Genomic DNA, 112,797 nt, shown 5'->3' with positions numbered 1-112,797 from the left:
CAGGAGCCTGGTCATCGAGCAGAAGTTCGTCGGCGAGCGCGCCCTGGTCGAGCGCTGCGTCGTCACCCTCGCCGGGGAGCGCGGCCTGCTGCTCGTCGGCGAGCCCGGCACCGCCAAGTCGATGCTCTCCGAGCTGCTCGCCGCCGCCGTCTGCGGCACCAGCGCGCTCACCGTCCAGGGCACCGCCGGCACCACCGAGGACCAGCTCAAGTACGGCTGGAACTACGCCCTGCTGCTCGCCAAGGGGCCCAGCCGCGAAGCCCTCGTGCCCTCCCCGGTGCTCACCGCGATGACCACCGGGGCGGTCGCCCGGGTCGAGGAGGTGACCCGCTGCCTGCCCGAGGTGCAGGACGCCCTGGTCTCGCTGCTCTCCGAACGGCGCGTGGCGGTCCCCGAGTTGGCGGGCAGTCCGGACGGGCAGCTGCACGCCGCCGCCGGGTTCACCCTGATCGCCACCGCGAACCTGCGGGACAAGGGCGTCAGCGAGATGTCCGCGGCCCTCAAGCGACGGTTCAACTTCGAGACGGTCGGCCCGATCGGCAGCCTCAGCGCCGAAGTCGACCTGGTCCGGCGCCAGTCCACCGTCGCCGTCGCCCGGGCCGGCGCCGCCTACGCGGTGGACGACGCCGTCCTGGAAGCCCTGGTCACCGCCTTCCGCGACCTGCGCACCGGCCGCTCCACCGAAGGCTGGGACGTCGAGCGGCCGTCCACCGTGATGAGCACTGCGGAGGCGGTCTCCGTCGCCACCGCGCTCGGCGTCACCGCGGCCTACCTGCCCGACGGCGGCGACCTGCTCGGCCGGCTCCCCGGCCAACTCCTCGGCGTGGTCCGCAAGGACGACCCGGCCGACGCGGCCCGGCTGCTCGGCTACTGGGACGGCCCGGTCCGCCGCCGCGCCGAGCAGGGCGCCGCCACCTGGCGCACGCTGTGGGACCTCCGCTCGGCGCTGGAGGCCTGAGCCGATGAGCAGCGCGGTGACCCCACTCCCGGACGACACGGACCGGGCGGTGCGCAGCGAGGCCCGCCGACTGGCCTCCTCCGGCACCGACGGCCCCGGGCCCTACCTGATCGGCGTGCGCCACCACGCGCCGTCCCTCAGCGCGGCCGTCCCCGCGCTGCTCGACGCGGCCCGGCCGGAGGCGGTGCTGGTCGAACTGCCCGCCGAGTTCCAGCCGTGGCTCGGCTGGCTCGCGGACGAGGCGACCGAGGCGCCGGTCGCCCTGGCCGCCGCCCCGGTCGGCCCCGAGGAGGCGGGCGGGCCCGCCTTCTACCCGTTCGCCGACTTCTCCCCGGAACTCGCCGCCCTGCGGTGGGCCCGGCGCAACGGCGTCGAAGCGATCGCCTGCGACCTCCCGCTCGCCCACCGCACCGCCCGGGCGGCAGCGGAACGGCGCCCCGGGGCGCTGTCGGACGCCCCCGGCGTCGCCGACGCGCTGCGCCACCGCCTCACCGGCCGGGACTCCGACGAGGACCTGTGGGACCGACTGGTCGAAACCGCCGCCCCCGGCTCCACCCCGGAGGCCGTCCGGCGCGCCGCCCTGCTCGTCGGCTGGGCACTGCGCCACGACGCCGAGAACGGCCCCGGCGTCGACCCGTACGACCTGCGCCGGGAGGCCTGGATGCGTGCCCGCATCCAGGCCGCCGCAGCCGGCGGACGCCGGATCGCCGCCGTGGTCGGCGCCTTCCACGCCCCCGCCCTCCTCGACGGGCCGTGCGCCACCGAGGAGTCGCCGCACCCGGCGGGCCCCGACCACGTCCTCTCCCTGATCCCGTACACCTACCCGCTGCTCGACGCCCGCTCCGGCTACCCGGCGGGCATCCGCGACCCGGAATGGCAGCACACCGTCCTCGACGCCGGCGGTGACCCCGACCGGCTCGCCGAAGCGCTCATCACCACCGCCGTCCGGATCTGCGCCGCCCTGCGCACCCAGGACCACCCCAGCGGCCCCGCCGACGCGCGCGAGATCGTCCGCCTGGCCGGCGACCTCGCCCGGCTGCGCGGCCATGCCGTGCCCGGCCGCGGCGAACTGGTCGAGGCGGTGCAGACCGTCCTCGCCCAGGGCGAACCCCTCGGGCGTGGCCGGGCCGTCGCCCGCGCCCTCGAACAGGTCCTGATCGGCACCCGCACCGGCCGCCCCACCCCCGCCGCCCCGCGCAGCGGACTCGCCCCCGCCGTCGAGACCCTCCTCGCCGACCTCGGCCTGCCCGGCCCCACCGACCCCGGCCCGCGCGACCTGCGGCTCGACCCGTTGCGCAGCCCCCTCGACCGCCGCCGCGAGATCCTGCTCCACCGCCTCGCCGCCTGCGACGTCTCCTACGCCGACCCCGTTCCCACCACCGGCGCCGGCGGCACCGAAACCCTCGGCACCCGCTGGCGCCTCCACTGGACGCCCGCCACCGCCGCCATGCTCACCGTCGCCGGCACCCGCGGCGTCACCCCGGCCCAAGCCGCCGACGGCGCCCTGCGTGCCCGCCTCACCGACCACCCCACCCCGCGCGAGACCATCGACGGCCTCACCGCCGCCGCCTCCTGCGCCCTCCCCGCCCTCACCGGAACCCGCCTCACCCAACTCACCACCACCCTCCCCACCTCAGCCACCCTCCCGGACCTCCTCGACGCCCTCGCCCTCCTCGACCGTCTCGCCGCCGGCCACTTCCCCGGCTACACCCCCACAGCGGCGGCCACCACGGCGCCCACCCCGGCCGAGACGCTCCCGCCAACCAGGCGCACGGGCCAGGATGCGGAGGCGGTCGGACCTCCTGACCTGTCCGCCCCGGATGGGGTGCGGTCGGCAACCGCACCTGGCGGCAAGGCGGTTGTCCCCGCGCTCGGCGCCCCGGCGCCCACCGGACCCGCCTCCGACGGTCTGGGCGTCGCAGCGGCGGCGCCTGCGGCCGTGGTGCCGCCCGCTGCAGTGGGCGCCTGGGGTGGCGGCGCCGGGCCGTCCGTCGGCGAGGCCGTCGCGCCGACCGTCGACGGGGCTGCGGGGGAGTCTGCGAGCGCTTCCGTGCCTGGCTCCCCGGTGCCGTCGGGTGGGCGGGCGATCACCGGGCCGCCGGGGGCGGTGGTGTCCCGTGGTCGCGCCCCGGAGGCCGATACCTCCTCCGCCTCCGATGGGCTGGTGGCGGCGGCCGGGGAGGTGCTCACGGTCGCCGCGGTGCGGCAGTTGGAGGGGATCGGCGGGTCGGATGATCCGCAGGATGCCCGGGCATTGGTCGAGCTGGTGCGGCGGGCGGATCGGCTGGGCGGCGTGCGGCTGGCGTACGTGCTGGCCGAACTCGCCGAGCGGGGTAGCCCGTTGGTCCGCGGCGCGGCCGGGGCGGTACGGGTGCTGCTCGGGCAGGAGTCGGCGGAGGTGCTGGGGCGGCGGGCGGCCTCGTGGGTGGACGGCGCGACCGGTCCGGAGGCGCGGCATGCGCTCGGCCGGGCGCTGGTCGGGCTGCTGACGGCGGCAGAGGGCCTGTTCGACGTGGCTCCGGAGGCGCTGGAGCCGGTGCTGGAGCGGGTGACTTCGCTGCCCGACGGCGCGTTCCTGGACCGGTTGCCCGCGTTGCGCGGCGGCTTTGACACGCTCAGCCCGGCCGCCCGCGACCGGCTGCTGGCCCTGGTCGAGGAGCGCCTGGGCGCCAGGCTCGCCGCGCTGCCGGAGGAGGCCGGCCCGGCTGTGGTCGCCGCCTGGGTGCGGGCGGACCTCGCCGCCCGCGCGACGCTGGCCCGCCGCGGCCTGCTGCCCCCGGCTCTTGCGGCACCCCCGACCTCCCTGGCACCCCTGGCGCTTGAGGCACCTCCGGCACCCCTGGCGCCTGAGCCTGCCGCCACCCGGCGGCCCGCCCACGAGGCAGCCGCTCCGTCGGCCGGCCACTCCCTCACCGCCGCCGAGCGGTGGCGGCTGCTCCTCGGCCGCCCCGGCAGCGGCGGCCTGAGCGGCCGCAGCGCCCGACTCGCCACCGCCCTGGACGAGTTGTACGGCAGCGGCCACGGTGAGGGTTCCGGCCCCGGCCTGGCGAGCCGGGGTGGCCGGGGTGGCCGCGAGGCCCCCTATCCCGGTGTGCGGGAGTGGGCCGAGGAGCTGGAGGCGCTGTTCGGCCCGGGCGTCCGCGAGGAGGTGCTGGCCGCCGCCGTCGCGCAGGGGCGCATCGACGTCCTGGAAGCGATCGACCCGTCCGCTGTCCGGCCGTCCGTCGATCTGCTGCGCACCGTGCTGGAGCAGGCGGGCGGCCTGCCCGAGGCGCGGCTGGCCCGGCTGCGTCCGCTGGTGCGGCGCTTGGTGGACGAGCTGACCCGCGAACTGGCGTCCAGGCTGCGGCCGGCCCTGACCGGGATCACCGTGCCGCGTCCGTCCCGTCGTCCGGGCGGTGGGCTGGACCTGGCCCGGACGATCCGGGCCAACCTCGCCACCGCCCGTCCTTCGCCGGAGGGCGGCACCCTCATCGTGCCGGAGCGCCCGGTGTTCCGGACCAGGGCCCAGCAGGCCAACGACTGGCGACTGATCCTGGTCGTGGACGTCTCCGGCTCGATGGAGGCCTCCACGGTCTGGGCGGCCCTGACGGCCTCGATCCTGGCCGGGGTGCCGTCGCTGAGCACTCATTTCGTCGCGTTCTCGACCGAGGTCCTCGACCTGACGGAGCGGGTGGAGGATCCGCTGGGCCTGCTGCTGGAGGTGCGGGTCGGCGGCGGTACCAGCATCGCGAGCGGGCTGCGGTACGCAAGGGAGCTGGTGTCAGTGCCGTCCCGCACGCTGGTCGCGGTGGTCAGCGATTTCGAGGAGGGCGGTCCGGTCACCGCTCTGCTGGCCCAGACCCGGGCACTGGTGGACGCCGGCGTGCACGTGCTCGGCTGTGCGGCCCTGGACGACACCGGGACGGCCCGCTACTCGAAGGCGGTCGCGGGCCGGTTGGTCGCGGCCGGTATGCCCGTGGCGGCGTTGAGTCCGCTGGAACTGGCCCGCTGGGTGGGGGAGAAGGTGCGATGCGTATGACTGCGCGGACGAACGACTGGCCGGCTGTACGGCCGGAGGTGGTCGCCGAGGTGGTGGCCGGGCTGAGCGCCCGGCTGCAGAAGCGGCTGGACGGCGCGGCGGAGAAGCTGGCGGAGCGGCCGGTCGCGCGCGACGGAGACCAGTGGCGGGTGGAGGTGGACGAGGAGACGGTGCTCGTCCTGCACGCACCGGGTGGGACGGTCGCCGACCCGGAGGGAGTCCGCTGTGGCTGTCTGCTCGCTCCGGCCTGCGTGCACCGGGCCGCCGCCGTCACCCTCTGCCCGCTCGCCGAGCCGACGGAGCCGACGGAGGCCGCCGAACCGGCAGAGCCGACGGAACCGACGGAGGCGGCCGAACCGACAGAGCCGACGGAACCGATGGAGGCCGCCGAAGCCAGTGAGATCACTGAGACCACTGAGGCGACCGGAGTGTCCGTCCCCACCCCCCTCACCACCGTCGAGCTCGCTGCCGCCCGCCACCTCCACCGGGCCGCGGCCGCCGTGCTGGCCGCCGGGGTGAGCGGCGCGGGCGGGGTGTCCCAGGCCGAACTCCTGCGCGCCGCCCACCAGGCCCGGCTCGCGGGCCTGTACCGCCCGGCGGTGGCGGCTGTCGCGGTGGTGACGCGGGTCCGGGCTGCGCGGTCCGGCGCACCCGACCACCGGTTGGCGGACTTGGTGGCCGGTCTGCGCGAACTGCTCGGCCTCACTGCCGCGCTGACCGCCGGGACCGGCCCGGCGGCCGAGCTGCGCGGCGCCGCGCGCCAGGCCTACCGGGAGGAGGGCGGCCTTCGGCTCTACGGGCTGTTCGCCGAACCGGTACTGACGGCCACCCATGCGGGCGCGGTCAGCTGGGCGGTGGACGCCGACGGGCGGCTCAGCACGATCGCCGAGGTCATGCCGCACGAGGACGCGGCGGCTGCCGCCCCGCAGGCGGTCGGGGCGGGCAACCGGACGGTCCGGCTGGGCGACACCGCGCTCAGCCACCGCGAGTTCAGCCGCGCCGGGCTGGCCGTCCAGGGGGCGACCAGGTCCGTCGCCGGCCGACTGGGCGCGGGTGCCGCCGTCCGGGCGGTCCGGGCGGGGGGTGCGGCGTGGACGGCGGAGCCCGCGGGCCGGCTCTGGTCCGTTCCGGCGGCCGACCAGGTGGCCCGGGCGCTCGCGGCTCAGGACCTGCCGTACGAGAGCCGCCCGGCGGGGAGCGACCTGCTGTTCCTTGACGTCACGCTGCTGGGCGCGGCCCCCACCGGGCCTGGCGGGGTGCCGCAGTTGCTGGCGCGGTGCGCGGAGGGCGGCCCGGTGCTCGCGCTGCGCGCGGCGCACGAGCACCCCAACCTGCCCTTCCGGGCGAACCTCTCGCTGCTCGCCACCGGGCCCGGCCTGCGCTTGCGGGTGATCGGCAGGCTGGAGCGCGCCGACCGACCGGAGCTGCGTCTGCTCGCGATCGGCACACCCCCGGAGGCCCCGGACCCCCTCGCACTTCCAGCTGACCGGGCAGGCCGCGTCAATCTCGGCCTCGAACGCCTCCAGACCTCCGACCTCCGCACCTCCGACCTCCGGACCTCCGACCTCCGCACCTCCGACCTCCGGACCTCCGATCCCGGCACCTCGGAAGCGGCACCCGGCCCGGCCGTCGGGGTTCCCGGGTTCCCCGCGCCGTACGGCCCGCCCGTCCATGTGCTGGGCCGCCGGGTGGAGCAGACGGTCACGACCGGTCGGCACGCCCTCGCCCCGAGCGAGGCCACGGCGGCGGCCGACCGCGCCCTGCTGCGCTCCGCCGGGCTGGCCACCGCCGCCGACCTGCTGGACGGCCTGCGGGCCGCCGCCGTGAGCCGGCGGCGCGACGTGTTCGGACGGATCGTCGTGGACGACCACGACGCCTTCGCCGCCGCCTGGCTGGCGGCGGCCTGCTACACCGAGGAGCTGGCCACGGCGCTCTGCGTGGCGGCCTGGACAGGGGAGGGGTGAACCATAAGCGGAACTATTTGCATGGTCCGGTAATCCGCGCCGACTGGCATACTTGGGAGGAGGCAGACCCCAACACAGTGCAGCGGAAGGGAAGGCGCGCCATGGGAATCCGCGACGATGCGGCCGAGGTCCGGGCCCGTGGCTGGCGCACGCTCGCCGCGCTGCACGGGATGATCGACACCGCGCTGGAGAAGGCCCTCCAAGCCGAGTCCCAGCTCTCGGTCGTCGAGTACACGGTGCTGGACGCGCTCTCGCGGCAGGACGGCTGGCACATGCGGATGCAGCAGCTGGCCCGGGCGGCGGCGCTGAGCAGCAGCGCGACCACCCGGCTGGTGAGCCGCCTGGAGGACCGGGGCCTGCTGAGCCGCTACCTGTGCGCGGACGACCGGCGCGGCATCTACACCGAGCTGACCCAGGACGGCCGTGACCTGCTGGCGACCGCCCGCCCGGTGCACGACGCAACCCTGGAGGCGACCCTGGCCCAGGCCGCCGAGGTCCCCGAGCTGGCCCCGCTGGTCGACTCGCTCGCGGCACCGGACCCAGCGCACGCCTGACGCCCCCCGCAAACCCCGGGCCCGCGGAACCCCGGCCCGCAGACCCCCAGGTCGGCAGAATCCCAGGCCCGCCGTCACCGCCGCCGGGTGGCCAGGGCGTTTCGGTGCACCCGGTCGAGCAGGGCGAGCAGCAGTTCCTTGCTGGACGCCCGCTCCCGGACGTCACAGAGCACGACCGGCACCTCCGGGCCGAGATCGAGGGCACGCCGGACCTCGTTCGGGGTGGCCTCGCGGCGGCCGTGGAAGCAGTTGACGCCGATCGCGAACGGGATGCCGCGCTGTTCGAAGAAGTCCACGGCGGCGAAGCTGGATTCCAGCCGCCGGGTGTCGGCGAGGACGATCGCACCGAGGGCGCCGAGCGCGAGGTCGTCCCACATGAACCAGAACCTGAACTGTCCCGGCGTGCCGAACAGGTAGAGCACCAGGTCCTCGCGGACGGTGATCCGCCCGAAGTCCATGGCGACCGTGGTGGTGGACTTGTCCTGGACGCCGTCGAGGCTGTCGACCCCGATGCTGGCGCGGGTCATCCGTTCCTCGGTCTGCAGCGGTTCGATCTCGCTGACCGAGCCGACCATGGTGGTCTTTCCGACGCCGAAGCCGCCGGCGACGAGGATCTTGACCGCGCCCGGCACCAGGCTCTGGGTCGTCAATTCGGGTCTCCTGAAGGGAACGGGGAGAGCGGGGGAGCGGGCGAGCGGGGCGAGTGGAGGTGGCCGGAGAGGAGCATGCGGTCCTGCCGGTCAGAGCCGGCGGACGCCCTCGATCACGGCCTGGATCAGCGAGACGTCCGCCGCCTCGGCGAGCTGGACCGGGGCGCGGGTGAGGATCAGCCGGGCCTCGACCAGGTCGTCCAGGAGCACCTTGACCACGCTGACCGGCAGGTCGAGCGTGGCCGCGATCTCGGCCACGGCCAGCGGGCGTTCGCGGCACAGGTCGATGATCGCGGCCGGTTCGGGCGAGAGCCTGCCGGTGTCGGTGCGCGGGTCGGTGGTGACCACCAGGGTGATCAGCGTGAAGCCGTCCCGGACCGGGCCGGTGCGCCCGTTGGTGATCGCGTACGGGCGGACCAGGTGGCCGGCGTCCTTGTCGTAGAACCAGCCCTCGTCGGCGTCGGCGGTGGTCACGCACCGCCACCCGGGCCGACCTGGCCGGCGTCGCTGCGCGGTGCCGCGGTGAGGTACTGGCCGACCTGCTTGACCAGCATGTTGATCTCGTAGGCCATCAGTCCGGCGTCCACCTGCTCGCTGGTGAGGACGGCCAGCCGGGCGCCCTGTCCGGCGGTGGTGACGAACAGGAACAGCTGGTCCATCTCGACCACGGTCTGCCGCACCCGCCCGCCGTTGAAGCGGTGTCCGGCGCCGCGGGCCAGGCTTTGTAGGCCGGAGGCGACGGCGGACAGGTGCTCGGCGTCGGCCCGGTCGAGGCCCTGGGACGTGCCCACCAGTAGACCGTCCTCGGACAGGACGATGGCGTGCCGGGTCTCGGGAACCCGCGCGACCAACTGGTCCAGCAGCCAGTTGAGGTCCCGCTGGGTTTCGGTGTGCTGCGTCATCACTGCTGGTCCTTGGCTTCCTGAGCGGCGGAGGCGTCCTGGGCGGCGGAAGGTGCGGCCGGGGCGTGGCGGGTGGCGGGCGCGGCCGGGGCCTGCGCGCCCGGGTCGGTGTCGGCTGCGCGGGCGGTCCGGGTGCCGCGCTGGATGGCGGCCATGGTGGCGCGGGAGCGCTGTGGTGAGGCGTCCTCGGTGTCGGTGTCGGCCCCGACGCCGACGCCGCCGTACGAGGGGGCGGCCGGGCCGACCGCGCGGCCGACGGACGGCGGCACGGCTCCGGACGCGTTGGACGCGCGGAGCTGCTCGGCCAGGCTGGCGTTGCGGACCCGCTGCGGCAGGACCCGCGGGGTGAACAGTTCGCCGTCCGGGCCGTGCTCGCCGGGGTCCTCCTGAGGGCGTTCGTGCCTGGGCGCGGAGCGGTCGGCGGGGATCCCGTCGACGGTCTCCGGCACCGGCACTGCCTCCGGCACCGACTGCGGCCCGACGGACGGACCGTCCACCAGGGCGTCGCCAGGGGCGTCGCCAGGGAGGTCGTACCGGCGCGGCATGAGGGGCCGGGGGACGACCACGGCGCCGGGCAGCCCGGGGATCTGGGCGCCGACGGACAGTCCGCCGTTGGTGAGCGCGGCCGGGCCGCCACCGTCACCGTCCCCCTCGACCGCCAAGGCCGCGCCCGGAGCGCCCGGAGCACCCGCACCCGCCGAAGTCCCGATCGCGACCGGGTCAGCCAGCCCGGGAGGCCCGGAAGGCCCGGAAGGCCCGGAAGGCCCGGTGCCGCCCAGCAGCCCGCTGAGCACCCCGGCGAGCGCGCCGGACAGTTCCGCGTGCCCGTCCCCGGGGGCCCCGTCGGTGGCCGGGCGTTCCGGTGCCGGGCTCCGGGTGACCCGTGCGCCGGACGGCAGGCCGGTCGCCGAGGCCGGCTGCTCGGCCTGCTCCAGCAGCACCGAGGGCACCAGCACCACGGCCCGGGTGCCGCCGTACGGCGAGGGCCGCAGGGCGACCTGGATGTCGTGCCGGGCGGCCAGCCGCGCGACGACGAACAGGCCGAGCCGCAGGTCGTCGCCGAGTGCGGAGACGTCCAGCTCGGGCGGGTGGGCCAGGTAGGCGTTGAGCCGCTCGTACTCGTCCTCGCTCATGCCGAGGCCGCGGTCCTCGACCTCGACCGCCAGGCCCTTGGGCACCTCCTGTGCGGAGACCTGCACCTGGGTGTACGGCGGGGAGAAGGTGGTGCCGTTCTCGATCAGTTCGGCGACCAGGTGGATGACGTCGGCGACGGCCTGTCCGCTGAGCGAGGCGCGCGGCACGCCCTGGACGACGACGCGGGAGTAGTTCTCGGTCTCGGAGACGGCGCTGCGCAGGACGTTGACCATGGGCACGGCGTTGCGCCAGCGGCGGGCGGGCAGTGCGCCGCCGAGGATGACCAGGTTCTCGGCGTTGCGCCGCATCCGGGTGGCCAGGTGGTCGACCGCGAAGAGCTCGCGCAGCAGCTCGGGTTCCTCGTGTTCGCGCTCCAGCGCGTCCAGCATGCTGATCTGACGGTGGATCAGGATCTGGGTGCGGCGGGCGATGTTGAGGAAGACCTTCTTCGTCCCTTCGCGGCCCTGGGCCTGGTGGACGATGGCGGCGACGGCGGCCTGGCGGACGGCGGCGAGGCCGTCGGCGGTCTGTTGGAGCTCGTCGCCGATCCGGCGGGCCGGCGCCCAGGCGGGCGGGGTGGGCACCGTCTCTCCGGCGCGCAGCCGCCCGACGACGTCGGGGATGTCGTGCTGGGCGAGTGAGAGGGTGTCGGCGCGCAACTCGGACAGGCGGCCGGACAGCGCCCGGGCGGCCCGGACGCCGCGGATCAGGCTGACCAGCAGGACGACGGCGACCACGGCGGTGCCGGCCGTCAGCGCGGTGCGCTGCCCGGTGTCGCGCAGCAGGTAGACGGCGTAGCCCCAGGCGGCGGCGAGGCCCAGGCTGGGGATCAGGACGAGGGCGAGGAGCGAGCCGCGGAGGGAGCCGGACCGGCCGGCGCGGTGGCCCGTGCGGGGGGCCGATATGCCTGGCATCTGACTTCCTTGTCGCAGGGCCGAGTTGTGAGGCCGAATCGCGGGCCGGGTCGCAGTTCCGAACGGCGGGTCGGCCCGTGCGGCCCGGGACTTCAGGGCGCCGAGGCCGGGGTCGCCGGACGAGGTGACGAGCCGTCACCATCCGAGCGGGGTGCAGCAATGACCGCCGACGGCAGGAAACCTATCAGCCCCGGATGTCCTCATCGCAACATCAACTGGCGATATATGAAACGTTGATGGCCCGGGCCGCCCCTTCGGGGCGGGGCGTTCGCCGACGAATCGCAGCAGCTCATTGCCGCCGGCGCAACAGGCGGACGGGCGCGGCGGATGGCTCTCCGGGAGGCGGGGCGCACCCCCGGAGAGCCGTCAGGAACAGGTCAAGCCGGCGTATGCTGGCCGGTCGCCACCGCCCTGGGCCGCTTCGGTCCGACCCAGGCTAGGGACGACCCAGGCTAGGGACGACCCAGGCTAGGGGCGGCCCAGGCGAGGGACGTCCCAGGCTGGGGCCGGCCCGTCGGCTCAGCCCGCCAGCGGTATCGGCACCACCTGCCCCGCGCGCTCCGTCCCACCCTCCGCCTCGAGTTGGTTGAGCTCGGTCCACGCCCAGCTCGCCAGGTCGGACAGTTCGTCCGACCACTGCTTGCCGTAGGTGCCCGAGGCGACCTGGCCCAGCCGCAGCCGCTGGACGTCCGAGGTGCCGGCCGGGGCGTAGATGTGGGTGGCATCGCGCAGGTAGCGGATGATGTTGAACTCCTCCTGGGTGCCGCGGGCGGCCAGGATCTCCATCGCGCTGCGCGCCGAGTCCATCGCGTACTCGGTGTTGACGAGCTTGGCGTTCATCAGCTCGGCGTCGCAGGCCTTGCCGTTGTCGAGCAGGTGCGAGGCGTGGTACGCGGCGAGCTTGGCGGTCATCAGCTTGGACTGCATCTCGCCCAGCTTCAGTGCGACGCCGTTGAGTTGGTTGAGCGGCTTGCCGTACAGCACCCGCTGCTCGGCGTAGCGCACGACGTCCTCGACGATCGCGACGTGGATGCCGAGTGCGACGGCGCCCAGGTTGAGGCGGCCGTACAGGGTGGAGGAGGAGTAGGCGACGTCCAGGCCCTGCCCCTCCTCGGCCAGCCGGTTGCCGACCGGGATGCGGCAGTCCTCGAAGACCAACTCGCCGAAGCTGAAGCCGTGCAGGCCGCCCTGCGTGCCGAGTTCACCGGCCCGGAAGCCGGGGCGGTCGCTCTCCACCAGGAAGGCGGAGAGGCCCTTGCTGCCCTTGCCGGTGCGGAAGACCACGCCGTGGACGTCGCCGATGTGGGAGTTGCCGACGAACCACTTGCGGCCGTTCAGTACGTACTCGTCGCCTTCGCGGCGGGCGGTGCCGGCCATGCCGAGCACGTGGCCGCCCGACTCCGGTTCGGTGACCGCGATGGTCGGCAGGGATGCGCCGGAGGCGAACTGCGGTAACCACTCGCGTCGTTGGGCTTCGGAGCCGAAGTGGATGACCTTCGCGACGCCGAGCTGTGAGGCCTGGGCCATGGCGCCCATCGCGCCGCTGACCCGGGCCAGTTCCTCCACAATGATGGTCTTGGCGAGGTGTCCCAGCCCCAGGCCGCCGAACTGCTTGGGGATGGTCACACCGATCCAGCCCCGGCGGGCGATCTCCCGCGACAGTTCGAACTCGACCTCCCGGTCGGCCTCCATTCTGGCCACCTGCGGACGCACCTCCTTCTCCGCGAACTCACGGACCTCCGCCCGGAGGCTTTCGTGTCGTTCGTCGGTGAAGTAGTCCATCGCCATGCTTGGTCCTCTCGTTCCGTGGGTGTCGTGCCTCCGTTCATGCCGTCGATGCCGCTCCGGCCGCCCCCCAGGGGGGAGATGGGTGGGGTGTGGAGGTTGGCGGCCGATCGCTCCCTTGCAATCGGTGCATGCGGACCCTGGAGCGGTTCCCAGCGGGGAGAGAGGAATACCGTCCGTGTCTTCGGCAGGGCTCATTGTCATATGTGACACCGCCGTCACGCTTAGTTGATCTTGGATTGGCGGGATTCCGTTCGTCCCTGCTACTTGCGTGTTTCGTTCACGTGCCGGGTGGGGATCGACCTCCCCCGTGCCCGAATCCGGCTGAGCGCCCGTTCACATGCGGATATGACTGTGCATCAGCAACGCGGACGGCCCGAACCGAGAGCACCGAACGGCCCGGATGTCTGATTACATGTGCGCCATGACTGATGTGATGAGCACTCAAGGCCAGTTCCCGGGTGCCGCCGGGGAGTCGGAGCGGACTCGCAGGTTGCGCGGCCTGGGTCTCAACGAACCGTCCGCGGACGAGGCCTTCGACCGCTTCGCGCACCTGGCAGCCAGCATCACCCGAGCTCCCATCGCGATGGTCAACTTCATCAACGACGAGCGCCAGATGTTCCGGGGGCTCTACATCCCGCCAAACTCGGCCGAAGTCGCGGCAGAAGAAGGCGCTTCGTGGGCAGACCGGGGCATCGCCTTCGACCTTCCCACCCGGCAGATGCCGATGAGCCACGGCTTCTGCCCGCACGTGGTCGCCCAGCGCTCACCCCTCGCACTGGACGACATCCTCGCGTACCCCCGGTTCGCCGGTAACCCCGTCGTGGACGAACTCGGGGTCCGCGCCTACCTCGGCGCCCCGCTCGTCGACGACACCAACACCGTCATCGGCACCGTCTGCGTCCTCGACCGGGAACCCCGGCAGTGGGGCCGCGAGCGGCTGCGCGACATCCAGCACCTCGCCGAGGCACTGCTCTCCGAGATCCGGCTGCGCGACAACCTGCTCGCCCAGCAGCAGGAGATGTTCGCCGCCTTCGACGGCTCCCCGTTCCCCATCATGCTGACCGACGGCCCCGGCCAGGAGATCCGCTACGCCAACGCCCAGCACGCCGACACCTTCGGCGCCCCCGTGGCGTACGGCGCGATCGGGCAGACCTACCCGCAACTCGGCGTGGCCGGCCTCCAGCAGGCCGTCTCCGAGGCGTACCGCACCGGCCGCACCACCGTCCTCAACGAGGTACGGGTGCAGTCGGCCCGACCCGAAGCCCCGCGCATCCAGCAGGTCTTCAGCTTCACCTGCACCCCGCTTCGGACCGCGCGCACCGGCCAGGTCAACGGCGTCCTCACCGTCGGCATGGACGTCACCGCGCAGTCCCGCACGGAGGAGGAGCTCGGCACGCTGGCCGCGCTGCTGGTGGACCGGCTGCAGCAGAACGGCGCCGCGACGCCGACCGGCCGCCCGGGCATCGCCGGCGGGTCCGGACTCGTCCTGCCGCGCTGAACCGCCGACCGGCCGCCCGTGCGCGGTTCCTGCCCGTCCCGCCCGTCCTGCCCGCCTTCCCCGTCCTGCCTTTACCGTCCACCGCCGTGGCGGGGAGCCTCTCACCCCCGAGGAGAGGCCCCCGCCACGGTGCTGTCCGGTCGAGGCGAGGCGAGGCGAGGCGAGGCGAGGCCAGGCCGTGGCGGTGGTGGCGGTTGCGCGGGAGCCCCGCCGCACGGCGCAGCGCAGTTCGGCCGGGCCGAGCGGGTGAACCGTCCGCCGTCCACGCCCCGGCCGGGCCCGCCCGCGGCGCGGCGGTGGTAGGCATGGGCCGCATGGACTGGTTCGCCGCCCCCGAGTACTGGTTGAGCCGACTGCTCGTCCAACGCCTCCTCGCCGCCGTCTACCTGACCGGATTCCTCGCCGCCGCCGCGCAGTTCCGCGCGCTCATCGGCGAGGACGGCATGCTGCCGGTGCCACGCTTCACCGCCCGCGTCCCGTTCCGGCTGTCACCGGGCCTGTTCCACCTCCATTACAGCGACCGCTTCTTCGCCGCCGTCGCGTGGAGCGGGGCCGCCCTCGCCGCCGCCGTCACGGCCGGGCTCGGCGACGCCGTCCCGCTCTGGGCGTCGATCCTGCTGTGGGCGGTGCTCTGGGTCCTCTACCTCTCCATCGTCAACGTCGGGCAGACCTGGTACTCGTTCGGCTGGGAGTCCCTGCTGCTCGAAGCCGGGTTCCTCGCCGCCTTCCTGGGCAACGCCGACACCGCCCCGCCCACCCTGGTGCTCTGGCTGATGCGCTGGCTGGTCTTCCGGGTCGAGTTCGGCGCCGGACTGATCAAACTGCGCGGTGACAGCTGCTGGCGCGACCTGACCTGCCTGCGCTACCACCACGAGACCCAGCCGATGCCCGGCCCGCTCAGCTGGTTCTTCCACCACCTGCCCGACCCGCTGCACCGGGTCGAGGTCGCGGCCAACCACGTCGTCCAACTCGTCGTCCCCGTCTGCCTGCTGTTCCCTCAGCCGGTCGCGAGCTACGCCGCGTGCGCCGTGATCGCCACCCAGCTGTGGCTGATCGCCTCCGGCAACTTCGCCTGGCTCAACTGGCTCACCGTCACCCTGGCCGTCGCCGCCCTCGAGCCGGGCCGGCTCGGCCTGCCCGTCCACGTCCGCGACCACCCCGGCTCCCCGCTCTGGTACGAGGCGCTGGTGATCGCGCTGACTGCGGCCGTCGTCGTGCTCAGCTACTGGCCGGTGCGGAACATGGTCTCCCGCAACCAGTCCATGAACCGCTCCTTCAACCGGGTCCACCTCGTCAACACCTACGGCGCCTTCGGCAGCGTCAACCGCCTCCGCCAGGAGGTCGTGGTCGAGGGCACCGACGAGGCCGTCCTCACCCCGCACACCGTCTGGCGCGAGTACGGCTTCAAGGGCAAGCCCGGCGAGGTGCGCCGCCTCCCGCGCCAGTACGCCCCCTACCACCTGCGGCTCGACTGGCTGATGTGGTTCGCCGGCATCTCGCCCGGCTACGCGCGCCCCTGGTTCCTGCCCTTCGTCGCCCGCCTGCTGGCCGGCGACCGGGCCACCCTGCGCCTGCTGCGCCACAACCCCTTCCCGGACGCTCCGCCGACCCACGTCCGGGCGACCCTCTACCTCTACCGGTTCACCGATTGGCGCGAACTGCGGGAGACCGGCGCGTGGTGGCACCGCACGGCGCTGCACGAGTACCTCGCGCCGGTCAACCTGCCCACCCTCGGCCGGGCCGGGTACCGGCCGCCACCCGGCCGACCGCGCCGCGGCGTCCGCGAAGTCCCGCTGGAGCGGCCGCGCCAGCCCGGCCGCCAGCCCGGTCAGAGCCCTGGCCGACGCTCCGGTCCAGGGCCCGGTCAGAGCCCCGGCCGACGCCCCGGCCGACGCCCCGGTCCGTCCGGGGAACCGCGGCCCGGACACCCGCCCCGACCAGCGCCGGACCACCCGGGCGGGCCGCCCGAGTAGCGGCCAGGCGGGCGGTATGGGATACGACACCGGCCCGTCGGGGCGGTGGGTGCGTGCAAGGCTCGAACGGGCACCCGTATTCTGGGCCTCCACAACCGGCAGCCCGACCGCGCGCCCCTTCGCCCCGCCCAGGGGCGACCCCGCGCAACCGGTCCGCCGCCCCCTCGCCGCCAGCCCCGCCGTCGTCGCCCAGAACCGGACCTCACATGACAGTGCTTCACTCGCGCAACGCCGACGCAGCCGACTCGGTGGACGTCGCCGACGCCGCAGACGTCAAGGACTCCCAGGACGCCGCCGCGGAGCCCGACCTCCGCGAGGACCTCGGCCGCTACGCCGAACTCGGGGCCTTCACGCTCAGTGCCGACACCCACGCCTGGTACGCGGCCGTCGACACCGTCGCCACCCCCGAGGACGCCCGCGCCGCCTCCACCGCGCTCGCCGAACTGCGCGGCCGCGACCTCCAGCAGACCTGGGAGGCCGTCACCACCCTGGCCGCCGACGTCAAGCTGGACGAACCGGACACGGTCGCCAAGACCGCGCTCCTGGTCGAGCTGCTCCACCGGGTCCACCGCACCTCCGCGACCCTCGCCACCGCCGCGTACGACGCCGACCTCGGCGCCCTCGCCGCCGCCACCGCCGACAGCGCCTGGCGCCGCGACAACGGCGTCAAGCTGTCCTGGCTGCGCGGCCGTTCCCTGCGCAAGCAGGCCGCCGCCCTCGCCACCGACGGCCGCATCCGCCGCGAGGACCTGCACGAAGCCCTCGCCTCCGCCGAGATCGAGCGCCGCGCCTGGGCCGCCCTGGCCCCGGCCGGCACCCTCCCGACGGCACCCGCCGACGGCGCCCTGGTCGAGCGCACCGCCCAGGCCTTCGAGGCGATCAACACCGGCCTGCGCGGCCTCGCCCGCCTGCTGCCCGACCACGACCTGGAGGGGCTGCCCTTCGCGGAGCTGATCGACCTGGTCGAGCGCCTCGCCTCCGACGAGGGCACCCTCTACCGCCTGCCCACCATCCGCAGCCTGCGCGCCACCCTGGAGGAGGCCGGCCTCGCCGACCTGCTCGCCGAACTCGCCACCGCCAAGGCCGACCGCCGCGCCGCCGAGGCCGCGTACACGGCCCGCCAGGCGCTGGCGGGCGGGCAGCGCGACGGGCTGGCGGAGGCGGCTGCCACCGAGGAGGCGGCGGTCGAGTCGCCCGTCGAGACGCTGGTCGAGTCGCCGGTCGGTCAGAAGCCGGAGATCGAGGAGCCGACGGTAGAGGAGCTGACGGTCGAGGAGCCGGAGGCCGAGGAGTCGGGCACGGAGCTGTCGGACGCCGAGGCCGAGGCCGAGGCCGCGGCGCGACAGGCGCTGGCCGGTGGGCAGCGTGACGGGCTCGTGGAGGAGGCCCCGGTTTCGGTGGCGGCTCCTGCCGAGGAGGCCGCCGAGACCGAGGCTGAGGTCGAGGCCGAGGTTGCCGTCGAGGCTGAGGCCGAGATCGACGCCGAGATCGCCGCCGCCGCCGACGCCGACGCCGATGCCGATGCCGAGGTCGTCGCCGAGCCCCAGCCCGAGCACGAGCCCGAGGCGGTGTCGGGCGACGACGCGGACACCGCTGACGACGAGCCGACCGCGCTGGAGGAGGAGCTGACGGAGGAGTCCCCGGCCGCCGTGGTCTCCCTCCCGGCGCCTTCCCCGGCCGCCGACGATCTGGTCGCCGCCGCGACCGCCGCCCTGGCCGAGGCCGCAGCGGTGGAGGAGGCGGCGGAGGAGAGTGCCGAGGCCGCCGTCGACGTCGAGACGCCCGCTGCTGAGGACGAGGTGGCGGAGACCGACGTCGTGGCTGAGGAGTCCTCGGTCGACGTTGACGAGCCCGCCCCCGTGACGGTCGAGGCCGTCGAGGCGACCGTCGAGGTCGACCCGGTGGTCGTGGTCGAGCCCGAGGTCGAGCCCGAGGTCGAGCCCGAGCCCGTGGCCGAGGAGTCGGTCGAAGCACCGGTCGCCGAAGCCGAGGCTGTTGTGGTGGAGGCCGCCGAGCCCGTCGTTGCCGAGCCTGCCGCCGAGCCTGCCGCCGAGGCCGCTGCCGATCTTCCCGCGCGTCCCGAGAAGCCGGACTTCACGCCGGGCCGCCCCGTCACCGCCTACTCGGCCGACGAACTGCTCGCCGTCGTGCGGTGGCTGGACGGCGACGGTGTCGAGCGGACGGACGAGGAACTGCTGCGGGCGGCCATGAAGGAGTTCGGCTTCGCCCGCCTCGGCCCCCGCATCAAGGAGGCGCTGGGCTCCGCCGTCGCCGCCGCGCGCGGCTGACCGGGGCACACCGCCGCAACACCACCGGAACGACCAGGGCCCGGGGCGCGATCGTGCGTCCCGGGCCCTGCCGCGTTCCGGCGGCCTTCGTCAACCCGCCTTGTTCCACGGCTGGCTGGACATCAGTGCCTTCACGTTGGCGACGTACGCCGGGTTGGGGATGGCCAGGCTGCCGACGACCGCGCCGGTGGTCGGGTCGGTGACGGCGTTGTAGTGCACGTTGCCCGCGCCCGCGTTGTACGCGGAGACGACCAGGTCGAGCAGCGGTGTCTTGCCGGTGGCGGGGTCGGGGGAGAGGTCGTACTTGCCGCCGAAGGAGGAGTCGCCGTAGTAGGCGACGAGCCAGTCGAGCAGTTGGGAGCCCAGTTGGACGTTCCCCGCGAGCGTGTCGGCGTCCGAGGCGGTGCCGAACTTGCCGTTCATCCAGCTGATGGTGTTCGGCATGATCTGCATGGTGCCGATCCCGCCGTCGCAGGCGAGGATGCCGGACTGCCAGCCGCTCTCCTGCCAGGCGATCGCCTTGACCAGGTTGACGGGCAGCGGCGGGAGCTGGTCGGTGCCGCCGCTGCTCAGCTTGAGGGTGCGGGACTGTCCGGCGGCCGCCGTGAGGGCCGTGGCCACGGCCTCCTTGGGGTCGTCCGGGCGGGGCTTGCTGGGGGTGCAGCCGCTCTGCAGCGGCGGCACGTGCGGGGTCGGCGGTGCGGGCGGCGGCGGGGGTGCGACCGGGCCGGGCTTGGCGGTCGGCACCGGGGCCGCGATGACGGGCTTGGCGACCGGCGGCTGGGTGGTCACCCCGGCGGGCAGGTCGCCGCCGGCGGCCTTCGCGGCGGTGCCCGGCTGGGTGCCCGGCACGGCCTTCGCCGACTTGCTCGCGCCGGCGGTCGGGCTCTGCGAGGCGCCGGGGCCGGCGCTCGCCGGGGCGGTCGGGCTCGGGGTGCCGCTCGCGGACGGGCTCGCGCTCGGTGACGCGGTCGGTGGCGTGGTCGGAGTCTCGGCCGGTGGCGCGCTCGCGGCCACCGGGATGCTGCCCGAGCCAGCGCCCTGGTGCGTGTCGGCGTGCTGGGTGCCGCAGCCGGTCAGGACGGCGGTCGACACGGCGGCGGCCGACACCAGCACCAGTGCCCGCCGCGTGGTGGTCGCTCTCAACTGTGGTCCCCCCGTGTGTCACCAGTGGTCCCGGTGAGTGGCGGTCATCCTACGAGGCGGCTCCCCGGTCGCCGGCGGACGGGTGGTCGACTGCGTGCCGCAGGACGACCGGGGCGGTGACGAGGGACGGTCCGTACCAGGTCAGGTGCCGTCCGCTGACCAGCGCGACCGGTGTGCCCGGGAACGCCTCGGGGCCGTCCACGGCGGTGAAGCGGTACGGCTCGTCCGGCAGTACCACCAACTCCGGTCGGCAGGCGAGCAGTTCGGGTAGCGGGACGGCGGGGTAGCGCTCGGGGTGGTCGGCGTGGACGAGCCGCAGGCCGAGGCGGTGCAGCAGGTCCCCGGCGAAGATGTCGCGGCCGAGGACCATCCACGGGCGGCGCCAGATCGGCACGATCGTGCGCGGGCCGCCGGGCGCGTGGAGCGCTGCGCCCGGGCCGATCCGGGCCCAGGCCGCCTCCGCCTCGCCCAGCCAGGCCGGGCGCGGCAGCCCGCAGGCGGTGGTCAGCAGCCGGTCCAGCGAGCGGAAGGCGTCGTCCAGGGTGCGGATGTCGGTGACCCAGACCGGGACGCCGGCCGCCCGCAGGGCGTCCAGATCGGGGCGCCGGTTCTCCTCGTCGTTCGCGAGGACGAGGTCCGGTTCGAGCGCCAGGATGCGCCGGACGTCGGGGTTCTTGGTGCCGCCGATCCGGGTGACGGCCAGGTCGGCGGGGTGGCTGCACCAGTCGGTGGCGCCGACGAGCAGCCCGGGCGCGGTGGCGGCGACCGCCTCGGTCAGCGAGGGCACGAGCGAGACCACCCGGCGGGGCGGGCGCGGCCCGAGCCGGACGGGCAGGTCGAGGTCGTCGCGCGGGGCGGTGGGGTCGGCCATCCGGCCAGCCTACGGCCGGGGACTGCGTGCAGGGACTGCGGGCGGTCCGGAACCAGGCCCTGGTTGCCCGATTCCGGGTTCTTGAACTCCGGGTTCCCGAACTCCAGGTTCTTGAACTCCGGGTTCTTGAACTCCGGGTTGCCGGATTCCGGGTTCCCGAATTCCCGGGAACCCGCAGCCCGGGCCGCCCGACTACCTGGTCCGGGTCCGCAGCACGGGCCCGAGCACGATCACCGACCAGGAGAGTTGTCATGCGCCCACGCGTTGTCTGCGGAATCGCGGCCGCCGTCGCCCTGTTCGCCACGGCCTGCGGAAGCGGAAGCGGGGGCGGGGGTGGACAGGGCTCTTCCGCCACCGTCCACGCCGCCCCCGCCGGCGCCTACCCGGTCAAGGTCGCCGACTGCATGGGCAAGGAGACCATCATCGCGAAGGCGCCCGCGAAGATCGTCACCAGCAACGCGTCGAGCCTGGAGATGCTGCTCCAACTCGGCGCCGGCGACCGGGTGATCGGCACCGGGTTCCCGCCCGGCAAGGGCTCCCTCCCGGCGGCCCTCGCCGAGCAGGGCGCCAAGGTGCCGGTGCTCGGCGACAAGACCATCGCCAAGGAGAAGCTGCTCGGCTCCGGCGCCGACCTCTACCTCGACACCTTCGGCGCGATGCCGATGATGGGCGGCGGCGCCACCGGGCCGAGCGAGGAGGAGTTCGCGGCGGCTGGCATCCACCACGTCTTCCTGCTCTCCACCGCCTGCGCCGGCACCCCGAAGGCCGCCAAGGCGCCGCGCACCGACCTCGCGGCGGTCGAGGACGACATCCGCCGCCTCGGAGCCGTCACCGGCACCGCCGCCCGGGCAGAGGAGCTGGTCGCCGGGATGGAGAAGCAGGTCGGCGAGGTCCGCACGGCGCTCGCCGGCGTCCCGGAGGGGCAGCGGCCCAGCTACTTCGTCTTCGACTTCGACGCCGGGACGAAGCAGCCGACGGCCGTCTGCGGCCGGCAGGTCGCCAACGCCGTCATCACGCTGGCCGGGGCCCGCAACGTGTTCGCCGACTGCGACGCCGACTTCAAGCCCGGCTCCTGGGAGGACGTCGTCGCCAAGAACCCGGACTGGATCCAGCTCGCCGTCCGCAACCGGGGCAGCGAGGAGGCCACCCGCAAGGCCTTCGACGACGCCGAGGCGTTCCTGAAGAGCTTCCCCGCGACCCAGGGGCTGAAGGCCGTCCAGGAGGGGCACTTCGTCCGGCTCGGCTCCGAGGTGACCACCATCGCGGGTGTGCGCAACGCGGACGCCGTCCGGCAGATCGCCGCGACCGTCCACCCCGACCTGGTACCCGGCGCCGTCAAGAACGGGCAGTAGAGCGTGACTTCGGTCGCCTCCACTGAACCGCGCGACGAACCGCGCGACGAACCGCGCGACGAACCGCGCGACGAACCGCGCGACGAGCCGCGCCCGGCCCGCAGCCTGCGGGCCGGGCCGCTGGCCGCCGCGCTCGCCGCCGCCCTGGTGCTCGCGCTGACCGCAGCCGTCTCGTTCGGCTCGGTGGACATCCCGCCCGGCGAGGTCTGGTCGGTGGTCGCCCACCACCTCACCGGCCGGGCCCCCGAAGCCGGCACCCGGGACCTCATCATCTGGCAACTGCGTGTCCCTCGGGCCCTGTTGGCAGCCGTGGTGGGAGCCGGTCTCGGCCTGGTCGGCACCGCCGTCCAGGCCCTGGTCCGCAACCCGCTCGCCGACCCGTACCTGCTCGGCATCTCCTCCGGGGCCTCCCTCGGGGCGGTCGCCACCATCGTCCTCGGCACCACCCTCGGGCTCCAGCTCTCCTTCGGCAGCGCGCTCGGCCTCACCGTCTCCCTGGCGGCGTTCGCCGGCGCGCTCGCCGCGTTCTCGCTGGTCTGGCTGATGGCCCGGCGCGGCGGCGGGTTCTCCCCGCTGCGCCTGGTCCTCGCGGGCATCGGCATCGCCCAGTTCCTCGGCGGCGTCACCAGCTACCTCGTCCTGCAGACCAGCGACGAGCAGCAGACCCGGGGCGTGCTGTTCTGGCTCATGGGCAGCCTCGGCGGCGCCGTCTGGGCCCAACTCGCCATCCCGGCCGTCTCTGTGGCACTCGGACTGGCCCTGCTACAGGCCCGCGCCCGGGGCCTCAACGCGATGCTGATGGGTGACGAGACGGCGGCCGGGCTGGGCGTGGACGTCGCCCGGCTGCGCCGCGAGGTCTTCGTCGTCACCAGCGTGCTCACCGGGGTGCTGGTCGCCGTCTCCGGCGCCATCGGCTTCGTCGGGCTGATGGTGCCGCACGTCTGCCGGCTGCTCGTCGGTGGCGACCACCGGCGCCTGCTGCCGCTGTCCGCGCTCACCGGGGCGCTGCTGCTGGTCGTCGTCGACACCGTGGCCCGCACCGCCCTGGACGGCCAGGAACTGCCGATCGGCGTAGTCACCGCCGTGCTCGGCGCCCCCACCCTGCTCTATCTACTGGACCGACGACTGGAACGCAATTGAGGATCGCCGTCGAGGACTTGAGCGTCACCCTGGCCGGGCGGACGGTGGTGGCCGGCGTCCACCTGGTCGCCGAGGAGGGGGAGATCGCCGGACTGGTCGGGCCCAACGGGAGCGGCAAGTCCAGCCTGCTGCGCACCGTCTACCGGCACCTGCGGCCGAGCGCGGGGCGGGTGCTGCTCGCCGGGCAGGACCTGGCGGAGCTGCGGCCCGCACAGTCCGCCCGGCACATCGGGGCACTGCCCCAGGAACGCGGCGGAGACTTCGAGTTGAGCGTCCGGGAGGTGGTCGCGATGGGGCGCACCCCGTACAAGCGGGCCTTCGCCGCCGACGACGCCGAGGACCACCGGATCGCCGCCGAGGCGCTGGCCCGGGTCGGCATGGTGCAGGCCGCCGACCGGCGGTTCGCCCAACTGTCCGGCGGCGAACGGCAACGGGTGCTGCTCGCCCGCGCGCTCGCGCAGCAGCCGGACGTCCTGGTGCTGGACGAGCCGACCAACCACCTGGACGTCCGGCACCAGGTCGAACTCCTCGCCCTGCTCCGGGAGCAGCGCCGCACCACCCTGGTCGCCCTGCACGACCTCAACGCCGCCGCCTCCGTGTGCGACCGGTTGCACGTGCTGCACCGCGGCACCCTGGTGGCCTCCGGGGCGCCGCGCGAGGTGCTGACCGCCGAACTGCTGGCGGAGGTCTTCGGGGTGCGGGCCGCGGTGGTCGAACACCCTCTCACCGGCGATCCGTTGATCGCCTTCGACCACCGCAGCCCGGCGGGGGCGGGGGCGGCCGCCGTGGGTGCGTAGGCCGGTTCTCAGCGGGACTCGTCGGGGCCTTCGCTGAGGCTGCCGCCGTGGTCTTCGTCGTGGCCCTCGGGTTGGGCCTCGTAGTGGCTCGGCCGGCCGTCGCGCAGCACCAGGCGGCCGAGCCGCGCGGCGTCCTCGCTGCGCAGCAACTCCCATGTGCCGTCCGCCCGGTGGAGCACGGAGGAGTGCCAGGGCGTGGTCCAGACGTCGGCCGCCTCCAGCAGCCGGATGCCGAACTTCGGCACACCGGCCGGCTGCGGGTGGATGGAGAGCCGGACGGCCCGCGGGTGGTGCTCGGCGATCAACTCGCCCCAGGCCCGGCTGCGCTGGATCACGCCGTAGGCGCGGCGGCGGCACTCCCGCTGCAGGGCGGAGCGGGTGCCGGGGAATCCGATGGTGTCCTCGGTGAGGAAGCGGGTGATGCCGCGGTACAGCCGCAGGGTCTCCTCCTCGGTCAGCACCTGCTCGCGCAACTCCTCGACGCTGGGCGCGTACTGCTCGTGCACCCGGGCGCGCTTCCCGTCGTACGGGAGGTCGCCGAGGACGGCCCGCAGGTCGAAGGTCGCGAGGTGGTCCAGGCCTTCGCGGTCGATCATCGCGGCCAACTCGTCGGAGTAGGCGTCTATGTGGTCGTCCGGGACGTTGATCAGGTCGCCGAAGATGTGGCCGTCGGAGCAGATCAGGATCCGCGCCCCGGGCTCGTGGAGGCGGCCTATCTCGGCGCAGAGCCGGTCCAGGAAGGTGAGCGACAGCCGCTCGCCCTCGTCGGGCAGGTGGCCGAGCACCTTGGCCGGGTTGGGCGACTTGCAGGGGAAGCCGGGCAGGGTGAACACGATCGGTTCGCCGGCGGCGATGAACTCCGCCAACTGGGCCAGCTGGAGCGGGAAGTGCTCGGGGCGCGCGTCGAACTGCGGGTCGGAGGCGCGTCGGTGCGGCAGCAGGAGACCGAGGACACGGGCGGCGAGCCGATCGGCCGAGGAGCGGTCCTCGGTGCCGGTGCCGGTGCGGGTGACGGTGACGGTGCCGGTGCCGGTGGTGTCGGGGGTCGGGGCGGTAGCGGTGCCGACGGGCGGCATGGTGGGTCCTCCACGGGTGGTGGTGTCGTACGGGTCGCGGGCAGGCGGTTCCGGGCGGCGTCCGGAGGGGAAGCCGGTGGTGTCCGGGGTCAGCGGCGCCGGTCGTAGGAGACGGGCAGCCGGTTGACCCCGCGCGCCAGGACGGCGGGGATCCAGGCGAGGTCCGCGAGCCCGTCGCCGGGGGCGTCGGCCGGGCGCAGGCCGGGCAGTCGGGTGAGCAGGGTGCCGATGGCGATCCGGAGTTCGGCCCGCGCCAGGGCGGCGCCGGGGCAGTAGTGGATGCCGTGGCCGAAGGCGAGGTGGGCGTTGGGGGAGCGGTCGAGGTCGAGGCGGTCGGCCTCGGGGAACTGTTCCTCGTCGCGGTTGGCGGCGCACAGCGAGACGATCACCGAGTCGCCCGCCGGGACGGTGGTGCCGAACAGGTCGCTGTCCTCGGCGAAGAACCGCCAGGTGGTGAGCTCGAACGCGGCGTCGTGGCGCAGCAGTTCCTCCACCGCCCGAGCGAGCAGCCAGGGTTCCCCGATGCCGTCGCGCAACCGGTCGAGCTGCTCGGGGTGGCGCAGCAGCGTGATCAGCATGGTGGTGATCTGGTTGGTGACCGGTTCCTGCCCGGCGACCAGCAGCTGGAACACCATCGAGTCGAGTTCCTCGCGGCTCAACCCGCCCGCGTCGTGGGCGGCGACGAGCCGTCCGAGCAGGTCCTCGGACTCCACCCAGCCGGGGGCCCGGCAGTCGGCGCGCTTGCGGGCGACGACGTCGGCGATGTACGTCTGCAGGCCGCGCAGCCGCCCCTCGTACGCCGGGCGGCCCGGGTCCTGCGGGCCGACGGGCTGGACCACCTTGCCCCAGTCGCGGTCGAAGCGGTCGGCCAACTCGGACGGCAGGCCGATGACTTCGGCGAGCACCCGGAAGGGGTAGTGGGCCGCGAAGCCGGCCACCAGGTCGGCCCCGCCGGTCTCGGGGAGTTCGTCGACCAGTGCGTCGGCCAGCTCCTGCAGCCGGGGGAGCAGGGTATCCACCCGGCGCGGGGCGAAGGCGTCCAGGACGAGCCGGCGCATGGCGGTGTGCTTGGGCGGGTCCTGGTGGAGCAGGTGGACCTGGAGCTGCGAGTGCTGCGGCTCGGGCATGATCGATGCGAGCCGGCGCCAAGTGTCGTTGCCCAGCGCGTGGTCCTTGCCGAGGCGCGGGTCGTTGAGGGCCGTGTGGGCGGCCCGGTAGCCGGTGACCAGCCAGGCGTGGATGCCGCTCGGGAACTCCACCCGGTGCACCGGCCCGGCCTCGCGCATCCGCCGGTACAGCGGGTACGGGTCGCTCTTGTACGCCGGGCCGTGCAGCGGGACGGGGGAGGGGAGCCGGTCGTACCCGTACGGGCAGCGCTGGGTATCGGCCCCGGCCGGGTCGGGGCGGTCGGGGAGCGTGTCGGTCATCTGGGGGATCCTCCGGTGCGGGGTGCGGGGTGCGGGGTGCGGGGTGCGGGGTGCGGGGTGCAGGGGTGCGGGGTGCGGGTTGCGCGGCGCGCGGTGTCGGGGGCGTCAGGTCTTGGGGCGGCGGTGCAGGGCGAGCAGGACGACGGCGGTTGCCGCGATCAGTGCGGCCAGGGCGATACCGGCGCGTGTCCCGGTGCTGTTGCCGGTCCCGGCGAGTGAGGCGGCGGCGGTCGCGACGGCCGGGCCGAGGGCGAAGCCGAGGCTGCGGGCCAACTGGACGGCGGACCCGGCGGTGGCCAGCGTCCCGGGTGGGGCGGCGGTCATCACCAGGGCCTGGGTTGGGCCGCCGTTGAGGCCCATCCCGGCGCCGGCGAGGGCGAGCCTGGCGGCGAGGTCGAGGGCGGACCAGTCGGAGTCGAGCGGGACGAGCAGGGCCAGACCGAGCGTGGTGACGGCGGCGCCGGTGAGCGCGGTCGGACGGGCGCCCCAGCGGTCGGCCAGCCGCCCGCCGACCCGTCCGGCGAGCACCATGCCGAGCGGGAACGCCAGCATGGTCAGGGCGGTGGCCGTCGCGCTCTCGCCCCGGGGGCCGCGCAGGTGCTGGACGAGCAGGTACTGGCAGGCCGCGAAGCCGGCGGCCAGCGCCAGCACCGAGGCGTTGACCCCGGCCGTCCCGGCGGCCCGCAACAGCCCGGCCACCGGTCGGCCGCCGGGGCGGCGCAGCCACAGCACCACCAGCGGCGCGGCGGGCAGCGCCAGCAGCAGCCACTGCGGTGCGTCGGGAGCCAGGGTGAGCCCGAGCAGGACGGCGGCCACGGCGCTGCCTATCAGGGCGGCGTCGCCGAGCGAACCCCGCTCGGGCAGGCGGAGACCACCGCGACGCGGGGCGTACCGCCGCACGATCAGCACGGCGGCCAGGCAGACCGGAAGCTTGACCAGGAAGATCGCCCGCCAGCCGAGGTGGTCCAGCAGCAGGCCGCCGACGACCGGGCCGGTCACGGCGCCGAGCGGGCCGAGGGTGGCGGGCACACTCATCGCCCGCCCGCGTAGTTCGGGCCGTACGGACGTCGCGGCGAGCACCGGCATCAGGACGAAGAGCACGGCCCCGAAGGCGCCCTGCAGCAGGCGGGCCGCGATCAGCCAGGCCGCCCAAGGCGCGCACGCCGCCAACACGCTGCAGCCGGCGAAGCAGCCGACCGCGAGCAGCAGGGCGGACCGGGTGCCGACCTGGTCCAGCCACCGACCGGCGGGCAGGAGGAGCGCGACGAGTGGGAGTTGGTAGCCGAGGACGGCCCACTGGGCGACGCCGGGGGAAACGTGCATGCCGGCCGCGATGTCGGTGAGCGCGAGGTTGACCACGTTCATGTCGAGCATCGCGACGAACGAGAGCAAGCCGGCTGCCACGACCAGGCTCCAGCGGTCGACCGCCTCCAGCTGACGATCAGTCAGTGGTATGGCGACCGTGGGCGGTTGCGCTGCCATGGAGTCCCTCCGTTCCCGAGCTGCCGGACCGGACACCGCCTCGGCGGCGGCGTCCGGTACAGCAGTCGGGGGCGCGGGGGCTCCGGTTCCGAACACTTGGGGGAATTTTTCCGGCGGCGGCGTTCTGCGAGCGGGCGGCGGATGACAGCCGACCGCTGACAGATGACAGGCGACAGATGACAGGCAACAGATAACAGATTTCGAAATCTGTCATCTGTCAGTCGTCGGCTGTTGTCCGTCGCCCGTCAGTTGTTCGCCGGCCCCGTTCAGCAGGCGGCTGCGAGCTCCCCGGCCTCGGCCGCCCGCAGGCGTGCCATCAGTTCCTCCCGCGCTCGGGCGACCCGGGAGCGGACGGTGCCGACGGGGCAGCCGGCCACCTCGGCGGCCTCGGCGTAGCTCAGGCCGACCACCTGGGTCAGCACGAAGGCCTCCCGCCGCTGCGCGGGCACCCGGTCGAGCAGGTCACCGAGGGCGATGCCGTCCTCGAACCCCGCCTCCGGCAGGCCGCTCTGCCGCTCCGCCGCCTCCTGCCAGTCCGGCAGCGCCGCGCAGCGCGGCCGGGCGGCGGCCATCCGGTACCGGTCGATCACCGTGCGCCGGGCGATCGACAGCAGCCAGGTGCGGGCCGAGGAGCGCCCCGCGAACGCGGGCAGGCCGCGCAGCGCGCGCAGGAAGGTCTCCTGCGCCAGGTCGTCGGCGGACTGCACGTCGGTCAGGTGGGCGACGAAGCGCCAGACGTCCCGTTGGGTCGCGCGGACGAAGGCCTCCACGTCCGCCGCCCGGCCGGAGCGGGCGGTCAGCGCGAGTGCGGTGAGCTGCTCGTCATCCACGGCGGCCTCCGACCCGGCCGGTCCCGGTGCCGTGGCAGTGCGGGACGATGGTCCTATGAGATGCGCGCAGTTCCGGACCGCTCTGTCCGCCCGGCTCGATGGCGAACCGAGCGGCCTGTCGGACGTCCGGTTGGACAAGCACGTCGCGCGCTGCACCGGCTGCCGGGAGTGGCTGGCCCGGGCGGAGCAGTTGGGCGGCCACATGCGGGCGACCGCGTTCGACGGGCCGTCGGAGGAGTGGTCGGCCCGGCTGTCGGCGGGGCTGGTCGGTCGCGCTCCGGAGGGCCCGCAGGCCGCCGAGCGGTAGGACGGTGGCGCCGGTCCGAGCCGGTGCGCCGTCGTAGTCAGGCATGGAAAGGTCCCGAGGGGAAGGCTGGGACGGCGCCGCGCAGGCGGCACCGTCGGCGTCCGTGGGCGACCGCGCGGGACGTCGCACCTCCCGGATGACCGGGGCGGCGCGGCGGCGGGCGCGGGCCCGCGCCCTGGCGGTACGGCGGCGGAAGGCACGGCCGGGCGGCAGGGCGACCTGCCCGTCGCGGGGTTCCGGAGGCCGGAGGCGGCCGGGGGAGCGCAGCGGCGGGCGCGTCAGCAGGCGAGTGCGAACGCCGGCGGCCCGCGCCGGACTACGGCATGCGTGAGCAGTACCGACCGGGGCGTCCGGGCCCGGTCATCGGCCGGCCGGGGCGGCGCCGGGGCTCGGTACCCGAAGGGACGCACGAGGAGCGTCAGCAGCGGGAGCAGCAGCGCCCCCGCGACGACAGTACCGAGCGCGCCGAGCAGTTCGAAGAGCCGGACCAGCGCCGCGTCACCGCGCCAGAGCAACAGCGCGCACGCCAGCGCGGCCAGCACGTGAGCGGCGACCATCCCGGGCGACGCGCCGTGCGCCATGCCGGAGGCCATGCCGTGGGACATGCCGTCCGCCATGCCGCCCGTCGTTCCGCTCGGCATTCCGTCGGGCACGGCGCCGGGCATCGAGTGCGCTATCCCGCGCATCCCGCGCATCCCGGGCATCCCGGGCGCCCCAGTCATCCCGGTGAGGCCCGTGTCCATGGCCATCCCGTCGGCGGAGGTCCCCATGCCCGCGGCCCCGTGGTGCATACCCGCCATCGGGCGCAGGCCGCCGGTGGCCGGCGGGGTGGCCGGGTCGAGGCCCGCCATCCGGGCCAGTTCGACCGGCGAGAGCCCGCCGGGCGCGCGGTCCGGGTTGCAGAGCAGCAGGGCCGCCCAGTCCGTGGTGGCGAGTCGGCCGAGGCCGCCGCCCCCTCGCGTGAGTGCCCCGGCCTGTTCGAACAGGAGGTGCAGCGCGGTCTGCGCCGCGACCATCCAGGCGCTGATCACGCCGAGTCCGCGCCGTCTCCCGGCGAGCAGCCAGGTCAGCCCGAGGACCGCCCCGAACGTGCCGGCCAGCACGGTCGGCGAGACACCGGACCCGGCCATGGCGACGTGCGCCGTGGCGGCCATCGCCACGCACAGCGCGGCGAAGACCGCGGCGCGCAGCAGGCGGATCCGGTCGGTCATCACGATGGCACTCATCGTCGCACCCACCCTGTGCGGCGGATACCGCACCCTCCGGTCATGGCCGGTTCCCGCCCGTGAGACCATCCCCGACCGCTCGCCCGACCGCTGGCCCGACCGCTCGGGCCGAACGGCAGCCGCGCCCGTCGACGGGGGCGGTGCGCCGATCCGGACAGTCGCTCATATGACCGTCGGGGCGGACTTGACAATCGCTCCTCACCTGCTCACTAAATGTGCACGGTCAGCTGCGTTCCGTGCATCACTGAGTCGCGCGCGTTCCGTGCGTGCCGGAACGAGCCCGTGCATAAAGAGGAGGCGCCTTGGAAACCCCGGCGGAAGCCACGAAGCCCCTTGTCGACTCCGCCGACCCTGCCGATCCCGTCGGTCCCGCGGACCTCGCCGCCCCCGCCTTCTGGCAGCTGCCTGCCCCCGCCCGCGCCGCCGCCTTCGCCGAGCTGCGCCGCCGCCCCGCCCCGGTGTTCTTCGGCGACCGGGCCACCGGCAAGGGGTTCCATGCCCTGGTCCGCCACGCCCACGTGGCCGAGGCCAGTCGCGCCCCGGCCGTGTTCCTCAGCGGCCCCGGCGTCACCACTCCGGCCCCGGCGCGCTGGGTCCGGCTGCTGTTCGGCGACTCGATGGTCAACCTGGACGACCCCCGCCACGCCCAGCTGCGGCGGATCGTCTCGCAGGCCTTCACCCCGCGGCTGCTCCGGCGGGTCGAGGAGGACGTCCACCGGATCAGCGCGGCCCTGGTCGACCAGGTCGAGCGGGACCGGCCGGAGGACTTCGTCACCGCGGTCGCCGCCGAACTCCCGTTCCAGGTGATCTGCACCATGATGGGCATCCCCGAGCAGCCGCGCCGCGCCATCCTCGACCTGGTCAACCGCACCTCCGCGGAGATCGGCGTGGCCCGCCCGCTGCGCCGCCGGCTCCGGGCGCCCGGGCGGGCGCTGCGGGCGCTCGCCCGGATGCAGGGCATCGTGGCCGGGATCGGCCGGGAGCGTCGCCGCCGGCCCGCGGAGGACCTGATCTCCGCGCTGGTCACCGCCGACGTGGACGGCCGTCGGCTCAGCGGCCGCGAGCTCGGCGCCTTCTTCACCCTGCTGCTCGTCGCCGGAGTCGAGACGACCCGCAACGCGCTCGCCCACGGCCTGCACCTGCTGACCGTCCACCCCGAGCAGCGCGCCCTGCTCCTCTCCGACCTGGACGGGCGGCTCGGCGGCGCGGTGGACGAGATCGTCCGCCACGCCACGCCGATCATCCAGTTCCATCGGACCCTCGCCGTCGACCACGAGCTCGGCGGCCCCGGCGGCCCGCTGCTGCGCGCGGGGGAGAAGGTCGCGCTGTTCTACGGCTCGGCCAACCGCGACGAGGCGGTCTTCCCCGACCCGGACGCCTTCGACATCACCCGCGCGCCCAACCCCCACCTCGGCTACGGCGGCGGAGGGCCGCACTACTGCCTCGGCGCGCACCTGGCCCGGCAGGAGATGACGGTGCTGTTCCGCGAGCTGTTCACCCGCCTGCCCGAGGCGCGCTCGCTCGGCGAGCCGGAGCTCGTGCCGTCCAGCTTCGACCACCGGGTCCGCTCGCTGCGTTTCACCTTCTGAGCGCCCCCGCACTCGAGTCCCGAGCGCCCCGCACACGAGTTCCGAGCGCTTCCGCACCGAGTTCTGAGCGCTCCTGCGCACGAACAGACGGCCTCGCCTCGGCTTTTCGACAAGTCACGAGAGGTGCGGGCCCCGCCGAGTGGCGGAAGGCCTACGCGCACGATTCCCACACCGCGTGGTCGTGCGCGAACAGCACCCGGCGCGGCCCGCACTCGGCCACCCGGTCGAGCCAGGCCCGGTAGCCCGGCAGGGGAGCCGCCACGCCTTCGAGCGCCGCCCGCCGGGCTAGCACCGCCTGCCCGTATTGGGAGGCGAAGTCGTACGCCTGACCGGCCAGCAGGACCGGGCCGTCCGGGCGGTCGACCAGCAGCGACTGGTGGCCCGCGGTGTGGCCGGGGGTGGGCAGCACCCGGACGCCGGGCCAGATCTCGGCCTCGCCGTCGAGCAGGCGGTAGTCGGCGCCGGGGAAGTCGACCAGCGCGTCGATGGTGTAGCCGCCGCGCCTGGCGGTGGCCAGTTCGTCCGCCTGGACCAGGACGGGGGTGTCGGCGAGCAGCGGGTTCCCGCCGCAGTGGTCGAAGTGCAGGTGGCAGTTGACCACGAGGTCGACGTCGGCGACGGAGACCCCGGCCGCGGCGAGCGCCTCCGGGAGCGGTCGGCGGACCGGCCGGTAGTGCGCCTCGGTCTCCGGCTCCCCGCTGCCGATCCCGGTGTCGAACAGCAGCAGTCCCTCCGGGCGCCGGACCAGGTACGCGAGCACGGGCTCCACGCGTGGCTCCGGGCCGCCCACCTCGGAGGCGGGCCGGACGAAGTACCCCAGGTCGAGTCGGCGGATCACGTGCATTCGTCCCCCAGGTCTCGGCGCGTCACCCTGTCCCCGTACGGGCCGCCTCGGCGCCTCCGGTTTGCACCCTACCCGCCGATCGGGAGCCCCCGATCGGCCTTCACCTGCTTCATCGTCAGGTGCGAGTTGACCTGGGCGATGCCGGGCAGTCCGGAGAGTACGTCGGTGATGAAGCGTTCGTAGGCAGCGATGTCGGCGACCGCGATCCGCAGCAGGTAGTCCGGCTCGCCGAACAGCCGGTGTGCCTCCACCACCTCCGGCAGCTCGGCCACCCGGCGCTCGAACTCGGCGACCGTCACCTGGTCCTCGTGACGCATGGTGATCGTCACGAACGGCTGGAATCCGCGTCCGACCGCCGCGCCGTCGACGATCGCCCGGTAGCCGCGGATCACGCCGTCCTGTTCCAGCTGGCGCACTCGGCGCAGGCAGGGCGACGGGGTGAGGTCGACCCGGTCGGCCAGTTCGGCGTTGGTCAGGCGGCCTTCCTGCTGGAGCTCGCGGAGGATTCTGCGGTCGATTCTGTCCATGGCGCAATATTCTGCCAAAAACCGGCTCGGACGTGCAGGAAGTGGCCATCGCGTGCCAGCCCTCTCCGGCTACCTTCAGTGACCGCACCGGTCCACGGACGCGTACCCCGGTACCCGAACCCGCCGCCCGGACACCCCGCCGCCCGGACGCATCCGGACCCGGACGCACCCGGACCCGGCCCACCCCGGGGAACCTCACCGCGACGAGCACGACAGGTCACTCACGCCCATGGACACCCACGCCCTCCTCCTCTTCCTCGGAGTCGACCTCCTGCTGGTCTGCACCCCGGGCCCGGACTGGCTCTACATCGCCGCCCGCGGCCTCGGCCAGGGACGGCGCGCCGCGCTCGTCGCGGTCGGCGGCGTCTGCGCCGGGTACGCCGTCCACACCCTGCTCTCCAGCGCGGGACTGGCCGCCGCGCTGCGCGCCGTCCCCGCCGCCCTGCCCGTGCTGCGCCTGACAGGCGCCGCGTACCTGCTGGTGCTCGCCGCCACCATGCTGTTCGCGCTGCGCAAGGGCGGGGCCGCGGCCGCCCTGACCGCACCCAAGCCGCAGCCCACCGCGACGGTGCTGCGCCAGAGCATGCTGACCGCGCTGCTCAACCCCAAGGGCCTGCTGCTCTACCTCTCCCTCGTGCCGCAGTTCGTCGACCCGGGTGCCGCCCTGCCCGTCGGCGTGCAGGTGCTCGCGCTCGGCTCGCTCAACGTGCTGGCCTGCGCGGTGGTGTACGGGCTGGTCGCGCACGCCAGCGGGCGCCTCGGCGGCCGATTCGGCGGTACGCCGCGGGCCGCCCGCCGGATGACCATGGTCTCGGCGGTGCTGCTGATGCTGGTGGCGGGCGTCACGGCGAGCGCCTGAAAAGGGGAGCACAATGCCGGGCATGACCGATCGTTCGTTGCCCGAAGCGTCCTCAGGATCCGCATCGCCCACACGGCCTGCATCGCCCGCAGGATCCGCAACGTCCATGCGATCCGCAGACCGCGAGCCCGCCGACCGCCCCCTCGCCGACGCCTGGGCGGCCCTCGGCGGCTCGGCCGAGCTGCTGGAGCGGGTGAGCTTCCACGGCCCGGAAGACGTGCTGCCCTCGGGCCTGCCGGTGCGGCGCCTCTCCCGGGCCACCGTGGCCGCCTGCTCGCTCGCCGCCGCCGAGCTGGCCGCCCTCCGCACCGGTCGCCCGGTCCCCGCGGTCCGGGTGGACCAGGGCGCGGTCGCCACCGCTTTCGTCAGCGAGCGACACCTGACGGTCGACGGCCGTTCGCCCGTCAACTTCGCCCCGCACTCCGGCTTCTGGCGCACCGCCGACGGCTGGGTGCGCACCCACGCCAACTACCCGCACCACCGCACCCGGCTGCTCGCCGCCCTCGGCCTCGCCCCCGACGCCGGGCCGGAGCAACTCGCCGAGACGCTCGGCAAGCTGCCGTCGGAGCAGGTCCAGGGGCGTGCGTACGCGGCGGGGGCGCTCGCGGTGGCCGTCGTGCCGGTGAGCGCGACCATGCACCCCCTCGTGGAGCACCGGGAGGTCAGCGCCGGGAGCACCGCGAACGCCGGGAACACCGAGAACGCCGACGGCACCGCGCACGTCGCGAACGCCGACGGCACCGTGAACGCCACGTCCGCGCGTCCGCTCGGCGCGGCCCCGGTGGACCGGCCAGCCGCCGGGATCCGGGTCCTCGACCTCACCCGGGTGATCGCCGGACCGGTCGCCACCCGGACCCTCGCCCTGCTCGGCGCCGACGTCCTGCGCGTCGACTCGCCCCGGCTGCCCGAGTCCGAGGACGCCCACGCCGACACCGGCTTCGGCAAGCGCTCCACCCGCCTCGACCTCGCCGATCCCGCCGACCGCACCGTCTTCGAGGACCTACTGGCCACCGCCGACGTCGTCGTCACCGGTTACCGCCCCGGCGCCCTCGACGCCCTCGGCTTCGGGCCCGACGCGCTGTTCGCCCGCCGCCCCGACCTGATCGTCGCCCAGGTGTGCGCGTGGGGCTGGACGGGGCCGTGGGCGGGGCGGCGCGGCTTCGACAGCCTCGTCCAGGCGGGCGTCGGGATCGCCGACCACGAGGCCGCCGCCGACGGCCACCCCGGCGTCCTGCCCGCCCAGGCCCTCGACCACGGCACCGGCTACCTCATCGCCGGCGCCGTCCTGCGCGCCCTCACCGACCAGCGCACCCGCCGCCCCGGCGGCCGCCACCTGCGCTTCTCCCTCGCCGGCACGGCCTCCTGGCTGCTGCACGGCATCGAGCGGCAGGAGCCGGCCCAGGTCGGCTGCGAGCCCTACGACCCGTCAGGGTGGCTCGTCGAGACCGACTCCGCGTACGGGCGGCTGCGCCACGCCCTGCCGCCGATCGGGTACGAGGGAGCGCCCGCCGACTGGTCGCGCCCGCCGGGGCGCTGGGGGACGGACGCGCCGGTCTGGCGCTGAGCCCGGGGCGGCCGGGCCGGGTGTCGGAGGCGTCTGGCAGCATCGGCCCATGACCACCGCACACGCCACCGACTACACCTGGTTCAAGAAGCGCTACCCCGTCCTGGGTGAGGCCTACTGCCTCACCCAGGTCCAGGGCGTCTCCGCCGGGGAACTGCTGCGCCGCTTCGACGCCCTGCCCGGCCGCGAGGTGACCGGGCTGGACGCGGTGGTCGAGGCCTGGGAGACCTTCGACGACGGCGAGGACGAGGAGGCCGCGGCCCTGCTCGGGGAGGACGACGACCGGCTGCTCGTCGCCGTCACCGAGCTGGACGGCTGGGCCCTCGCCGTCGAGGTCTACGGCTACCTCGGCAGCCTGCACGAGGTCATCCCCGCGCTCACCGACGGCACCCGCCTGGTCTCGCACTTCCGCAACGTCAACGCGGTGGACCACTTCAACTGGTGGGAGCACGGCGGCTGCCGGCTCCGCTTCGAGCCGCTCTTCGCCGACCAGCGGGACGGCTCGGACGCCGCCGCCCCGGGGACCGTCGAGCTGATGGCCGCCTGCGGATTCCAGCTCGACGGGGAGCGCTACGAACTGCACACCGAGGCCGCGTTCGCGCTGGCCGAGCGGCTGACCGAGGTCCGGCTCACCCCGGAACGGCTGGAGGCCGCCACCTTCCGGCTCGGCTACGCCCCGCGCCCGTAGCCTCGGGTGCCGGCAGTCGCGGCACCGCCCCAGCTCAGGGCCTCGCGGCTCAGACCCCCGAGGGGAGCCGCCTGGCCCGGCTGCGCACCTGGATCGCCGTCGCGATCTCGACCACGCCCAGGATCACCAGCCAGCAGCCGGCCAGCACGGTCAGCGCGGCGATCGACCCGACCGGCCAGACCAGCAGCAGCACACCGGCCAGCGTGTTGGCCACGCCCGCGAAGGCCTGCCAGCTGCGGGCCGGCATCAGGGGGTCGGAGATCGCGGCGGCGAGCTGGGTGATGCCGCGGAACAGCCACCCGATCCCGATCCACAGCGCGAGCAGCAGGAGGGACCGCACCGCACTGCGGAAGCAGAGCAGCCCCAGCAGCACGCAGACCGCGCCGCTGATGAAGGCCAGCACCCGCAGCGCGGTGGTGGCATGGGTGCCGAACGAGGCGACCAGTTGCACGATGCCGATCACCAGCAGGTAGAGCCCGAAGAGCACGCCCACCACGAGCAGCGTCTCGCGGGGCCAGACGAAGACCACGATTCCGAGGGCGAGCGAGGCGAGTCCGGCGACCAGCAGGATCTGCCAGGCGGCCTTGGCGAGCAGGCCGAGCGGGCCCTGGACCGGGGAACCGTCGGGGGTGATGATCGGAGGGACCACGGTGGCGTACTCCTCGGGCCGGCGACGGTTGACGTCGGGTCGGGTCGGGTCGGGCTGGGCTGGCGGGACTGGGCGGGGCGGGGCGGGGACGGACTGGGCGGGGACGGACAGGGATCGGACCCCAGCCTCTGCGCGCCGCCTTCGGGTCGCGCGCCGGACACCGCCGTTCGAGGGATCCGCCGCGGTCGCCGGAACGACACCCGCCGGACACCCGCCGTCGATATCATCCGGCGGTATGACTCATGAAGGGTGGGGGAGCCCTCCGGTCGAGCCGATCAGCCAGCACTACATCGTCTGCGGGGGCAACGCGCTGGCCCACCGACTGATCCTGGAGCTCGTCGAGCACTACGAGGTACCCGTCGTCGTCCTGGTCGCCGACCGGACCCGCGACCACGCGCCGCAGATCGAACAACTCGACGGCGTCGCGGCCGTCGTGGAGTACGCCGGCATCACCGACGAGGCCCTGCGCGCGGTGTCCATCAGCACCGCCCGCGGCCTCGCCCTGGTCGAGGGGAGCGATCAGGAGAACATCCACGCGGCGCTCAGCGCCCAGAACCACAACTCCGACATCCGCATCGTGTTCCGGATGTTCAACCAACGGCTCGGCGAGAACATCGAACGGCTGCTCAGGAACGGCGCCGCGCTCTCCGGCTCCGCCACCGCCGCCCCGGCCTTCGCGGCCGCCGCCCTCGGGCGGCCCAACTCGGTCGAGATCGACGGGCGTTACCTGCACATCGCCTTCGACGACGACATCACCGCCGACCGGATCTGCGTGGTCGCCGACCAGATCGACCGGCAGGACCTCAGCAGGATCCGGCTGCTGCCCGAGCAGCAGGGCGACTCGGCCGAATTCGTCAGGCTCGCCTGCGAGTTCGGCGACGACGGACCCATCCGCCCCAGGGACGAGCGGCGCGAACCGGAGTCGGCGGCCGAGCCTGAGCCGGCGGAGGAACCGGAGCCGGCCGCCGACCCCGAACCGACGGAGGAACCGGGCGGTACCGCCGCGCTGCAGGTGCTGCGGATCGAGCCGCGGGAGGCGACCGCCTGGCGGTGGCGGTTGCGCTGGCGGCTGCTCGACACCATGCGGTTCTTCACCAGCGCCCGGATGCGGCTGGTGCTGCTCACCGCCTTCGCCGCCGTGCTGATGTCCTTCGGCGTGCTCTGGTACCTCAACCGGGACTTCGGCTGGACCGTCTACATCTCGCTGCTCGATCTGGCCGGGAACGCCCAGCCCGACCAGCTCGCCGACATCGCCGCCGGGACGGGCACCGGTGGGCTGTGGCAACGGGTCGCGCAGGTGGTGATCACCATCTGCGGGATCACCTTCGCGCCGGTCGCCACCGCCATCGCGGTCGAGGTGCTGGCCTCCGGGCGGCGCGGACAGCCGCGCAACCCCGGGGCGGGCACCCGCGACCACGTGATCGTCGTCGGGCTCGGCAACGTCGGCACCCGGGTCGCGACCCAACTGCACGACCTGGGCGTACCGGTGGTCTGCATGGAACGGGATCCGCAGGCGCGCGGCGTCGCCGCCGTCCGGGCGCTCGGGATCCCGGTCGTGATGGGCGACGGCCCGTTCGAGGAGCAGTTGCGCCGGGCCCGGCTGAAACACAGCCGGGCGCTGGTCGCGGTCAGCGGCGACGACGCCACCAACCTGGAGGCGGCCCTGGAGGCGCGCCACGGCAATCCCGAAGTCCGCGTGGTGGTACGGCTGTTCGACGACGACTTCGCCGGGCACTTCTACCGGACGCTGGACAACGCCGCCTCGCGATCGGTCTCCTACCTGGCCGCGCCCGCCTTCGCGGCGGCGCTGATGGGGCGCGACGTGCGCGGGACGCTGTCGGTGTTCCGGCACGCGCTGCTGATCGCCGAGTTGACGGTCGAGGACGGCAGCGGGCTGATCGGCCTGAACCGGCACGACCTGGAGGACCCGGGCGGCGTCCGGGTCATCGCCGCCCGCTTCGCCCACACTGCGCAGCTGCAGTGGAACTTCCCCGACCGCACCCGACGGCTCACCCCCGGCGACCGGATCGTGGTCGCTGCCACCCGCAGCGGGCTGGCCCGGCTGAACACCGTGGCGGTGGAGGAGGGGTGAGCAGGCGGCGGGTGGCGTGCGGCGAGCAACGGGCGCCGGGCGACGAACAGAGTTCAGCTGACAGATTTCATCATCTGAAGTCTGTCAGCTGAAATCCGTCAGCTGATACCTGTCAGCTGAACTCGTTCACCCGTCGGCCGTCAGCGGTTGGTGAAGGACGGCGGCCGCTTCTCGGCGAAGGCCGCCATGCCCTCCTTCTGGTCCGCCGTGGCGAAGGCCGCGTGGAAGAGCCGGCGCTCGAAGCGGACGCCCTCGGCGAGGGTCGTCTCGAAGGCGCGGTTGACGCTCTCCTTGAGCATGACCGCCGCCGGGGTGGACATCGCGGCGACGGTCTCGGCGGTCGCCAGGGCCTCGGCGAGCAGCTGGTCGGCTGGGACGATGCGGGAGACCAGTCCGGCCCGCTCGGCCTCCTCGGCGCCCATCATCCGGCCGGTCAGGCACAGTTCCATGGCCTTCGCCTTGCCGACCGCCCGGGTCAGCCGCTGCGAGCCGCCGATCCCGGGGATGACGCCGAGCTTGATCTCCGGCTGCCCGAACTTCGCGGTGTCCGCCGCCAGCAGGATGTCGCACATCATCGCCAGCTCGCAGCCGCCGCCGAGCGCGAACCCGGCCACCGCCGCCACCACGGGCTTGCGCAGCGCGGCGAGCCGGTCCCACGGGCCCAGCCAGTCGTCCAGGTAGACGTCCGGGAACCGGTTGCCCTGCATCTCCTTGATGTCGGCGCCGGCCGCGAAGGCCTTATCCGAACCGGTGATCACCAGACAGCCGATCTCCGGATCCCGGTCGAAGGCGGTCGCGGCGGCGACCACCTCGTTCATCAGCTGGTTGTTCAGCGCGTTGAGCGCCTTGGGCCGGTTGAGCGTGATCAGCCCCACCCGGCCCTTGCGCTCGACCAGGATCGTCTCGTAGGTCTCGGTATCGGTTTCGGTCATCGCCGTCGACTCCCATTCCGCTGCTCGGCGCCGCGCGGGCGCGCCCTGACCACCCAACGATCTACGACCTGGCCCGCCTCGCGCCAGTCTTGACATGCGAGACACCGGTCACGAGCCGGCGGAGGGCGCCAGGCCTTGCGCCGCTCGACGATCCGGTCCCCGGGCGGGGGCATCGGCAGCACCGGGTGGTTCAGCGCGGGCCCACGGTGCGCCGACGGTGTGGGCGGCCGAGAGATCAGGCCAGGCCGAGCTCGTCGCCCTCGCGCGGGGCGAGGAAGCGGGCGACGTCCACCTCCGTCACCCCGGCGAGGGTGGCGGGCTCCCAACGGGGGTTGCGGTCCTTGTCGATCACCTGGGCGCGGATGCCCTCGACCAGGTCGTGGCCGTCCAGCGCGGCGCAGGAGACGCGGTACTCCTGGTCGAGCACGGCCTCCAGCGAGGGCAGCGTACGGGCCCGGCGCAGCGCGGCGAGGGTCGCCTTGACGGCGGTGGGGGAGTTCCCGAGGAGCAGTTCGACGGCCTCCTTCGCCTCCGGGACACCGGAGTTCAGCAGGCGCTCGACGATCTCCTCGACGGTGTCGGCCGCGTAGCACTCGTCGATCCAGGCCCGCTGCTCGGCCAGGGCGGCGGGCGGCGCGGGCTCGGCGTGCGCGGCGACGACGGCGTCGACAGCCGCGGTCGTGACGGAGCTGGTCGTGACGGCGGAGGTCGTGACGGCGGAGGCCGACGCGGCGCTGCGCGTGAGTGCGTCGAGCAGTTCGGGGATCCGCGCGGAGGGCACGTAGTGGTCCGCGAATCCGCACAGCAGCGCGTCGCCTGGGCCCATCGAGGCCGAGGTGAGCCCGAGGTGGATGCCCAACTCGCCGGGGGCGTCGGCGAGCAGGAGGCTGCCGCCGACGTCCGGGACGAGCCCGATCCGGGTCTCCGGCATCGCGACGGTGGAGCGCTCGGTGACGATCCGGATCGCGCCGTGGGCGGACAGGCCGACGCCGCCGCCCATCGTGATGCCGTCCATCACCGCGACGTACGGCTTCGGGTAGCGGGCGATCAGCGCGTTCAGCCGGTACTCGGCGCGGAAGAAGGCCCGGCTGCCGGCCCCGCCCGCCTTCGCGTCCTCGTGCATCGCGCGGATGTCGGCGCCCGCGCACAGGCCGCGTTCACCCGCGCCGGTCAGCACCACGACGCGTACGCGCTCGTCGGCCGCCCATGCGTCGAGCGTCGAGTGCAGGGTGGTGATCATGCCGTGGGTCAGCGAGTTGAGCGCCCGCGGGCGGTTCAGCACGATCCGTCCGACGCCGCCGTCCAGGTACGCCTGGACCTCCGCCACCTCTGCGCTCATCGGGCCCGCTCCCGTCCCTCGGTGATGTCGGTGTCCGTCGCCCCGCGACGTCCGCCGTCCGCCGTCCGCCGTCCGCCGTTCGCTTCCGTCGTCCACCGTACCGGGGGCGGTGCGCAGTCGTGATCACCGGGCCGGGGTGGCCGGCAGCCTCGGACGGCCTGCGGCTCCGGTCACGGCCAGGCGCGCAGGGCGAGTTCGGCGGTGCGTGCCAGTTCGGCGGTGGTGGCGCCGTCCCTGGCCTGCTGCGACATGCCCTGGATGACGGTGGCGAGGAAGCGGGCCAGTGCCTCCGGATCGGTGTCGGGCGGCAGGTCGCCGTCCTCCTGGGCCCGGCGCAGCCGCGCTTCGAAGACCCGCAGGTTCTCGGTGCGCAGCTCGCGCAGGTGGGCCTGGACCCAGGCGTCCTGCGGGGAGACGTTGGTGGCGGCGGAGATCACCAGGCAGCCGGCCGGGTGGGACGGGTCGGCGTAGACGGCGGCGGCCTCGCGCAGGATGCGGGCGAAGGCGCCGTACGCGGTGGGTTCCTCCTCGAGTGCGACGGCCACGAACGCGCCGACGGGGGAGCGGCCGTACTGCCGGACGACCTCCTCGAACAGTGACCGCTTGTCGCCGAACGCCGCGTACAGGCTGCCCGGGCGCATGCCCGTGGCGGCCGTCAGGTCGGTGACGGAGGTGGCCTCGTAGCCGCGCTCCCAGAACAGCCGGGTGGCGGCGGTCAGGGCCTCGGCGCGGTCGAAGGCCGGCGGGCGGCCGCGCCTGGGCCGGGGCGGGGCGTCGGCCGCCGCGCGCTCGGGCGCCTGCGCCTGCTTCGGCGCCTGGGCCTGCTTCGGCGCCTCCGCCTGTGTCTCGGTCATGGGCTGAATTTTAGAGCACTCGTTCAAAAAGTGTGTGCTAGCGTCTTTCTTGAGCGATCGCTCATAAAACAGTGGATGCAGCAGGAGGGGGCTCTGTCATGAGCGCATACGGGCTTCAGGGCAAGACGGCGCTGGTCACGGGCGGCAGTCGGGGGATCGGCCGGGCGATCGCCCGCCGGCTCGGCCGGGACGGTGCCACCGTCGCCGTCGGCTACGCCCGCGACGAGGCGGCGGCGGACGAGGTGGTGGCGGGCATCCGAGCCGACGGCGGCCGGGCGTTCGCGCTGTGGGCCGCGCTCGGTCGGCACGGTGACGCGGCCGCGCTGTGGGAGGCCTTCGACGCCGGCGTCGGGGCGCACGCGACGGACGGCGGGGTGGACATCATCGTGAACAACGCCGGGATCGGGCGCAGTGCGGACCTCGATTCGCTGACCGAGGAGCAGTTCGACGAGGTGTTCGCCGTCAACGTCCGGGCGCCGTTCTTCGTGGTGCAGCACGGGCTGAAGCGGCTGCGGGACGGCGGCCGGATCATCAACGTCTCCAGCGGCGCCGCCCGACTGGCGATGCCGGAGATCATCGCCTACGGCGCGACCAAGGGGGCGTTGGACACCTTCACCCTCAACCTCGCCAAGCAGCTCGGGCCGCGCGGGATCACCGCCAACTCGGTCGCGCCCGGCATCGTGGACACCGACGTCAACGCGGACTGGCTGCGCGGCAACGCGCAGGCGCAGGAGTACGCGGCCTCGGTCGCCGCGCTCGGCCGGGTCGGGCAGCCGGAGGACATCGCGGACATCGTCGCGTTCCTCGCGTCCGACGACGCCCGCTGGGTGACCGGTCGGGTCATCGACGCCACGGGAGGTGCGGGGCTGTAGGGGCGGGGGGCCGTTACGGGTGCGGGTGCCACGCAGCGGCTGACGAATAACGGCTGACGGATAACAGCTGACAGCCGACAGATGATGAAATCTGTCAGCTGTCAGCCGTCGTCTGTCGTCCGTCAGTTGTCAGCCGTCATCCGCGCACCCGCCCGGTCACCTCGCCGAACCCGACCGCGGCACCGTCCGGCCCGGGTGCGGTGGCGGTGATGGCGACCTCGTCGCCGTCCTCGAGGAAGGTCCGGGTCGTCCCGTCCGCGAGCTTCAGCGGCTCCTCGCCGTTCCAGGTCAGCTCGATCAGCGCGCCCCGGGTTTCCGGCTCCGGCCCGCTGACCGTCCCCGAGGCGAACAGGTCGCCGGTGCGCAGCGAGGCGCCGTTGACGGTCATGTGGGTCAGCTGCTGCTGCGCCGTCCAGTACATGGTGGCGAACGGCGGGCGTGAGACGAGGTGCCCGTTCAGCCGGACCTCCATGGCCAGGTCCAGGCCCCACGGTTCGCCGTCCCGGTCGTCCAGGTACGGCAGCGGCTCGACGTCCCGGCGCGGCGGTGCGACCCGGGCGTGCTGCAGCGCGTCCAGCGGGACGATCCACGGCGAGATCGAGGTGGCGAAGGACTTGCCGAGGAACGGGCCGAGCGGCACGTACTCCCAGGCCTGGATGTCGCGCGCCGACCAGTCGTTGAGCAGGCAGACGCCGAACACGTGCTCGCGGAAGTCGTCCAGTGCGACCGGCGTGCCCAGCGCGGACGGCGTGCCGACGACGAAGCCGACCTCGGCTTCGATGTCCAGTCGGCGCGACGGCCCGAAGCTCGGTGCGGCGTCGGCGGGGGCCTTGCGCTGCCCGTGCGGCCGCACCACCGGCGTGCCGGAGACCACGACCGTGCCCGCCCGCCCGTGGTAACCGATCGGCAGATGCTTCCAGTTGGGGGTGAGCGGCTCCGAGCCCGGGCGGAAGATCCGGCCCAGGTTGGTGGCGTGGTGCTCGGAGGCGTAGAAGTCGACGTAGTCGGCGACCTCGAACGGCAGGTGCAGTTCGACGTCGTCCACCGGCAGCAGCGCCGGCGACAGCGCCTCGCGGAAGGATGCGTCCGTGAGCCAGGTGGTGAGGTCCGCCCGTACCCGGGTCCAGGACGAACGGCCCGCTGCCATCAGGGGGTTGAGCGAGTCCGCGTCCAGCAGCACGGACGGTGCGCCGGCCGCGCGGGCGGCCGCCCCGGCGTCCAGCACGAAGTCCCCGACGCGCACGCCGATCCGGCGCCGGCCGGGCTGGTCGGCGGCGGTGAAGACGCCGTACGGCAGGTTGTGCACGCCGAACGGCGAGTCCTGGGCGCTGGCGAGCCAGCTGCGGGGGGTGGTCAACGGTCCTCCTGGTGCAGTGGACTGGGCGGCGACAGCAGGCCGAGCGCGGCCAGGTCGCCCAGGGGTTCGGCGATGCTGCAGGTGCCGAACGCGGTGAACGAGTTGCGGATCACCGTAACCTGACGGTCAGTCAGCGCGTGCACGGCCTTGGCCAGTGCCGCGCCGTCGCGCTCCGCCAGTACTGCCGCGGCGGCCGACCGGTCGGTCTCCTGCGCGGCCAGCAGCACGTTCAGGAAGCCGTGGTACTCGAAGCCGGTTTCCGGGTCGGTGTGCCGGACGGCGTTGTGCAGGCCGGCGGTGCACTTGTACGGCAGTCCGCGCTGCGCGCAGCCGGTGAGGAAGGCGGCCAGCTCCTCCTCGTCCGGGAACGCCTCTGCGACCAGTCCGCCGGTGCGGAACTTGGCCCGGTACGGGCTGTCCACCAGGATGTCCAGGACGGCGTCGAGCCCGTCCCCGCGCAGGAGTTCGCGCGGCAGCTCGATGGCGGCCGGGATGTCCGGCGGCAGCAGCCGGTCGAGTGCGGCGACCGCCTCGGCGGCGTCCCGGGTGGCCAGCTCGACCCCGGCCAGCTCGAACGGTGCGGCGGCGGCGAGCGCCGGGGCGAGCTCGGGGCTGCCCCCCGGCAGCACCAGGCCGACCCTGAGGGGCTTGTCGCCCGCGCCTGCCGAACCGCCCGCGCCTGCCGAACCCTCCGCGCCGCCCCCAGCCCCCGCCGAACCGTCAGCGGCCTCGGCCACGGCCAACTCGCCCAGCCGGCCCGCCCCGCAGAGGAGCGGGCCGACCGCCTCGGCGTACCAGGCCGCGCGGTGGGCGCGGTGCGCGGGCACCGCCTCGCCGACCGGCAGGTTCCCCGGCGGGAACACGGCCGCGTCGTCGAAGAGCCCGCGGAACAGCTCGGGGACCGGGCCCGCACCCCCGGGAGCGAGCCCGCTCATCGCCCGGGCCCCCGACCGGACCAGGTCCAGGCGTAGCCGGGGTCCTCGCCGGCCCGGCCGCCTTCGCCGAGCTCCAGCGGGCGGAAGGTGTCCACCATGACGGCGAGCTCGTCGAAGAACTCCGCGCCGATGCTGCGCTCGTACGCGCCCGGCTGCGGTCCGTGGGTGTGTCCGCCGGGGTGCAGCGAGATCGAGCCCTGGCCGATGCCGGAGCCCTTGCGGGCCGCGTAGTCGCCGCCGCAGTAGAACATGACCTCGTCGCTGTCCACGTTGGCGTGGTAGTAGGGCACCGGGATCGACAGCGGGTGGTAGTCCACCTTGCGCGGGACGAAGTTGCAGATCACGAAGTTGTTGCCCTCGAACACCTGGTGGGCCGGCGGCGGTTGGTGGATCCGGCCGGTGATGGGTTCAAAGTCCCGGATGTTGAAGGCGTACGGGTACAGGCAGCCGTCCCAGCCGACCACGTCGAAGGGGTGGTGCGGCACGGTGTAGCGGGTGCCCGAGATCCCGTTCGGGCCGCGGTGCTTGACCAGCACGTCGACGTCTCCGGCGGCGTCGGCCAGCAGCGGGCCGACCGGCCCGCGGAAGTCCCGTTCGCAGTACGGCGCGTGCTCCAGCAGCTGCCCGTACTTGGACAGGTAGCGCTTGACCGGGGTGATGTGGCTGTTCGCCTCGATGCAGTACGCGCGCAGCGGCTCGTCGCCGGCCGGCACCCAGCGGTGCGTGGTGGCGCGCGGGATGATCACGTAGTCGCCCTGGCCGACCTCGATCGAGCCGAAGACCGTCTCGACCGTGCCGGAGCCGGACTCCACGTACACGCACTCGTCGCCGAGCCCGTTGCGATACAGCTCGCTCGGGGCCCCGGCGGCGACGTACGAGATCCGCACGTCGCCGTTGCCGAGGACCAGCCGGCGGCTGCCCACGACGTCCGCGGCCTTCCACTCCTGGCCCGCGAACAGCTCGTGCAGCTTGAGGTGGCGGGGGAGCAGCGGGTGGTTGGGCACGGTGGACTGGTCCGGCAGCTCCCAGGGCACCGCGTTGACCACCGCCGAGGGGATGCCCCGGTGGTAGAGCAGCGAGGAGTCCGAGGAGAACCCCTCCTCGCCCATCAACTCCTCGTAGTAGAGCCCGCCTTCGGGGGTGCGGTGCTGGGTGTGCCGCTTGGGCGGGATGCTGCCCAGCTGCCGGTAGTACGCCATCTCCGTGGTCCTCCTCGACCGTTCGTCAGAGCTCTCCGAGGCTCACAGGTTGCCGCGGCGGTCCTGCTCGCGCTCGATCGACTCGAAGAGCGCCTTGAAGTTGCCCTTGCCGAAGCCCAGCGAACCGTGCCGCTCGATGAACTCGTAGAAGACGGTCGGGCGGTCGCCGATCGGCTTGGTGAAGATCTGCAGCAGGTAGCCGTCCTCGTCGCGGTCGACCAGGATGCCGCGCTTCTTCAGCTCCTCGATCGGCACGCGGACCTTGCCGATCCGCTCGCGCAGCTCCGGGTCGTCGTAGTAGGCGTCCGGGGTGTTGAGGAACTCCACGCCGCGGGCGCGCAGGATGTCCACGGTGGTGAGGATGTCGTTGGTGGCGAGCGCCATGTGCTGGCAGCCGGGGCCGGTGTAGAACTCGAGGTACTCGTCGATCTGGGACTTCTTCTTGGCAATGGCCGGCTCGTTGAGCGGGAACTTCACCCGGTGGTTGCCGCTGGCGACGACCTTGGACATCAGCGCGGAGTACTCGGTGGCGATGTCGTCGCCGACGAACTCGGCCATGTTCACGAAGCCCATGACGCGGTTGTAGAACGACACCCACTCGTTCATCCGGCCCAGCTCGACGTTGCCGACGGCGTGGTCGAGGGCCTGGAAGAGGCGCTTGGGCGAGCCCTCCGGGTGCTGGACCCGGCTCTCCGCGACGACGTAGCCCGGCAGGTAGGGGCCGTGGTAGCGGGAGCGGTCGATCAGGGTGTGGCGGGTCTCGCCGTAGGTGGCGATGGCCGCGCGGCGTACGGTGCCGTTCTCGTCCGAGACGTCGTTCGGCTCCTCGAGGACGGTGGCGCCGGAGGCACGGGCGTGCTCGATGCACTTGTCGACGTCCGGGACCTCCAGGGCGAGGTCGACCACGCCGTCGCCGTGGCGGCGGTGGTGGTCCAGCAGCGCGCTGTCCGGCCGGACGCCGCCCTTGATCACGAAGCGGCAGGAGCCGGAGCGCAGCACGTACGCCTTGCGGTCGCGGCGGCCGGTCTCCGGTCCGGAGTAGGCGACCAGCTCCATGCCGAACACGACCTGGTAGAACTGGGCCGTCTGGGTGGCGTTGCCGACCACGAAGACGACCGCGTCCTGGGCCGTGACCGGGAACGGGTCGGTGGCCGCGTCGTGCTCGACCAGGCCGACGAGGCGGCGCAGCTGGTCGGCGTCAAGACCGGCCTCGCGCTCCTCGGGGGTCAACTCAAGGGCGTCGGACTGCGTGGTCATCGCTCGTTCCTCCACTTCGGGCCTCGGCTCTGAGGCTCCCGCTGGATCGCGACCGCACCGCGGACGGGTGGGCGGTGCGGTTGCGGAGAGCTTGCTCCTGTCGGGGTGGTTGGGCAACAGGTCGATTTTTCACTGCTCAATGTGTACAAGCTGAACAGGAATTCCCGCGTCGGGCTGCGCAGAATGTGCTGCCGATCGGGCGTGACACACGAAGTCTGCGCAATCACCGTTCGCGGGTTCGCGGGGGTCACTGGTTCACGGGGTCACGGGGTCACGGGTTCTCGGGCGTGGATCCGGACCCGGGCCGGGGGAGGTGGTGCAGGAACCAGTCCCGGGCCAGCTCGGCGACCTGGTCGAGGGTTCCGGGCTCCTCGAACAGGTGGGTCGCGTGCGGCACCACCGCCAGTTCACTCTCGCAGCGCAGCAGGCTTCCGGCCCGTCGGTTGAGGTCGAGCACGGTGGTGTCCAGGGAGCCGACGACGAGCAGCGTCGGGGCGCGCACCCGCCCCAGCGTCTCGGGCCCGGCGAGGTCCGGGCGGCCTCCGCGGGAGACCACGGCGCGCACGGCCGGGCCCAGCTCGGCGGCGGTGTGGAGTGCGGCGGCAGCACCGGTGCTGGCGCCGAACAGGCCGAGCGACAGTCCGCGGGTCTCGGGCACGGTTCCGGTCCCGGGCGAGGCGCCCTGTGCAGTCCCGGTCCCGGGTGCGGCGGCGTCCTCGGCCCCCAGGTGCCGGGCGACGGCGGTCAGCCGGGAGCCGAGCAGCCCCACGTCGAACACGTTGCGCCGGTCCGGCTCCTCGCCCTCGGTGAGCAGGTCGAGCAGCAGTGTGGCCAGCCCGGCGCGGTTCAGGTACTCGGCGACGTACCGGTTGCGCGGGCTGTGCCGGCCGCTGCCGCTGCCGTGCGCGAAGAGCACGACGCCGCGCGCACCGGCCGGCACGGTCAGCCGTCCGGCGAGGCGGACTCCGGCGACGGGCAGGACCAGCTCGCGGTCGACCCCGGCGGCCACCGCGGGGTCGGCCGCGGGCAGACCGTCCCAGGCCTCGGCGAGCAGCCGCAGCACTTCCTCGTCCGGGGTCTGCGAGAAGTCGACGTAGAACTCGCCGATGGCGAAGAACGGCGACGGGGTGTCGACGCAGACCAGCTCGTCGGCGACCTCGTCGAGGCGGTCGGTCCAGTCCCGGGGCGCCACCGGCACGGCCAGCACCACCCGGGCCGCGCCCCGCTCCCGGACGATCCGGCAGGCCGCCCGGGCGGTGGAGCCGGTGGCGATGCCGTCGTCCACCACGACCACGGTGCGGCCGCGCACGTCGGCGGGCGGGCGGTCACCCCGGTAGCGGCGGGCCCGGCGCTCCAGTTCGGCGCGCTCGCGCCGCTCCACCTCGGCCAGTTGGGCACCGGTGACCGACGCGACCCGGATGACGTGCTCGTTCAGCACCCGGACGCCGCCCTCGCCGATCGCGCCCATGCCCACCTCGGGCTGGTAGGGCACACCGAGCTTGCGGATCACGCAGATGTCCAGCGGTGCGCCGAGTGCCGCCGCCACCTCGGCGGCGACCGGCACCCCGCCCCTCGGCAGTGCCACGACCAGGGTGTCGGGGCCGCTCAGGTACCCGAGGCGGGCGGCGAGCCGCCGCCCCGCGTCGGTGCGGTCGGCGAAGGGGGTGAAGTGGGTTCCGGTGACGTGCATGACACGGCCTCCGCTTCCACCGTACGCCGTTCCGGGCGCGGCCGTCCGGCCCGGCCCGGCCCGGGCCTCCCGAGCCGGGGGCGGGACTGGTGCGGGCTCCGGCCGGGACCGGACCGGGACAGGAGCGGGATAGGGCCGGGCGCCGGCTGGGCCCCGCCCGGGATACGGCCGGGATACGGCCGGGATACGGCCGGGATACGGCCGGGCTCGGGCCGGGCTCGGGACGGGACGGCACGCCCGTGCGACCGGGACAACGGGCGGCGCACGGTGGATCACAGAGGCGGACCGGAAGGCCCGCCGCCGACCGGAAGGCCCGCCGCCGACCGGAAGGAGCGCCCGACATGCCGGGCACCGTCATCACCGACCTACGCCGCCGCGGCGCCGTCGACCCCTGCCGCCTCCTCCCCGGCCCTCCGGTCTCCCCTCTCCCGTCCCTGACTGTTCGTCCCCCTCCGAGGAGGCGTCTCATGATCGTCGTACCCGCCGCCGTCCCCCGCACCGCGCCCGCCTTCCGACGGCTGATCGACCCGGAGCAGCGGCCGTTCGTCCGTGCCGGCCTGACCGTCGAGACCCTGCCGCCCGGCGTCCAGGTCGAGCAACTCCCCTACCAATCGGCGGAGTCGGTGACCGTGGTGCTCTCCGGTCGGCTGTCCGCGGCCGGCCGGATCCTCGCCCCCGGGGAGGCGCTGCACCACCGGCCCGGCAGCACCTGCCGACTCGCCGCCGTCCGGGGCGCGCCGACCGCCGTGCTCACCGTCCGCCCCGTCCCGTCCCGCTCCGACATCCCCGCCCAGCGGTCGGGCCCCGAGGCCGTCCGGGCGTGGCGGCAGGTCGACGTGGACACGGTGGACCTCGAACCGGGCGGCCTCTGCGGACCGTACGAGGACCGGGCGGCCGACTCCTTCCTGCTGGTCCTCTCCGGGCCCGGCGCCTTCCTCGGCGAGCTCGGCGAAGTGCCGGTGCTGCCCGGCGACTTGATCTACGTCAGGGCGGGGGAGCGGTACGGCCTGCGGGCCGGGTCGCGCCGGCCGGTCACCGCCGTGCTGGGCCGGATCGGCGCCCCCGGCGCCGTGCGGGGACCGGAACGGGACATCGGGCCGATGCGCTCGGGGCGGGTCCGTCCGCGGAGTTGAGAGCGAGCGATGGGCCCACGGCGGTGACCGGCCCCGGATCGGCTCCCGGCCCGCCCGCGGCGCGGACGACTCGGGAGGCTGTCACGGAAAGTAGCGGCATCGCCGCTGGTAGTGTCGGCCGGGTGGATGAGAAGCTGCCGCTGGCACCCTCGGACCCGGGCGATGCGCCGCCGGTCCGTGTACTGATCGTCGACGATCACCCCCTCTTCCGGGAGGGGCTCAAGGCGGCGCTGGAGAGCGCCCCGGGCGTCCTCGTGGTCGCCGAGGCCGAGGGGGTCGCCGATGTGCCGGAGGCGGTCGCCCGGCACCGTCCGGACGTGGTGATCATGGACCTCTCGCTGCCCGACGGCTCGGGGCTGGAGGCCGTCCGCGGGCTCGCCACCCAGGAGGCGCCGCCGCCGGTGCTGATGCTGACCATGTCGGACGACGACGGCAACCTGCTCGCCGCGCTCCAGGCGGGTGCGCGCGGCTACCTGGTCAAGGGCGCCGGGCGGGAGGAGGTGCTGCACGCGGTGCGGACGGTCGCGGCGGGCGGCGCGGTGTTCGGCGGCGAGGTGGCCGGGCGGATCACCGCCCTGCTGGCCGGCGCGCGGATGCGGGAGGCGGGGCAGCTGTTCCCGGACCTCACCGCCCGGGAGGCCGAGGTGCTGGACCTGGTCGCGCGCGGGCTGGACAACCGGCGGATCGCCCGGGAGTTGGTGGTCGCGGAGAAGACCGTCCGCAACCACATCACGCACATCTTCGAGAAGCTGCACGTCGCCACCCGTGCCGAAGCCGTCGCCCGGGCCCGCGACATGGGCCTCGGCGACGGCTGACGCATCGGTTGAGGCGCCGGTTGAGGCGCCGGCGGGCCGGACGCGCGGCGAGCCGGAGCGCGCAGACGGGCCTCAGGAGAAGGCGGCCCCGGTGTGAGCGCCGCCCGGATGCGAACCGGGGGTGCCGGTCCGCCGACCGGCACCCCCGGAGTCCTTCCGTCCCGCGGCCGTCGCTACGGCTGCATCTCGTACGCGCCCGAGAGCGCCTCGACCCGGGCCCACACCCGCTCGGCCCGCGCCGCGTCCGACACCGGGCGGCGAACGTTCGCCAGCGCCCAGGCGGCCTGCTCCTCGGTGGTGGAGGCCTTGCCGTGCAGCTCGGTGGCGTGCGCGGAGAAGTCGCGGACCAGGGCGTCGAAGATCTGGTCCAGCACGTCGCGGCCCTCGTCGGTGGCGTCCAGGCCGGTCAACTCGGCCTGCTCCAGCACCAGCTGGCCGTAGACGAGCAGCGCGAACAGCTGGCCGATCTCCAGCAGGAAGTCCAGGTCCGCCTGCTGCTCCTTGCTCGGCGCGTGGCTGAGCAGCAACGCGCAGAAGCCGTCGGCCTGTTCGCGGAACCGGGCGACGTTGGGCAGCTGCGCCTGGCGGTCGTAGGCGGTGCGCCAGTCGTGGAAGCGGATCGCGCCGAGGCCGCGGGCCGGGCCCTGGCGGAACAGGAAGGCGTCGTCGGCGGCGTCCAGCCGGCTCGGCACCGGGGCGTAGTCGGCCGGCGCGAACAGGTAGTTGCCCATGAACTTGAGGATCAGCGCCAGGTTGACGTGGACGGTGCCCTCCAGCTTCGGCAGGCCGCGGATGTCCTTCGCCGCCTTGTCGAAGTAGGTGTCCGCCTCGAAGCCCTTGGCCGCGATGACGTCCCACATCAGGTCGATGACCTTCTCGCCCTCGGTGGTGACCTTCATCTTGGTCATCGGGTTGAACAGCAGGTACCGGCGGTCCTCGGGGGAGGCGGTGCGGAAGTAGTCCACGGCTCGCGCGCTGAACAGCTTCATCGCGACCAGGCGGACGTAGGCGTCGGTCAACTCCCGCTTGACGTGCGGGAAGTCGGTGACCCGCTTGCCGTACAGCACCCGGTTCTGCGCATGCGTGACGGCCTCGTACATCGCGTGCTCGCAGATGCCGATGGAGGCGGTGCAGAGGTTGAACTTGCCGACGTTGACGGTGTTCAAGGCGGCGTCGAAGGCGGCCGGGCCGGTGTGCAGCACGTCCTCGGCGCGCACCGGGTAGTCCTCCAGGCGGAACTCGCTGACGTACATCTGGGCGTTCACCACGTTCTTGACCAGGTGGTACGCCTCGTGGCGGCTGTCGGCGGCGAAGAACACGTAGCCCTCGGGGCCCTCGACGTCCGAGCGGCGGCCGAACACCGAGACCAGGCCGGCCACGTTGCCGTTGCCGATGTAGTACTTGGAGCCGGTCGCAGTGAAGCCGCCCTCGCCGTCCGGGGTGAGGATCATGTCGGTGGAGTAGATGTCGGCGCCGTGGCTGCGCTCGGAGAGGCCGAACGCCATGACGTGGCCCTCCGCGAGGAGCTTGGCGGCGCGGGCCCGGACGGCCTCGTTCTCGCTCTGCCAGACCGGGCCGAGGCCCAGGATGGTGACCTGCCAGGTGTACCAGTAGCCGAGGCCGTAGAAGCCGAGGATCTCGTTCAGCTCGGCGATCCGCGCGGTGTCCCAGCGCTTGTCGGGGTCGGCCGCGGAGGGGGTCAGGAACTCCGCGAACAGGCCTTCCTTCGCGGCGAATTCGAGGAAGTCGGCGTACCAGCTGCGGTCGATGTAGGTGTCGATCAGCGCCTTCTTGCCGCGGGACTCGAACCAGTCCACGGTCGCGCGCAGCAGCCGGCGGGTCGGCTCGTCGAACTGCGCGGGGTCGTAGGTGCGCGGGTTGAACAGCATCGAGGACTCCCGGGGGTCGAGGGTTCGGGAAGGAGTTGGGACAGGCATGGCAGGCAGGGAAGAGGACGGGCAGGCGGGTGCGGCCGGTCGACGTGTCAGGACGGCTGGTCGGCGGCGAGCCGGCGCAGGGTGACGAGCACGTCGTCGAGCCAGGCGAGGGTCATCCGCTCGTACTCGATGCCGCCGCGCAGCACCACGTGCTGCAGTTCCTGCCGGGTGTCGAGCGCGGTGAGGTCGGGGAAGTCCCGTTGTTCGCCGTGGAGGTAGCGGGCGAGCAGCGTGGCGTGGCTCTCGCGGTGCCGCTCGACCTCGGAGACCAGCGCGGCCGGATCGTCGAAGGCGGCGGCCCGGATCTTGACCGCCAGTTCGTGCCGGACGGACTCCGGCTCGACCGGTTCCCGCAGCCAGCCGGCCAGTGCGGCCCGTCCGGCCTCGGCCGCCGAGTAGACCTTCTTGTCCGGGCGTCCGCCCTGGGAGACCTCCTCCGCGGCCACCCAGCCGTCCGTCTCCATGCGCCGCAGCACCCGGTAGATCTGCTGGTGGGTGGCGGTCCAGAAGCGGCCGATGGACCGGTCGAAGCGTCTGGCCAGTTCGTAGCCGGAGCCGGGCTGCTCCAGCAGCGAGACGAGGATCGCGTGCTCCAGTGCCATGCCCGGCATCCTGCTATGCAACGAGTTGCATAGGCAATGGTCCGCCGTGGGGGTGAGACACAGGTCACCGGCGTGATCGGATGGTTATCGATCAATCCGGGCAAGTAGGTGCAAAACATGGGAGAAGGGACAGAATGGGTACGGGGCGAAGCGCCTTCACGGGCGAACGCCTCCCAAGGTTCCGGACCACAGGAGGTGGTATCGGTGGCAACCCATATCCCGACGGGCATGGAGCACCATCCGGACATCGTCGAACTACGCGAACACTACGAGCGGGTCACCTCGACCCCCCGCGCCCAGGGCATCGAAGCCCTGGCCGTACTGGCCGGCCTCTTCCTGGCGGCATCGCCATGGATCGTCGGCTTCACCGCGTTCAGCACCCTGACCGTGACCTGCCTGATCGTGGGCCTGGCCTACACGGTGCTGATGGCGGGCTACGGAACGGCCTACGAGCGCACCCACGCGAGGGCCTGGGCGGCCAGCGCACTGGGCGCCTGGACGATCATCTCCCCCTGGGTCGTCTCGGGTTCCGTCGCGCACGGCAAGAACATCGTCACCTGCGTCATCGTGGGTGCCGTGATGTTCCTGCTCGGCCTGGCGGCGATCTCGATGGCCACCATGACGTCGAACGGAGCAGCAATGCGGCGCGGCCGGGCGGGCCGTGCCCGAGCCACCAGGGGCTGATCTTCCCCGCAGCCCGTGTCCGGGGCGCGGAGGGCGCGGACCGCCCGCCGCGCCCCGGCGCACGTCCCAAGGGCCCCGGGGGACACCTGGGACGCGCCGGGCTGACCCGCGTCCCTACGGGTGCGTCATCCGCAGCACGTCCAGCGCCTCGTCCAACTGCGCCTCGGTGAGCTTGCCCTGCTCGACGTAGCCGCGCTCCAGCACGACCTGGCGGATCGTCTTGCGCTCGGCCAGGGACTGCTTGGCGACCTTCGCGGCCTCCTCGTACCCGATGTAGCGGTTCAGCGGGGTCACCACCGAGGGCGACGACTCGGCGTACTCCCGGGCCCGTTCGACGTTGGCGGTGATGCCGTCCACCGTCCGGTCCGCCAGCAGCCGGGCGCTGTTGGCGAGCAGCCGGACCGACTCCAGCACGTTGCGCGCGATCACCGGGAGCATCACGTTCAGCTCGAAGTTGCCGCTCGCGCCGGCCAGCGTCACCGTCGCGTCGTTGCCGACCACCTGGGCGGCGACCATCAGCACCACCTCGGGCAGCACCGGGTTCACCTTGCCCGGCATGATCGACGAACCCGGCTGCAGGTCCGGCAGGTTGATCTCACCGAGGCCGGTGCGCGGACCGGAGCCCATCCACCGCAGATCGTTCGCGATCTTCGTGAACCCGACGGCCACCGTGCGCAGTTGACCGCTCAGCTCGACCAGGGCGTCCCGCGCGCCCTGCGCCTCGAAGTGGTTCCGCGCCTCGGTCAACGGCAGGCCGGTGACCCGGGCCACCTCCGCGATGACCGCCTCGGGGAAGCCGGGCGGGGTGTTGATGCCGGTGCCCACCGCCGTGCCGCCGAGCGGCAGTTCGGCGACCCGGGGGAGCGTGGCCAGCAATCGCTCCCGCCCGTGCCGCACCTGCGCCGCGTAACCGCCGAACTCCTGGCCGAGCGTGACGGGCGTGGCGTCCATCAGGTGCGTCCGGCCCGACTTGACCACCTGCGCGAACTCGGCGGACTTGCGCTCCAACGCCTCCGCCAGGTGCTCCAGCGCCGGGACCAGGTCATGGGTGACGGCGCCGGTGGCGGCGATGTGGATCGAGGACGGGAAGACGTCGTTGGACGACTGGCTGGCGTTGACGTGGTCGTTCGGGTGCACCGCGCGCCCCAGCCGCTCCGCGGCCAGGGTCGCGATCACCTCGTTGGTGTTCATGTTGGACGAGGTGCCGGAGCCCGTCTGGAACACGTCCACCGGGAACTCGTCGTCCCAGCGCCCCTCCGCGACCTCCTCGGCCGCCGACACGATCGCCTCGGCCGTCTCCTCGTCCAGCACCCCGAGACGGGCGTTCACCCGCGCCGCGGCCCCCTTGATCCGGGCCAGCGCGGCGATGTGCGCGCGCTCCAACCGCTGGCCGGACACCGGGAAGTTCTCCACCGCCCGCTGCGTCTGTGCCTGCCACTTCGCGGCGGCAGGCACCCGGACCTCGCCCATCGAGTCGTGTTCGACCCGGAACTCCTGGGGCTTCTCCTGCTCGTCACCCATCGCGCGCTGCACCTCCTGTACGGGCCTGACCGGCCCGGAACGGACCTTCGATCACCACAGCCGCGAGCGGGCCCCGGGTATTTCCGGAGGAGGCGCCGGGCACTCGGTCGGGCGCCCGGGGCCGCCCTCCCCGCGGCGCGCCTACTACGGCATTGCTCCTACCACCCGGGCAGCTCGGCGCGGACCAGTTCGCCCGGGGCGGTGCCGGCCTGGGCGACCAGCGCGCCGCCCGGAGCCCAGACGCCGGAGCCGCCCGAGCTGTCCGGGAACTCGCCGGTGGCCCCGGCGGAGGTCGCGAGCACGCACCACACCCGGTGGGTGGCGGCATGCGCCCGGAAGTGCCCGTCGCGGCGCTCGGCCCGGGCGGGGCCGGGCCCGTACAGGGTGGAGGCGACGTACGCGTCGATGCCGAGCGCGGCGGTCTCCTCGGCGTGCGTCGGATCGGCGGCGTCCGCGCAGATCGCCAGGCCCAGCCGCAGGCCGTCCAGCTCCAGGACGACGGGCTTCTCGCCGGGGGTGAACCGGTCCCACTCGGCGCCGTCCAGGCGCATCTTCCGGTAGGCCACGGCGGCACCCTCGCCGGTGACCGTCAGGGTGGCGATCGACTCGCGCCCATCGCCCTCCCGGACCGGCGCGCCGACCAGCGCGGCAGGGCCTCCGGTCGGGTGGGGGTGATGATCACGATCAACCTATGCGGCTGTCGAGAATCCCGGCAATGGTCCAGCTCACGGCGGTGGCAGGGCGGCGGCGGTGGGGGCGGGTCGATCGGGTGTGCCCGGCCTTGGACGGCGGCCGACCAGTGGCGACACCACCAGGTCTGACCCCTGACCCCATGTCGAGGGCTTCCCGGGGGCGATCGGCTCACACTCACTCGAAAGAGTGAGACATCGGGTGCACCGCCTCAAACCGGCGTACAGCCCTTCGTACGCTCCTCTCCGAGCCGGGTGCACACCGGCCGCACCCGCAGGGCCGCAGGTCGGCCCGGGGGACCAACGCGAGGGGGCGGACGAATGACCACGGGACGCGGCACGACCGGCAGGACGGACAGAACGGACGGCGCGGACGGGGCAGATCAGGCAGATCAGGCAGGCAGAGCGGGCGGGGCTCCGCGCCCGGGCGGCGGGCTCACCCGGCGGCAGCTGCTCGGGGCGTCGGCCGCGCTCGGCGGCGCGGCCTGGGTGCTGCGCGGCACCGTCGGCCCGGACAGCGCCGAGGCCGCCGCGCCCGCGCCGCCGGCCCTGCCCGCCGGCACCGAGCTCTACCAGCGGGTCTTCCAGAACTGGTCCGGCGAGATCCGCACCGACCAGCTGTGGACCTGCGCGCCCCGCACCCCCGAGGAGGTCCCGGCCCTCGCCGACTGGGCGCACGCCAACGGCTGGCGCCTGCGCGCCTCCGGCTACCGGCACACCTGGGCGCCGCTCACCGTCGCCGACCGGACCCCGGAAAGCGCCCGCGTCCTGCTCGTGGACACCAGCCGCCACCTCACCGCCGTCGCGGCCGACGCGCCCGACACCGTCCGGGTGCAGACCGGGGCCACCATGGAGGCCCTGCTCGCGCACCTGGCCGACCGGGGCCTCGGCCTGACCGCCTGCCCGGCTCCAGGGGAGCTCACCGTCGGCGGCGTGCTCGCCATCGGCGGCCACGGCACCGCCGTCCCCGCCGCCGGGGAGGTGCGGCCGGACGGGCTGGGCTACGGCTCGGTCAGCAACCAGGTCGTCCGGCTCACCGCCGTCGTCCTCGACCCCGCCACCGGCCGGTACGCGCTGCGCACCTTCGACCGCGCCGAGGCCGACAGCGCCGCGTTCCTGGTGCACCTGGGCCGTGCCTTCGTCACCGAGGTGGTCCTCCGGGCGGGCGCGGAGCGGCCGCTGCGCTGCGTCAGCCGGCTCGACATCCCGGCGAGCGAGCTCTTCGCCCGCCCCGGCTCAGCGGCAGGGGCAGGACCGGACGGAGGATTGCTCGGGGGACTGCTGGGCGGCGGTGGCGGTCCGCGCACCCTCGCCGAGTTCGTGGAGCGGGACGGCCGGGCCGAGGCGATCTGGTTCGCCTACACCGACCACCCCTGGCTCAAGACCTGGACCGTCGCCCCGACCAAGCCGCTCGCCTCCATCGCCGTCGACCACCCCTACAACTACCCGTTCTCGGACAGCATTCCGGAACCGGTCGCCCGGCTCGCCGGCCAAATCGTCGCCGGCGCCTGGGGATCGGCCCCGCTCTTCGGGCAACTCCAGTACCTGGTCGCGAAGGTGGCGCTCACCGGTGACCTCACGGACGTCCTGCTCTCCGGCGGTCTGCTCCGTGGACTGCTCAGCGGCGACGTGCTCACCCACCTGCTCGCGGGCGGCCTGCGCTCCGACCTCTGGGGCCCGTCGCGCACCCTGCTCCAGTACGTCCGTCCCACCACCCTGCGGGTCACCGCCAACGGCTACGCGATCCTCGCCCGGCGCGCCGACCTGCAGTGGGTGGTCAGCGAATTCGCCGCGTACTACCAGGAGTTGCTCGCCGCCTACCAGGCCCGGGGAGAGTTCCCGGTGAACGGCGCGGTGGAGATCCGGGCCACCGGCCTGGACGACCCGGCCCACTCCGGCGTCCCCGGCGCCAGGCCCCCGTTGCTGTCCGCGCTGCGCCCGCGTGCCGACCGCCCGGAGTGGGACACGGCGGTCTGGTTCGACGTCCTCTCCTTCCCCGGCACCCCCGGACTGGAGCGCTTCGCCCGGGACTTGGAGCAATGGCTGCTGCGCACCTTCGACGGCACCCGGGCGGGCCTGCGCGTCGAGTGGTCCAAGGGCTGGGCCTACACCGCCGACGCGGCCTGGGCCGACCCGGACCTGCTCGGCCGGGTCATCCCCGAGAGCCTGCGGGCCGGCGGCGGGCCCGGCTGGGACGAGGCGGTCGCCGTCCTGGACCGGTACGACCCGCACCGGGTGTTCGGAAACGCCTTCCTGGACGGCCTGTTGAGGTGAGCCTCGCCCGGTCGGCCGCAGGTCAGATGTGCTCCATCACGATCACCGCGAGGGTGTCCGGGGCCAGGGCGCGGAACACGTGCGGGGCATCGCCCGGGTAGCTCACGTAGTCGCCCGGGCCCAACTCGACCGGGGCATCCGTCGGTCCGGCCAGCGCCCGCCCGGAGCCGATCATCACGTGCTCGACGGTGCCGGGCATGTGCGGGTCGGAGGCCCTGGTCTCACCGGGCTGCGCCTCGATCCGGTAGATGTCACGCCTGGCGTTGGGCGGGCAGGAGGAGAGCACGGTGGCGGCGTAGTCGGCGCGCTCGGAGTGGGTCACCGGGCCCTCCCCGGCCCGGATCACCTTGACCACCGGGCGGGGCGGGTCGACCAGCCGGCTGAACGGTACGTTCAGCGCCACCCCGAGCGCCCACAGCGTCTCCACGCTCGGGTTGCCCGCGCCCGACTCCAGCTGGGAGAGCGTGGACTTGGCGATACCGGCGCGCCGGGCCAGCTCGGCCATCGACAGTCCGCTGCGCTCGCGTTCGCGCCGGATGGAGGCGGCGATCTGGCCGATCAGCTCGGTGCCGGAGCCGCCCGGGGTGCCGGGGGCGCCGGCGGCGCTTGGGCTGCTGATGGCGCTGGGGGTGGTGGCCGGGGTGGTCTGGTCACTCATGCTCGCCACTCACGCTTTCCTCTGGCTCCTTCTCCGGCCGCCGGCCCTCGGCGCGGCCGGTGCCCGTTCATGCTGCCACGGCCACCCGGGTCCGGGAGGGGCGGCCGGGAGATGGCCGTTCGGTCTGCCGGTCTCCTCGTTCGCCTTGACGAACCCGGCTGGACGGGTTCACTCTGATGAACATGCGTTCGCTACTCCGAACACTGGAGCATGCCACCCTCCGCGACATCGCTCTGGTCTGCCTGGCCGACGCCCTCGTCGGCGCCTCCTTCGGCGCAATCAGCGCCTCCGGCGGTCTGCCCCTCTGGGTGCCGATCGCACTCTCCGTCCTCGTCTTCGGCGGCGGCTCCCAGTTCGCGGCAATCGGCGTGGTGCTGTCCGGCGGCGGGGCGCTCGCGGCCGTCGCCACCGGACTGGTGCTCAACGCCCGGCTGCTGCCCTTCGGCTTCACCGTGGCCGACGTCCTCGGCGGCCCGTGGTGGCGGCGGCTGCTCGGCGCTCAGCTGATCACCGACGAGACCGCCGCCTTCGCCCTCCAGCAGGGCGAGCCGCGTCGGCGCAGGGCCGCGTTCTGGGTCTGCGGGATCGCGCTGTACGTGGTGTGGAACGTCTCGGTGCTGCTCGGGGCCCTCGCGGGCGGGCTGATCGGCGACACGGGCGCGCTGGGCCTGGACGCCGCCTTCCCCGCGGTGCTGCTCGCCCTCGTGCTGCCCTCGCTCACGGACCGGCGCACCCGTACGGCGGCGGTGGCGGGCGCGGTGGTGGCCGTCGCGGTCGCGCCGTTCGTGCCGGCCGGGCTGCCGGTGCTCTTCTCCCTCGTCGGCCTGCTGTTCGCCGGTCGCCCGGCGGCGGCAGCGGAGCCGCCTGTGAAGTCAGCGAAGCCTGCGAAGTCAGTGACGTCGGTGAAGAAGGAGCCGGTCCGATGATGCCGTTGTACGCCGTGCTACTGCTGGCGGTCGGGACGTACGCCTTCCGGATCGCCGGGCCGCTGCTCAGCGGCCGCCTCACCCTCTCGGACCGACTGCGGCACCTGCTCGCGGTCGCGGCGGCGGTGCTGCTGGTCGCCCTGGTGGCGACCGGCGCGCTGACCCAGGGGCACGGCTTCGCGGGCTGGGCCCGCCCGGCGGGCGTGCTGGTCGCGGGGGTGCTGGCGCTGCGCCGGGCGCCGTTCCCCCTGGTGATCGTCGCGGGCGCCGCGACGACGGCGGTGCTCCGGTTGTGCGGGGTGGGGTGAGCGCCCTCCGCCACCCCCGCCCGCCCCTGCCCCCCAGCGCCGTCCACGGCCACCAAGCCGGCCATGTAGCTTTCCTCACTCACTCGTGCCCGCCCGCCGCCCAGCCGCGTGCGGGATACTCGCCGGTGCTCCGCCAATCCGCCGACTGCCCTGGTTTCCCTGGCTCCCCTCACTTTCCTGCCTCCCCCGACTCCGCCGAGACTGCAAGGAGCTTCGATGACGAAGCCGACCCGGATCGACCCGTCCGACCTGCTCGCCGTCGGCGACCTCCTCTCCGACGAGGAGCGGCTGATCCGCGACACCGTCCGCCGGTTCACCGAGGAGCGGATCCGTCCGCACATCGGCGACTGGTTCGAGCGCGGGGTCTTCCCGGCCCGCGAGCTCGCCCCGGAACTCGGTGCCCTCGGCGTACTCGGCATGCACCTCGACGGCTACGGCTGCGCGGGCGCCGACGCGGTGGCGTACGGGGTGGCCTGCATGGAGCTGGAGGCGGCGGACTCCGGGCTGCGCAGTTTCGTCTCCGTCCAGGGATCGCTCGCCATGCGGTCGATCCACGCCTTCGGCTCGGAGGAGCAGAAGCAGCGCTGGCTGCCCGGCATGGCCGCCGGCGAGCTGATCGGCTGCTTCGGCCTCACCGAGCCGGACTTCGGCTCGGATCCGGCCAACATGCGCACCCGGGCGGTCCGGAAGGGCGGCGCGGGCGGGGACTGGGTGCTGTCCGGCAGCAAGATGTGGATCACCAACGGCAGCATCGCCGACGTCGCGGTCGTCTGGGCGCAGACCGAGGAGGGCGTGCGCGGTTTCCTGGTCGAGCGCGGCACCCGCGGCCTGACCGCCACCGACGTGCACGGCAAGCTCTCACTCCGGGCCTCCGTCACCAGTGAACTGGCCTTCGACGACGTGGTCCTGCCCGCCGACGCCGTCCTGCCCGGGGTGGTCGGTCTGCGCGGGCCGCTCTCCTCCCTCAACGAGGCCCGCTACGGCATCCTCTGGGGCACCGTCGGCGCCGCTCGCGACTGCTACACCGCGGCCCTGGACTACGCCAAGAGCCGGATCCAGTTCGACCGTCCGATCGCGGGCTTCCAGCTGACCCAGCAGAAGCTGGTCGAGATGATGCTGGAGGTCGAGAAGGCCTACCTGGTGGCGCTGCGGATCGGCCGTCTCAAGGAGGAGGGCGCGGCCCGCGCGCCCCACGTGAGCTTCGGCAAGCTCAACAACGTCCGCACCGCGCTGGAGATCGCCCGCAGCGCCCGGACCGTCCTCGGCGCCAACGGCATCACCACGGAGTACCCGGTGCTGCGGCACGCCAACAACCTGGAGTCGGTGCTCACCTACGAGGGCACCAGCGAGATCCACACCCTGGTCCTCGGCGAGGCCATCACCGGCGAGTCGGCGTACCGCTGACGGGCCGTCCAGCCCGGATGAGCAGCGGAAACCCGGTAGCCGGGCCGGCCGCGGCCCGGCTACCGTCGTCGCTCATGAACAGCACGCCCGCCCCGGCGCCCCCGACGACCACCCTCTGGCGCCCCACCGGCCCCCAGGAGCTGGCCCTGGTCGAGGCCGCCGACTGGCGTGCCTGGCCGCCCCGCCTGCCCGATCAGCCGATCTTCTACCCGGTGCTGAACGAGGACTACGCGGTCCGGATCGCCCGGGACTGGAACGTGCCCGCCTCCGGCGTCGGCTACGTCACCCGCTTCACGGTCGAGACCGACTTCCTCGCCCGCTACCCCGTGCGGCAGGCCGGCGGCCGGACGATCCTAGAACTCTGGGTGCCTGCAGAGGAGTTGGACGAGTTCAACCGGCACATCGTCGGCCGCATCGAGGTCGTCCACGAGTTCCGGCCCCAGCCGTGACGCGTCCGGCCGCGGGGCCGCGTACGGTGCCCCCGGCCGGCCGCGTCCTGCTCACCTCCGCCCAGCGGACCAGCACCACCCTGCTGCTCGCCGAGGCCGCCACCCGACGCGGCCTCACCACCGCCGTCCTCGACGGGCCGGACACGGTCGAGCTCCTCGCCGGGCGGCCCGTCCACTGGTACGGCGGCCCGCTCGCAGCCGCCCGGATCGCCGACCCGTACGACCCGGCCGAGCACTGGGCCGTGGTCGAGGCCAACCTGCCGTGGTTCGCGCACTGCTACGCCGCGGACCCGCAACGCGTCCTGGACGTGGTGCTGCGCGCCGCCGGCCCGGCCGCCGAACTGGCGGAGGCCGACCGCCGGTTCGTCCGGACGGCGGTCTGACGGCCCGAGCGGTGTTCGCCCGACGGCCGCCCGACGGCTGCTCGATTCGCGCGGAGATGTGCCGGCCACCCGCGGATGCCCGTCCGACACCCATCGGACACCCGCCGTTCGACGGCGCGACGCCGACCGGTACGGCGGCCGGTGCAGCATGGCGCGGTCGGCCGCGCCCCCCCCGGCGGATGCGGGCCGATCGTGCGCACCACCGAAAGGAACTCCCCATGTCCGCTGCCCAGCGGCCCCGCCCCCGCGTGCTCGTCGTCGGGATCGACGGCGTCCGCCACGACTACCTGGCGCAGGTGCCGATGCCGCGCCTCCAGGAAGTCGCCGAGGCCGGGTTCCTGGTGCCGGTCACCGTGGCGGACGGCACGCCCACCATGTCCGGACCATGCTGGGCCACCATCGTCACCGGGGTCGAGCCCGCCAAGCACGGGGTCTGGGGCAACCACCTGGGCGGCAACCGGCTCGACGTGTTCCCCGACTTCGCCACCCGCCTCAACCGCGGCGACCGCCGCCGCACCTTCGTCGCGGCCGGCTGGGATCCGCTGATGATCAACGAGTCCGGCGGCCCGCTCTTCCGCGCCCCCGGCCGGCTCTGCTACGTCGCCCCGGCCGAGGACACCCCCGAGGCCTGGGAGGCCGTGGACGAGGAGGTCACCCGCGAGGCCGTCCACGTCCTCGCCACCGCCGACCCGGAGGCCTCCTTCGTCTACCTCGGCGCCGTCGACGAGACCGCCCACTTCCTCGGCTGCGGCGACGAGTACCGCGCCGCCATGCGCACCGCCGACGAGCGCCTGGGCCGCCTCCTGGACGCTGTCCGCGGCCGGGACACGTACGCCGAGGAGCAGTGGACCGTCATCGTCGTCACCGACCACGGCCACGTCGACGCCGGCGGCCACGGCGGCCGCACGGTGGAGGAGCGGACCGCCTGGGTCGCCTGCGCCGGGCACGACATCCCGGCCGGTCCGCCCACCGGCGAGATCCGCCACCCGGACGTCGCCGCCCAGGCGTACGCCTCCCTGCTGCGCCCGATCGACCCGCACTGGACCCTCGACGGCCGCCCCTTCCCGGTCTCCCGCGTCGGCGGCGGTGCCCGCCCGGTGCCCGCGACGGTCTGACGACGGTCCGGCCCGGCTGACCGGCCCGACTGACCGGCCCGACTGACCGGCCCGATGGGTCGCTCCGATGGGCGGGTCCGATGGGCTGCTCCGATCGGCCGTGGCGGGTGTCCGCGACAGGGCCGCCCGATGCCCCCGAGTGCAGCACCTCGGGCTGCGGCGGAGCCGCGCTTGAGCGAGGCTCGACCGGGGCTCGCGCCGCGCTCGAGCCGGACGTGCCAACCTGGGCGCCGGACCGGCACGCACCCCGGGCCACCGGGTCTCCTGGCCCCGGGTCTCCGGCACTCAGGGCCTCTGCCGAAGGACGTACGCCGGAAGGTGGAGGCTGTACCCCGCGAGTCGGAGACCGGATCGCGACTTGGTGGTGACGCTTCGCCGGCCCGCTGCGGGCCACGATGGTTACCCCGGACGGCGGCCCCCGTCGCCCGGGCAGGCAGCGCACCTGAGCCACGCTTGTCGGCCAGGCAAACCGGCCATATACACCGGCCATATACACCGGCCACGGACACGGAGAGGGCAGTCGGGCATGAAGAGCATCGTGAGCAAGGTCGCGCTGGGAGTCGCGGGTACCGGCATGGCCGTCGCCGTGGCGGTCGTGGCGATCGGCCCGCGCGCGTCCGACTGGTACGCCGAGCGCCACCAGGAGCAGGCCGCGTACGACACCGGCACCCAGGCGAAGGCCGACCGCCGCTCGATGCCCGCCTGGCTCCCCGACAACGCCTCCGGCGTGAAGTACCTGATGTCCACCACGGGCGACGACCGCCTGCTGCGCGCCACCCTCCCGGAGGGGCGGCTGCCCGCCGGCTGCACCACCGGGCTGCCGGGCAAGTCGGCGCACCCGGTGCCGGAGTCGCTCAAGGCCGGCTGGTTCCCGGACAACGTCGTGACCAAGGTCAGCGGCACCTGCGGGCACTACAACGTGGCGCTGACCGGCAACCAGCTCTACGCGTGGCAGGACGGGGCGGCGGTGCAGGCGGCGCTTCGCGCCGAGCAGGTCGCCAAGCGCTGAGCCGGGCCGGGGGCGCGCCTGAGCGCCCTGACCGGGCATCAGCCCTCCTGACCAGGGAACGAAGCGGCCCCGAGCGGCCCGCCGGGCACCGGAAGGTGCAGGCGGGCCGTCGTCGTGTACGTGCCGGGACGGGCCGCAGCGCGATCCCCCGGCGCACCACGGCCGGAACCCGGAGCACCACGGCCGGAACACGGCGCACTACCCTGCTGTCGGAACCGGACCGGGCTGCGATAGGACGGGACGCGAACGAACCCGACGTCACCCGTCCGTAAGGAGAGCCATGCCCGGCCCGACCGTCGGCCCCGCCGACGACACGTCGACCGCTGCCGCCACCGCTGCCGCCACCGCCACCGGCCGGCCCGGCCCCGGTCGCGCCACGATCGCCGTCCTCGGCGGCCTCACCGCGCTCGGCCCGCTCACCACCGACCTGTACCTCCCGGGCCTGCCCGCGATCGCCGACGACCTGGTCGCCGAACCGGCCGCCGTCCAGCTCACCCTGACCTTCTCGATGTTCGGCGTAGCGGCCGGGCAACTGCTCTTCGGACCGCTCAGCGACCGCTTCGGGCGCCGGCCGCCCCTGCTGGTGGGGCTCGTCGTCTACACCCTGTCCAGCGTGCTGTGCGTCCTCGCGCCGAGCCTGCCGGTGCTGATCGCCGCCCGCTTCGTCCAGGGCGCGGCCGGCTCCGCCGGACTGGTCATCGGACGCGCCGTCGCCCGGGACCGCTTCCAAGGCGTCGCGATGCTGCGCTTCCTCGCCTCGATCGCCCTCATATCGGGACTGGCGCCGATCCTCGCCCCGATCATCGGCGCCCAGCTGATGCGGTTCACCTCGTGGCGCGGCACCTTCGGCGCGCTGACGGCACTCGGACTGCTGCTCACCCTGGCCGCGTTCGGTGCGCTGCGCGAGTCGCTGCCACCGCAGGCCCGGGGCGGCGGCGGGGTCGCGGCCACCCTGCGGACGATGGGGCGGCTGCTGCGCAACCTGCCGTTCCTCGGGCTCGCGCTGACCAGCTCGCTCGCGTTCGGGGCGCTGTTCGGCTACATCAGCGGGTCGTCGACGGTGCTCCAGCACGTGTACCACGTCTCGCCGCAGACCTACAGCCTGCTGTTCGGGCTGAACTCGGTCGCGATCGTGGTCATGACGCAGCTGAACGGGCGGGTGCTGGCGCCGCGCTTCACGCCTCGGGCGCTGATGCTGGGCGGGCTCGCGGCGGCGGTCTGCGCCGGGGTGGCGCTGGTGCTGCTGACGACGGTGTGGGACTTCGGGCTGGCCGGGTTCTGCCCGCCGCTGTTCGTGATGATGGGCAGCCTGGGGGTGATCCTGCCGAACACCGCGGCGCAGGCGCTCGGCCTGGTCGAGCCACAGGTGGCGGGCACGGCGTCGGCCCTGCTCGGGACGGGCAACTTCCTGGTCGGAGCGGTGGTCGCCCCGCTGAGCAGCCTAGGCGGGCGGCCGTCCGCGGTGCTGCTGGCTCTGGTGGTCCTGACCTGCGGGGTGTCGGCGACGGCGGCGTACCTGGCGCTGTGCCGACCGGGGCGGCCGTCGGGCCAGAACGAACCTGCGGGTAACAGCTAACAGATTTCAGATGACAGCTGACAGATGATGAAATCTGTCAGCTGTTGTCTGTCATTCGTCAGCCGTCAAGCGTTACCGCCTCCCCGACTCACCGCCCGCCCACTCGGCCGCCCGAGCTCAGGCAATCGAGAAGTCGTCCCCGTACACGTTGCCCTGGCCGTACCAGCCGTGCAGGTACACGGTGACGGTGCCCGAGGCGCCGGTGGTGAAGGGGACGGACAGCTTCGTCCAGCCCGCGGAGCTGGTCCAGGAGCTGGCGGTGGCACCGCCGCTGACGCCGACGTAGGCGTAGTTGCCCTGCACCCAGCCGCTCAGCGTGTAGCTGGTGTTGGGCTTCAGCGTGACGCTCTGCGCGCACTCGCCGGTCTGGCTCGCGGTGGCCGCGGCCTGCAGGGCGTGCGAGCCGGAGTGCACCGGGGTGGCGACCACGGCGCCGCCGCTCTGGCAGGTCCACGGGGCCGGGCTGCCGGTCTCCAGGTCGCCGTTGACCAAGCCGGTGGTCGGGCCCGTCCCAGCGACGGTCAGTGAGTACGTCGCGGTGTGGGAACCGGAGGGCGCGGTGGCGGTCACGGTCAGCGGGTAGGTGCCGGCCGCTGCGGCCGCGGTGGTGGTGATGTTGAGCGTGGCGCTCCCGCCGGCGGTGACGCTGCCGGGGGTGACGGTGGCGGTGACGCCGGCCGGGGCGCCGCTGACCGTGAGGTTGACGCTCTGCGCCGAACCCGCCGTCACGGCCGTCGCGATGCCCGCGGACGTGGCCGAACCGGCTTTGACCGTACCGGAGTTCGGGTTGACGGCCACCGAGAAGTCGTTGGTCGCCGTCGAGCCGCTGGTGAACGGCGCGAAGATGTGGGTGAAGTCCCAGGCGTTCTGGTTGATTCCGGAGCAGGAGTCGCTGCCGGCCGTGCCCGGGCAGCCGCCGTTGTCGCGCTGGAGGGCCCAGAAGGACAGGGTGTTGATGCCCTTGGAGACCGCCCAGTTGTACACGGTGGTGGCGTTGGCCACGGTGAAGGTCTCGGCCGCGCCGTAGTCGTCGATGCCGAGCATCTCGGTGATCCCGATCGAACCCCACAGCTGGGCGGGGGACTTGCTCGGGTACAGCTTGGCGAGCTGGTTGTAGAGGCCCTGCGCGGAGGTCTGGGTGTCGGCCGCCATGTCGTGGGCGGCGCCGTCGTAGTAGTCGAAGGTCATCATGTTGACGACGTCGATCCGCGCATTGTTGCTGACCGCGTTCCGCAGCACCGCGAGGCCGTTGTCGGCCAGTCCGCCGGTGGTGGTGGGCAGCGTGTACGAGAACTGGATGCTCCGGCCCTTGGTGGCGGCCCAGTCCTGCACGAGCTTGATCGCCTTGTTGCGGCGGTCGATCCCGGCGGTGTTGGTCAGCGAGTTGTCCTCGATGTCGAGGTCGATCCGGCTGATGTCGTAAGTCGTGATGACGTTCTCGAAGGCGGCGGCGATCTGGTTGACGTCGGTGCAGCTGTCGGCCAGCTCGGTGCCGGTGTTGTCGGCGGTGTAGCCGCCGAAGGAGGGGATCACGTCCCCGCCGTTGGCGCGGATGGTGGCGATGTCGGCGCCGAAGGTCGAGGAGGCGACCGGCATCGACGAGTCGCCGTTCCAGTACGGGGTGCACGAGCCCTTGGTGGCGGCCTGCAGGAACGCCATGGTCAGGTGCTTGGCGCCGGACTGCGCGGCCAGCGCGGCCGGGCTCTGGCCGGTCCACGCCTCGAAGTAGGGGGCGAACACCCGGCTGGGGAGCGGTGTGGCGGCCTGGGCGGGGGCCGTACCGGTGGCGACCAGGCCGGCCGAGGCGGCCAGCGTGGCGCACGCCGTCAGCGCGGCCTGGATCGTTCTGCGAAGGCGCATGGATTCTCCAACAGGCTTGGTGGGTCGGAGCGTTGGGGATCAGTGAGCGGCCCGGGGCGCGGCGGTCGTGTGGGGTCGACCGTGCGGCCCCTGGCCCGAGGATCTTGATCGGGATCGGGTGCAGCGCGGTGAAGCACAGTGGAGTGCGGTGGAGTGCGGTGGAGCCGGAGGTGGGATCGGGGGCGTGCGGAACCCCACCGACTCGCGTGGGCGCGGGCGGCGGTGCGCGTGCACGTGCACGTGCCGTACGGAGCGGGGGTGGGGTGGAGCAGGGCAAGGCAGTGCCTCAGCCGCCGGTGGTCACACCCCCACAGTGCATCCCGGTCGGATCGACATGCTTATGTTTGGACTAGACCACTGGTCTGTCAAGAGACCTGACAGTTCGTCAGCGTACGGCCCGGGTGTCCGAAGGGAGTGGATCGGCGGTCGGCGTGCGGGAGTTACCGGGAGCCGAGGCGGCCGGGGATGGAGGCGGCCGGAAAACGGCAACGCCGTGGCCGCGCGCCCGGTGAGCGGGGCGCGGCCACGGCTGCCCGGGGCTCAGGACACCGGGCGTTCGGGGTGCCGCGGCTCAGCGCGCCGCGGCACAGGGTGATGCGGGGTGGTGCGAGGTGGTGGCGTGGGCCGGATCAGTGCGGCGCCGGGCAGAGCGTGGCGCGCAGGGCGTCGTTGATCTTGGCGGCGGTGTCCGGCCCGAAGCCCTGCGGGTGGTCGGGCGAGGTGAAACGCTGGTTGGCCAGCTCGACCAGCTTCCCTGCGTCCTTGGGGAACTGGTACAGCGACTGGCACTGGTTGCGCGCCCGGTCCACGGCCTGGTCGGGCTTGCCGCCGACGATCGCCGGGTCGATCGCGTCCAGCGCGGCGACCAGCTTGGCGGTCAGGTCGGCGGCCGGCTTGGCGGGCAGCCCGGCGTCGGCGGGCGGGGCGGGCTTGGCCGGCGCGGGGGCTCCCGAGGCCCCGCCGTCGGGGGCGGGCGTGCCGGTGGCCGTGGTTCCGTCGGCCGTGGGGGCGGCAGTACCGGGCGCGGGGGTCGACGGCGGCGAGGCCGCGTCGGGAGCCGCGTCGGAGGGCGCGGTGGTCGAGGCGGCGGTGGTGGGGGAGCCGGCCGCGGAGGTCGCCTTGCCCGAGCTCGATCCGGAGCTGGAGCAGGCAGCGAGGCTCACCGCGGCGAGTGCCGTGAGGGTGGCGGCGAGGAGTCGAGTGCGCATGGCGCCCACCCTGTCATGTTCGCGGCGCGGAAGGGAAGGTCCCTGGGAAGGTGCCCGGGAGGGCGGCCGGAGCGGGCCCGGGTCGCCCGGACAGGGCCCCGGAACGGGCGAACGGCGGCCCGGGGGAGCCACTCCCGCCCCCGGGCCGCCGCCTGCATCCGCCGTCCGCGCAGGGGTGTCAGCCGAGACCGTTGGACTTCAGCCAGTCCTTGGCCACGGCCGACGGGTCCTCCTTGTCCACCGCGACGCGCTTCATCAGCGCCGTCAGCCCCGCGGTGTCGAGCTTGGCCGACACCGCGTTGAGCGCCGCCGTCGCCGTGGCGTCCACGCCCGCCTTGTTGACCAGCGGGGTGACGTTCTGCGCGCCGAAGACGTTCTTCGGGTCGCTCAGCGGGACCAGCTTGTACTGGACGATCTTCGGATCGGTGGTGAACACGTTGCCGACCTGGATGCTGCCGTCCTTGAGCGCGTTCGCGGTGGTATCGGCGGTGGGCTTCCACTCCTTCAAGGTCAGCCCGTAGACGTCCTTGAGCTGCTGCTCGCGGCGGGACTTGAACTCCGGCGGGCCGCCGATGGTGAACTCGCCGGCCTTGGCGGCCAGGTCCGCGATGCTCTTGAGGTTGTCCTTGTCCGCGGTCTCCTGGGTGACGCTGAGCGAGTCCTTGTCCTCGGCGGGGGAGGAGTCGAGGACCCCGAGGGTGGCGGGCAGGGCCTTGGCGAGCGCCGCGTTCACGTCCTGCGTGGTGACGGCGGTGGACTTGGCGTCCAGGTAGGCGAGCAGCGCGCCGTTGTACTCGGGCAGGACGGTCAGGTTGCCGCTCTGCAGCTGCCCGTAGAGCACCTCGCGGCTGCCGATGTTGAACTTCTCCTCGACCTTGACGCCCTTGGCCTTGAGCGCCTGCGAGTAGATCGAGCCGAGCAGGACGTTCTCCGGGAAGTTCGCGGAGCCGACGACCACCGTCGAGCCTGAGCCGCCGCCCGAGCCGGCCGAGCCGCCGGTCGACGAGGAGGCGCTCGAACCCCCGCCGAGCGGGTCGCCGCCGGAGGATCCGCAGGCGGTGGCGCCGAGGGCGAGCACGGCGAGCGTTCCGAGGGCGACGGCACGTCGGCCTGGCTTCATTGTCGACATGGTGACAGATGTCCTTCCGGAGGAAATGGGAGAGGGCTCTCAGCGAGGGGGTTCAGCAGGAGGTTCGGCAAGCGGTCAGCAGGAGGTTCGGCAGGCGGCTCAGCGGTCCTGGCGCTGGGCGCGCACCCCGGGCGGGAGCGCGAACCGGGCGAGCAGGGCGAAGAACAGCTGGGCGGCGACCGCGAGCAGCACCACCATCAGCGCGCCGCCCACGGTCACGGCGTACTTGCGGGTCGCCAGCCCGTCGATGACGTAGCGGCCGAGGCCGCCCAGCCCGACGTAGGCGGCCACCGTCGCGGTCGCGATCACCTGGACGGTCGCGGTGCGGAAGCCCGCCAGCATGGTCGGCGCGGCCGACGGCAGGCAGACCTGCCACAGCACCTGCGGGTGGGTCAGCCCGATGCCGCGCGCGGCGTCCCGGACGTCCGGATCGGTGCCGCGCACCCCCTCGACGGCGGCCACCAGCAGCGGCGGTGCGGCGAGCGCGACCAGCGGGAACAGTACGGCGGTGTCGCCGACCCCGGCGAGCAGCACCGCCAGCGTCACCAGGCCGAGGGTGGGCAGGGCGCGGGCGGCGCCGGCGAGAGCGGTCACCACGGTGACGCCGCGCCCGGTGTAGCCGATCAGCAGCCCGAGCGGGACGGCGATCAGGGCCGCGAACAGCAGGGCCTCGCCGGAGAGCAGCAGGTGCTCGGAGACCCGGTGCACGATCGAGTCCGGGCCGCTTCGGTGGTCCGGGGCGGTGAAGAAGTCGCTCAGCCAGTTCAGCCAGTTCACGAGCCCGCCCCCTTCTCCCGGACGGCCCAGGGCGCGAGCAGTCGCCGCGCGGTCACCAGCACCAGGTCGACGGCCAGCGCCAGGGCGGCGATCAGCACGATGCCGGCCAGGATCGGAGTGGGGAAGGTCCGCTGGAAGCCGTCGATGAACAGGTAGCCGAGCCCGCCGCGCCCGACCAGCGCGCCGACGCTGGCCAGCGAGATGCTGGACACCGCGGCGACCCGGAGTCCGGCGATCAGGTACGGGACGGCGGCGGGCAGTTCGACCGAGGTCAGCCGGTGCCACGGCCCGTACCCCATCGCGGTGGCGGCCTGCCGGACGGCGTCCGGGACGGCGCGCAGCCCGTCCACGGTGGTCGGCAGCAGGACGGCGAGGGCGTAGAAGGTGAGCGGGATCATCACCGTCGCCTGGGTGGCGAGCCCGGTGTACGGGATGAGCACGACGAACACGGCCAGCGAGGGCAGCGCGTAGACGATGTTGAAGACGGCGGACAGCGGCTGGTAGAGCCGGGGGAAGCGGGCACAGGCCAGGCCGAGCGGGATCGCCAGCAGCAGTCCGATGAGCACGGGGACCAGGGCGATCACGGCGTGGTCGGCGAGCAGGTGGCCGAGGTAGCCGAGGTGGTCGCCGATCCAGTACCAGCGGACGATCGGTTCATCGTCCACCATCCGCTCCGTCCTCTCCGTCCACTCTGGGCGCTCTATCCGCTCCGTCCGCTCCGTCCGCTCCGTCCGCTCCGTCCGCTCCGCCTGCTTCCCCCGGCGGGGCCGCTCCGGCGGCGGGAGGCTCGTCCGTGCTGACCGGCCCATCGGTCCGGTCGGGCCCGGCGGCGGTGCTCACGGCCCTGTCGGCCTCGGGCCGGAGCGCCGCCAGGACGGCCTCGCGGCTCGCCGTGCCGGTCGCCCGGCCGTCCGTGTCCAGCGCGACCGCGACGCCGGAGGCGGAGAGGACGGCGGCGTCCAGCGCGGTGCGCAGGGTGTCGGTGTCCGGCCGGAAGCCGGCGGCCGGGTGCAGCTCGGCGGTGACGGCGTCGCGGTCGATCCAGCCGATCGGGCGGCGCTCGTCGTCCAGTGCCAACTCCCAACCGCCGTACGTGAGTCCGTCGCTCACCGGGCGCAGCGCCACGGCGCGGGCGGGGCGCAGGCCGAGGCCGCGCAGGCCCCGGTCGCGGCCGAGGAAGGCGGCCACGCCGTCGTCGGCGGGGGTGGTGAGCAGGGTGTGCGGGTCGGCCAGCTGGGCGATCCGGCCGTGCTCGCGCAGCACCACCACCTGGTCGCCGAGCCGGACGGCCTCCTCGATGTCATGGGTGACGAACAGCACCGTCTTGTGCAGTTCGGACTGGAGCCGCAGCAACTCCTCCTGGAGTCCGGCGCGCACCACCGGGTCGACGGCGCTGAACGGCTCGTCCATCAGCAGCACCGGCGGGTCGGCGGCCAGGGCGCGCGCCACCCCGACCCGCTGCTGCTGGCCGCCGGACAGCTGGAACGGGTACCGCTTGGCGGTCTCGGGCGCCAGCCCGACCAGTTCGAGCAGTTCGGCAGCCCGGGCGCGGGCCTTCTTTCGGTCCCAGCCGAGCAGGTAGGGGACGGTGGCGATGTTGTCGATCACCTTGCGGTGCGGAAAGAGTCCGGCCTGCTGGATCACGTAGCCGATGCCGCGCCGCAGCTTGGCGGGCTCCAGCTTCGCGACGTCCGTGTCGTCCAGCAGGACCCGGCCCGAGGTGGGCTCGACCATCCGGTTGACCATGCGCAGCAGGGTGGTCTTGCCGCAGCCGGAGGGTCCGACCAGGACGGTTATCCGGCCGGTCGGGACCTCAAGGTCCAGGCCCTCGACGGCGACGGTCCCGTCGGGGTGGCGCTTTCCGGCGCCCTCGAATCTGATCACGGGGTGTTTCCTCGTCAGGGCGTCCCGGGGAGGCGGCGCCTGTGTCGGTCGGTCGTTCGGTTGATGGCGGTTCGTCGGCAAGCGCTGGTGCGGGTTGTGGTGGCGCCTGTCGTACCAGCCGCCCGGGCGTTCTTCCGCCCGCCTGGCTGCCCAGGTTCGGACCTGCGGAAACTCTGATCAGCCTATGACCTGCATCATCTCCTGTCTCTGATTTACCGACCGGCGCGTGCCGGGGGCCGGTGGACGCGACTGCGTGCCCGGCCTGCGCCTGGTCTGCGCCCGGCCCCCCTGCCTCTGGCTCAGCCGCCCTGACGGGTCGGCAGCCCGGCGGCCGCCCAGCCGACGAAGCCGCCGTCCAGGTCGGTCGCCCGGTGCAGGCCCAGCTCCCGGAGCGAGGCGGCGGCCAGGCTGGAGGCGTAGCCCTCGGAGCAGACCACGACCACCTCGACGTCGTAGCCCGCCGCCTCGGGGATCCGGTGACTGCCCGTCGGGTCGAGCCGCCACTCCAGCACATTGCGCTCGATGATCAGCGAGCCGGGGATCTCGCCCTCGGCGGCCCGCTGCGCCGCCGGGCGGATGTCCACCAGCAGCGCTCCGTCCAGCTGGGCCTGGTACGCCTCCCGGGCGCGCGGGCGGTGGACGCCCTCGCGGGCCCGCTCCACCAGGTCGTCGATCGTGGTCACCATTGCTCCGGTCCTTCCTCCGAGGTGGGGACGAGCCCTCCGGCCCGCAGGTCGTAGTGCGCCATCGAGTTCAGCGGCGGCGAGTAGGCGTGCAGGGTGACGGCGGGACCGGACGCGGTGTTCCGCACGTCGTGCACGTACTCGGGGCCGAAGGCGCGGGCGGTGCCGGCCTGGATCCGGCGGATCAGCAGGCCCTGGTCCGGGCCGCCGAGGGACAGTTCCTCCAGCTCGCCGAGCGCCACGGCGAAGGCGCCGCGGGAGCCGCCGTGGTCGTGGAAGCCGGTGGACTGGCCGGGCAGCCAGCTGATCAACCACACCTCGTGGTCGTCCTCGGCCACCAGGCGCCGGTACCAGCGCTCGTCGGTGGACAGGCGGACGAGGTGGATCCACTCCTCGGGCCGTTCGGCCAGCTCGCGGACGACGGTCCGCAAGGCGCTGGGGGTCAGCGGGGCAGGGGCTTCCCGGGGGCGGGTCGCCTCTGCGGGCTCCGCGACCTCTGCGACCTCTGCGACCCCTACGGCCTCTGCGACCGTCGGGACGTGGGCCGGCTCCGATTCGGTCGGGCTGGTCGGGCTGGGCGGTCCGGTCAGGCTGGTCGGGCCGGGCGTCGGGGTCTCGGAGGCGAGGTCCAAGCTCGTGTTCAGACTCATCAAGGCGTCCTCGGGTGCGGCGGGAACGTCGGCAGGGTGGGCCCGGGCTGCGGTGGCGGTGAGCGGGCGCCGGCCGACGGGGCGGCCCGGCACGCAGGGATGCGCCGGTGCTGGGGGCGGGAGGTCAGAACTACGGGTGCGGGTGCGCGGCGCGGGCCCTGGCGGGAGTCACAGGGCGGGACCGGCGGGGGAGTGCGAGGTCAACAGGCACAGATGGAACTCGCCTGGCGTCGCAGATCGACGTGCAGGCGGCAGACCAGATTGGCGCCGGATTCCATGCGCCGGATCCTTCCTGAGCGAACCGGACGAAGTCAAGCCGGTCCGGCGGCTGGTCGTCGGCCGTGCACGGTGCCGCGAGGCCCGTCGGCGACACCCCGATCGGACCGGCCGGCCACCTCTCGGCCCGACCGGGCGGCGCCGGCCTGCTCGACGGCTCCCCCCGATCCGCCCGTGGCCGGGCGGTCGAACTCTTGTGAACGCGGCTCGAACCGACGTCCGTGATAAGGCCCCCGCGGGTACTGCCCGGTGGTGGCCGTATCCGCACTCCGATCACCCCGGTTCACTCGTATGAGTAAGGAGGGCACTCACGGGGTAGATGTGCCTTTCATCCCACTCGGGAGCTCCCGCGTGTCCGCACGACAAGATCACCCCAGACGTGTTTCCGCCAACGTATTGTCAGGCCACCGAGGCCCGGCCTACGGTCTAGAGATCGCTTTCTACGCACGTAGACCCCTGTGGATCCCCGAGCGGATCCGCGGGTGAGACCCGCCCCGTCAACCCTCAGACCGCGGGTCCGACCGCACGGCCGGGCCGCGGAGTTGCGGAGGTACCCATGTCGCAGATCGTCCGTGCCGCGCTCGTCCAGACCCGCTGGACCGGCGACCAGGAGAGCATGATCGCCCTCCACGAGCGGTACGCCCGCGAGGCCGCCGCCCAGGGCGCGAAGATCATCGGCTACCAGGAGGTCTTCAACACCCCGTACTTCTGCCAGGTCCAGGAGCCCGAGCACTACCGCTGGGCCGAGGCCGTCCCCGACGGCCCGACCGTACGCCGGATGCAGGACCTCGCCCGCGAGCTCGGCTTGGTCATGGTCGTCCCGGTCTACGAGGAGGAGCAGGCCGGCTTCTACTACAACACCGCCGCCGTGATCGACGCCGACGGCAGCTACCTCGGCAAGTACCGCAAGCACCACATCCCGCAGGTCAAGGGCTTCTGGGAGAAGTACTACTTCAAGCCCGGCAACCTGGGCTGGCCCGTGTTCGACACCGCCGTCGGCAAGGTCGGCGTCTACATCTGCTACGACCGCCACTTCCCCGAGGGCTGGCGGGCCCTGGGCCTGGCCGGCGCGCAGATCGTCTACAACCCCTCCGCCACCAGCCGCGGCCTGTCCGCCTACCTCTGGCAGCTCGAACAGCCCGCCGCCGCCGTCGCCAACGAGTACTTCGTCGCCGCCATCAACCGGGTCGGCACCGAGGAGTACGGCGACAACGACTTCTACGGCACGTCCTACTTCGTCGACCCGCGCGGCCAGTTCGTCGGCGACGTCGCCTCCGACAAGGAGGAGGAACTCGTCGTCCGGGACCTCGACCTCGGCCTGATCGAACAGGTACGCCAGCAGTGGGCGTTCTACCGCGACCGCCGGCCCGACGCCTACGGACCGCTCGCCGAGGCCTGAGGAGCAGCACGATGACCACCCGCGACCCGCACCGGCGCACCATCGTCCGCGGCGGCCTCGTCATCACGGCCACCGAGGAACTCCTCGCCGACGTCCTGATCGAGGGCGAGCGCATCGCCGCCCTCGCCACCACCGGCAGCTCCGCCGCCGAAGCCTGGAGCGCCGACACCGTCCTCGACGCCACCGGCCACTACGTCATCCCGGGCGGCGTCGACGCCCACACCCACATGGAGCTGCCGTTCGGCGGCACCGCGGCCTCCGACACCTTCGAGACCGGCACCCGAGCCGCCGCCTGGGGCGGCACCACCACCATCGTCGACTTCGCCGTCCAGCCGGTCGGCGGCTCGCTGCGCGAAGGCCTGGACGCCTGGCACGCCAAGGCCGACGGCAACTGCGCCATCGACTACGCCTTCCACACCATCGTCTCCGACGTCAACGACGGCGTCCTCAAGGAGATGGACACGCTCGTCGACTCCGGCGAGTCCACCTCGTTCAAGCTCTTCATGGCCTACCCGGGCGTCTTCTACAGCGACGACGGCCGCATCCTGCGCGCCATGCAGCGCGGGGCGGCCAACGGCGGTCTGATCATGATGCACGCCGAGAACGGCATCGCCATCGACGTGCTGGTCGAACAGGCGCTCGCCGCCGGGAAGACCGCCCCCCGCCACCACGGCGAGGTCCGCCGCGAACTGCTGGAGGCCGAGGCCACCCACCGGGCGATCAAACTCGCCCAGGTCGCCGGCAGCCCGCTCTACGTCGTCCACGTCTCCGCCGCCTCCGCGCTCGCCGAACTCGCCCAGGCCCGCGACGCCGGGCTCAACGTCTTCGGCGAGACCTGCCCGCAGTACCTCTTCCTCTCCACCGACAACCTCGCGGAGGAGGGCGCCGACGGCTTCGAGGGCGCCAAGTACGTGTGCAGCACGCCGCTGCGGCCGCGAGAGCACCAGGAGGCGCTCTGGCGCGGACTGCGCACCAACGACCTCCAGGTGGTCTCCACCGACCACTGCCCGTTCTGCTTCGTCGGCCAGAAGGAACTCGGGCGCGGCGACTTCTCGAAGATCCCCAACGGCTTGCCGGGCGTCGAGAACCGGATGGACCTGCTGCACCAGGCCGTCGTGGACGGGCACATCAGCCGGCGCCGCTGGATCGAGATCGCCTGCACCACGCCCGCCCGGATGTTCGGGCTGCACCCGCGCAAGGGCACCATCGCGCCGGGCGCCGACGCCGACCTCGTCGTCTACGACCCCGCCGCGGTGCAGACCGTCTCCGCCGCGACCCACCACATGAACGTCGACTACTCCGCGTACGAGGGCCGCCGACTCACCGGCCGGGCCCGCACGGTGCTCTCCCGCGGCACCGTCGTCCTGGACGACGGCACCTGGCTCGGCCGGGCAGGCCACGGCGCGTTCCTGCGCCGCGACACCTGCCAGTACCTCGTCTGACCCTGCCGTTCCCGCCGTCTCCGCCGTTCCGCTGTTCCCGCTGTACGCCAGGCCTGCTGTTTTCAGGTCCGCTGTTGTCAGACCCCCTGTTGTCAACCTGCCGCCGCCCGGGCCCGCGACCGGCGGTCGGGCGGCGGCCCACCCTTCTCGGAGCCACCCATGGACATCGGCCTCGTCCTCCAGACCGACCCGCCCGCCCGCCTCCTCATCGACCGGATGGTCCGCGCCGAGCAGGCCGGGTTCAGCCACGGCTGGACCTTCGACTCCTGCGTCCTGTGGCAGGAGCCCTTCGTCATCTACAGCCGGATCCTCGCCGAGACCGAACGCCTGACCGTCGGCCCGATGGTCACCAACCCCTCCACCCGCACCTGGGAGGTCACCGCCTCCCTGTTCGCCACGCTGAACGACATGTACGGCAACCGCACCGTCTGCGGGATCGGCCGCGGCGACTCCGCCATGCGGGTCGCCGGACGCCACCCCGCGACCCTCGCCCGGCTCTCCGAAGCGATGCACGCCATCAAGGAGTTGGCCGAGGGCCGCACCGTCGAGGTGGACGGCACCGAGATGCACCTGCCGTGGGTCGGCCCGGACGCGTCGCTGCCGATCTGGATGGGCGCGTACGGCCCCAGGGCACTCGCGCTGACCGGACGCCAAGCCGACGGCTTCATCCTGCAGTTGGCCGATCCGTACCTCACCGAGTTCATGGTCAAGACGGTGCGTGCCGCCGCCGTCGAGGCGGGCCGCGACCCGGACTCCGTCACCATCTGTGTGGCCGCCCCCGCCTACGTCACCGCCGACGACTCTCCCGCCGCGCTCGCCCACGCCCGGGAGCAGTGCCGCTGGTTCGGCGGGATGGTCGGCAACCACGTCGCCGACCTGGTCAACCACTACGGCGAGCACTCCGACCTGGTGCCGGAGGCGCTCACCGACTACATCAAGGGCCGTCAGGGCTACGACTACAGCCACCACGGGCGGGCCGGTAATCCCGACACGACCTTCGTCCCCGACGAGATCGTGGACCGCTTCTGCTTGATCGGCCCGGCAGAGGTGCAGCGCGCCCGGCTGGCCGAGCTCCGCTCGCTCGGCGTCGACCAGTTCGCCGTCTACGCCATGCACGACGCGATCGAGACCACCATCGACGCCTACGGCACGGACGTCATCCCCCACGTGTGATCCCTTGATCGCGTGCCCCCTGTGATCTCAGTTGCAGCAGACGGGAGTTGCCCGTGCCCGACACCGCGACCGGCGGCGGCAGACAGCGGCAGCACCCCGACGGCCGAGTCGAACTCGACTCGACCGCCGGGGAGTTGCCTCCCAACGGTTTCACCAGCGACGATCTGCGACCGGTCCCGGTGGCACGGCGCACCTGGACCACGTACAACTTCCTCGCGCTCTGGGTCGGCATGGCCCACAACATCCCGTCCTGGACACTGGCTTCGGGCCTGGTGGCGATCGGGATGGACTGGAAGCAGGCGGTACTGACCATCGCGCTCGCCAACCTGATCGTGCTGGCGCCGATGCTGCTCACCGGGCACGCCGGCACCAAGTACGGCATCCCCTTCCCGGTGTTCGCCCGGGCCTCCTTCGGCCTGCGCGGTGCCAACCTGCCCGCCCTGCTCCGGGCGGCGGTGGCCTGCGCCTGGTTCGGGATCCAGACCTGGATCGGCGGCGAGGGGATCTTCCTGCTGGCGGGCAAGCTGCTCGGCCAGTCCTGGCGCACAGCCGGGGAGTTGGGCGGCTATCCGTGGACGCAGTGGCTGTCGTTCCTGCTGTTCTGGCTGCTGGAAATGGCCATCATCGCCCGGGGAATGGAGGCGCTGCGGCGCTTCGAGAACTGGGCGGCGCCGTTCGTCATCGTCGGCGCGCTCGCGCTGCTGGCCTGGATCACCGTCAAGGCGGGCGGGTTCGGCCCGCTGCTCGACCAGCCGTCCACGCTGGGGTGGGGCAGCGGGTTCTGGAAGGTCTTCTTCCCGTCGCTGATGGGCATGATCGGGTTCTGGTCCACGCTGTCGCTCAACATCCCGGACTTCACCCGCTTCGGTGGCAGCCAGCGGGCCCAGATCCGGGGCCAGGCGCTCGGCCTGCCGACGACGATGACGCTCTTCGCGTTCCTGTCCGTGCTGGTCACCTCGGGCTCCCAGGCCGTGTACGGCGAACCGGTGTGGGATCCGATCCAGCTCGCCGCCAAGATGGAGAACCCCGCCGGCATCCTGTTCGCGCTGCTGACCGTCCTGGTCGCGACGCTGTCGGTGAACATCGCCGCCAACGTCGTCTCGCCCGCCTACGACCTCGCCAACCTGCTGCCCCGGTTCGTCAACTTCCGCACCGGAGCGCTGATCACGGGCGTGGTCGGCATCGCCATCTTCCCGTGGCGGCTGATCGCCGACCCGCACGTCTACATCTACACCTGGCTGGGCGTCGTCGGCGGACTTCTCGGCACCGTCGCCGGAGTCCTGATCGCCGACTACTGGCTGCTGCGCGGCACCCGCCTCCAACTCGCCGAGCTCTACCGCCCGGGCGGGGCGTACTGGTACACCGGGGGCTGGAACTGGCGGGCCGTCACGGCACTGCTGGTCGGCGGCCTGCTGGCGGTCGGCGGCTCCTACTCCACCGTCGACGCCCACGGCGCGAAACAGGGCCCCTTCCCGGCGGACGGCCTCATCCCCTTCCTCAAACCCCTGGCCGACTACGGCTGGGCGGTCGGCCTCGCGGCGGCGTCGGTGGTGTACGTCCTCCTTGCCGGTCTCTTCGGGGGTCTGGGCGGACGGAAGGCGGCGCGCGGCGGAGGGGTGACGGCGGGCGGGTGACCGGGACAAGTGACAGCCGACAGGTAACAACCGACAGCTAACAGATGACAGCTGACAGAGTTCGAAATCTGTCAGCTGTCATCTGTTACCTGATATCCGTTTGCTGACTGTTGCCCCCGTCACCAGCCGCCATCGCTGTGACGCGGTCCACAGCGGTGAGGACCTTGGCGGTGCCGTCCTCGGTGGCGAGGGTGGCGGCGATGGACTGCGCGCGGGTGCGGTGGTGAGGGGTGTCGAGGGCGCTGCGGATCGCGGTGGCGAGACGCGCGGAGGTGAGAGCCCGGAGGGGGACGGGGCCGGGGGAGACGCCGAGGGCGGCCAGCCGGGCCGACCAGAAGGGGGCGTCCAGTTGGGCGGGGACGGGGACGGTGGGCGTTCCGGAGCGGAGGGTGGCGGCCGTCGTTCCGGCGCCCGCGTGGTGGACGACGACGGCCGTGCGGGGAAACAGCCAGTCGTGCGGGGTGTCGCCGATGGTCAGGACGGTGTCCGACTCCTCGGCGGCCAGCCCGCTCCACCCCGACTGCAGCAGGAGGCGCACTCCGGCGGTGCGGGCGGCAGCTAGCACGGTGGCGGTGAGTCGTTCGGGATCGGGCACCACGAGGCTGCCGAAGCCGACGAAGACCGGCGGCGGCCCGGCGGCGAGGAAGTCGAGCAACCGGGCCGGCGGCTGCCAGTCCGGCTGTGCGGGCGGCCACCAGTAGCCCGCCACGTCCAGGCGGGGGTGCCAGTCGGCGGGGCGGGGGACGACCGTCGGCGAGAAGCCGTGCAGGACGGGGTGGCGGCGGCGGGCTCGGGCGATGCCCTGCGGCGGTAGGCCGAGCCGGCGGCGCAGACCGCGGACGGCGGGCGCGAACAGCTGGTCGGTCACGGCCCGGACGGCGTGCCCGGCGAGCAGGTTGCCGGGCCGGGACAGTGATCGGGTGCCGGTGACGGCGGGGGCGAACTCCCGGGTGGGTGCCATGGGTTGGAGGAACAGTCCGATGGTGGGGACGCCGGCCGCCTCGGCGGCGACCTGGCCGAGCGCGCTGGTGGTGCTGGTGGTCAGCAGGAGGTCGGTGCCGAGGGCGACGGCCTCGACGATGCCGTCGCCGAGTGCCGGCATGAACCTCCTTCCGAGACGCAGGAGTTGAAGGATCTCCCCAGCCCCGCTGCCGGCCCGCAGCAGCCGCCGCCCATGCTCGGAGGCGAGTTCGGCGCGCGGATCGAGCGGCAGCGGCCGGAACTCCAGCCCGGCAGCCCGGACGGACTCCGCGAAAGAGGCGTGGGTGGCGACGGCCACCTGATGGCCGGCCGCACGGAGGTGGACCCCGAGCCCGGTGAAGGGGGCGACGTCCCCCCGGGATCCGGCGGTGGCGACCAGGATGCGCATGGGCGCAGTATCCCGGCGCGGACGCCCTGCGGGAAGGAAGCCACGCGCGGCCGGCGCCGTGAGGAGCGGGCGGTGGCCGGCTCCGACGCCGCGCCCTGCGGCGGGCGGAACCGGGCGACGAGCGGTGGCGTCCTCCGGAGCAGAGCGGACGGACGGGGCCGTCGCGCCAGACGGGAGGGACGACGGATGAGCATCATCGCGTGGATCGTGCTGGGGCTGCTGGCGGGTGCGCTGGCCAAGCTGCTGCTGCCGGGCAAGGACCCGGGCGGCCTGATCGTGACCACCCTGATCGGCATCGCCGGGTCCTTCGTCGGCGGCTGGGTCGCGTCGCACTTCCTGCACCGGTCGATCACTGCCCACTTCTTCGACGGGGCGACCTGGGTGTCGGCGATCGGCGGCGCCCTGGCACTGCTGGTCGTCTACCGGCTGCTGTTCGGCAACTCCCGCCGCTGATGGGCGGTTTCGACGGGAACCTGAGCTGACGGGACCGGCTTCCCGGGGCTGTCGGGTGTCCGGCCGGGTGGCCGGTTCCGGCCGGTCGTCCCGCACCCCGGAAACCAAGCCGCGCCCTCCGGCGTCCTTCGGACCGGGCCCGGTGTCTCGGCGGGGCCGTCACGCCGATGACGCGAGGGGCGACTGATGAGCTGGATGGCGTGGATCGTCCTTGGCCTGGTTTCGGGGACCATGGCCCGGATGGTGCTGCCAGGGAAACGCGAACGAGGTCTGATCGGAAGCACCCTGATCGGAATCACCGGCTCCTACGTGGGCACCTGGATCGTCACGCACTGGATGCACCGGTCGGTGAAGGTGAGCTTCCTCGACATCACCACCTGGGTCTCGGCGATCGGCGGCGCGGTGGTGCTGCTGTTCAGCTACGGGGTGCTCGTCCGCATCCTCCGGCGCTGACCGGAGGCGCAGACCGCGGCTGTCATCCGGCCGTCAGGCCGCGCCGGCCGACGCCTCCGCCACCCAGCCCGGCAACTCCTCGCGGGCGTGCAACCAGCCGTCCGGGACGTCGGCGAGCCCGGTGCGGGCGGCCACCACCCCGGCGGCGATGGCGCACGTGGTGTCCGTGTCGCCCCAGCCCTCCAGGGTGTGCCAGAGGGCGTCGGGCAGCGAGTCCAGGTGCCCGGCGGCGGACCAGAGGGCGAACGGGACGGTGTCCGGGGCGGAGATCAGGGCACCGGAGCCGAGTACCGTGGCGGCGTGTCGGACGCTGGTGTGCTCGGGCAGCCGGGCGGCGATCCGCAGGCCGGAGCGCACGTCGCTCACCGGCAGCCGGCCGGCGATCTCGGCCAGCAACTCCGCCCGGCCGGGAGCGGTTCGGCCACGGCTCCGGACCGCGAACGCGGCCGCGAGGGCGACCGCCACCGCGCCGGTGACCGCCTCCGGGTGGAAGTGCGTGGTGAGCGCCTGCAGTTCGGCTTGCCGGGCCACTTCGTCCAGGTCGTCGGCGAACCACGCGCCCATCGGGGCGACCCGCATCGCGGCGCCGTTCCCGTACGAGCCCTGGCCCTCGAACTGGCCGGCGGTGATGGCGCGCCAGTGGCCGCCGGCTCCGATCCCGCGCAGCACCCGGTGCATCGAAGGGCCGTACTTTCGTCCGTACTCGCGTGCGTACTCGGCGGCGAACTCCTGGGCCAGCGCGTCCTGTCCGACCTCGCCCCGGGCGATCAGATGGCGCACCAGCACGAGGGCCATCGCGGTGTCGTCGGTCCAGTGCCAGGGCGCGCGGCGGACGAGGCGTGCGGCGAGGGCGCTGGGCGCCTCGTCCACCGGGACGGAGAACCAGCGGTCGCCGAAGGCGTCGCCGAGGGCGAGCCCCTGCAGACTGTCCAGCACCGGGCCTGCCGCACGCATGTCATCCTCCAGACGAGATCAACTGTGTGCGGCAGTCTGCCGGACGGGCGGGGCGCCAACCACCGGATATCCTCGGGGTGTCGAAGCCCCGCCCGCCGACGATGGCACCTCAGAGAAACTGGCGGAGCGTCACTTCGCCTTCAGGCCGCCGAGGACGAGCTTCCAGACCGCCTCGAAGCGGTCGTCGACGCCCGGGGCGGACCAGGTGGACGCGTAGGCCGGATCGTGGAACGGGGCGGTGGCGTCGAAGACGGCGCGGGCGGTGTTCAGGATGTGGGCCAGCTTGAACTCCTTGCTGTCCATGCCGTCCTGGACGATCTGCGAGATCTGCTTGACCAGGGTGTCGATGTGCGCGTCGACGGTGCCGCTGGTCTCCTCGACCAGCACCATGTAGGTCGCGAACAGCTCCGGGTCCTTGAGCGCCTTCTTCCGCTTGGCCGCGAACAGCGTCGTCAGCCAGCGGTGCAGCCGCTCGGCGGCGGAACCGCCCTCGATGGAGATGGCCGAGAGCTCGTGGTGGGCCTGGTCGAGCCAGCGCTGGGTGACCGCCTCGCGCAGCGCGGCCTTGCTCGGGAAGTGGCGGTAGACGCTGCTGTGGCTGACGCCGAGGATGCGGGCGACGTCCACGACGGTGGCCTTGGCCGGGCCGAACCGCCGGAGGACGTCCTCCGCCGCGATCAGGATCTGCTCGGCGGTGAGTGTGGTGTCCGTGGTCACGGGGAGGGTCCGTCCTTAGGGTCGTGCGGTCGGGTGGTGCTGCGGTCCGGGCCGGTCGGGGCCGGCCGGCGGGACTGGTGGGACGGTGGGCCGGACCGGTCAGTGCTCGCTGTCCAGGTGGGCCATCTGCGCCGCAGCGTACCGGTCACCTGCGGCGGAGCCGGCGGGGACGGCCGCCTCGATGGCGGCGAGCTCGGCCTCGGACAGCGTGACGTCCAGCGCGCCGAGCGCCTCGGTCAGGCGCTCCCGGCGGCGGGCGCCGACCAGCGGGACGACGTCCTGACCGCGCGAGGCGACCCAGGCGATGGCCACCTGCGCGACGCTCGCCCCCTTCGCGGCGGCGATCCCGCGCAGTGCCTCGACCAGCGCGAGGTTGTGCGCCAGGTTCTCGCCCTGGAAGCGCGGACTGCGGGTGCGGAAGTCGGTGCCGGTGAGGGCGCGCTTCTGGTTCCAGTGGCCGCTGAGCAGGCCGCGCGACAGCACGCCGTACGCGGTGATGCCGATGCCGAGCTCGCGGGCCGCGGGCAGGATGGCGGCCTCGATGGAGCGGGTGAGCAGCGAGTACTCGATCTGCAGGTCGCTGATCGGGTGGACGGCGGCGGCGCGGCGCAGGGTGTCGGCGCCGACCTCGGAGAGGCCGATGTGGCGGACGTAGCCGGCCTTCACCAGGTCGGCGATGGCGCCGATGGTCTCCTCGATCGGGATCTTCGGGTCGAGACGGGCCGGACGGTAGACGTCGACGTGGTCGGTGCGCAGGCGCCGCAGGGTGTAGCTCAGCGCGGTCTTGGTGGCGGCGGGGCTCGTGTCGTAGCCGACCCACTGGCCGTCCGGGCTCCGCTGGGCGCCGAACTTGACGCTGATCTGCACGTTCTCGCGGTCGCGGCCGCGCAGTGCCTCGTGGATGAGCAGCTCGTTGTGGCCCATGCCGTAGAAGTCGCCGGTGTCGAGCAGGGTGATTCCGGCGTCGAGGGCTGCGTGGATGGTGGCGATGCTCTCGGCCTCGTCGGCGGGGCCGTACATGTCGGACATGCCCATGCAGCCGAGGCCGAGGGCAGAGGTGACGGGCCCGGCGGCACCGAGGCGGCGCTGGGCGGGGCGGGTGGTCGAGGACATGGGCACTCCAGGGTCCGGGGGCGGGCGCGGCGCCGGGCGGTGACGGCGGGGCGCGGGCAGGGTGGCCCGGGTGTCACTATGGCACGACAGCGAACAGAATTCAAAATCTGTTCGCTGTCGTCTGTTATCTGAAAGTTGAAATCTGTCGATTGTCATCTGTTAGACACCCGCGGGCGGTGTCCGATCGCCAGGAGCCCAGTCCTCGCGCCCGCCCGGAGCGCGAAGGAGGTGGGCGCGGGCGGGCGGCAGATTGCGCCAGACCGTGCGCGTGCCCAGCCCGTACGCCGACTCGAACTGCCGCAGCAGCCGCACCACCGCCCGGTGGCGGGCGCCCCGCCGGGGCCCCGAGGCCAGCGTTCGCGCCGTCGTGGTGCCGAGGTACCCGAAGTACGTGAGTTCGCCGCCGGGCACCAGCAGCCGCAGGTAGAGGTCGAGGATGTCGCGGACCTGGCCGGGCGCGAAGTTGGTGAACGGCAGCCCGGACACGATCACGTCGTACCGCTCGCCGGGGCCCGTCGTCCTGCCCTCCTCCGGTCCGGTCTCCTCCGGCCCGGCCCCCGCCGGCGCCGCGGGGTGCTGCCGTGGCAGCTCCTCGACCCGGCAGGCCGACAGTCGCAGTTCGACGCCCGGGTGGCGTGCGGCCAGCACCGGGTCCTCCCTGAGCCGGTCGGCGAACCGCGGGTTCGCCTCGACGACGTGTAGCCGGTCGCCCGGGCGAAGCACCCGGACGAGGCGGCGGGTCACCGCACCCGTGCCGGCGCCGACCTCCAGGACGGAGATCGGCCGGGCCGGGCGGCTGATGACCGGCACCGCCAGGGCGTTCACCAGGCCGGTGCTGCTCGGCGCCAGCGCCCCGGTGTCATGGAAGGTCCGCATAGCCTCGGCGAGGAACAGCAGAAGATCTGCGCCGGCGCCGGATGAACTGCACTGGGACGAAAGGGAGTCGGGCGCGTGGCGGAGCTGTTCGGTGGTCATGCCATCGACGCTAGGCAGGGCGGGAGCGCCGCGAATCGGCCGGTCAGCGGCGCCGGCCCCCGACGAAAGTCGAGGGTGCGGTTACCCGGAAGACAGGGGCGCTCCGGAACCGACCACCCCTAGCATCGAGTCCGACGGCCCTGAGGGAACGGGTGCGAGGAGGGGAGGAGGAGCCCGATGCGCAGGATGCCGCTCGGCTGGTACGGCCCGGAACACCGGCCCTGGACCGACACCTTGCTGCTGCTCGGCGTGCTCGCCCTCACCGCCGAGGAGGTCCTGGCCCAGTGGCTCCACTCCGACGGTCCGCTGCGCGTGCCGCGAACGGTGGTGGCCGCGCTCGCCTCGCTCTCGCTGCTGTTCGCGCGTCGCCACCCCGTCGCCTCCGCCGTGCTGCCGGTGCTCACCAGCGGGCTGTTCAACCGCGCCTTCCCCGGCCTGTTCAGCGTCTTCCACCTCGCCCACCTCGGCCGGACCGGCCCGGCGGTGGTCGGCGGCGTGGTCATCGCGGTGGTCGGCGCGGCCGGTGCGGAGTCGCTGGTCGGGTGGGCCGGCACCACTGGATCCCAACTCCTCGTTCAGGCCGCCACCCTGTCCTTCGGCCTGTGGCTGCACGGCAGACGGGTGCTGATCCGTACCCTGCACGACCAGGTCGACGTGCTGCGCCGCGAGCGCGAGTTGCGCGCCGAACAGGCCCGGGCCGCGGAACGCGCCCGGATCGCACGGGAGATGCACGACGTGCTGGCCCACCGCCTCAGCCTGCTGGTGCTGCATGCCGGGGTGCTGCGTGACCAGGCCCGGGCCGGCACCGTCACCGACGACGAGGACCGGCTCACCCACCGCCTCGAACTGCTGCGCACCACCGCCGCCAGCTCGCTCGACGACCTGCGCGACGTCCTGGGCGCGCTGCGCGCCGACCCGCCGGTGCAGCCCCCCGTGAGGGAGGAGTCCCTGGTGCCCAGCGGGGACGCGCAAGTCCCGGCGCCCGCTCTGCGCGATCTCGCCGAACTCGTCGGCGAGGTCGCGCAGGCCGGGCAGCAGGTCGAACTTGCCCTGTCCGGAGACCCGGAGACCGTCCCGACCACTCACCGGCTGGCCGTCCACCGCCTGGTCCAGGAGGCGCTGACCAACGCCCGCAAGTACGCGCCCGCCGCGTCCGTCACCGTCCGGGTCGGCTATGGGCCACCGGCGACCACTGTCGAGGTGTGCAACGGCCCGGGCGAGGCGCCGTCGGACGCGCCGGGCACCGGGGGCGGGTACGGCCTGGTGGGGTTGAGCGAGCGGGTCGGCGCGCTCGGCGGGCACCTCGACGCGGGCCCGGACGGCCGCGGCGGCTTCCGGCTCTCCGCCCGGTTGCCCGCGGCGGACCGGCCGCCGCAGCGGACGGTGCCCGAGCCGACGCCCGAGCCGGTGCCCGGCCGTACCGGCGGACCGCCCCCGATGGCGAACCAGCCGGGGCCGCCGAAGCAGCGGGGCGGACCGAACCAGTGGGGCCGACCGAACCAGCCGAAACAACCGACGCAGCATCCGAAGGACATCGCATGATCCGAACGATGGTGGTCGACGACGACGCACTGGTCCGCCTCGGCCTGGTCGACCTCCTCAGCCAGGACCCGGCGCTCACCGTGGTCGCCGAGGCCGCCGACGGACTGCAGGCCGTCGAGCTGGCCGGGTGCCGACGGATCGACGTCGCCCTGATGGACATCCGGATGCCCCGGCTCGACGGCATCGCCGCCACCCGGCGACTTCGCGAACTGCCCGACGGCCCGCGGGTCATCGCGCTCACCACCTTCGACCTGGACGAGTACGTGTACCAAGCGCTCGCCGCAGGGGCCGACGGCTTCCTGCTCAAGGACACCCCGCCCTCCGAGATCGCGCGGGCCGTGCACGTCGTCGCGGGCGGCCAGGGGATGCTGCACCCGGCGGCCGCACGGCGCCTGATCGACCGCTACCACCGCGTCGGAGCCCCCAGGTCGGTCGCCGCCCGCAGCCGGGTCGCCGGACTCACCCCGCGCGAGACCGACGTGCTGCTCGAACTCTCCGGCGGGCTCTCCAATGCCGAGATCGCGGGCGTCCTGGGGATGCGCGAGAGCACGGTCAAGGCGCACGTCAGCCGGATCCTGACCGGGCTCGGCGTCGGAAACCGGGTCCAAGCCGCGCTGCTGGCGCGCGATGCGGGGCTGGTGGGGGACGGTGCGTGAGGGCGGCGGGCCCGTCCACCTTCCAGCGGCGGCGGAGCCTCCCGCGGCAATGCAGGGCAACACAGGGCAATGCAGCGCGATGCAGGTCAATGCTGGGTAACGCGGGACGATATACGGCGGGGGCACCGGGCTCGGCGGGGCATCGCACCAGCCGGTGTTCATGCGGTCGTTCCTCGGACGTTCCCGTGGGGTCAGGCCGGGCGGAGGACAGGCTTCCCTGAGCCGTCGCGTGCTCCCGATTCGTACCGGGCGCTGAGCCGTTGTCACCCATCCGGCGTGGAAATGCCGTGCCTTGGCGGTTTGCGCTGCCGAACTCGGGCGGCGGGTCCATGGTGGAGATGGGCGCGATCCGGCGACCGCGCCCGCGCGCCGAACCAGGCCCGCGTGCCGTGCGCCCGCCGCGATTTCTCCGACGGGTGTCCGAGGTCGGGCCCGGAACCGGCACGCTGGGAGCAGGGCCACCTCGCAGGAAACCGAACGGTTCTTCTAGGCTCACATCTCGGCTTCCCTGCGGCGGGCCGGCCACTGTGCCCGCCGCCAGGAGGCCGCCGTCCACGGGGCTCCGGGCGGACCGGGGCCACCGGATCGAGCGAGGAGGACGCAATGCCAAGCACGCCGCCCAGCCGTTGCACCGCACTTGGGCCAGACGGGCCGCTCCGGCGGGCCGCCGATCATCCCGGCCGATCGCGGCGGTCCGGTCGGGCTTGGTACCCGGGCTGGAGCGGTCGGCCGGTACGGCCGCTGAATACCGGCGGCGGCCGCGGAGGCGAACGTTGAGTCCCCAGATCGTCGGGTCGCCCGCCGCACCGGGAGCCGCCGCGGAACCCGACCGAGCCCAGGTCGCCCTCCCGGCCGCCGCTGACGGCGAAGTCCCCGCCGTGACCACTGCAACTGCCGTAACCACTGCAACTGCCGTGACCGCTGCGACTGTCGTAGCTGCCGGAATTGCCGTAACTGCAGCGACTGCCGGAACCGTTACGCCCCGCGCAACCGCCGCAGCGACAGCCACGGTCGCCGCCACCACGGCCCCGGCCGCCGCCCCTGCCGCACCCGCCACACCGGCCACACCGGCCGCCCCTGCGGACCCCGCCGCCCCTGCCGCCGCGAACGCTCCGGTCACCGCGGCGCTGCCCGGTCTACCGCAGGCGCTCAGCGCCCGCGCCCGTACCCTCGCCGGTGCCGTCCGGCGCCGCTGCGTCGACCTGGCCCGGATGGAGTCGCCGAGTGGGGACGCCCCCCGACTCGACGCACTGGCCGAGGAGTTGGCCGCGGGTTTCCGTGCCACTGGCGCCACCGCCCGCCGCGAACCCGGTCCGGCGGGCGACCACCTCGTCCTGGAGTGGGAGGGGCGGGACGAATCCCTGCCGCACCTGCTGATCGTCGGCCACCATGACACCGTCTGGCCGGCCGGCACCCTGGCGGACTGGCCGGTCACCGAGCAGGACGGTCGGCTCACCGGCCCCGGCGTGGTCGACATGAAGGGCGGACTCGCCATCCTGGAAGGCGCGTTGGCGCTGCTCGCCGATCTGGGCGAACGGCCGCACCGGACGGTGCGGCTGGTCGTGGTGTCCGACGAGGAGGTCGGCAGTCCGGACGGGCGGCGCCTGGTCGAGCGCCAACTTCGTGGCGCAGCAGCGGTGTTGGGGCTGGAACCGCCGCACCCCGACGGTCGGTTGAAGACCGCGAGGCGTGGCAGCACCCGGGTGCGGCTCACGGTGACCGGCCGCGAGGCGCACGCGGGCAACGACGCCCACGACGGGGTGTCGGCGGTCGACGAGCTGGTGGACCAGCTGGTGGTCGTCCGCGGCCTCGCGGGCCAGCCCGGTACCGAGCTCAACGCCGGTCGGATCAGCGGTGGTTCGCGAGCCAACGTGGTCGCGGGCCGGGCCGAGGCCGAGCTCGGCCTGCGGTTCGCCACCGGCGAGGCGCAGCGCCGTACGCTCGACAACCTCGCCCGGCTCACCGCCCTGCGTCCGGGTGCCCGGGTGCGGACGGAGGTGCTGTCCAGCCGTCCGGCCTGGCCCGAGCGGACCGGCAACCCGTTGCTGCGACACGTACGTTCGCTCGCCGCTGTGCTCGGGCAGCAGTTGGACGGCGCCCCGGCCGGCGGGGCGGGGGACACCAACCTGCCGGGCTCGCGCGGGCTCCCGACCCTGGACGGGTTCGGCGCGGTGGGCGCCGGGGCCCACGCCCGGCACGAGTACATCCGGCTGGACCAGCTCGCCCCCCGGATCGCCCTGCTGGCGGCGTTGCTCGCCGTCCCCCTGCCGCGACTGCGCGACCGTACGGAGGGATGAGCGGGCGGTGGGCTGCCGTCGACGGCGGAACAGCGAACAGCTGACTGGTGACAGCTGACAGCCAACGGATAACAGCCAACGGACAACAGGTAACAGCTGACAGATTTCGAAATCTGTCAGCTGTTACCTGTTACTCGTCTCCGCGCCTTGCCATCCCTCCGCCCCGCCGCGCAGAATAGTACCGACCGAACGGTCAGTCGGTTGAAATTCTGGGGCTCCGGAGCCCCAGGGCTCCCGGGCGACGCGAGCTGCGCCCGAGCGGACCGGCACGGCAGGACGTAGCAGGACACGAGAGGGGACCGTGGTGACAGCAGAGGTGGCCGAGGCGCTCCCCGCCCAGACGCCGGAGGACCGGTTCGAGGCGGTCGTCACCGCCGAGCAGCGGATCGAACCCAGGGACTGGATGCCCGATGCCTACCGGGCCACCCTGATCCGCCAGATCGCCCAGCACGCCCACTCCGAGATCATCGGCATGCAGCCCGAGGGCAACTGGCTCACCCGGGCCCCGTCCCTGCGCCGCAAGGCGATCCTGCTCGCCAAGGCCCAGGACGAGGCGGGCCACGGCCTCTACCTCTACGCCGCGGCCGAGACCCTCGGCGTCGACCGCGCAGAGCTCACCGAGAAGCTGATCTCCGGCCGCCAGAAGTACTCCTCGATCTTCAACTACCCGACCCTCACCTTCGCCGACGTCGGTGTGATCGGCTGGCTGGTGGACGGTGCGGCGATCTGCAACCAGGTCCCGCTCTGCCGCTGCAGCTACGGCCCGTACGCCCGCGCGATGGTGCGGATCTGCAAGGAGGAGTCGTTCCACCAGCGCCAGGGCTACGAGCTCCTGATGACGCTGATGCGCGGCACCGAAGCCCAGCGCCGGATGGTCCAGGACGCCGTGGACCGCTGGTGGTGGCCGTCGCTGATGATGTTCGGCCCGTCGGACGCCGACTCGCCGAACTCCGCCCGCTCGATGGCCTGGCGGATCAAGCGGCACAGCAACGACGAGCTGCGGCAGCGGTTCGTCGACATGTCCGTCCCGCAGGCCGAGCACCTGGGCGTCACGCTCCCCGATCCCGAGCTGCGCTGGAACGAGGAGCGCGGCGGCTGGGACTTCGGCGAGCCGGACTGGTCCGAGCTGAACCGGGTCATCCGTGGCCAGGGCCCCTGCAACGCCCAGCGGGTCGAACGCCGTCGCGCCGCCCACGAGGACGGCGCCTGGGTGCGCGAGGCGGCCGTCGCGTACGCGGCCAAGCGCGCCGCCGAGCAGGTCACCGCGGCTGCCGCCCAGCACGCCCAGCACGCCGAGCCCGTCACCGAACAGGAGAACGGAAAGTGACCGAGTCCAAGGCCGGCTGGCCGCTCTACGAGGTGTTCGTGCGCCCCCGGCGCGGGCTGAACCACGTCCACGTCGGCTCGCTGCACGCCTCCGACGACCGGATGGCGCTGCTCGCCGCCCGAGACCTGTACACCCGCCGTAACGAGGGCGTCAGCCTCTGGGTGGTCCGCTCGGACGCGATCACCGCCTCCACTCCGGACGAGCGCGACCCGTTCTTCGAGCCCAGCGGCGACAAGGTCTACCGCCACCCGACCTTCTACGACATCCCCGAGGATGTCCCGCACATCTGACGGGGGAACCGCCATGCAGGACCGCACCGCCACCGCCGCAGGCGCCGACCAGGACGACCACGTCTACCTGAGCCTCGCCGAGGCCACCCCCGGCCCCGAGGGAGAGGGCCGCTGGGCGTACGGGACGGGCTTCGCCGACCCGCTGCTTGGCGTGGACACCACCCTGCCCGCCGGTCTGGACGGCGCCGACCTCGCCGCCTACTGCCTGATGCTGGGCGACGACGCGCTGGTCCTCTCCCAGCGGCTGATCGAGTGGTGCACCCGGGCGCCCGAGCTGGAGGAGGAGGTCGCGCTCGCGAACCTCGGCCTCGACCTGCTCGGCCAGTCCCGACTGCTGCTCACCCGGGCCGGCCAGGCCGACGGCTCCGGTCGCACCGAGGACGACCTGGCGTACTGGCGCGAGGACCACGAGTTCCGCAACGTCCGGCTGGTGGAGACGCCGAACGGCGACTTCGCCCACACGATCGCCCGGCTGCTGCTGTTCGCCACCGCGCGCGGCGCCCTCTACGAGGCGCTGAGCACCCACCCCGACCCGGTGCTGGCGGCGGTCGCCGCCCGGGGCGTCAAGGAACTGGCGTACCACCGCGAGTACGCCACCGCCTGGACGCTGCGCCTCGGGGACGGCACGCCGTACTCCGCCGAGCGGATGCAGGCCGGGCTGGACGCCGTCTGGCCGCTGCTGGAGGAACTGTTCACGGCGCACCCGGTGGAACTGCGGGTGGGCGTCGACCCGGCGAGCCTGCGCGAGCCGGTGCTGCGCGCGCTCGCCGCCGTCCTCGCCGAGGCCGGGCTGACCGTGCCGGAGGTGCCGCCGTTGGCCACCGTCCTCGGCAGGGCCGGCCGGGACGGCGTGCACACCGAGGCCCTGGGCCCGCTGCTCGCCGAACTGCAGGTGGTGGCCCGCGCCCACCCGGGGGCGACGTGGTGACGAGCGACGCGGCGACGCACCCTGCGGACACGACGGCGGACACCGCTGTGGCTACGGACCGCGACCTGGCCTGGGCGGTCGCCGCGGCCGTCCCGGACCCGGAGCTGCCCATGCTCACCCTGGCCGACCTGGGCGTTCTGGCCGGGGTCGAGGTGGACGGCGGCAGCGGCGCGGTCACCGCCTGGCTGACCCCGACCTACTCGGGCTGCCCCGCCGTCGCCGAGATGGCCGCCGACGTGGACCGCCGACTGCGCGCGGCCGGGCATCGGGACGTCCGGGTGCGCCTGCGGCTGGACCCGCCGTGGTCCACCGACCTGATCACCGCGGAAGGCCGCCGCAAGCTGGCCGAGGCGGGCATCGCGCCGCCGCGCCCGACCTCCGCCGTCGGGCCGACCGAGCCGGTTTCGCTCACCCTCGGCCCGACCCGTGCCGGAGCTGTTATCCGTGCCGGGGCCGTGCCGCGTACCGGAGCAGCCGCCCCCGTGCCCTGTCCGCTCTGCGGCGGCGCGGAGACGGAGGAGCTGTCCCGCTTCGGTTCCACCGCCTGCAAGGCGCTCTGGCGCTGCCTCACCTGCCGGGAGCCGTTCGAACGCGTCAAGGAGATCTGAATGCTCGCCGCTTCCTCCGCCGGCACCCCGGCGACCGACACCCCGGTGACCGACTCCTCGGCAACCGAGATCCCGGCGGCCGACGTGTCGGCGACCGCCGCCCCGGCGACCGGCATCCGCCCGGCCCGCCGCCCCACCTTCCGCCGACTGCGGATCGACCGGGTGGAGCGGCTCTGCGAGGACGCCGTGGCGGTGACCTTCGCGGTGCCGGACGAGCTGGCGGCCGAGTACGCCTTCCGCCCCGGGCAGACCCTGACGCTGCGCAAGGTGGTGGATGAGGTCGACGAGCGCCGCTCGTACTCGATCTGCGCCCCCGTCGGGGGCCCGCTGCGGATCGCCGTCCGGGAGGTGCCCGGCGGGCTGTTCTCACGCTGGTTGGTGCGCGAGGCGCGGCCCGGCGAGGAGGTGGAGGTCCTGACGCCCTCGGGCCTGTTCACCCCCGAACTCGGCGTCCCGGCCGACCACGTGCTGCTCGCGGCCGGTTCCGGCATCACCCCGATGCTGTCGATCGCCGGTTCGGTGCTGGCCGCCGACCGCCGCTCCACCGTCACCCTGCTCTACGGCAACCGGCGCAGCGACACCGTGATGTTCGCCGACGAGCTGGCGGACCTGAAGGACCGCTACCTCGCCCGCTTCCAGCTGGTCCACGTGCTCTCCCGGGAGACCAGGGACGCCGAACTGCTCAGCGGCCGCCTCGACCCGGAGCGGGTACGGGCGCTGCTGGCGGCGCTGGTGGACGTCGGGAGCGTCGGGCACTGGTGGCTGTGCGGCCCGTTCGGCATGGTCGCCGCGGCCAAGGAACTGCTCGCCGAACTGGACGTTCCGGGTGAGCGCGTGCACCAGGAGCTGTTCCACGCCGAGGACGAGCCGCTCCCGGAGCGCGACGACGACTGGGACGGGGCTGGTGCCTCGTCCGACGGCGCGGGCGGCGTGCACAGCGACGTCACCGTCGTCCTCGACGGCCGCGGCAGCACCCTCTCCCTCCCGCGCGACCGCTCGATCCTGGACGGCGCCCAGCGCTCCCGCCCCGACCTGCCGTTCGCCTGCAAGGGCGGGGTCTGCGGCACCTGCCGCGCGCTGGTCACGGAGGGCGAGGTGGAGATGCGCCGCAACTTCGCACTGGAGGAGAAGGAACTGGCCGCCGGCTACGTGCTCACCTGCCAGGCCCGCCCCCTCACCGACCGGGTGACCGTCGACTACGACCGCTGAGCCGCGACCGCCGCGCCCAGCCGCCGTAACGCCACAGCCGTAACGCCGCAGCCGTCGCGCCGCGGCCCGCTCGCCGCAGGCTGTCCGCCCCACGCAGCCCGGCAGTCAGACGACGGCCGGGGCGGGCAGCTTCGCCGGATCCCCGAGGAGCTTGACCAGGTCGTTGACGGCCGCGCGACCGGCCCGGTTGGCGCCGACCGTGCTGGCGGACGGGCCGTAGCCGACCAGGTGGACGCGCGGATCGGCGGTGGCCCGGGTGCCGGTGAGCGCGATGCCGCCGCCGGGGGAGCGCAGTCCGAGCGGGGCGAGGTGGCCGACCTCGGGCCGGAAGCCGGTGGCCCAGACGATCGCGTCCACCGTCAGCTCCTCGTCGCCCCAGGCGACCCCGTGCTCGGTGAGGCGGTCGAACATCGGCCGACGGTGCAGCGCGCCCAACTCCTCGGCACGCCGGTAGGCGACGGACGGCCCGAGCCCGGTCACGCTCACCACGCTGCGCACCGGCAGGCCCTGCCGCACCCGCTCCTCGACCTGGGCGACCACCGCCCGCCCGTACTCGGGGGTGAACGGCCCGTCGTGGACGACGGGTTCGGAGCGGGTGACCCAGACGGTCTCGCCGACCGCCGCCACCTCCGACAGCACCTGGATCGCCGAGGCACCGCCGCCCACCACCAGGACGCGCTTGCCCGCGAACTCCTCGGGGCCGCGGTAGTCGGCGTAGTGCAGTCGACGGCCGGCGTAGTGGCCCGGGTAGTGCGGGATGAACGGGCGGGTCCAGGTGCCGGCGGCGTTGATCAGCGCGCGGGTGGACCAGGTGCCGCGGTCGGTCTCGACCAGCAGCCGGGAGTCCGGGTGCTCGGACTCGGCGCGTACGGCGTGCACGGCGACGGGGCGTACGACCGGGAGCGCGTGCCGGGCCTCATACGCCGCGAAGTACCCCGGCACCACCTCGCGGGCGGGGGCCTCGGGATCGGGCGGCGGGAGTTCGGCGTCCGGGAGGTCGTGGAAGCCATGCACGGTGGCCATCCGCAGGGACGGCGAGCGGTGCGCCCAGGCGCCGCCGGGCGTGGCGTTGGCGTCGAGGACGACGAAGCCGCCGTCGGCGTCCGCCCGGTGAGGCCGGTATGGCCGGTAGGGGGCGAAACCGCGGCGGCGCAGGTGGTAGGCGGCGGACAGGCCCGCCTGTCCGGCGCCCACCACCACGACGTCCACGCGCCGGGGAGCGCTGTTCGTTGCACCGTAAACAGTCACGCCGGTGAAACATCGGCGGCCCGGCGACTGTTCCCTGCCGCTCCCGCCGTTCCCCCCGTACCTGCGGACCTGCGGACTACCCGCGTCAGGCGGCGGGGGAGATCACCGCGGCGGTGCCGTAGGCACAGACCTCGGTGCCGACGTCGGCCGCCTCCGTCACGTCGAAGCGCATCATCAGGACGGCGTTGCCGCCGCGCGCCTTGGTCTGCTCGATCAGTCGCTGCATCGCCTCGTTGCGGCTCTCGACCAGGGTCTTCGTCAGACCGCGCAGCTCGCCGCCGATCAGCGACTTCAGACCGGCCCCGATCTGGCTGCCGAGGTGGCGGCTGCGGACGGTCAGCCCGAAGACCTCGCCGATCACGTGGTCGACCCGGAAGCCGGGGATGTCGTTGGTGGTCACGACCAGGACGTCGGCGTTCGGGCCCTGCCCGCCGCCGTACTCATTGATGTCAGCCATGGGACTCATCCTGCCGATGTCACGCGTCCGAGTGACCGAGGCAGGGCCGCGTCGTGGCCGAGAAGGCTTCGGGAAGCTGGCTCGGACCGGTGATCGGGCGGCCGAAAGGCCGTACCGTAGCCCCATGGGCGAGCGAAGCGATCATCCACAGGGGCCGGGCGCGGCGGAGGACTCCGGTGCGCAGGAGATCGAGGCGACGGTGGTGCTGGGCCTTCGGATCACCGACTGGCCGGCCCTGCGCGCGGCCGCGATCAGGGCCGTCGAGGAACTGGACTTCGAGGGCATCGACCCGGCCGGCCAGCGCCGAGAACTGCTGCGTGAGGTCACCGAGGACGCCAACGCGGCGCTCGGTGCCCTGCTGCACCCGGACCGGCTGGTGGCGGCCATCCCCGGCGTGGAGGCCGTCGGCGGCACGCTGGAGATCAGCGTCACCGAGGACTTCACCCCGGACTTCGCCGAGCTGTTCCCGCTGGAGGGCGAGGACGAGGAGGGCGGCGCGGGCGCGGACTGGACCCTCACCCCGCGCACCGCCTGCCTCCTGCACGCCCAACTGCTCGGCCTCGCCGACGCGGCCTACGACGACCTCGACGAGCACGGCGACGAGGCGGTCGTCGACGGCGAGGACGTGGACTGGACGGTCTTCGCCCGGCTGCCCCAGCGCACCTGGCGGATGCACCAGGGCTGGCGCCGCACGATGGCCCGGGCCTTCGACGACCTCGCCGACGACCTCGCGCTCGGCGAATGGCCGCTGCCGCGCTGCCTGGCCGAGGAGATCGCGCTGCGGATGGCGCTGGTGGACGCCCGGACGCTGCTCGGCGCGCAGCCCGAGTCGGTGGCGGACATGATGGGCGACCTTCCGGCCGACCTCTACGACTACGACTGGGACGGCTGCCACGACGAGCTGTTCGGGGTCTTCGGGCCGGACGACGGCGATCCGGAACTGAGCACGGAGCAGCGGACGGAGGTGCTGCTCGCGGCCACCCACCCGGAGGGCTGGTTCCTGATGTACGAGGACGCGGAGGAGCGGGATCCCCAGCGCGGCTACCGGCGCTGAACGAGCGCCGGGGCGTGGGGGCGTCGGCGCATTCTGGCAGCGGGGCGTCGGGGGGCCCGGTTAGGCTGCAGGCATGTCCGATGTGTCTGGTATGCGCGATGTGTCCATGGGTGGTCCGGGCGGGGAGGACGGCCTCATGGCCACCGTCGAAGAGTCCGATCCGGCGCTGGCCCGGATCGCGCTCGGGCTGGACGGCGTACGGGCGGCACAGCGCGGGCGGACCGCCGAGGCGCGGGCCAGCTTCGAGGCGCTCTGGGAAGCACTGGGCGAAAAGGACGTCTTCCACCGATGCGTGCTGGCGCACTATCTGGCCGATCTGCAGGACGACCCGCGGGCCGAGCTGGAGTGGGACCGGCGGGCCCTGGCGGCCGCCGACTCGCTGACCGACGAGCGAGCCCGGACGTACGAGTCGGCCCTCCAGGTGCGCGCCTTCTACCCCTCGCTGCACCTGAACCTGGCCTCGGACCACCTCAAGCTCGGCGAGCCCGACCTCGCGCGCGAACAGCTGGAGCGGGCGGTGCGCAGCCTCGACGCGTTGCCCGAGGACGCCTACGGGGCGGGGATCCGGGCGGCCGTGGACGAACTTCGGCAGCGGCTGCGCTGAAGGGGCGGAGTGAGCCGGGCCGGCCGAACGGGGCGGGCCGAACCGGGCGGGGAGGGGCTGGCATGCTGGACGGGTGACTTCTCCGTTCGATGCCCCGGCTTCCGCTCCCCTGCCTTCCTCCTCCTCTCCCGACCTCGGCGCCGACGCCGGCTCGGACCCTGACCCCGGCGCCGGCGACTCCCCGGCCGGCGAGGACCGCGACGAGCGGCCGCAGTACGTGCTGCCGCTGCTCGTCCGATTGGAGCGGGCCACCCCGCCGGGGCGGACGGACGCGCTGGAGACCTCGGCGCGGGCGGTGCTCACCCTGCTGGCCGACCCGCGGGTGACCGAGGTCGACGGCGAGTGGGCGGAGCGGGTCGCGGCCTGGGAGGACGCCAGGATCCGCAAGGTGGTTCGCCGGGCCCGGGGCGGGGAGTGGCGCCGGGCTGGCGAGCTGCCGGGGATCACGGTGCGGGGACGGGAAGCGGAGGTGCGGGTCTTCCCGCCGGTTCCGCTGGACGGCTGGCCGAAGGAGCTCGCCAAGCTGCAGGTCTCCGGGACGGACCTGGAGGAGACGGCCGAGGTCGGCGCGCCCGAGCCGGGGGTGCCGGTGCTGTGGCTCAACCCGGAGCTGGAGATGAGCGCGGGCAAGACGATGGCGCAGACCGGGCACGCCGCCCAGCTCGCGTGGTGGCGGTTGGACGAGGCGCAGCGCAAGGAGTGGGCTGAGTCCGGCTTCGCGCTGGCGGTGCGGGCGGCCTCGCCGGAGACGTGGGAGGAACTCGTCCGCAGCGGGCTGCCCGTGGTCCAGGACGCGGGCTTCACCGAGATCGCGCCCGGCAGCTGCACGGTGATCGCGGAGCATCCGGCGTTGCGGTGAAACGGCTGACGGGTGACAGATGGCAGCTGACAGATAACAGCTGACAGATTTCGAAATCTGTCAGCTGTTATCTGTCGCCTGTCACCCGTCGGTTCGGGAGCGGCTAGCCGTCGGAGGCCTCGTACCGGCGCATCGCCCGCAGTCCGCCGTAGGCCGAGAGGGCCGTCCAGGCCGCCATGATCAGCAGTCCGGTCCAGTGGCCGTAGGCGACCTGCGGGTCGTCGACGTACCGCATCGCGTACTGGCCGGCCCGGTCGGGCAGGAACTGGACCACCCGGCGGACTCCGGGGACGCCGCCGAGCAGCGGCGACAGGAGGAAGACGGTCGGGACCAGCAGCCCCAGGGCGGCGGTGAGGTTGCCGAGCAGGGCTGTCACCCCGAGGCAGAACACCACCAACAGCGCCTGGTAGAGCACCCCGGCGACGGCGCTGCGGGCGAGGGCGGGCCCGTCCCAGGCGCCGGGAACGGTGGCCGCGTACCCGGCGAAGGCGCCCGCCGTGTCGACGGCGCCGACGGTGAGGCCGACCAGGGCGCCCAACGCCAGCTTGGCGCCGTACAGTCGGCCGCGCCGGGGGACGGCGGTGAGCGACACGTCGATCATGCGGGTGCCGAACTCCGGGCCGATCAGCAGGATGCCGAAGCACGTCAGGGCCGCCTGGCCGAAGTTGAGCCCGTAGAAGACGCCGACGCTCGGATCGTCGATGATGTTGCGGTCCGAGCCGCCAAGGATGGAGCCGACGGCCGTGGTCACCCCGGCGGTCAGCAGGAGGGCGAGCAGCGGGGTGACCCAGAGCGAGCGGAGGGTGGTGAGTTTGATCCGCTCGGCTCGGAGGGCACGGAAGGCGTGGACGGCGCTCATGCGGCGGTCTCCGCCCGGTACTCGACGCTGTCGGCGGTCATCCGCATGAACGCCTCCTCCAGTGAGTCCTGTTGGACCGCGATCTCGTACAGCACCACGCCGTTGGCGGCCGCGAGCGCGGCGATCCGCTCGGGTTCGGCGCCGCTCACCTCCCAGGCGCCGCCGCCGACGTCGGTGGCGTCGAGGTCGTGGCCGGTGCCGCCGAGTAGGGCGGCCAGCTTGGTCGGGTCGACGGCGCGCAGCCGGATCCGGGTGCGGCCGTGGCGGTCGATGAACTCGGAGGTGGCGTCGTCGGCGAGCAGCCGGCCGCGCCCTATCACCACCAAGCGGTCGGCAGTGAGGGCCATTTCGGTCATCAGGTGGGAGGACACCAGCACTGCCCGGCCCTCGGCGGCCAGGTCGCGCAGCAGGGTTCGGATCCAGCGGATGCCCTCCGGGTCGAGGCCGTTGACCGGCTCGTCCAGCATCAGGACCGGCGGGTCGCCGAGCAACGCGGCGGCCACGCCGAGGCGTTGGCGCATGCCGAGCGAGAAGCCGCGGATCCGGCGCCCCGCCGCCTCCGCCAGGCCGACCTGGGCGAGTACCTCGTCGCCGCGGCGCCCCGGCAGCCCGTTGCTCGCGGCGAGCCAGCGCAGGTGACCGTGGGCCGTCCGGCCGCCGTGCAGGGCCTGGGCGTCCAGCAGTGCGCCGACTTGGCGCAGCGGGTCGGTGAGTTCGGTGTACGGGCGGCCGCCGACCAGGGCGCGTCCGGCGGTGGCGCGGTCGAGGCCGAGGACCAGGCGCAGGGTGGTGCTCTTGCCGGCGCCGTTGGGGCCGAGGAAGCCGGTCACCACGCCGGGTCGGACCTCGAAGGTCAGGTTGTCGACGACGCGCCTGCCGTCGTACTCCTTGGTCAGGCCCTGGATCTCGATCACGGCCGGGCTCCCCTCATCGTCGGAGCGAGCGCTTCGTCGGCGCTCGCCGTGCTGCTCCGGGCGGTGGCTCCATTGGACCGGAGGGCGCCGGTCCGGCGGATCCCGCCAGGGCGGGGAGCCGCCTCCCTCTCGGGAGGGAGGCCGCGGGCGACCTGCGCGGGAGCCCGCGGCCCTCGCTGACCTGGCAGGATGGCCCAATGCCCAGGAACCAGGCGGCTAGGAGCCGAGCGGCCAAGGAAGGATCGCCCGCCCCGGCGGGGCCCAGTGCGACGGCCTTCGGTGCGGCAGCGTCCAGGCTGCTCGCCCCGCTGATGGCCGGCGCCACGTACGGGCGGCTGCTGCACCTGCTGGTCGGGTGGATCTTCGCGGGCGTGGTGCTGATGATCTATCCGGGGACGTACCGGAAGGGCCTCGGCGCGATCGTGACGGCCGGCGTATCGCTGGACGCCGTGCTGCTCGCGCTGGTCGCCCTCGTCCCGGCGGCGCGGCGTGCGGAGGGGGTGCAGGCGCGGTTGCTGCTGGTGCCCGACCGCGAGGAGGACATCGCCACCGAGCCCTCCCGGAGCTGGGCCGACCGGCGGCGGACGGCCGGCTGGCTGATCGGGCGGGTCGCGCTCGGCTCGGTGGTCGGCTTCGCGACGGCCTTCGGCCTCGCGGCGGGCTTCGAGCGGCTGACCGGTCCGCACGCGCTCCGGTACCTCCCGCTCGTCCCGCCGGCGGTGCTCGGCTTCGGCTGGTTCCTGGTGTTCGCGGGGCGGATCCAACTCGCCATGGCCGTAAGGCTGCTGGGACCTTCCCCGGCGGAGCGGCTGGCGGAGGCGGAGCTGCGAGCCGAACGCCTGCTGGAACGCAACCGGTTGGCCCGCGAGCTGCACGACTCGATCGGCCACGCACTGACGGTGACGGTGCTTCAGGCGGGCGCGGCGCGCGAGGTCGGGGATCCGGCGTTCGTCGCGAAGGCGCTCGAAGTCATCGAGGAGACCGGGCGCCAGGCCATGGACGACCTGGAACGCACCCTCGTCCTGCTGCGCGAGACCCCGCCCGGGGCGAACGGCGGGGCCGCCGAACAGCCCGGCATCGCCCAGCTCCCCGCGCTGTTCGACACCGTGCGAGCGGCCGGCAGCCCGGTCGACGCGCGGATCCGGGTGCCGGCCGGCGCGCTGCCCGGCGTGCTCTCGCGCGAGTCCTACCGGATCGTCCAGGAGGGCGTCACCAACGCGCTCAAGTACGCACCCGGCGAGCCCGTCGACGTCCGGATCGCCTTTCAGGACGGGCAGTTGGAGCTGCGCTGCGCCAATCGGCTGCCCGGCGACGGGAGTCGACCCCTGGCCGGCGGGGCGCGGCTCCCGGCGGGCGGGGTGCGCAAGGGCGGCAAGGGCCTGCGCGGCATCCGCGAGCGCGCCACACTGCTCGGCGGTGCGGCGACGGCGGGAGCGGGCACGGCGGAGGACGGCAGCGGGGAGTGGGTGCTGAGCGTCCGGCTGCCCCTACGCTTGGGCTCGTGACGAACGACCTTGTGGCTGACGGCCGGACCGGGGGCGGCAGCGGGATGGCCGGGGGCACTACGGGAACGACGGACATCCTGCTCGCCGACGACGAGGAACTGGTCCGGGTCGGCCTGCGGGCCGTCCTGGAGGCGCAGGGCGACCTGCGGGTGGTCGGCGCGGCGGCCGACGGCGCGGAGGCGGTCGCCCTGGCGCGTGAACTGCGCCCGCACGTGGTGCTGATGGACGTCCGGATGCCCGTGATGGACGGACTCGCGGCCACCCGTGAGCTGCTGCGCCCGGGCGCCCCGGGCGAGCGGCCGCCGCGGATCCTGGTCGTGACCACCTTCGAGAACGACGACTACGTCTACCAGGCGCTGCGCGCGGGCGCCGACGGCTTCCTGCTCAAACGCTCCCGCCCTGCCGAGATCGTTCACGCGGTACGGCTGGCGGCGGCGGGCGAGTCGCTGCTGTTCCCGGCCGCGATCCGCCGCCTGGCGGCCGGGCACGGCAACCCGACCGCCCGTACGGCCATGGAACGGGCGGCGCTGACCGAGCGGGAGACGGAGGTGCTGCGGCTGGTCGCGCGCGGCCTCAGCAACGGGGAGATCGCCGAGCAGCTGTTCCTCGGTGTGCAGACGGTGAAGACGCACGTCAGCAGCGTGCTGGCGAAGTTGGGCGCGCGGGACCGCACCCAGGCGGTGATCGCCGCGTACGAGTCGGGGTTCGTCGAGCCGTCGGAGTAGCCCCGCCAGCCTCGCGGCGGGCAGGCGGGCAGGCGGGCAGGCGGGCAGGCGGGCAGGAGGTCGGAAGGGCGGCGCCGGGCGGAGCGTCAGGCCGGGTAGGCGTGCGTCTGGGTGGCCTTGACCGAGGCCCAGACCGCGACGCCCGGCGCCAGCCCCAGCTCCGCGACGGCGGCCGGGGTGACGTCGGCGGCCATCGGCAGGTCGCCGGTCAGATCGGCGCGGACCTGGGCGCCGTGCAGGTCCAGGCCGGTGACCTCGACCTTCCACAGGTTGCGCGCACTGGACTGTGGCCGCTCCCGGTAGAGGGTCACGGCGGAGGGCGGGAAGGCGACGAACGCCGGGCCGTCCAGCTCTTCGGTGGTGGCCAGGACGGTGCCGTCCGGGAGCGTGACCCGGCTGCCCTCGGCCCGGCCCTGGTACAGGTTCAGCCCGACCAGGCGGGCGATGTAGTCGGTACGCGGCCGCCGGGCGACCTCGGCCGGGCTGCCGGACTGCACCTCGTGCCCGTCCTCGATCACCACCAGCCGGTCGGCCAGCACCATCGCGTCCAGCGGGTCGTGCGTCACCAGGACCGCCACCGCCTCGAACTCGGCGAGATGGCGGCGCAGTCGGGACCGTACGTCGAGCCGGGTGCGGGCGTCCAGGGCGGCCAGCGGCTCGTCCAGCAGCAGCAGCCGGGGGCGGACCGCGAGCGCCCGGGCCAGGGCCACCCGCTGCGCCTGGCCGCCGGACAGCCGACCGGGGCGGGCTGCGGCGTGGTCGGCCAGCCCCATCCGCTCCAGCCAGACGGCCGCCTCGGCCCGGGCGGCGCGCTTGGGCCGGCCCTGGCAGCGCGGGCCGAAGGCGACGTTGTCGAGCGCGCTGAGGTGCGGGAACAGCAGGTAGTCCTGGAACACCACGCCGACCGGCCGTCCCTCGGCAGGGGTGTGCACGCGCCGCGCCGGGTCCTCCAGAAGCCGGCCGTCCAGGCGCAGATGGCCGCCGGTGAGCGGGAGCAGCCCGGCGAGGGCGCGCAGCGCGGTGGACTTGCCGGCGCCGTTGGGGCCGAGCAGCGCGACCACCTCGCCGGGGGCGGCGGTGAGGGCGAGGTCGAGGGTGAACGCGGCGCGCTCGATCCGCAGTCGGGCGTCGAGGGCGCCGCCGGTGGTGTGGTCGGTGATCATCGAGTCGGCGTCCAGGTGTCCGAGGGGGCGGCCCGGCTGCGGTCCATGGTGGCGGTCGGGGGCGCGGGCGGCGTCACGGCGTGGACAGCCAGCGGTCGCGCAGGCCGACCAGGACGGCGACGGAGACCGCCAGCAGCACCAGCGACAGCGCGATCGCGGCCTGCGGATCGGACTCCATGGCCAGGTAGACGGCCAGCGGCATGGTCTGGGTGCGGCCGGGGAAGTTGCCCGCGAAGGTGATCGTCGCACCGAACTCGCCGAGCGCCCGGGCCCAGGCCAGGACGGCCCCGGCGGCGATCCCCGGGGCGATCATCGGCAGGGTGACCCGCCGGAACGCGGTCAGCCGGGAGGCGCCCAGGGTCGCGGCCGCCTCCTCGTACCGCGGGTCGGCGGCCCGCAGCGCACCCTCGACGCTGATCACCAGGAACGGCATCGCCACGAAGGCCTCGGCGATCACCACCCCGGTGGTGGTGAAGGGCAGCGTGATGCCGAAGGCCGAGTCCAGCCAGGAGCCGACGATGCCGCGCCGCCCGAGCACCAGCAGCAACGCCACACCGCCGACCACCGGCGGCAGCACCAGCGGCAGGGTGACCAGCGCCCGGGCCACCCGCCGGCCCGGCAGCTCGGTACGGGCGAGCAGCCAGGCCAGCGGTACCCCCAGGACCAACGACACGGCGGTGGCCGCCGTCGCGCTGATCAGGGACAGGCGCAGCGCGTCCCAGACGGCGGTACTGGCGAGTTGTTCGGACAGGCCGCTCCAGGGCGCCCGGACCAGCAGGCCGACCAGCGGCAGGATCAGGAACGCCAGTCCCAGCAGCGCCGGGAGCAGCAGGGTGACCGGGACACGGTGCCGGTGCGAGCGGGGCCGCCGGCGCGGCACCGCCTGGCCGGTTCCGCCGGCCGGGTCGTTCCCGCCGGGGGAGCCGTTCCGGCCGGTCGAGCCGTCCCCGTCGGAGCCGGTGGTGCGGTCGCTCACGGTGCCTGGAAGCCCGCCGCGGTCAGCACCTGCTTGGCCTCGGGCGACTGGACGTACACGACGAACGCGGCGGCGCCGTCCTTGTTCGGGGCCTTGGCGAGCGCGGCGATCGGGTAGTCGTTCACGGCCTTGTCGGCCTCGGGGAAGTCCACACCGTCGATCTTCGCAGCATCGGCCTGCACATCGGTCTTGTACACCAGCGAGGCGTCGACCTCGCCGAGCTCGACCTTGGTGAGCGCGCCCTTGACGTCCTGCTCCAGGGTGACCGGGGTGAGGTCGACGCCGGCGGCCCTGAGCGCGGTCAGGGCGGCGGCACCGCACGGCACCTCCTTCGCGCACAGTGCGACCTTCACGCCGGAACCGGTGAGGTCCTTGAGGCCCGCGACATGCTTGGGGTTGCCCTTGGGGACGGCGATGGTGAGCGTGTTCTTGACGAAGGTCGTCGGCTGGCCGCTCGCACCGCCCGCGTCGGTCACGGTCTTCATGGTGGCCGGGCTGGCGGCGGCGAACACGTCCGCCGGGGCACCGGAGTTGATGCTGGTCGCGAGGCTGGAACTGCCGCCGAAGTTGAAGGTGACCTTGGCACCCGGGTTGGCGGCCTCGAACTTCTTGCCGAGCTCGGTGAAGCTCTCCTTGAGCGACGCGGCGGCGAACACGGTGATGCTGCCGCCGGCCTTCGGCACGCCGCTGCCGGCTGCGGCTCCGGAGGCCGCCGTGGTGGGTGCGGCGCCGGAGGGGGAGGCGCCGGAGGACTTGCCGCCGTCGCTGCCGCAGGCGGTGACCCCGAGGCTGAGGACGAGGGCCGCAGCGGCGGCGACGGCGAGTCTGCGGGTGGTGGTGGTCGTACGGGTGCTCATCGGTGCTTCCCCTCCGGGGTGCGCGCCGGAAGGGGCGCGGAGGCCTGACCGCACGTGCGGCCATTACGGCGATCATAGTGCCGCAAATGCGAGCGATAAATCCTCTGTTACTTCGCACAGGCGGGGCCTGGAGCGGCCTCGGACCTGCTGTGGGATGGCTCAAACGAGGGGCGGGCGGCGCGGACGTCGCGGGCGGTCGGCGCGGGCGGTCGGGGGCGGTCGCCGGGGTGGTGCGGGCCATTGCGGGGGAGCGCGGAAATTGCGTCGCGCCGTCGGGGTCGAGCGGCCAGAGTGATCCCCGTCCGTACACCCGGCTGGGCCGCACAGGAGTGCCGCCGCGGTCGGGCCAAGGGGAGGAGTCCGTCCATGTCCACGCTGCGCGTCACCGCCGAGAAGCTGACCATCCTGGAGCACCCGAACGCCGATGCCCTGGAGCTCGCCCAGGTCGGCCTCTACCGGGCGGTGGTCGCGAGAGGCGTCTACCGGACCGGGGACTACGCCGTATACATCCCCGAACAGTCCGTCCTCCCGGGCGAGTTGATCGAGGAGCTGGGGCTGACCGGCAAGCTGGCCGGGGCCCAGGCGAACCGGGTGAAGGCGGTACGGCTGCGCGGAGAGCTCTCCCAGGGCATCGTCTGCCGCCCCGCCGCGCTCTCCGGTGCCGACCTGGCCGCCGCCGCCGAGCACGGCGAGGACTTCGCCGAACTGCTCGGAGTGGTCAAGTGGCAGCCGCCGGTGCCGACGTCGATGAACGGCGAGGTGGTCAGCGCCCCGGACCTGCTGCCCTGGGTCGACATCGAGAACCTCAAGCGCTACCCCGACATCTTCGCGCCTGGCGAGCCGGTGGTGCTGACCGAGAAGCTGCACGGCAGCTGCTGCCTGGTCACGTACACCGCCGCCACCGGCGACGTGCAGGTGTCCTCCAAGGGGATCGGCGCCCAGGGGCTGGCGCTGGCCGAGGACGAGCGCAACCTCTACTGGCGGGCCGTGCGCGCGTACGACATCCCGGCGGTGGCGGCCCGGTTGGCGGAGCGCCTCGGCGCCGAGCGGATCGGCATCTTCGGCGAGGTCTTCGGCGAGGGCGTGCAGGATCTGAGCTACGGGGCCTCCGCGCGCACCGGGCGGCCCGGCTACGCGGCGTTCGACGTGTCGGCCCTGGTGGACGGGAAGCCGACCTGGCTGTCCGCCGCCGAACTGCTGGACGGCCAGCTGCCGTTGGTGCCGGAACTGTGGCGGGGGCCGTTCGACCCGGAGACCGTGCTGGGGTACGCCGGGGGCAAGGAGACCTACTCCGGGCGCGGACTCCACGTGCGCGAGGGCGTAGTGGTGCGGCCCGTGACCGAGCGCTGGAGCCTACTGCTCGGCGGGCGGGCGATCGCCAAGGTGGTCGGCGACGCCTACCTGACGCGCAAGGGCGGCACCGAGTACGAGTAGGCCGTACGCACGAGGGTTCATCGGAGAGATAACAGAAAACAGCTGACAGCTGACAGATGATGAAATCTGTCAGCTGTCATCCGCCGTGGCGGCCCGGCGGATGGTCAGCTGTGCCACTGGAAGACGATCTTCGTCCAGCTCGACCCCGGGCAGTTGCCCCAGACGTCCCACGCCTGCGGCCGGGCGCCGATCCACAGGCCGGTGCTGTGCGAGCCGTCGGCACAGTAGGTGATGGTGCGCAGCTGCCCGGAGTAGACGTTGCAGTAACCCACCCAGCGCCAGCCGTAGTTCGCCGTGATGACGCAGCGGTAGGGCGAGGCGGCGACGGTGTTCGAGGCCGCGACGGCTCCGGGGGTGACGGTCTGGTCGGGGGCGGGCGCCGCCGCGGCCGGCAGCGTGGTGGCCCCGAGGGCGCCGAGGGTGGCGGCGGCGGCCATCCCGAACGTGGCGATCTTGCGGGCGATGTGACCTCGCATGGTGGTTCTCCTTGCTGACGTACCCGTCGGGCGGAGCGTCCCGGTCGTCGAGGGTCTGCGGCGGGGGTGAATTCCCGCCTCTCGCACGGCCGGTGACGTATAGCACACGAATGACTGCGCACGGTGAGACGACGAACTATCATGTGACCTGTATCACAACGCGTCCGCCGGGCCGTGACCAGGCCCGATCGGGCGTTCGGGGTGCCGATTCCCGGGGAGAGCGGCATGGCGGATTGCAGCGGTCGGAGTGCGGGCGGCGGCGGGCTGGGAAAGACTTCGGCCCGCGCGTGGGCGACGGTCAACCAGCCGAATTCAACCGGCTGTTCACCGAACTGCTGCCCAGGCTCCAGCAGGCGGCCGTCTCACTCACCGGAAGTCCGCTTGCCGCCGGGGACATCGTTCACGACGCGTACCTGCGGATCGCCCGCCGGCCCGAGCGCTTCCTCGGCCATCCGCAGCCGTACGCCTACGCGTTCACCACGATGGTGAACATCCTGCGCGACCAGTGGCGCCGGGAGCGCCGCAGGGTCGCGATGCCCGAGGTCCCGGAGGCGGGCGAGGGGGTCGAGCGGAGCCATACGGCATCCGATCCGCGGGCGGGCGGGGTGGCCGAGCTGCAGGCGCGGTGGGAGGTGCTCCGGCTGCTGGGCTTCCTGACCGCCAAGCAGGCCCGCGCGGTGGTGCTGGTGGACCTGGACGGCTACAGCATCGACGAGGCCGCCGAACTGCTCGGCCTGCACCGCAGCACCCTGGCCGTCACCCGGCGCCGCGCCCACGGTCGGCTGCGCGCCGTCCTCGAACGGGAGCACGAGCGGGGTCGGGGCTAGCGGTCGCCCCGCGGAGGGTGCGGGCGAGGCCGACGCACCGAGCTGACGGCAAGTCGGCTGATGCGCGGCCCCAGGCCCGTACGCTGAAAATCGTGATCACGTACGAAGACCACCGCCTGCGCGCCCTGGCCGAGGACGGCCGCTGGCACGAGCTGCTCGCCGCCTACCGGCAGGGCCGGGCAGCCGCCGTGGCCGAGGCGGGGGACGAGGCCGCGGCGGCCCTGACCGCGCCGCTCGGCCATCTGATCGCCTACGCGGCGCCGCCCGAGCTGGCCGTCCGACTGTTCGACCGGGACGGCGGCGAGGGGACGGTCGCCGGGGTGGCCGACCACGACGCCGGTCCGCTCTGGGAGGTCCTGGCGACCCGGCACTCCTGGCTGCGGCTGGCCCCGCTGCTCGGCCCCGCGCCGGTGCGCCGACTCGTCGCGCACACCCGGGTGCTGCTCGGCGAGGACCTCTCGAACGGCGCCGAGCCCGATCCGGAGAGTGTGCCACTGCGGCTGGAGCCGTGGGAGGCGGCGGGGTGGGAGGAGGCGGCGCGGGTGCGCGAGTACCTGCCCGGCGGGGGAGCGCGCTGCGCGCTGCTGACCCTGCCCGCCAGCCGCGAGGGCCTGGGCGAGGTGGAACTGCCGACGCCGGTGGAGCGGACGGACGTACGGCCCGACGGGCAGCGGATCGCCCGGGCGCTGGACGCACTGGGCGCGCTGGCGCCGTGGGCGCAGGTGGTCTGCGTCCGGGGCCAGGCCCCACTGGCGGCCGCCCTGCTGGCCCGGGGCCGGCGGGTGGTCGGCGGGTACCTGCCGTTCGCCCTCGCCTACCCGGCGCTGGTACGCGCCGCCGCCGTCGGACGGACCCAGGGCTGCGCGCACGGGCGGCTGGGACTGTGGCGCGCGCTGGCCGCGATGGCGGGGGCGGACGGGCCGGACCCGGGCGAGGTGAACGCCCTGGTGGCCCGGATGCGCTGCTTCACCTGGCAGGAGCCGTCCGCCGGGCTGCACCACCTGCACCTCGCGCTGGAGGATCCGGCCAGCGGGGTGGCCTGGGCGGTCAGCGGCTCGCAGGAGCTGTGACGCCACAGGCCGCGGCAGCCGGGGACTGAGGAAGCCCAAGGGCCGGGGAAAAGGAGGCCCCCGGCCCGGCGCCGTTTCCGGGGGTGGGGGAGGCGCCGAACCGGGGGAGCGGGGTGTGCCGTCGCTCAGGCGGCGGCGGGCGTGGCGCCCTGGGCGGGGACCGCCTCTGGCGCGGCGTCTGGGGCGGCGTCCGGCTCGCTGTCGGCTCCCGGCGCGCCCTCGGCTGCCGGGTTCCCGGCTCCGTGGCCGTCGACCAGCGTCAGCTCGTCGAACGGCAGCTCGCCGGCCAGCACCCGCTGGGCGCGTTCGGCGTCGAGTTCGCCGGTCCAGCGCCCGATCAGCACGGTCGCGACGGCGTTGCCCGCGAAGTTGGTGAGCGCCCGGGCCTCGGACATGAAGCGGTCGATGCCGACGATCAGGCCGACGCCGTCCACCAGCGCGGGCTTGTGCGACTGCAGTCCGCCGGCCAGGGTGGCCAGGCCGGCGCCGGTGACCCCGGCGGCGCCCTTGCTCGCGATCACCATGAACACCAGCAGCGAGAGCTGTTCGCCGATCGACATCGGCTTGTCCATCGCCTCGGAGATGAAGATCGACGCCATGGTGAGGTAGATCGCGGTGCCGTCGAGGTTGAAGCTGTAGCCGGTCGGCACGGTGATGCCGACGACCGGCCGGCTGACGCCGAGGTGCTCCATCTTGGCGATGAGGCGGGGCAGGGCGCTCTCGGAGGAGGAGGTGGAGAGGATGAGCAGGAACTCGCGGCCGAGGTACTTCAGCAGCGCGAACACGTTGATCCCGGCGACCACGCGGAGCAGCGCGCCCAGCACCACGACGACGAACAGCGCGCAGGTCAGGTAGAAGCCGATCATGATGACGGCGAGGCTCTTCAGGGCGGCCGTGCCGGTGGCCCCGACCACGGCCGCCATCGCCCCGAAGGCGCCGATCGGCGCGACCCACATGATCATCGCCATGACGCGGAAGACCAGCCGCTGCACGTGCTCGATCCCGCGCAGCACCGGGGCGCCGACCGGGCCCATCGCCTGCAGGGCGAAGCCGGTGAGCAGGGCGACCAGCAGGGTCTGCAGCACCTTGCCCTGGGTGAGGGCCGACAGCATGGTGTCGGGGATCATCCCGAGCAGGAAGTCGGCGGTGGACTGGGCGCCGCCGGCGGCCGCCTGGGCGTGGCCGGACTTGGCGAGTGCGGCGGTCAGGTGAAGGCCGCTGCCGGGCTCCAGCAGGTTGCCGACGGCCAGGCCGATGGCCAGGGCGACGGTCGACATGGCGAGGAAGTAGCCGAGGGCGAGGCCGCCGACCTTGCCGACCTTCGCGGCCTTGGTCACCGAGCCGATGCCCAGCACGATGGTGCAGAAGATGACCGGGCTGATCATCATCTTGATCAGGTTGACGAAACCGGTGCCGACCGGCTTGAGCTCCACGGCGAAGCCGGGGGCGGCCAGCCCGACCACCACGCCCGCGACCACCGCGGCGATCACGGCGAGGTAGAGGTAGTGGGTCCGGTCCTTGCGTCTGGGTGGCCCCGCCGTTGCGGCTCCAGCGATCGACATCTGCGGCTCCTTCGCCCTGCAGTCCTGGCGGCCCCGGGTGGTGGGCCGCTCCGACTATGGGCCCCGGGCGTGACGGAGGTCACGTTTGCGTTCATAGAGTTCACCATCGGTGCACCCGGGTCGCCCGGGCGGACCGTGGTGCACACTGGCTCACATGTCCGAGCGCACCACCC

Annotated in this window: 103 protein-coding genes (2 of these 103 cut by a window edge); 52 read left to right on the top strand and 51 right to left on the bottom strand. The window is 73.7% G+C overall.

Annotated features, from left to right (window positions below; all coding sequences use genetic code 11):
• The 4 genes from AC0B61_RS01740 to AC0B61_RS01725 form a co-directional block, all read left to right on the top strand.
• Positions 1–958, top strand: partial view of an ATP-binding protein gene (locus AC0B61_RS01740; protein ID WP_471738595.1) — the 3' portion only. The gene continues 272 nt to the left of window position 1, outside the view; only the last 958 of its 1,230 coding nucleotides appear in the window; its start codon lies beyond the left edge, outside the window; its stop codon occupies positions 956–958.
• Between the two features lie 4 nt (positions 959–962).
• Positions 963–4,979, top strand: a complete 4,017-nt coding sequence (locus AC0B61_RS01735; RefSeq protein ID WP_471738594.1) for a DUF5682 family protein — start codon at positions 963–965, stop codon at positions 4,977–4,979.
• Complete coding sequence (locus AC0B61_RS01730; RefSeq protein ID WP_471738593.1) at positions 4,976–6,943, top strand: hypothetical protein; 1,968 nt, start codon at positions 4,976–4,978, stop codon at positions 6,941–6,943. Before AC0B61_RS01735 ends, AC0B61_RS01730 begins: the two co-directional genes overlap by 4 nt.
• Positions 6,944–7,044: 101 nt before the next feature.
• The gene (locus AC0B61_RS01725) at positions 7,045–7,497 is read left to right on the top strand and encodes a MarR family winged helix-turn-helix transcriptional regulator (protein ID WP_471738592.1); all 453 of its coding nucleotides are present in this window, start codon (positions 7,045–7,047) and stop codon (positions 7,495–7,497) included.
• A 74-nt stretch (positions 7,498–7,571) separates the two neighbouring features.
• On the opposite strand, the gene AC0B61_RS01720 is transcribed toward AC0B61_RS01725, so the two are convergent.
• The 5 genes from AC0B61_RS01720 to AC0B61_RS01700 all read right to left on the bottom strand — a co-directional run bounded on the left by AC0B61_RS01720 (position 7,572) and on the right by AC0B61_RS01700 (position 12,879).
• The gene (locus tag AC0B61_RS01720; RefSeq protein ID WP_471738591.1) at positions 7,572–8,147 is read right to left on the bottom strand and encodes a GTP-binding protein; all 576 of its coding nucleotides are present in this window, start codon (positions 8,145–8,147) and stop codon (positions 7,572–7,574) included.
• A 90-nt stretch (positions 8,148–8,237) separates the two neighbouring features.
• A complete protein-coding gene (locus tag AC0B61_RS01715) occupies positions 8,238–8,621 on the bottom strand; it encodes a DUF742 domain-containing protein (protein WP_471738590.1) in 384 nt (127 codons plus the stop codon).
• A complete protein-coding gene (locus AC0B61_RS01710) occupies positions 8,618–9,049 on the bottom strand; it encodes a roadblock/LC7 domain-containing protein (RefSeq protein WP_471738589.1) in 432 nt (143 codons plus the stop codon). The genes AC0B61_RS01715 and AC0B61_RS01710 overlap by 4 nt, the downstream gene beginning before the upstream one ends.
• Positions 9,049–11,097 carry a sensor histidine kinase gene (locus tag AC0B61_RS01705; protein ID WP_471738588.1) on the bottom strand — a complete coding sequence of 683 codons (2,049 nt, stop codon included), beginning with the start codon at positions 11,095–11,097 and terminating at the stop codon, positions 9,049–9,051. Before AC0B61_RS01705 ends, AC0B61_RS01710 begins: the two co-directional genes overlap by 1 nt.
• Before the next feature lie 519 nt (positions 11,098–11,616).
• Complete coding sequence (locus AC0B61_RS01700; protein ID WP_471738835.1) at positions 11,617–12,879, bottom strand: acyl-CoA dehydrogenase family protein; 1,263 nt, start codon at positions 12,877–12,879, stop codon at positions 11,617–11,619.
• Positions 12,880–13,306: 427 nt separating this feature from the next.
• Between AC0B61_RS01700 and AC0B61_RS01695 the strand changes: the two genes are divergently transcribed.
• The 3 genes from AC0B61_RS01695 (at position 13,307) to AC0B61_RS01685 (ending at position 18,644) form a co-directional block, all read left to right on the top strand.
• Positions 13,307–14,383 carry a GAF domain-containing protein gene (locus AC0B61_RS01695; RefSeq protein WP_471738587.1) on the top strand — a complete coding sequence of 359 codons (1,077 nt, stop codon included), beginning with the start codon at positions 13,307–13,309 and terminating at the stop codon, positions 14,381–14,383.
• 305 nt (positions 14,384–14,688) lie between these two features.
• Positions 14,689–16,356, top strand: coding sequence for a lipase maturation factor family protein (locus AC0B61_RS01690; RefSeq protein WP_471738586.1), 1,668 nt, complete (start codon positions 14,689–14,691; stop codon positions 16,354–16,356).
• A gap of 206 nt (positions 16,357–16,562) precedes the next feature.
• A complete protein-coding gene (locus tag AC0B61_RS01685; RefSeq protein WP_471738585.1) occupies positions 16,563–18,644 on the top strand; it encodes a hypothetical protein in 2,082 nt (693 codons plus the stop codon).
• A 90-nt stretch (positions 18,645–18,734) separates the two neighbouring features.
• Here AC0B61_RS01685 and AC0B61_RS01680 read toward each other — a convergent pair whose 3' ends face one another.
• Entirely contained in the window at positions 18,735–19,790 is a 1,056-nt protein-coding gene (locus AC0B61_RS01680; protein WP_471738584.1) for a transglycosylase SLT domain-containing protein, read from the bottom strand.
• Positions 19,791–19,839: 49 nt separating this feature from the next.
• On the bottom strand, positions 19,840–20,661 hold the full coding sequence (locus AC0B61_RS01675; protein ID WP_471738583.1) for a helical backbone metal receptor: 822 nt from the start codon (positions 20,659–20,661) through the stop codon (positions 19,840–19,842).
• A 251-nt stretch (positions 20,662–20,912) separates the two neighbouring features.
• On the opposite strand from AC0B61_RS01675, the gene AC0B61_RS01670 reads away from it, so the two are divergent.
• The 3 genes from AC0B61_RS01670 (at position 20,913) to AC0B61_RS01660 (ending at position 23,950) form a co-directional block, all read left to right on the top strand.
• Positions 20,913–22,013, top strand: a complete 1,101-nt coding sequence (locus AC0B61_RS01670) for an ABC transporter substrate-binding protein (RefSeq protein ID WP_471738582.1) — start codon at positions 20,913–20,915, stop codon at positions 22,011–22,013.
• 105 nt (positions 22,014–22,118) lie between these two features.
• On the top strand, positions 22,119–23,153 hold the full coding sequence (locus tag AC0B61_RS01665; protein WP_471738834.1) for a FecCD family ABC transporter permease: 1,035 nt from the start codon (positions 22,119–22,121) through the stop codon (positions 23,151–23,153).
• The gene (locus AC0B61_RS01660; RefSeq protein WP_471738581.1) at positions 23,150–23,950 is read left to right on the top strand and encodes an ABC transporter ATP-binding protein; all 801 of its coding nucleotides are present in this window, start codon (positions 23,150–23,152) and stop codon (positions 23,948–23,950) included. Before AC0B61_RS01665 ends, AC0B61_RS01660 begins: the two co-directional genes overlap by 4 nt.
• An 8-nt stretch (positions 23,951–23,958) precedes the next feature.
• Here the strand turns inward: AC0B61_RS01660 and AC0B61_RS01655 are convergent, their stop codons facing one another.
• The 4 genes from AC0B61_RS01655 to AC0B61_RS01640 form a co-directional block, all read right to left on the bottom strand.
• Entirely contained in the window at positions 23,959–25,026 is a 1,068-nt protein-coding gene (locus AC0B61_RS01655; RefSeq protein ID WP_471738580.1) for an L-tyrosine/L-tryptophan isonitrile synthase family protein, read from the bottom strand.
• A gap of 89 nt (positions 25,027–25,115) precedes the next feature.
• Positions 25,116–26,453: a cytochrome P450 family protein gene (locus AC0B61_RS01650; protein WP_471738579.1), complete on the bottom strand. Its 1,338-nt coding sequence runs from the start codon at positions 26,451–26,453 to the stop codon at positions 25,116–25,118.
• Positions 26,454–26,558: 105 nt separating this feature from the next.
• The gene (locus tag AC0B61_RS01645) at positions 26,559–27,935 is read right to left on the bottom strand and encodes an MFS transporter (RefSeq protein ID WP_471738578.1); all 1,377 of its coding nucleotides are present in this window, start codon (positions 27,933–27,935) and stop codon (positions 26,559–26,561) included.
• Between the two features lie 266 nt (positions 27,936–28,201).
• Entirely contained in the window at positions 28,202–28,765 is a 564-nt protein-coding gene (locus tag AC0B61_RS01640; protein ID WP_471738577.1) for a sigma-70 family RNA polymerase sigma factor, read from the bottom strand.
• A gap of 55 nt (positions 28,766–28,820) precedes the next feature.
• On the opposite strand from AC0B61_RS01640, the gene AC0B61_RS01635 reads away from it, so the two are divergent.
• A complete protein-coding gene (locus tag AC0B61_RS01635; RefSeq protein WP_471738576.1) occupies positions 28,821–29,072 on the top strand; it encodes a zf-HC2 domain-containing protein in 252 nt (83 codons plus the stop codon).
• A 278-nt stretch (positions 29,073–29,350) separates the two neighbouring features.
• Here AC0B61_RS01635 and AC0B61_RS01630 read toward each other — a convergent pair whose 3' ends face one another.
• Positions 29,351–30,298: a hypothetical protein gene (locus tag AC0B61_RS01630; RefSeq protein ID WP_471738575.1), complete on the bottom strand. Its 948-nt coding sequence runs from the start codon at positions 30,296–30,298 to the stop codon at positions 29,351–29,353.
• 302 nt (positions 30,299–30,600) lie between these two features.
• Here AC0B61_RS01630 and AC0B61_RS01625 point away from each other — a divergent pair, with 302 nt between their 5' ends.
• On the top strand, positions 30,601–31,887 hold the full coding sequence (locus tag AC0B61_RS01625; RefSeq protein WP_471738574.1) for a cytochrome P450: 1,287 nt from the start codon (positions 30,601–30,603) through the stop codon (positions 31,885–31,887).
• 151 nt (positions 31,888–32,038) lie between these two features.
• Here the strand turns inward: AC0B61_RS01625 and AC0B61_RS01620 are convergent, their stop codons facing one another.
• Together AC0B61_RS01620 and AC0B61_RS01615 are read right to left on the bottom strand one after the other, a co-directional pair.
• The gene (locus tag AC0B61_RS01620; RefSeq protein WP_471738833.1) at positions 32,039–32,722 is read right to left on the bottom strand and encodes an N-acyl homoserine lactonase family protein; all 684 of its coding nucleotides are present in this window, start codon (positions 32,720–32,722) and stop codon (positions 32,039–32,041) included.
• Positions 32,723–32,799: 77 nt separating this feature from the next.
• Positions 32,800–33,258, bottom strand: coding sequence for an Lrp/AsnC family transcriptional regulator (locus tag AC0B61_RS01615; protein ID WP_471738573.1), 459 nt, complete (start codon positions 33,256–33,258; stop codon positions 32,800–32,802).
• A gap of 229 nt (positions 33,259–33,487) precedes the next feature.
• On the opposite strand from AC0B61_RS01615, the gene AC0B61_RS01610 reads away from it, so the two are divergent.
• From AC0B61_RS01610 to AC0B61_RS01600, 3 genes are all read left to right on the top strand, one after another.
• Entirely contained in the window at positions 33,488–34,117 is a 630-nt protein-coding gene (locus AC0B61_RS01610) for a LysE family translocator (RefSeq protein ID WP_471738572.1), read from the top strand.
• A gap of 106 nt (positions 34,118–34,223) precedes the next feature.
• On the top strand, positions 34,224–35,681 hold the full coding sequence (locus AC0B61_RS01605; RefSeq protein WP_471738571.1) for a CoA transferase: 1,458 nt from the start codon (positions 34,224–34,226) through the stop codon (positions 35,679–35,681).
• A 49-nt stretch (positions 35,682–35,730) separates the two neighbouring features.
• The gene (locus tag AC0B61_RS01600; RefSeq protein ID WP_471738570.1) at positions 35,731–36,369 is read left to right on the top strand and encodes a DUF6461 domain-containing protein; all 639 of its coding nucleotides are present in this window, start codon (positions 35,731–35,733) and stop codon (positions 36,367–36,369) included.
• Positions 36,370–36,418: 49 nt separating this feature from the next.
• Here the strand turns inward: AC0B61_RS01600 and AC0B61_RS01595 are convergent, their stop codons facing one another.
• On the bottom strand, positions 36,419–37,018 hold the full coding sequence (locus tag AC0B61_RS01595) for an HdeD family acid-resistance protein (RefSeq protein WP_471738569.1): 600 nt from the start codon (positions 37,016–37,018) through the stop codon (positions 36,419–36,421).
• Positions 37,019–37,253: 235 nt separating this feature from the next.
• On the opposite strand from AC0B61_RS01595, the gene AC0B61_RS01590 reads away from it, so the two are divergent.
• Positions 37,254–39,110: an NAD-binding protein gene (locus tag AC0B61_RS01590; protein ID WP_471738568.1), complete on the top strand. Its 1,857-nt coding sequence runs from the start codon at positions 37,254–37,256 to the stop codon at positions 39,108–39,110.
• A 140-nt stretch (positions 39,111–39,250) separates the two neighbouring features.
• Here AC0B61_RS01590 and AC0B61_RS01585 read toward each other — a convergent pair whose 3' ends face one another.
• From AC0B61_RS01585 to AC0B61_RS01575, 3 genes are all read right to left on the bottom strand, one after another.
• Complete coding sequence (locus tag AC0B61_RS01585; protein ID WP_471738567.1) at positions 39,251–40,042, bottom strand: enoyl-CoA hydratase; 792 nt, start codon at positions 40,040–40,042, stop codon at positions 39,251–39,253.
• A gap of 235 nt (positions 40,043–40,277) precedes the next feature.
• Complete coding sequence (locus AC0B61_RS01580) at positions 40,278–41,381, bottom strand: enoyl-CoA hydratase/isomerase family protein (RefSeq protein WP_471738566.1); 1,104 nt, start codon at positions 41,379–41,381, stop codon at positions 40,278–40,280.
• Between the two features lie 170 nt (positions 41,382–41,551).
• Positions 41,552–42,235: a TetR/AcrR family transcriptional regulator gene (locus AC0B61_RS01575; RefSeq protein WP_471738565.1), complete on the bottom strand. Its 684-nt coding sequence runs from the start codon at positions 42,233–42,235 to the stop codon at positions 41,552–41,554.
• 98 nt (positions 42,236–42,333) lie between these two features.
• On the opposite strand from AC0B61_RS01575, the gene AC0B61_RS01570 reads away from it, so the two are divergent.
• Complete coding sequence (locus tag AC0B61_RS01570) at positions 42,334–43,107, top strand: SDR family oxidoreductase (protein WP_471738564.1); 774 nt, start codon at positions 42,334–42,336, stop codon at positions 43,105–43,107.
• Positions 43,108–43,243: 136 nt separating this feature from the next.
• Here the strand turns inward: AC0B61_RS01570 and fahA are convergent, their stop codons facing one another.
• The 5 genes from fahA to AC0B61_RS01545 all read right to left on the bottom strand — a co-directional run bounded on the left by fahA (position 43,244) and on the right by AC0B61_RS01545 (position 49,545).
• A complete protein-coding gene (gene fahA, locus AC0B61_RS01565; RefSeq protein WP_471738563.1) occupies positions 43,244–44,464 on the bottom strand; it encodes a fumarylacetoacetase in 1,221 nt (406 codons plus the stop codon).
• The gene (locus tag AC0B61_RS01560) at positions 44,461–45,399 is read right to left on the bottom strand and encodes a hypothetical protein (RefSeq protein WP_471738562.1); all 939 of its coding nucleotides are present in this window, start codon (positions 45,397–45,399) and stop codon (positions 44,461–44,463) included. The genes fahA and AC0B61_RS01560 overlap by 4 nt, the downstream gene beginning before the upstream one ends.
• Positions 45,396–46,598: a cupin domain-containing protein gene (locus tag AC0B61_RS01555; RefSeq protein ID WP_471738561.1), complete on the bottom strand. Its 1,203-nt coding sequence runs from the start codon at positions 46,596–46,598 to the stop codon at positions 45,396–45,398. The genes AC0B61_RS01560 and AC0B61_RS01555 overlap by 4 nt, the downstream gene beginning before the upstream one ends.
• Positions 46,599–46,640: 42 nt before the next feature.
• On the bottom strand, positions 46,641–47,855 hold the full coding sequence (gene hppD / locus AC0B61_RS01550) for a 4-hydroxyphenylpyruvate dioxygenase (RefSeq protein WP_471738560.1): 1,215 nt from the start codon (positions 47,853–47,855) through the stop codon (positions 46,641–46,643).
• Between the two features lie 271 nt (positions 47,856–48,126).
• Positions 48,127–49,545 carry a phosphoribosyltransferase family protein gene (locus tag AC0B61_RS01545; protein WP_471738559.1) on the bottom strand — a complete coding sequence of 473 codons (1,419 nt, stop codon included), beginning with the start codon at positions 49,543–49,545 and terminating at the stop codon, positions 48,127–48,129.
• 467 nt (positions 49,546–50,012) lie between these two features.
• Here AC0B61_RS01545 and AC0B61_RS01540 point away from each other — a divergent pair, with 467 nt between their 5' ends.
• Together AC0B61_RS01540 and AC0B61_RS01535 are read left to right on the top strand one after the other, a co-directional pair.
• Complete coding sequence (locus tag AC0B61_RS01540) at positions 50,013–50,678, top strand: hypothetical protein (protein ID WP_471738558.1); 666 nt, start codon at positions 50,013–50,015, stop codon at positions 50,676–50,678.
• Between the two features lie 122 nt (positions 50,679–50,800).
• On the top strand, positions 50,801–51,493 hold the full coding sequence (locus AC0B61_RS01535; RefSeq protein ID WP_471738557.1) for a response regulator: 693 nt from the start codon (positions 50,801–50,803) through the stop codon (positions 51,491–51,493).
• A 173-nt stretch (positions 51,494–51,666) separates the two neighbouring features.
• On the opposite strand, the gene AC0B61_RS01530 is transcribed toward AC0B61_RS01535, so the two are convergent.
• Both AC0B61_RS01530 and AC0B61_RS01525 read right to left on the bottom strand, forming a co-directional pair.
• Positions 51,667–53,382 (bottom strand): acyl-CoA dehydrogenase family protein, encoded by a 1,716-nt coding sequence (locus tag AC0B61_RS01530; protein ID WP_471738556.1) that lies wholly within the window; start codon positions 53,380–53,382, stop codon positions 51,667–51,669.
• A gap of 95 nt (positions 53,383–53,477) precedes the next feature.
• Entirely contained in the window at positions 53,478–54,032 is a 555-nt protein-coding gene (locus AC0B61_RS01525; protein WP_471738555.1) for a PadR family transcriptional regulator, read from the bottom strand.
• Between the two features lie 228 nt (positions 54,033–54,260).
• Here AC0B61_RS01525 and AC0B61_RS01520 point away from each other — a divergent pair, with 228 nt between their 5' ends.
• On the top strand, positions 54,261–54,716 hold the full coding sequence (locus AC0B61_RS01520) for an SPW repeat protein (RefSeq protein WP_471738554.1): 456 nt from the start codon (positions 54,261–54,263) through the stop codon (positions 54,714–54,716).
• A gap of 114 nt (positions 54,717–54,830) precedes the next feature.
• Here the strand turns inward: AC0B61_RS01520 and AC0B61_RS01515 are convergent, their stop codons facing one another.
• Together AC0B61_RS01515 and AC0B61_RS01510 are read right to left on the bottom strand one after the other, a co-directional pair.
• Entirely contained in the window at positions 54,831–56,237 is a 1,407-nt protein-coding gene (locus tag AC0B61_RS01515; RefSeq protein WP_471738553.1) for a class II fumarate hydratase, read from the bottom strand.
• Positions 56,238–56,395: 158 nt separating this feature from the next.
• Complete coding sequence (locus tag AC0B61_RS01510) at positions 56,396–56,803, bottom strand: carbon-nitrogen hydrolase family protein (protein WP_471738552.1); 408 nt, start codon at positions 56,801–56,803, stop codon at positions 56,396–56,398.
• Between the two features lie 444 nt (positions 56,804–57,247).
• Between AC0B61_RS01510 and AC0B61_RS01505 the strand changes: the two genes are divergently transcribed.
• A complete protein-coding gene (locus AC0B61_RS01505; protein WP_471738551.1) occupies positions 57,248–59,200 on the top strand; it encodes a cholesterol oxidase substrate-binding domain-containing protein in 1,953 nt (650 codons plus the stop codon).
• A 22-nt stretch (positions 59,201–59,222) separates the two neighbouring features.
• Here AC0B61_RS01505 and AC0B61_RS01500 read toward each other — a convergent pair whose 3' ends face one another.
• A complete protein-coding gene (locus AC0B61_RS01500; protein ID WP_471738550.1) occupies positions 59,223–59,858 on the bottom strand; it encodes a helix-turn-helix domain-containing protein in 636 nt (211 codons plus the stop codon).
• Positions 59,859–60,040: 182 nt separating this feature from the next.
• On the opposite strand from AC0B61_RS01500, the gene AC0B61_RS01495 reads away from it, so the two are divergent.
• The 8 genes from AC0B61_RS01495 to AC0B61_RS01460 all read left to right on the top strand — a co-directional run bounded on the left by AC0B61_RS01495 (position 60,041) and on the right by AC0B61_RS01460 (position 67,028).
• Positions 60,041–60,784 carry an AzlC family ABC transporter permease gene (locus AC0B61_RS01495; RefSeq protein WP_471738549.1) on the top strand — a complete coding sequence of 248 codons (744 nt, stop codon included), beginning with the start codon at positions 60,041–60,043 and terminating at the stop codon, positions 60,782–60,784.
• Positions 60,784–61,092: an AzlD domain-containing protein gene (locus AC0B61_RS01490; RefSeq protein ID WP_471738832.1), complete on the top strand. Its 309-nt coding sequence runs from the start codon at positions 60,784–60,786 to the stop codon at positions 61,090–61,092. Before AC0B61_RS01495 ends, AC0B61_RS01490 begins: the two co-directional genes overlap by 1 nt.
• Before the next feature lie 216 nt (positions 61,093–61,308).
• On the top strand, positions 61,309–62,496 hold the full coding sequence (locus tag AC0B61_RS01485) for an acyl-CoA dehydrogenase family protein (protein WP_471738548.1): 1,188 nt from the start codon (positions 61,309–61,311) through the stop codon (positions 62,494–62,496).
• 74 nt (positions 62,497–62,570) lie between these two features.
• The gene (locus AC0B61_RS01480; RefSeq protein WP_471738547.1) at positions 62,571–62,945 is read left to right on the top strand and encodes a hypothetical protein; all 375 of its coding nucleotides are present in this window, start codon (positions 62,571–62,573) and stop codon (positions 62,943–62,945) included.
• Positions 62,942–63,328: a hypothetical protein gene (locus AC0B61_RS01475; protein ID WP_471738546.1), complete on the top strand. Its 387-nt coding sequence runs from the start codon at positions 62,942–62,944 to the stop codon at positions 63,326–63,328. Before AC0B61_RS01480 ends, AC0B61_RS01475 begins: the two co-directional genes overlap by 4 nt.
• Positions 63,329–63,546: 218 nt before the next feature.
• Positions 63,547–64,443, top strand: a complete 897-nt coding sequence (locus tag AC0B61_RS01470) for an alkaline phosphatase family protein (protein ID WP_471738545.1) — start codon at positions 63,547–63,549, stop codon at positions 64,441–64,443.
• 526 nt (positions 64,444–64,969) lie between these two features.
• The gene (locus AC0B61_RS01465) at positions 64,970–65,452 is read left to right on the top strand and encodes a hypothetical protein (protein ID WP_471738544.1); all 483 of its coding nucleotides are present in this window, start codon (positions 64,970–64,972) and stop codon (positions 65,450–65,452) included.
• Positions 65,453–65,732: 280 nt separating this feature from the next.
• Complete coding sequence (locus tag AC0B61_RS01460) at positions 65,733–67,028, top strand: multidrug effflux MFS transporter (protein WP_471738543.1); 1,296 nt, start codon at positions 65,733–65,735, stop codon at positions 67,026–67,028.
• Between the two features lie 117 nt (positions 67,029–67,145).
• On the opposite strand, the gene AC0B61_RS01455 is transcribed toward AC0B61_RS01460, so the two are convergent.
• The 9 genes from AC0B61_RS01455 to AC0B61_RS01415 all read right to left on the bottom strand — a co-directional run bounded on the left by AC0B61_RS01455 (position 67,146) and on the right by AC0B61_RS01415 (position 75,497).
• Positions 67,146–68,888, bottom strand: coding sequence for a glycosyl hydrolase family 18 protein (locus AC0B61_RS01455; RefSeq protein ID WP_471738542.1), 1,743 nt, complete (start codon positions 68,886–68,888; stop codon positions 67,146–67,148).
• A gap of 629 nt (positions 68,889–69,517) precedes the next feature.
• A complete protein-coding gene (locus AC0B61_RS01450) occupies positions 69,518–70,096 on the bottom strand; it encodes a hypothetical protein (protein ID WP_471738541.1) in 579 nt (192 codons plus the stop codon).
• Between the two features lie 178 nt (positions 70,097–70,274).
• A complete protein-coding gene (locus tag AC0B61_RS01445) occupies positions 70,275–71,216 on the bottom strand; it encodes an ABC transporter substrate-binding protein (protein ID WP_471738540.1) in 942 nt (313 codons plus the stop codon).
• Between the two features lie 108 nt (positions 71,217–71,324).
• On the bottom strand, positions 71,325–72,002 hold the full coding sequence (locus AC0B61_RS01440) for an ABC transporter permease (protein WP_471738539.1): 678 nt from the start codon (positions 72,000–72,002) through the stop codon (positions 71,325–71,327).
• On the bottom strand, positions 71,999–72,670 hold the full coding sequence (locus AC0B61_RS01435; protein ID WP_471738538.1) for an ABC transporter permease: 672 nt from the start codon (positions 72,668–72,670) through the stop codon (positions 71,999–72,001). The genes AC0B61_RS01440 and AC0B61_RS01435 overlap by 4 nt, the downstream gene beginning before the upstream one ends.
• Entirely contained in the window at positions 72,657–73,886 is a 1,230-nt protein-coding gene (locus tag AC0B61_RS01430; protein WP_471738537.1) for an ABC transporter ATP-binding protein, read from the bottom strand. The genes AC0B61_RS01435 and AC0B61_RS01430 overlap by 14 nt, the downstream gene beginning before the upstream one ends.
• A gap of 299 nt (positions 73,887–74,185) precedes the next feature.
• Positions 74,186–74,572, bottom strand: coding sequence for a rhodanese-like domain-containing protein (locus AC0B61_RS01425; RefSeq protein ID WP_471738536.1), 387 nt, complete (start codon positions 74,570–74,572; stop codon positions 74,186–74,188).
• Positions 74,566–75,219: a cysteine dioxygenase gene (locus AC0B61_RS01420; RefSeq protein WP_471738535.1), complete on the bottom strand. Its 654-nt coding sequence runs from the start codon at positions 75,217–75,219 to the stop codon at positions 74,566–74,568. The genes AC0B61_RS01425 and AC0B61_RS01420 overlap by 7 nt, the downstream gene beginning before the upstream one ends.
• Positions 75,220–75,419: 200 nt before the next feature.
• Positions 75,420–75,497 carry a putative leader peptide gene (locus AC0B61_RS01415; RefSeq protein WP_471738831.1) on the bottom strand — a complete coding sequence of 26 codons (78 nt, stop codon included), beginning with the start codon at positions 75,495–75,497 and terminating at the stop codon, positions 75,420–75,422.
• Positions 75,498–76,051: 554 nt separating this feature from the next.
• Here AC0B61_RS01415 and AC0B61_RS01410 point away from each other — a divergent pair.
• From AC0B61_RS01410 to AC0B61_RS01395, 4 genes are all read left to right on the top strand, one after another.
• Positions 76,052–76,894 carry a nitrilase-related carbon-nitrogen hydrolase gene (locus tag AC0B61_RS01410; protein WP_471738534.1) on the top strand — a complete coding sequence of 281 codons (843 nt, stop codon included), beginning with the start codon at positions 76,052–76,054 and terminating at the stop codon, positions 76,892–76,894.
• Positions 76,895–76,905: 11 nt separating this feature from the next.
• On the top strand, positions 76,906–78,336 hold the full coding sequence (hydA, locus tag AC0B61_RS01405) for a dihydropyrimidinase (RefSeq protein ID WP_471738533.1): 1,431 nt from the start codon (positions 76,906–76,908) through the stop codon (positions 78,334–78,336).
• A gap of 159 nt (positions 78,337–78,495) precedes the next feature.
• Complete coding sequence (locus AC0B61_RS01400) at positions 78,496–79,509, top strand: TIGR03842 family LLM class F420-dependent oxidoreductase (RefSeq protein WP_471738532.1); 1,014 nt, start codon at positions 78,496–78,498, stop codon at positions 79,507–79,509.
• A 53-nt stretch (positions 79,510–79,562) separates the two neighbouring features.
• Entirely contained in the window at positions 79,563–81,143 is a 1,581-nt protein-coding gene (locus AC0B61_RS01395; protein WP_471738531.1) for an NCS1 family nucleobase:cation symporter-1, read from the top strand.
• A gap of 85 nt (positions 81,144–81,228) precedes the next feature.
• Here the strand turns inward: AC0B61_RS01395 and AC0B61_RS01390 are convergent, their stop codons facing one another.
• Positions 81,229–82,512 (bottom strand): glycosyltransferase, encoded by a 1,284-nt coding sequence (locus tag AC0B61_RS01390; RefSeq protein WP_471738530.1) that lies wholly within the window; start codon positions 82,510–82,512, stop codon positions 81,229–81,231.
• A gap of 186 nt (positions 82,513–82,698) precedes the next feature.
• Between AC0B61_RS01390 and AC0B61_RS01385 the strand changes: the two genes are divergently transcribed.
• Together AC0B61_RS01385 and AC0B61_RS01380 are read left to right on the top strand one after the other, a co-directional pair.
• Positions 82,699–82,965 (top strand): GlsB/YeaQ/YmgE family stress response membrane protein, encoded by a 267-nt coding sequence (locus AC0B61_RS01385; RefSeq protein ID WP_471738529.1) that lies wholly within the window; start codon positions 82,699–82,701, stop codon positions 82,963–82,965.
• A gap of 186 nt (positions 82,966–83,151) precedes the next feature.
• On the top strand, positions 83,152–83,418 hold the full coding sequence (locus AC0B61_RS01380) for a GlsB/YeaQ/YmgE family stress response membrane protein (protein WP_471738528.1): 267 nt from the start codon (positions 83,152–83,154) through the stop codon (positions 83,416–83,418).
• Between the two features lie 33 nt (positions 83,419–83,451).
• Here AC0B61_RS01380 and AC0B61_RS01375 read toward each other — a convergent pair whose 3' ends face one another.
• The 4 genes from AC0B61_RS01375 to AC0B61_RS01360 all read right to left on the bottom strand — a co-directional run bounded on the left by AC0B61_RS01375 (position 83,452) and on the right by AC0B61_RS01360 (position 87,177).
• On the bottom strand, positions 83,452–84,372 hold the full coding sequence (locus tag AC0B61_RS01375) for an ADP-ribosylglycohydrolase family protein (protein WP_471738527.1): 921 nt from the start codon (positions 84,370–84,372) through the stop codon (positions 83,452–83,454).
• A 129-nt stretch (positions 84,373–84,501) separates the two neighbouring features.
• Positions 84,502–85,089, bottom strand: a complete 588-nt coding sequence (locus tag AC0B61_RS01370; RefSeq protein WP_471738526.1) for a TetR/AcrR family transcriptional regulator — start codon at positions 85,087–85,089, stop codon at positions 84,502–84,504.
• Positions 85,090–85,188: 99 nt separating this feature from the next.
• Positions 85,189–86,202 carry an aldo/keto reductase gene (locus AC0B61_RS01365; RefSeq protein ID WP_471738525.1) on the bottom strand — a complete coding sequence of 338 codons (1,014 nt, stop codon included), beginning with the start codon at positions 86,200–86,202 and terminating at the stop codon, positions 85,189–85,191.
• A 159-nt stretch (positions 86,203–86,361) separates the two neighbouring features.
• Complete coding sequence (locus AC0B61_RS01360; RefSeq protein ID WP_471738524.1) at positions 86,362–87,177, bottom strand: class I SAM-dependent methyltransferase; 816 nt, start codon at positions 87,175–87,177, stop codon at positions 86,362–86,364.
• Positions 87,178–87,354: 177 nt separating this feature from the next.
• On the opposite strand from AC0B61_RS01360, the gene AC0B61_RS01355 reads away from it, so the two are divergent.
• The 8 genes from AC0B61_RS01355 to paaE all read left to right on the top strand — a co-directional run bounded on the left by AC0B61_RS01355 (position 87,355) and on the right by paaE (position 96,034).
• Positions 87,355–88,719, top strand: coding sequence for a sensor histidine kinase (locus tag AC0B61_RS01355; protein ID WP_471738523.1), 1,365 nt, complete (start codon positions 87,355–87,357; stop codon positions 88,717–88,719).
• Complete coding sequence (locus AC0B61_RS01350; RefSeq protein ID WP_471738522.1) at positions 88,716–89,375, top strand: response regulator; 660 nt, start codon at positions 88,716–88,718, stop codon at positions 89,373–89,375. Before AC0B61_RS01355 ends, AC0B61_RS01350 begins: the two co-directional genes overlap by 4 nt.
• Positions 89,376–90,586: 1,211 nt before the next feature.
• On the top strand, positions 90,587–91,672 hold the full coding sequence (locus AC0B61_RS01345; protein WP_471738521.1) for a M20 family metallopeptidase: 1,086 nt from the start codon (positions 90,587–90,589) through the stop codon (positions 91,670–91,672).
• A gap of 301 nt (positions 91,673–91,973) precedes the next feature.
• Entirely contained in the window at positions 91,974–92,999 is a 1,026-nt protein-coding gene (gene paaA / locus AC0B61_RS01340) for a 1,2-phenylacetyl-CoA epoxidase subunit PaaA (RefSeq protein ID WP_471738520.1), read from the top strand.
• Positions 92,996–93,289 (top strand): 1,2-phenylacetyl-CoA epoxidase subunit PaaB, encoded by a 294-nt coding sequence (gene paaB / locus AC0B61_RS01335; protein WP_030234269.1) that lies wholly within the window; start codon positions 92,996–92,998, stop codon positions 93,287–93,289. Before paaA ends, paaB begins: the two co-directional genes overlap by 4 nt.
• A gap of 13 nt (positions 93,290–93,302) precedes the next feature.
• Complete coding sequence (gene paaC / locus AC0B61_RS01330) at positions 93,303–94,217, top strand: 1,2-phenylacetyl-CoA epoxidase subunit PaaC (RefSeq protein WP_471738519.1); 915 nt, start codon at positions 93,303–93,305, stop codon at positions 94,215–94,217.
• 47 nt (positions 94,218–94,264) lie between these two features.
• Positions 94,265–94,825 (top strand): 1,2-phenylacetyl-CoA epoxidase subunit PaaD, encoded by a 561-nt coding sequence (paaD, locus tag AC0B61_RS01325; protein ID WP_471738518.1) that lies wholly within the window; start codon positions 94,265–94,267, stop codon positions 94,823–94,825.
• Positions 94,826–96,034, top strand: a complete 1,209-nt coding sequence (gene paaE / locus AC0B61_RS01320) for a 1,2-phenylacetyl-CoA epoxidase subunit PaaE (protein ID WP_471738517.1) — start codon at positions 94,826–94,828, stop codon at positions 96,032–96,034.
• 105 nt (positions 96,035–96,139) lie between these two features.
• On the opposite strand, the gene AC0B61_RS01315 is transcribed toward paaE, so the two are convergent.
• On the bottom strand, positions 96,140–97,282 hold the full coding sequence (locus AC0B61_RS01315; RefSeq protein ID WP_471738516.1) for an NAD(P)-binding domain-containing protein: 1,143 nt from the start codon (positions 97,280–97,282) through the stop codon (positions 96,140–96,142).
• Positions 97,283–97,367: 85 nt separating this feature from the next.
• A complete protein-coding gene (locus tag AC0B61_RS01310; protein WP_224275238.1) occupies positions 97,368–97,739 on the bottom strand; it encodes a YbjQ family protein in 372 nt (123 codons plus the stop codon).
• Positions 97,740–97,863: 124 nt separating this feature from the next.
• Here AC0B61_RS01310 and AC0B61_RS01305 point away from each other — a divergent pair, with 124 nt between their 5' ends.
• The 3 genes from AC0B61_RS01305 to AC0B61_RS01295 all read left to right on the top strand — a co-directional run bounded on the left by AC0B61_RS01305 (position 97,864) and on the right by AC0B61_RS01295 (position 100,256).
• Positions 97,864–98,793, top strand: a complete 930-nt coding sequence (locus AC0B61_RS01305; RefSeq protein WP_471738515.1) for a hypothetical protein — start codon at positions 97,864–97,866, stop codon at positions 98,791–98,793.
• Positions 98,794–98,929: 136 nt separating this feature from the next.
• Complete coding sequence (locus AC0B61_RS01300; protein ID WP_471738514.1) at positions 98,930–99,397, top strand: hypothetical protein; 468 nt, start codon at positions 98,930–98,932, stop codon at positions 99,395–99,397.
• 73 nt (positions 99,398–99,470) lie between these two features.
• The gene (locus AC0B61_RS01295) at positions 99,471–100,256 is read left to right on the top strand and encodes an aminoacyl-tRNA hydrolase (RefSeq protein ID WP_471738513.1); all 786 of its coding nucleotides are present in this window, start codon (positions 99,471–99,473) and stop codon (positions 100,254–100,256) included.
• A gap of 103 nt (positions 100,257–100,359) precedes the next feature.
• On the opposite strand, the gene AC0B61_RS01290 is transcribed toward AC0B61_RS01295, so the two are convergent.
• Together AC0B61_RS01290 and AC0B61_RS01285 are read right to left on the bottom strand one after the other, a co-directional pair.
• Positions 100,360–101,115 carry a hypothetical protein gene (locus AC0B61_RS01290; RefSeq protein ID WP_471738512.1) on the bottom strand — a complete coding sequence of 252 codons (756 nt, stop codon included), beginning with the start codon at positions 101,113–101,115 and terminating at the stop codon, positions 100,360–100,362.
• Entirely contained in the window at positions 101,112–102,029 is a 918-nt protein-coding gene (locus AC0B61_RS01285) for an ABC transporter ATP-binding protein (protein ID WP_471738511.1), read from the bottom strand. Before AC0B61_RS01285 ends, AC0B61_RS01290 begins: the two co-directional genes overlap by 4 nt.
• A gap of 197 nt (positions 102,030–102,226) precedes the next feature.
• Between AC0B61_RS01285 and AC0B61_RS01280 the strand changes: the two genes are divergently transcribed.
• Positions 102,227–103,534 (top strand): sensor histidine kinase, encoded by a 1,308-nt coding sequence (locus AC0B61_RS01280; protein ID WP_471738510.1) that lies wholly within the window; start codon positions 102,227–102,229, stop codon positions 103,532–103,534.
• A gap of 44 nt (positions 103,535–103,578) precedes the next feature.
• Complete coding sequence (locus tag AC0B61_RS01275) at positions 103,579–104,259, top strand: response regulator (RefSeq protein WP_471738830.1); 681 nt, start codon at positions 103,579–103,581, stop codon at positions 104,257–104,259.
• 86 nt (positions 104,260–104,345) lie between these two features.
• Here AC0B61_RS01275 and AC0B61_RS01270 read toward each other — a convergent pair whose 3' ends face one another.
• The 3 genes from AC0B61_RS01270 to modA all read right to left on the bottom strand — a co-directional run bounded on the left by AC0B61_RS01270 (position 104,346) and on the right by modA (position 107,255).
• Entirely contained in the window at positions 104,346–105,422 is a 1,077-nt protein-coding gene (locus tag AC0B61_RS01270; protein WP_471738509.1) for an ABC transporter ATP-binding protein, read from the bottom strand.
• A 73-nt stretch (positions 105,423–105,495) separates the two neighbouring features.
• Positions 105,496–106,302 carry an ABC transporter permease gene (locus AC0B61_RS01265; RefSeq protein WP_471738829.1) on the bottom strand — a complete coding sequence of 269 codons (807 nt, stop codon included), beginning with the start codon at positions 106,300–106,302 and terminating at the stop codon, positions 105,496–105,498.
• Positions 106,303–106,394: 92 nt separating this feature from the next.
• Complete coding sequence (gene modA / locus AC0B61_RS01260) at positions 106,395–107,255, bottom strand: molybdate ABC transporter substrate-binding protein (protein ID WP_471738508.1); 861 nt, start codon at positions 107,253–107,255, stop codon at positions 106,395–106,397.
• A 366-nt stretch (positions 107,256–107,621) separates the two neighbouring features.
• On the opposite strand from modA, the gene AC0B61_RS01255 reads away from it, so the two are divergent.
• The gene (locus AC0B61_RS01255; protein WP_471738507.1) at positions 107,622–108,689 is read left to right on the top strand and encodes an RNA ligase (ATP); all 1,068 of its coding nucleotides are present in this window, start codon (positions 107,622–107,624) and stop codon (positions 108,687–108,689) included.
• 104 nt (positions 108,690–108,793) lie between these two features.
• Here the strand turns inward: AC0B61_RS01255 and AC0B61_RS01250 are convergent, their stop codons facing one another.
• Positions 108,794–109,165, bottom strand: coding sequence for a hypothetical protein (locus AC0B61_RS01250; protein ID WP_471738506.1), 372 nt, complete (start codon positions 109,163–109,165; stop codon positions 108,794–108,796).
• Between the two features lie 287 nt (positions 109,166–109,452).
• Between AC0B61_RS01250 and AC0B61_RS01245 the strand changes: the two genes are divergently transcribed.
• Both AC0B61_RS01245 and AC0B61_RS01240 read left to right on the top strand, forming a co-directional pair.
• Positions 109,453–109,992, top strand: a complete 540-nt coding sequence (locus tag AC0B61_RS01245; protein ID WP_471738505.1) for an RNA polymerase sigma factor — start codon at positions 109,453–109,455, stop codon at positions 109,990–109,992.
• 92 nt (positions 109,993–110,084) lie between these two features.
• Positions 110,085–111,062, top strand: a complete 978-nt coding sequence (locus tag AC0B61_RS01240; RefSeq protein ID WP_471738504.1) for a hypothetical protein — start codon at positions 110,085–110,087, stop codon at positions 111,060–111,062.
• 125 nt (positions 111,063–111,187) lie between these two features.
• Here AC0B61_RS01240 and AC0B61_RS01235 read toward each other — a convergent pair whose 3' ends face one another.
• Positions 111,188–112,624 (bottom strand): cation:dicarboxylate symporter family transporter, encoded by a 1,437-nt coding sequence (locus tag AC0B61_RS01235; protein ID WP_471738503.1) that lies wholly within the window; start codon positions 112,622–112,624, stop codon positions 111,188–111,190.
• Positions 112,625–112,778: 154 nt separating this feature from the next.
• Between AC0B61_RS01235 and AC0B61_RS01230 the strand changes: the two genes are divergently transcribed.
• Positions 112,779–112,797: the 5' portion of a sensor histidine kinase gene (locus tag AC0B61_RS01230; RefSeq protein WP_471738502.1), read on the top strand. 1,769 nt of this gene lie beyond the right edge of the window; 19 of the gene's 1,788 nt are visible here — the first part of the coding sequence; the start codon lies at positions 112,779–112,781; its stop codon lies off the right edge, out of view.

Source organism: Kitasatospora sp. NPDC023385, assembly GCF_055664045.1.
Note: the sequence above shows the minus strand (reverse complement) of the source record. Positions and strands in the feature narration are given on the sequence as shown.

Coding starts and splice junctions, on each gene's coding strand:
- AC0B61_RS01650 (WP_471738579.1), bottom strand. CDS start 26,453: ATGACCGACACGCTCCCCGACCGCCCCGACCCGGCCGGGGCCGATACC.
- hydA (WP_471738533.1), top strand. CDS start 76,906: ATGACCACCCGCGACCCGCACCGGCGCACCATCGTCCGCGGCGGCCTC.
- AC0B61_RS01300 (WP_471738514.1), top strand. CDS start 98,930: ATGGCCACCGTCGAAGAGTCCGATCCGGCGCTGGCCCGGATCGCGCTC.
- AC0B61_RS01735 (WP_471738594.1), top strand. CDS start 963: ATGAGCAGCGCGGTGACCCCACTCCCGGACGACACGGACCGGGCGGTG.
- AC0B61_RS01435 (WP_471738538.1), bottom strand. CDS start 72,670: ATGGTGGACGATGAACCGATCGTCCGCTGGTACTGGATCGGCGACCAC.
- AC0B61_RS01690 (WP_471738586.1), top strand. CDS start 14,689: ATGGGCCGCATGGACTGGTTCGCCGCCCCCGAGTACTGGTTGAGCCGA.
- AC0B61_RS01455 (WP_471738542.1), bottom strand. CDS start 68,888: ATGCGCCTTCGCAGAACGATCCAGGCCGCGCTGACGGCGTGCGCCACG.
- AC0B61_RS01290 (WP_471738512.1), bottom strand. CDS start 101,115: ATGAGCGCCGTCCACGCCTTCCGTGCCCTCCGAGCCGAGCGGATCAAA.
- paaC (WP_471738519.1), top strand. CDS start 93,303: ATGCAGGACCGCACCGCCACCGCCGCAGGCGCCGACCAGGACGACCAC.
- AC0B61_RS01555 (WP_471738561.1), bottom strand. CDS start 46,598: ATGGCGTACTACCGGCAGCTGGGCAGCATCCCGCCCAAGCGGCACACC.
- AC0B61_RS01600 (WP_471738570.1), top strand. CDS start 35,731: ATGACCACCGCACACGCCACCGACTACACCTGGTTCAAGAAGCGCTAC.
- AC0B61_RS01485 (WP_471738548.1), top strand. CDS start 61,309: ATGACGAAGCCGACCCGGATCGACCCGTCCGACCTGCTCGCCGTCGGC.
- AC0B61_RS01670 (WP_471738582.1), top strand. CDS start 20,913: ATGCGCCCACGCGTTGTCTGCGGAATCGCGGCCGCCGTCGCCCTGTTC.
- AC0B61_RS01495 (WP_471738549.1), top strand. CDS start 60,041: ATGCGTTCGCTACTCCGAACACTGGAGCATGCCACCCTCCGCGACATC.
- AC0B61_RS01410 (WP_471738534.1), top strand. CDS start 76,052: ATGTCGCAGATCGTCCGTGCCGCGCTCGTCCAGACCCGCTGGACCGGC.
- AC0B61_RS01270 (WP_471738509.1), bottom strand. CDS start 105,422: ATGATCACCGACCACACCACCGGCGGCGCCCTCGACGCCCGACTGCGG.
- AC0B61_RS01235 (WP_471738503.1), bottom strand. CDS start 112,624: ATGTCGATCGCTGGAGCCGCAACGGCGGGGCCACCCAGACGCAAGGAC.
- AC0B61_RS01255 (WP_471738507.1), top strand. CDS start 107,622: ATGTCCACGCTGCGCGTCACCGCCGAGAAGCTGACCATCCTGGAGCAC.
- AC0B61_RS01575 (WP_471738565.1), bottom strand. CDS start 42,235: ATGACCGAGACACAGGCGGAGGCGCCGAAGCAGGCCCAGGCGCCGAAG.
- AC0B61_RS01730 (WP_471738593.1), top strand. CDS start 4,976: ATGACTGCGCGGACGAACGACTGGCCGGCTGTACGGCCGGAGGTGGTC.
- AC0B61_RS01590 (WP_471738568.1), top strand. CDS start 37,254: ATGACTCATGAAGGGTGGGGGAGCCCTCCGGTCGAGCCGATCAGCCAG.
- AC0B61_RS01470 (WP_471738545.1), top strand. CDS start 63,547: ATGTCCGCTGCCCAGCGGCCCCGCCCCCGCGTGCTCGTCGTCGGGATC.
- AC0B61_RS01700 (WP_471738835.1), bottom strand. CDS start 12,879: ATGGACTACTTCACCGACGAACGACACGAAAGCCTCCGGGCGGAGGTC.
- AC0B61_RS01465 (WP_471738544.1), top strand. CDS start 64,970: ATGAAGAGCATCGTGAGCAAGGTCGCGCTGGGAGTCGCGGGTACCGGC.
- AC0B61_RS01490 (WP_471738832.1), top strand. CDS start 60,784: ATGCCGTTGTACGCCGTGCTACTGCTGGCGGTCGGGACGTACGCCTTC.
- AC0B61_RS01355 (WP_471738523.1), top strand. CDS start 87,355: ATGCGCAGGATGCCGCTCGGCTGGTACGGCCCGGAACACCGGCCCTGG.
- AC0B61_RS01400 (WP_471738532.1), top strand. CDS start 78,496: ATGGACATCGGCCTCGTCCTCCAGACCGACCCGCCCGCCCGCCTCCTC.
- AC0B61_RS01635 (WP_471738576.1), top strand. CDS start 28,821: ATGAGATGCGCGCAGTTCCGGACCGCTCTGTCCGCCCGGCTCGATGGC.
- AC0B61_RS01560 (WP_471738562.1), bottom strand. CDS start 45,399: ATGAGCGGGCTCGCTCCCGGGGGTGCGGGCCCGGTCCCCGAGCTGTTC.
- paaE (WP_471738517.1), top strand. CDS start 94,826: ATGCTCGCCGCTTCCTCCGCCGGCACCCCGGCGACCGACACCCCGGTG.
- AC0B61_RS01615 (WP_471738573.1), bottom strand. CDS start 33,258: ATGGACAGAATCGACCGCAGAATCCTCCGCGAGCTCCAGCAGGAAGGC.
- AC0B61_RS01685 (WP_471738585.1), top strand. CDS start 16,563: ATGACAGTGCTTCACTCGCGCAACGCCGACGCAGCCGACTCGGTGGAC.
- AC0B61_RS01505 (WP_471738551.1), top strand. CDS start 57,248: ATGACCACGGGACGCGGCACGACCGGCAGGACGGACAGAACGGACGGC.
- AC0B61_RS01365 (WP_471738525.1), bottom strand. CDS start 86,202: ATGTCCTCGACCACCCGCCCCGCCCAGCGCCGCCTCGGTGCCGCCGGG.
- AC0B61_RS01530 (WP_471738556.1), bottom strand. CDS start 53,382: ATGCTGTTCAACCCGCGCACCTACGACCCCGCGCAGTTCGACGAGCCG.
- AC0B61_RS01540 (WP_471738558.1), top strand. CDS start 50,013: ATGATCGTCGTACCCGCCGCCGTCCCCCGCACCGCGCCCGCCTTCCGA.
- AC0B61_RS01345 (WP_471738521.1), top strand. CDS start 90,587: ATGGAGTCGCCGAGTGGGGACGCCCCCCGACTCGACGCACTGGCCGAG.
- AC0B61_RS01610 (WP_471738572.1), top strand. CDS start 33,488: ATGGACACCCACGCCCTCCTCCTCTTCCTCGGAGTCGACCTCCTGCTG.
- AC0B61_RS01480 (WP_471738547.1), top strand. CDS start 62,571: ATGAACAGCACGCCCGCCCCGGCGCCCCCGACGACCACCCTCTGGCGC.
- AC0B61_RS01460 (WP_471738543.1), top strand. CDS start 65,733: ATGCCCGGCCCGACCGTCGGCCCCGCCGACGACACGTCGACCGCTGCC.
- AC0B61_RS01520 (WP_471738554.1), top strand. CDS start 54,261: ATGGAGCACCATCCGGACATCGTCGAACTACGCGAACACTACGAGCGG.
- AC0B61_RS01710 (WP_471738589.1), bottom strand. CDS start 9,049: ATGACGCAGCACACCGAAACCCAGCGGGACCTCAACTGGCTGCTGGAC.
- AC0B61_RS01360 (WP_471738524.1), bottom strand. CDS start 87,177: ATGACCACCGAACAGCTCCGCCACGCGCCCGACTCCCTTTCGTCCCAG.
- AC0B61_RS01695 (WP_471738587.1), top strand. CDS start 13,307: ATGACTGATGTGATGAGCACTCAAGGCCAGTTCCCGGGTGCCGCCGGG.
- AC0B61_RS01645 (WP_471738578.1), bottom strand. CDS start 27,935: ATGGCAGCGCAACCGCCCACGGTCGCCATACCACTGACTGATCGTCAG.
- AC0B61_RS01580 (WP_471738566.1), bottom strand. CDS start 41,381: ATGAGCGCAGAGGTGGCGGAGGTCCAGGCGTACCTGGACGGCGGCGTC.
- AC0B61_RS01705 (WP_471738588.1), bottom strand. CDS start 11,097: ATGCCAGGCATATCGGCCCCCCGCACGGGCCACCGCGCCGGCCGGTCC.
- AC0B61_RS01585 (WP_471738567.1), bottom strand. CDS start 40,042: ATGACCGAAACCGATACCGAGACCTACGAGACGATCCTGGTCGAGCGC.
- hppD (WP_471738560.1), bottom strand. CDS start 47,855: ATGACCACGCAGTCCGACGCCCTTGAGTTGACCCCCGAGGAGCGCGAG.
- AC0B61_RS01500 (WP_471738550.1), bottom strand. CDS start 59,858: ATGAGTGACCAGACCACCCCGGCCACCACCCCCAGCGCCATCAGCAGC.
- AC0B61_RS01305 (WP_471738515.1), top strand. CDS start 97,864: ATGGGCGAGCGAAGCGATCATCCACAGGGGCCGGGCGCGGCGGAGGAC.
- AC0B61_RS01605 (WP_471738571.1), top strand. CDS start 34,224: ATGCGATCCGCAGACCGCGAGCCCGCCGACCGCCCCCTCGCCGACGCC.
- AC0B61_RS01545 (WP_471738559.1), bottom strand. CDS start 49,545: ATGCACGTCACCGGAACCCACTTCACCCCCTTCGCCGACCGCACCGAC.
- AC0B61_RS01385 (WP_471738529.1), top strand. CDS start 82,699: ATGAGCATCATCGCGTGGATCGTGCTGGGGCTGCTGGCGGGTGCGCTG.
- AC0B61_RS01425 (WP_471738536.1), bottom strand. CDS start 74,572: ATGGTGACCACGATCGACGACCTGGTGGAGCGGGCCCGCGAGGGCGTC.
- AC0B61_RS01725 (WP_471738592.1), top strand. CDS start 7,045: ATGGGAATCCGCGACGATGCGGCCGAGGTCCGGGCCCGTGGCTGGCGC.
- AC0B61_RS01655 (WP_471738580.1), bottom strand. CDS start 25,026: ATGCCGCCCGTCGGCACCGCTACCGCCCCGACCCCCGACACCACCGGC.
- AC0B61_RS01525 (WP_471738555.1), bottom strand. CDS start 54,032: ATGGCACTGGAGCACGCGATCCTCGTCTCGCTGCTGGAGCAGCCCGGC.
- AC0B61_RS01450 (WP_471738541.1), bottom strand. CDS start 70,096: ATGCGCACTCGACTCCTCGCCGCCACCCTCACGGCACTCGCCGCGGTG.
- AC0B61_RS01570 (WP_471738564.1), top strand. CDS start 42,334: ATGAGCGCATACGGGCTTCAGGGCAAGACGGCGCTGGTCACGGGCGGC.
- AC0B61_RS01380 (WP_471738528.1), top strand. CDS start 83,152: ATGAGCTGGATGGCGTGGATCGTCCTTGGCCTGGTTTCGGGGACCATG.
- AC0B61_RS01515 (WP_471738553.1), bottom strand. CDS start 56,237: ATGGGTGACGAGCAGGAGAAGCCCCAGGAGTTCCGGGTCGAACACGAC.
- AC0B61_RS01390 (WP_471738530.1), bottom strand. CDS start 82,512: ATGCGCATCCTGGTCGCCACCGCCGGATCCCGGGGGGACGTCGCCCCC.
- AC0B61_RS01350 (WP_471738522.1), top strand. CDS start 88,716: ATGATCCGAACGATGGTGGTCGACGACGACGCACTGGTCCGCCTCGGC.
- AC0B61_RS01630 (WP_471738575.1), bottom strand. CDS start 30,298: ATGAGTGCCATCGTGATGACCGACCGGATCCGCCTGCTGCGCGCCGCG.
- AC0B61_RS01445 (WP_471738540.1), bottom strand. CDS start 71,216: ATGAAGCCAGGCCGACGTGCCGTCGCCCTCGGAACGCTCGCCGTGCTC.
- AC0B61_RS01275 (WP_471738830.1), top strand. CDS start 103,579: ATGGCCGGGGGCACTACGGGAACGACGGACATCCTGCTCGCCGACGAC.
- AC0B61_RS01250 (WP_471738506.1), bottom strand. CDS start 109,165: ATGCGAGGTCACATCGCCCGCAAGATCGCCACGTTCGGGATGGCCGCC.
- AC0B61_RS01310 (WP_224275238.1), bottom strand. CDS start 97,739: ATGGCTGACATCAATGAGTACGGCGGCGGGCAGGGCCCGAACGCCGAC.
- AC0B61_RS01375 (WP_471738527.1), bottom strand. CDS start 84,372: ATGCGTGCGGCAGGCCCGGTGCTGGACAGTCTGCAGGGGCTCGCCCTC.
- AC0B61_RS01280 (WP_471738510.1), top strand. CDS start 102,227: ATGCCCAGGAACCAGGCGGCTAGGAGCCGAGCGGCCAAGGAAGGATCG.
- AC0B61_RS01415 (WP_471738831.1), bottom strand. CDS start 75,497: ATGGAATCCGGCGCCAATCTGGTCTGCCGCCTGCACGTCGATCTGCGA.
- AC0B61_RS01420 (WP_471738535.1), bottom strand. CDS start 75,219: ATGAGTCTGAACACGAGCTTGGACCTCGCCTCCGAGACCCCGACGCCC.
- modA (WP_471738508.1), bottom strand. CDS start 107,255: ATGAGCACCCGTACGACCACCACCACCCGCAGACTCGCCGTCGCCGCC.
- AC0B61_RS01675 (WP_471738583.1), bottom strand. CDS start 20,661: ATGGCCGACCCCACCGCCCCGCGCGACGACCTCGACCTGCCCGTCCGG.